The following is a 115,343-nucleotide window of genomic DNA, read 5'->3' on the forward strand; positions in this document are numbered from 1 at the left end:
GATAAACGGTTCATTGAATGTTTCAAACTTTTTTGGTTAAGTCCTCGATCGATTAGTATTCGTCAGCTCCATGTGTCACCACACTTCCACCTCGAACCTATCTACCTCATCGTCTTTGAGGGATCTTACTTACTTGCGTAATGGGAAATCTCATCTTGAGGGGGGCTTCATGCTTAGATGCTTTCAGCACTTATCCCGTCCACACATAGCTACCCAGCGATGCCTTTGGCAAGACAACTGGTACACCAGCGGTGTGTCCATCCCGGTCCTCTCGTACTAAGGACAGCTCCTCTCAAATTTCCTACGCCCACGACGGATAGGGACCGAACTGTCTCACGACGTTCTGAACCCAGCTCGCGTACCGCTTTAATGGGCGAACAGCCCAACCCTTGGGACCGACTACAGCCCCAGGATGCGATGAGCCGACATCGAGGTGCCAAACCTCCCCGTCGATGTGGACTCTTGGGGGAGATAAGCCTGTTATCCCCGGGGTAGCTTTTATCCGTTGAGCGATGGCCCTTCCATGCGGAACCACCGGATCACTAAGCCCGTCTTTCGACCCTGCTCGACTTGTAGGTCTCGCAGTCAAGCTCCCTTGTGCCTTTACACTCTACGAATGATTTCCAACCATTCTGAGGGAACCTTTGGGCGCCTCCGTTACCTTTTAGGAGGCGACCGCCCCAGTCAAACTGTCCGCCTGACACTGTCTCCTGCCCCGCTAAGGGGCATGGGTTAGAATTTCAATACAACCAGGGTAGTATCCCACCGACGCCTCCTTCGAAGCTGGCGCTCCGAGATCTCTGGCTCCTACCTATCCTGTACAAGTTGTACCAAAATTCAATATCAGGCTACAGTAAAGCTCCACGGGGTCTTTCCGTCCTGTCGCGGGTAACCTGCATCTTCACAGGTACTATAATTTCACCGAGTCTCTCGTTGAGACAGTGCCCAGATCGTTACGCCTTTCGTGCGGGTCGGAACTTACCCGACAAGGAATTTCGCTACCTTAGGACCGTTATAGTTACGGCCGCCGTTTACTGGGGCTTCAATTCGCAGCTTCGCTTGCGCTAACCACTCCTCTTAACCTTCCAGCACCGGGCAGGCGTCAGCCCCTATACGTCACCTTACGGTTTTGCAGAGACCTGTGTTTTTGCTAAACAGTCGCCTGGGCCTATTCACTGCGGCTCTCGTGCGCTTGCACGCTCAAGAGCACCCCTTCTCCCGAAGTTACGGGGTCATTTTGCCGAGTTCCTTAACGAGAGTTCTCTCGCACACCTTAGGATTCTCTCCTCGACTACCTGTGTCGGTTTGCGGTACGGGCACCTCTCACCTCGATAGAGGCTTTTCTTGGCAGTGTGAAATCAGGAACTTCGTCCATACGGACTCGCCATCACAGCTCAACGTTACAGTGTGCGGATTTGCCTACACACACGCCTTACTGCTTGGACGCGCACAACCAACGGCGCGCTTACCCTATCCTACTGCGTCCCCCCATTTCTCAAACGGTGAGGAGGTGGTACAGGAATATCAACCTGTTGTCCATCGCCTACGCCTATCGGCCTCGGCTTAGGTCCCGACTAACCCTGAGCGGACGAGCCTTCCTCAGGAAACCTTAGTCATACGGTGGACGGGATTCTCACCCGTCTTTCGCTACTCATACCGGCATTCTCACTTCTAAGCGCTCCACCAGTCCTTCCGGTCTGACTTCAACGCACTTAGAACGCTCTCCTACCACTGACATCGTAGATGTCAATCCACAGCTTCGGTGAATCGTTTAGCCCCGATACATTTTCGGCGCAGCGTCACTCGACCAGTGAGCTATTACGCACTCTTTAAATGATGGCTGCTTCTAAGCCAACATCCTGGTTGTCTGTGCAACGCCACATCCTTTTCCACTTAACGATTACTTTGGGACCTTAGCTGGTGGTCTGGGCTGTTTCCCTTTTGACTACGGATCTTATCACTCGCAGTCTGACTCCCGTGTATAAATATCTGGCATTCGGAGTTTGTCTGAATTCGGTAAACCGGGATGGCCCCCTAGTCCAAACAGTGCTCTACCTCCAGTATTCTCATCACGAGGCTAGCCCTAAAGCTATTTCGGAGAGAACCAGCTATCTCCAAGTTCGATTGGAATTTCTCCGCTACCCACACCTCATCCCCGCACTTTTCAACGTGCGTGGGTTCGGGCCTCCAGTAAGTGTTACCTCACCTTCACCCTGGACATGGGTAGATCACCTGGTTTCGGGTCTACGACCACGTACTAATTCGCCCTATTCAGACTCGCTTTCGCTGCGGCTCCGCCTTCTAAAGCTTAACCTCGCACGTAATCGTAACTCGCCGGTTCATTCTACAAAAGGCACGCTATCACCCATTAACGGGCTCTAACTACTTGTAGGCACACGGTTTCAGGATCTCTTTCACTCCCCTTCCGGGGTGCTTTTCACCTTTCCCTCACGGTACTGGTTCACTATCGGTCACTAGGTAGTATTTAGCCTTGGGAGATGGTCCTCCCGGATTCCGACGGAATTTCACGTGTTCCGCCGTACTCAGGATCCACTCTGGAGGGAACGAACTTTCGACTACAGGGCTTTTACCTGCTCTGGCGGACCTTTCCAAGTCGCTTCATCTAACTCATTCCTTTGTAACTCCGTATAGAGTGTCCTACAACCCCAAGAGGCAAGCCTCTTGGTTTGGGCTCTTCCCGTTTCGCTCGCCGCTACTCAGGGAATCGATTTTTCTTTCTCTTCCTCCAGGTACTTAGATGTTTCAGTTCCCTGGGTCTGCCTTCAAGACGCTATGTATTCACGTCAAGATACTACGCGATTAAACGTAGTGGGTTCCCCCATTCGGAAATCTCCGGATCAAAGCTCACTTACAGCTCCCCGAAGCATATCGGTGTTAGTGCCGTCCTTCTTCGGCTCCTAGTGCCAAGGCATTCGCCGTGCGCCCTTAATAACTTAACCTACAGCTTCCGATATACATCGTAATACAGCGTCAGCTTCATTCGTTCAATCAGTCACGTACGAAAGTACGCTCCTTCACTCACTCAATCGCTTCCTTGTCTTACTCGTATCTCGAAACCTTTTAATGTTATTAAGCCTATAAAAAAACTTAAAAAAATAAATGTGTTTGTTACAATTTCAATGTCGTTTTATCCAGTTTTCAAAGAACAAATAATAAATTGGTGGAGCCTAGCGGGATCGAACCGCTGACCTCCTGCGTGCAAGGCAGGCGCTCTCCCAGCTGAGCTAAGGCCCCAAGAGGTTATATATGGTGGGCCTAAATGGACTCGAACCATCGACCTCACGCTTATCAGGCGTGCGCTCTAACCAGCTGAGCTATAGGCCCTCTTGGAAGTTTTATAATATTGTTTATAAACCTTCAAAACTGAACGCAAAACGTAATCTTACAAACCCAAGGTTTGTATTCCGAAAATATCCTTAGAAAGGAGGTGATCCAGCCGCACCTTCCGATACGGCTACCTTGTTACGACTTCACCCCAATCATCTATCCCACCTTCGGCGGCTGGCTCCAAAAGGTTACCTCACCGACTTCGGGTGTTACAAACTCTCGTGGTGTGACGGGCGGTGTGTACAAGGCCCGGGAACGTATTCACCGCGGCATGCTGATCCGCGATTACTAGCGATTCCGGCTTCATGTAGGCGAGTTGCAGCCTACAATCCGAACTGAGAACGACTTTATCGGATTAGCTCCCTCTCGCGAGTTGGCAACCGTTTGTATCGTCCATTGTAGCACGTGTGTAGCCCAGGTCATAAGGGGCATGATGATTTGACGTCATCCCCACCTTCCTCCGGTTTGTCACCGGCAGTCACCTTAGAGTGCCCAACTAAATGATGGCAACTAAGATCAAGGGTTGCGCTCGTTGCGGGACTTAACCCAACATCTCACGACACGAGCTGACGACAACCATGCACCACCTGTCACCGTTGTCCCCGAAGGGAAAACTATATCTCTACAGTGGTCAACGGGATGTCAAGACCTGGTAAGGTTCTTCGCGTTGCTTCGAATTAAACCACATGCTCCACCGCTTGTGCGGGCCCCCGTCAATTCCTTTGAGTTTCAGTCTTGCGACCGTACTCCCCAGGCGGAGTGCTTAATGCGTTAGCTGCAGCACTAAGGGGCGGAAACCCCCTAACACTTAGCACTCATCGTTTACGGCGTGGACTACCAGGGTATCTAATCCTGTTTGCTCCCCACGCTTTCGCGCCTCAGTGTCAGTTACAGACCAGATAGTCGCCTTCGCCACTGGTGTTCCTCCAAATCTCTACGCATTTCACCGCTACACTTGGAATTCCACTATCCTCTTCTGCACTCAAGTCTCCCAGTTTCCAATGACCCTCCACGGTTGAGCCGTGGGCTTTCACATCAGACTTAAGAAACCACCTGCGCGCGCTTTACGCCCAATAATTCCGGACAACGCTTGCCACCTACGTATTACCGCGGCTGCTGGCACGTAGTTAGCCGTGGCTTTCTAATAAGGTACCGTCAAGGTACAGCCAGTTACTACTGTACTTATTCTTCCCTTACAACAGAGTTTTACGAACCGAAATCCTTCTTCACTCACGCGGCGTTGCTCCATCAGGCTTTCGCCCATTGTGGAAGATTCCCTACTGCTGCCTCCCGTAGGAGTCTGGGCCGTGTCTCAGTCCCAGTGTGGCCGATCACCCTCTCAGGTCGGCTACGCATCGTTGCCTTGGTGAGCCGTTACCTCACCAACTAGCTAATGCGCCGCGGGCCCATCCTATAGCGACAGCCGAAACCGTCTTTCAGAATTGTCTCATGAGAGACAAAAGATTATTCGGTATTAGCCCCGGTTTCCCGGAGTTATCCCAAACTATAGGGTAGGTTGCCCACGTGTTACTCACCCGTCCGCCGCTGACGTCAAAGGAGCAAGCTCCTTATCTGTCCGCTCGACTTGCATGTATTAGGCACGCCGCCAGCGTTCGTCCTGAGCCAGGATCAAACTCTCCATAAAAGAAATTTGATTAGCTCAAATTGTTTTGCTGGCATCAATTTTGATGTCCAAAATTTTGTTTCGTTCGCTAACGAAGTTAGCTACTAAAAACTATATTGATTACGTTTTGCTTGTTCAGTTTTCAAGGTTCATTTTGTTTCGTTTAGTGCGTCACCTCTTGGCGACTCATTAATAATATCAAGTTTCATAATCTATGTCAACACTTTCTCTAAAAAAATTAAAATAGTTTTTAATGACATGGATTTTCTCCTTATATTATGCAAATTAAAAAGGCAATCTAGATGCTTAATGACTGCCTTATTAATACTTTGTTCTATTATTCATTTGTAATTATTCGTGAAATATAGAAAGTGCGATTTTTACCTAAATCAAAAATCTCTCCTGTAATACTTAATTTAATAATTGGACGAGTTGGAGCAAATCTATTAACAAACATTACTTCTCCACGTTCAAGATTTGAAAGCTCAATAATTGTACCGATAGGTAAGTCTGCAACTAAATCAATTAGTGCTCTAACTACTTTAATATCAAACTTTCCAAACTCAGACTCATTAATCATTTCTATAACTTTAAACGAAGATTGTTTAGATCGATAGATGCGTTCACATGTCATAGCATGAAAAACATCTGCAACAGCAATAATCTGTGCAAAGATAGATATATTAGCGATTTTCTCACCTTTAGGATAGCCGCTTCCATTTAAGCGCTCATGATGCTGAAAAATTGCTTCTTTTATTGTATCTTTTAAGATTGTTAAATCCTTTACCATGTTGTAGCTATAAATAGGATGTTTATAAATCTCTGCAAATTCCTGTTCGGTTAATGACGTTTTTTTATCTCGAATACGTGGATGGATTTTAGCCATTCCGCAATCTGCTAATAAACCGCCAATTGCAATTTGAATTGTTAGCCCTTTATCATAACCTAATTTTTGAGCAATAACGGAAGAAATCAAAGCTGTACCTACACAATGATGGTATAAATAATCTTTAGGATTAGAATACTCGTTTAAATTGAAAATTATTGTACGATCTTCTAATACCATATCCAATAAAGGCAAAATAATTGTACGAGCTTTTGTAATATCTACTTTTGCACCAGCTTCCCAATTTTTGAACTCTCTTTTAAATTGTTCAACAGAATTGTCGTATACTCTTTTAAATGTTGGGATGGCTTCTGGTAGGATAGCAAAATCTATTTCTTGTTCGGTTTCTACTAAAACTTCCTTTACATTATCTTTATATACAGGAGCTCTTGAAATATTAAAAGCACTAAAAACTTGTAAATGTTCATGAGATACTACTGTATCTTTGAAGATAATAGGATATTGTGTATTAGCAAAAATATCTTCAGAAATAACTTTTCCTAAACGTAATTCTGAAATTGGGACATGTACCGTTTCCACGAAATTAAACACCTCTTTACTATTTCACTTACTTAAACTAAGGTCTAATAATATATTATCACGAATTTCTAAATTATTACTTATTTTTCATGATATATAATAAAAACCGATGAGCAGCAACAAGTGCTGTCTTCATCGGTCTTTTTTTATTCTTCTATTTGCTCATTTTCATTTTCAATTTCGTTTTCATCGGACACATCTTCGTCTTCTTTTTCTACTTTCGCAACAGTAGCAACAAGTTCGTCATCTCCTAAACGAATTAAACGAACGCCTTGCGTACTACGACCGATTAATGAAATATCATTTACATCCATACGTATAAGCATGCCGTTGATAGTAATAAGCATTAAATCTTCAGAACCATCGACGGTTTTAACAGCTACCATAGGACCATTTTTGTCGGTAATTTGAATTGTTTTTAAACCAACGCCACCACGACTCTGTAAACGATACTCCTCTTCGGTTGTACGTTTACCATAGCCTTTTGCGGTAACAACTAAAATTTCTTGCCCTGGTTCAACTATTTCCATACCAACTACTTCGTCACCATCACGTAGTTTAATACCACGGACACCGCCTGCTGTACGCCCCATTGAACGAATATCCTCTTCTTGGAAACGAACAAGCATCCCATCACGTGTACCAATAATAACTTGCTTAATACCATCCGTTAAACGAACAGCAATTAAATCATCATCTTCTCGTAAACTAATAGCAATTAAGCCATTTGTACGGATATTAGCAAATTGAGATACTGGCGTACGCTTCGTAATACCTGTTTTCGTCGTAAAGATAAAATAAGCATCCTTATCGAATGAATCTACGCGAATCATTGCTGTAACTTTTTCACCTTTATCGATGTTAAGTAAGTTAACGATAGGTAAACCTTTAGCTGTACGTCCATACTCAGGAATTTCGTAACCTTTTGCACGGAATACTTTCCCCTTAGATGTGAAGAATAAAATAGTATCATGCGTAGATGTATTCATAAGGTGTTCTACGAAATCATCATCGTTCGTACCCATTCCTTGTACACCGCGGCCACCACGCTTTTGACTGCGGTATGTATTGGCAGCTAAGCGCTTAATATAACCATTGTGCGTTAAAGTAACAACTGAATTTTCTACAGGAATTAAATCCTCATCTTCAATCATTTCCATACCGCCAGATGTTATTTCTGTACGACGAGCATCACTGAAGCGTTCTTTAAGCTCTAATATTTCGGTACGAATAATATCAACAATTTTAGCTTCATCAGCTAAGATTGCTTTTAATTCAGCAATTAGCACTTGCAGCTCTTGATATTCAGCTTCTATTTTTTCTCGCTCTAATCCACTCAAACGAACTAAACGCATATCTAAAATTGCTTGCGCCTGACGTTCAGATAAATTAAATCGCTCCATTAATTGTGGTTTTGCTTCTTCCCCACTACGAGAACCACGAATAATCGCGATAATTTCATCGATATGGTCAAGTGCAATACGTAAGCCTTCTAAAATGTGTGCACGATCTTCCGCTTTCTTTAAGTCAAATTCAGTACGGCGACGAATAATGACTTTTTGATGCTCTAAATAATGATAAAGCATCTCTTTTATACCCATTACTTTTGGCTGTCCATTTACTAACGACAACATATTAACACCGAAGCTTGATTGCATCGCTGTTTGTTTATATAGATTATTTAAAACGACGTTAGCATTTGCATCTTTTCGTATTTCAATAACCACTCGCATACCACGGCGGTCAGATTCATCACGTAAATTAGTAATGCCATCGATTTTTTTATCGCGTACGAGCTCAGCAATCTTTTCGATTAGTTTTGCTTTATTTACTTGATAAGGTAATTCATGAATTAGAATTGTTTCCTTACCATTTGATTTTTGCTCAATTTCTACTTTAGCTCGAATAATAATAGAGCCACGACCGCTTTCATAAGCACGGCGAATACCACTACGTCCTAAAATTATTCCACCAGTCGGGAAATCTGGTCCTGGAATAATTTCCATCAATTCTTCGGTTGTAATTGCAGGATTTTCAGATAGTGCTAACACCCCATCAATCGTTTCCCCAAGATTATGTGGAGGAATGTTTGTAGCCATACCAACGGCAATCCCTGCCGCACCATTTACTAATAAGTTTGGATAGCGACTTGGTAAAACAACTGGTTCTTTTTCAGAACCATCATAGTTATCCGTATAGTCAATTGTATTTTTATTAATGTCACGAAGCATTTCCATTGCAATGCGGGACATACGTGATTCTGTATAACGCATCGCCGCAGCTCCGTCACCATCGACAGAACCAAAGTTCCCGTGACCATCAACTAGCATATAACGATAACTAAAATCTTGCGCCATACGTACCATTGCATCATAAATAGAGGAGTCACCATGTGGATGGTACTTACCCATTACATCCCCAACGATACGTGCTGATTTTTTATACGCTTTATCTGCTGTATTACCTAGCTCCTGCATGCCGTATAAAATACGACGATGAACTGGTTTTAATCCATCACGTACATCTGGTAATGCACGCGAAACGATTACACTCATGGCATAATCGAGGAAGGATGTTTCTATTTCTTCTGTTATATTAACTCCTTTTACTCCGGAGCGTTCTTGTTCTGACAAAGTGTAGACCTCCCCTCAAGAAAAATTAAATATCTAAATTAGCGTATACCGCATTTTCTTCAATGAATTGACGACGAGGTTCTACTTCATCGCCCATTAAGCGTTCAAAAGCTTCATTTGCTTTAATTGCATCATCTAACTCTACTTGTAACAATGTGCGGTGCTCTGGATCCATCGTTGTATCCCATAGCTGCTCTGCGTTCATTTCCCCAAGACCTTTATAACGTTGAACAACAGGCTTTGGCATACTTGATAATCTTCCTAAAATCTCTTGTAGCGCAATATCATCATAGCAATATTCAACATGCTTACCTTGCTTCACTTGATATAGTGGTGGCTGTGCAATATAAATATAGCCAGCATCTACTAGCGGTCGTAGGAAACGGAAGAAGAATGTTAACAGTAACGTACGAATATGCGCTCCGTCTACGTCGGCATCCGTCATAATAATGATTTTATGATAACGGGCTTTTTCTAAATTAAATTCCTCGCCAATACCAGTACCGAATGCTGTAATCATTGCGCGAATTTCTGCATTCGATAAAATTTTATCTAATCGTGCTTTTTCTACGTTCAAAATTTTACCACGTAAAGGTAAAATCGCTTGGAAATGACGGTCACGTCCAGATTTTGCAGAACCACCAGCAGAGTCACCCTCTACAATGTAAATTTCACATTCAGCAGGATTTGTGGAAGAACAGTCTGCAAGTTTACCAGGCAAACTTGATACTTCAAGCGCTGACTTACGGCGTGTAAATTCACGGGCCTTTTTCGCTGCTACACGTGCACGAGCAGCCATTAAGCCTTTATCAATAATTTTACGTGCTACTGTTGGGTTTTCTAACATAAATCGTTCAAAACCATCTGAGAATAATGCATTCGTAATTTGGCTTACCTCTGAGTTACCAAGCTTTGTTTTCGTTTGTCCTTCAAATTGAGGATCAGGGTGCTTGATAGATATAATAGCCGTTAACCCTTCTCGAACGTCTTCACCTGTAAGGTTGGCATCAGCTTCTTTTAACAAACCATTTTTACGTGCGTAATCGTTGATAACACGAGTAAGTGCTGTTTTAAAGCCAGACTCATGTGTACCACCTTCGTACGTATTGATATTATTAGCGAATGAGAAAATATTCGATGAAAATCCTGCATTATATTGCATGGCTATTTCAATTGAAATACCATCCTTTTCACCAAGAACATCGATTGGTTCATGGATAGGCTCTTTAGATTTATTTAAGTGCTCTACATAAGAACGAATACCACCCTCATAATGATATGTAGTAGAACGTACCTCATCTTCACGCTCATCTGCAATTGTAATTCGAATACCGCGATTTAAATAAGCTAGTTCGCGAATACGGTGTGCTAAAATATCGAATTCATAAACTGTTGTTTCTTTGAAAATTTCAGGGTCTGCTTTAAAACGAGTTGTTGTTCCGTTATGATCTGTCTCACCAATAACAGTTAATGCTTGTTTCGTTTGACCACGTTCAAATTTAATTTCGTGAATATGTCCCTCACGATGAACTTGAACGATTGTCTCAACTGATAAAGCATTTACAACCGAGGCCCCTACACCATGAAGACCACCAGATACTTTATATCCTCCACCGCCGAATTTACCACCTGCATGGAGCACTGTCATAATTACTTCGACAGCTGGTTTACCCATTTTTTCTTGAATACTAACAGGAATTCCTCGACCATTATCCTCTACACGAATCCAGTTATCTTTTTCAATCGTAACAGAGATATCAGTACAAAATCCTGCAAGTGCTTCATCAATACTATTATCAACAATTTCCCACACCAAATGGTGGAGACCTTTAGAACTTGTTGAACCAATATACATCCCTGGTCTTTTACGAACCGCTTCTAAACCTTCTAATACCTGTATCTGATCGGCTTCATACGCTTGATCTTGTAAACCTTCGTTTTCTATAGCCACGGCTTCCATCTACTCCTTCATAACATCATTGTGTGTAAATGAATGAACAGTCAACCGAGCTGACTATTACCATTCTTTTATAATCTAAAAAACTCCCTGGCTAACTTTCTTCAATCGCACCTTGTTTCACGTGGAACAGCTGTGCATGTTCCATCGTCTCATGATGAATTCCATCAACACTTGTAGTCGTTACAAAGGTTTGGACTTCACCTTGAATGGTGTTTAATAAATGCGATTGGCGATAATCGTCGAGTTCCGACAATACATCATCTAAAAGTAGAATGGGTGTTTCATTTGTTTCTTGTTTAATTAACTCAATTTCGGCAAGCTTTAATGATAATGCAGTTGTACGTTGCTGCCCTTGAGAGCCATATGTTTGCACATCATAGTCGTTCACTAAAAATTGTAAATCGTCTCGATGTGGTCCAACCATAGTGACGCCACGATCGAATTCGCGGTCCTTAACCTCTATTAGCTTTTTAAGTAAAATATCTTCAATTTCACCCGTTGTCTGTCCCTTATCAATACCTGCTACGGTGCGGTATTTAATAACTAAAGTTTCTTTGCCTTGTGAAATTCCTGCATGTATTGGTTCTGCCCACTCTTGTAACAAATCCATAAATTGAAATCTTTTTCGAATAATTTGGGTAGCTGCGTGAATATACTGCTCATTATAAACATCATACATCACGTCATTAGTCATTAACTTGCCCTGATTCATTTTCAAATAATGATTTCGTTGTTTTAAAATCTTCTGAAAGGTTAATAAATCATGTAAGTAGACTGGCGAAATTTGACCAATCTCCATATCGATAAAACGTCGTCGTATTTGTGGACTTCCCTTTACAACATTTAAATCTTCTGGCGCAAACATCACTACATTCATTTGACCGATATAATGGCTCAGGCGACTTTGTTCAATATGATTAATCTTACCTTTTTTGCCTTTTTTCGTAATGGTAAGCTCAATCGGTAAAATACCATGCCTTTTTTGAACGGCCCCTTCTATTTTACCATAGTCTGAATCCCAACGTATCAATTCTTTATCGTTCGTCGTACGATGCGATTTTGCCATCGCTAATACGTAGATAGATTCCATGACATTTGTTTTCCCTTGGGCATTTTCACCAATAAATACATTTATTTTTGGAGAGAAATTTAACGCCAAAGCGTCATAATTACGGTAATTTGTAAGTTTTAACTGCTCTATATGCATAATTTATTGTCCAGTAGGCCCAACTATTCGGAATCGGCCACACCCAGGGATATTTACAACATCTCCGTTACGTAATTTGCGACCACGGCGATCGTCTACCTCGCCATTTACGTAAACATCATTTTCGTGTAAAAACCATTTTGCCATTCCGCCTGAGCTAATAGCATCGGTCATTTTTAATAGTTGCCCTAATGTGACAAACTCTACGTCGATTTCAATGTCTTTCATAGCTGTGTTACCCTCCAAATACAGAATGTCTATCTCTCTATCATACCTAAAAATGCATGATAAGTAAAAAAAGATAGCCGCATCTCGCGACTATCCTAAAGTTTATCCAAATAAAGTAAACATAACACAATTTCTTTACATTGCTCCACTAATATAAATTAGATGATCAATATGTTCGCACTGGTAAAATAAGTTGTAGAATCGCATCATCATGCACAGAACGTAAAATAAATGGTCTCATAGCGCCTGTAAATTGAATGACTACATCTTGGCCATCAATCGCTTTTAATGCTTCCATCATGTATTTTGCGCTAAAGGAAATTTTTAAGCCTTCCCCTTCTAATGCTTCTACAGGTATTTCTTCTTGTACTTTACCAATCTCAGGAGAATTCGATGAAACTTCAACAGCTTGACTATCTAAAATTTCAAATCGCACGACATTATTACGATCACCTCGTGCCACTAGTGATGCACGGTCGATTGCTTGTAACAATGCTTTACCGTTAATCGTTACATTTGTTTGATATTCTTCTGGAATTAAACGTGATGTATCTGGATAGTTCCCTTCAAGCAAGCGAGAGAAGAATAATACATCTCCTGTTTTAAATAAAACTTGCTGACTTGTAATAACAATTTGGACAAGGTTTGTAGAGTCTTCTAGTACTTTGTTTAACTCATTTAAACTTTTACCTGGAATAACAACACTATGTTCAACTTCTGGTAAATCTTCTAGTTGAACTTTACGTCTTGCTAAACGGTGGCTATCTGTTGCAACACAGATTAATGTTTCATTTTTTATCTGCCAGTTTACACCTGTCAACACGGGTCTGCTTTCAGAAGTAGCAACTGCAAACACTGTTTCACGGATAATTGATTTTAGTAGGTCAGCAGGTATAGTAAATTTTTGATCTTCCGTTAATTCGGGTAATAAAGGATATTCCGCTGCATCTGAGCCAATTAAATGGAATTCCGATTTACCTGAGCGAATATGCGTTTGGAAACCTGTTGTTACTTGTATTTCTACTTCATTTGTTGGCAATTTACGTACGATTTCATTGAACATACGAGCTTGTACGACAATAGAACCTGTTTCTGTAATATGAATAATTTGTTGTCCATCTTCTTCTACTGGAATAAATGTTTGAATTGTAATATCAGCATCACTACCAGTTAAACGAATTCCTTCGTTTGTTACATCGATTTTTATCCCCGTTAATATTGGAATAGTTGTTTTTGAACTTACAGCTTTCATGACATCATTTAAACCTTCTAGTAAACGGTCACGTAAAATATCAAATTTCATTTCTTTTCCCTCACATATTTATATTATTTATTTATTTAAATATAAAAGATATAGTAATAGGCCCTGTGGATTTGTGGATAAGTGCTTCTATGTGAATAAAATCAGTCTATCCACATGTAGATAGACTGTGTATAAGTTTGTGTTTAAATATTTGAGTTGTCCACAAGATTATTTTCCTAGCATGCTACGAATTTGTTTAATATCTTGTTGCAATTGAGTGTCATTTTTCAACAACGAAGATATTTTTTCATGAGCATGGATGACCGTAGTATGGTCACGACCACCAAACTCTTCGCCAATTTTCGGCAATGAGAAGTCTGTTAATTCGCGCGATAAAAACATCGCAATTTGTCGAGGAAACGCGATTAGTTTCGTTCGTTTTTTAGCTGAAAAGTCTTCTAAACGAATATTAAAGTGCTCCCCTACGGCATTTTGAATGTCTAATATCGTTACAGTTCTTGGCTTCGCATTAGGAATAATATCTTTTAACGCTTCAGCGGCTAATGTAGCAGTAATATCTTTGTTAACTAGAGATGAGTACGCTACGACACGAATAAGCGCACCTTCAAGCTCCCGAATATTGGAGTCAATCTGGTTCGCAATATAGAGCATTACCTCGTTCGGTACATCCAAACCGTCCGCTTTTGCTTTTTTTCGTAGAATGGCAATACGTGTTTCTAAATCTGGTGGTGCTATATCTGTGATAAGCCCCCATTCAAATCGAGAACGTAAGCGATCCTCTAAAGTCGGGATTTCCTTAGGTGGACGGTCACTAGAAATGACAATTTGTTTGGATTCCTCATGTAATGTGTTAAAAGTATGGAAAAATTCTTCTTGAGTAGATTCTTTTCCAGCAAGGAATTGAATATCATCAATTAGCAGTACATCTACATTACGATATTTATTGCGAAAATCGAGTGCTTTATTATCACGAATAGAGTTAATAAACTCATTCGTAAATTTTTCTGATGATAAGTACACGACTTTTGCATTTGGATTATGTTCTAACACATAATGGCCAATTGCGTGCATTAAATGCGTTTTGCCAAGCCCTACGCCCCCATAGATAAAGAATGGGTTATAGGCCTTTGCAGGGGCCTCAGCGACAGCTAATGATGCAGCATGAGCAAAGCGGTTTCCAGAGCCAATAACGAACGTATCAAATGTATATTTCGGATTTAACATTCCTGGTGAAATATCATGTTGGTCGTTATTTTTTGCTTGGATAATCGGCGCTGGTAAGTCAAAATCGTCCGAATCCTGGTTTTTTTGAACAACAAATTTAATAAGCAAGTCTTCGCCTGTTAGCTCCGTTAATATACCTGTAATCAAATGAATATAATGATTTTCAAGCCAGTCTCGAGCAAACGAATTTGGCGCGGCAATCGTCACTGTCGAACCACTTCCATTGTAAGAAAGTAATTTTGTAGACTTTAGCCACGTTTCAAAGCTTGGTTTAGAAATTTTTTGTTCAACTTGAGCCAGGACATTATTCCATAATTCTTCTAAATGTTCCAAGCTGCTATTCTCCTTTACAGTTCAATACATATACAGCAATAAAAAAAGATAGTGCATTTATGTGATAAGTAAATACGTTCATTTTACGACTAATCCACAAAATCACAAGCTGTGGATAAGACTTAACCAAAGGCTGTGATAAAAATTATCCACAGCATATCAACAGTTGTGGATAAAAGAATAGTTCGTTTTAGTTTTCAACAAAGTGAAGCACAGTAATCGTATCAGAAAAACAAAGCTATTTCAATAGTTTATGAAACTTATCCACATAACCTTGATTTACTCACTTTTGAGTTGTCCACAAGCACTGCTTATGTGAAAAAGCTGTAGATAACAGTTGTGGATAAAAAATGCGGCAAAAAATACTATACACAAGTCTGTGTAAAAAAAACAAGTATTCTGTGGATAATTTAAAAGAGGGAAATTAAAAATATAGATTATATGGTTTAAAAGAATTTTATAAAATTCATTGACAAAATAGCCGTTTACTTTATATAATATGCAGGTCTGTATGTTGAAAAATTCAACTTTCATTCAGGAGGTGTCTATATACAATGAAACGTACTTACCAACCAAAGAAACGTAAGCACAGCAAAGTTCACGGTTTCCGCGCACGTATGAGCACGAAAAACGGTCGCAAAGTTCTTGCTGCTCGTCGTCGTAAAGGAAGAAAAGTTTTATCAGCATAAAATAAGTCCACTGAGCCACATCAGTGGTCTTTTTTTTCTTTATTTTTTGAAGCCGATAAGGATCAAAAGTATAATTTAGTAGCAGGTGAAAGTAATGAAAAAACGCCAACGAGTGAAAAAGAATGAGGATTTTCAAAAGGTGTTTAAAAAGGGTAAATCTTTCGCGAATCGACAGTTTGTCGTTTATTTTTTACCGAAAGAGGGACAAGCAGAATTTCGCGTAGGTTTATCAGTTAGTAAAAAACTTGGTAATGCGGTAACACGCAACCAAATTAAACGTTATATTCGACAAAGCGTTCATGAATTAAAAGATGAACTAAAGCCGAATATGGACTATGTTATTATCGCCAGACATCCGGCGGCCACTATGGATTTTCATGAAGTGAAACAAAGTTTGCAGCATGTACTACGAATTGCTAGAGTTTTAAAGAAATCGTAATATATACGGCAACCAAAGTGGCGATAAAGTACACTTATAAAAGATTCCACGATAACTTATGTAAATTAAGTAAACACTTTACTGCATGAGCCTATAATAATTGGCATATTTAGTAGAGTGAAAGCTAATTTGCATGATAAAATAACTGATAACTTTATTCTTTCCATAATAAAATTGAATAAAGACAACGCATATAGATTTAAGAAAAGTGAATAGTAATTGTAGGGGGAAGACGGTTGAAGAAACAACTTTGGGTAATTTTGTCGCTAGTATCAGTAGCATTACTACTATCTGGATGTACAGAATTTAATGAACCAATATCCAAAGAAAGCCAAGGCTTCTGGAATGAATTCATTGTTTGGCCGCTAGTATCAGCAATTAAATATTTTGCTGATTTACTTGGTACTTATGCATGGGGGATTATTGCGGTAACAATTATTATTCGTTTAGCGATTCTTCCATTGATGATTAAACAAACGAAGAGCTCTAAAAAAATGCAAGAAATTCAGCCGAAATTGAAGGAATTGCAGAAGAAGTATGCTTCTAAGGATGCACAAACACAGAAACAATATCAGCAAGAAATGATGAAGCTGATGAGTGAATCCGGTGTAAACCCAGTTGCTGGATGTTTACCAGTAGTCATTCAAATGCCAATTTTAATTGGTTTCTACCATGCGATTAGCCGAATGAATGCTACACCTGCTTTTGATTTAGGAAATTTCTTTATCTTCCCATTAGCAGAATCTGCACCTGCTTTGGCAATAATTGCTGGTATCATGCAATTTTTCGTTTTACGTACGGGTCCAGCAATGGATAACCCTCAAATGAAAATAATGATGTATATTATGCCATTCATGATTATTGGTTTTGGTATGGCGTTACCAGCTGCATTATCACTATATTGGGTAATCGGGAACATTATCTCGATTCTTCAAAACCTGTATATTTATAAACCTTGGCAAAAAAATAAAACACAACCTGCTCAAAATGGAGGGGCTAAAAAGTGAAACAACTTACGCAAATAGGCGCAACAACACAAGAAGCGATCTCATTGGCGTTACAGAAACTTGGCAAAACCCGTGAACAAGTAGATGTTGAAGTTTTACAAGAAGGTAAAAAAGGATTTTTAGGTTTTGGAGCACGTTCTGCAGAAGTGCGTGTGACTGTAAAGGAAGTACAAGTTCGTCCAACTACGGAAATGCCCATCGTAGCTGAGCAAGGTGAGGCAGCTACTGAGCAATTGAACGAACAAAAGGTAGTGGATGACGTTGAAAAATTAATTTCACAAGTTTCAGAACAACCAATGGACATCGAAGCTATTCAACAAGTAGTTACAGAAGTAAAAAAAGAGGAAGAAGATCACTCTATAAATCCGATCGAAGAGGCAAAAGCTTACCTAGTATGTATAGCTGAGCAATTGGACATTCAAGATCTAAACATTGAAACAAAGCGCGAAGGCAAATATGTGCTGTTTCAATTGAATAGTGAGAAAGCAGCGCTGCTGATAGGGAAACGTGGTCAAACGTTAAATTCCTTACAGCAATTAACACAACTTGTATTAAATAAAACGGCTAAACAGTTCCTGATGGTTAAATTAGACGTTGAAAACTACCGAGAACGTCGCCAGGTAGCCTTAGAGCAACTGGCAGATCGTATGGCTGATAAGGCACTTCGTTTAAATCAACGTGTGGCATTTGAGCCGATGCAGTCATACGAAAGAAAAATTATTCATAATCAATTAGCGAATCGTCTCGATATTGAAACATATTCAGAAGGGACAGAACCGAATCGCTATTTAGTTATCGAACCAGTAAAGAAGGCTTAAGCTTTCTTTACGAAAAGGCATACAGACATATGCTATGAAAAAAACGGTCATTTTATCTATGATAAAGTGGCCGTTTTTTATGTCGTATAAACGAATCATTATGTGTGGCAATAAAACAAGTCATAACATGTCGTTTATTGCGTTTCACAGTGAAAAATGTTGAACGATAAATAAATGTTAGCTTATCCACAATTGGAAATGGTCCTTACTTTAGATTTTAACGAAAATATGTTAGTCTAAGATGTTAGAAAGTGTTGATCGGTTTTAATTATCCACATGTGGATAACGTTGAGGAGGTAGTAAAATGGAGTTCGATACAATTGCTGCGATATCCACACCTATGGGTGAAGGTGCTATTGCTATAGTTCGATTAAGTGGAGATGAAGCGGTAGCCATTGCAGATAAAATATTTAAATCGCCTGGTGGGAAAAGTTTAACGAAGCAGGCTTCACATACAATTCATTATGGACACTTAGTAGATCCTAAAACAAACGAGGTAGTAGAAGAAGTTATGCTATCGTTCATGCGAGGACCGAAAACGTTCACGCGTGAGGATGTAATAGAGATCAATTGTCACGGAGGACTTGTATCAGTTAATCGAGTATTAAAATTAGTATTAACGAATGGTGCAAGACTTGCAGAGCCAGGTGAATTTACAAAACGTGCATTTTTAAATGGTCGTATTGATTTATCGCAGGCCGAAGCGGTGATGGATTTAATTCGAGCAAAAACAGATCGAGCGATGAATGTAGCGCTTGGTCAAATGGATGGAAAATTATCTCGCCTCATCGGTGATTTACGCCAAGCATTGCTAGAGACATTAGCGCAAGTAGAGGTTAATATAGATTATCCAGAGTATGATGATGTAGAAGAAATGACAGTGCCCGTATTGCTTGAAAAATGTACATGGGTGCGCAATGAAATTATTAAACTTTTACAAACGTCATCTCAGGGCAAAATTTTACGTGAAGGCTTATCGACTGTTATTTTAGGACGACCGAATGTAGGGAAATCTTCACTTCTAAATAGTTTAGTGCAAGAAAATAAAGCGATTGTGACAGATATAGCAGGTACAACTCGTGATATTATAGAAGAGTACGTAAATGTCCGTGGTGTACCTCTTCGTTTAGTGGATACTGCTGGTATACGTGAAACAGAAGATATTGTGGAACGAATTGGTGTGGAACGTTCTCGTGAGGCGTTACAAAGCGCAGATTTAATTTTGTTCGTATTAAACTATGCGGATGAATTAACGATTGAGGATGAGCGCTTATTCGAAACAATTGAGGCGATGGATTATATCGTCATTGTCAATAAAACAGATTTACCGCAAAAAATCGATTTAGCTCGTGTAAAAGAATTAGCAGGTAGTCATCGTATTGTGACTACATCTCTTTTACAAGAAGAAGGAATAACAGAATTAGAGGAAGCAATTGCTGCATTATTCTTCGAGGGGCAAATTGAAGCGGGCGATTTAACATATGTATCAAATGCACGACATATTGCATTACTCCACCAAGCGCAAGCGACCGTAGAGGACGCATTAGCTGGAGCACAGGCTGGAATACCAGTTGATATGGTGCAAATAGATGTTACAAGAACTTGGGAAATACTTGGTGAAATTATTGGGGATACAGTGCAAGAAAGCTTAATAAATCAACTATTTTCGCAGTTCTGTTTAGGAAAATAAATCTACTAGAGAAGGGAAGATACGAGCATGCCAACACAATATGAGGCAGGCACGTTTGATGTGATTGTTATTGGAGCAGGTCATGCAGGCGCAGAAGCTGCGTATGCTGCTGCTAAAATGGGCGCTAACACGCTTATGTTAACAATCAACTTAGATATGATTGCATTTATGCCATGTAACCCATCCATTGGTGGTCCTGCAAAAGGGATTGTCGTACGTGAAATTGACGCACTAGGTGGAGTCATGGGGAAAGTTATTGATAAAACGCATATTCAAATGCGTATGTTAAATACAGGGAAAGGTCCAGCTGTACGTGCATTACGTGCACAAGCGGACAAAGTACTATATCAACACGAAATGAAACGCGTGTTAGAAGAAAATGAAAACTTAACGATTCACCAAGCTATGGTGGAAGAGTTAATTATCGAAGAAGGCGAAGTAAAAGGGGTTATTACACAAATTGGCGCCATTTATCGTGCCGACGCAGTAATCGTTACAACAGGTACTTTCCTACGTGGTGAAATTATTATTGGCGATATGAAATATTCAAGTGGCCCGAATAACCAACAGCCTTCCATTCGCTTAGCGGATAATTTAAAAGAATTAGGTTTTGACCTTGTACGTTTTAAAACAGGAACACCACCTCGTGTAAATAGCCGTACAATTGATTATTCTAAAACAGAAATACAACCAGGTGATGATGTCCCACGGGCATTTAGTTTTGAAACAACGGAATTCATCATGGATCAACTTCCATGTTGGTTAACATATACAAGCCTTCAAACACATGAAATTATTGAAGCCAATTTACATCTTTCACCGATGTACTCAGGTATGATTAAAGGAACTGGCCCGCGCTATTGTCCTTCAATTGAAGATAAAGTCGTGCGATTTAATGATAAACCGCGCCACCAAATCTTTTTAGAGCCAGAAGGTCGCAATACAAGAGAAGTTTATGTACAAGGTTTATCGACAAGCTTACCTGAGCATGTGCAACAACGTTTGCTAAAATCAATTCCAGGGTTAGAACAAGCTGAAATGATGCGAGCAGGCTATGCTATTGAGTACGATGCCATTGTGCCAACACAATTATGGCCAACTTTAGAAACAAAACGCATTAAAGGCTTATATACAGCAGGACAAATTAATGGAACATCTGGCTATGAAGAAGCAGCTGCTCAAGGTTTGATGGCAGGGATGAATGCTGCTGCCAACGTCCTTGGTAAAGAAGAACTGATTTTAAGCCGTTCAGAAGCTTATATAGGTGTATTAATCGATGATTTAGTAACGAAGGGTACGAATGAGCCTTATCGTCTTCTAACGTCTCGTGCCGAATATCGATTACTATTGCGTCATGATAATGCAGATTTACGCTTAGTCGAACACGGTTATAAAATGGGCATGTTATCACAGCAACGATATGAAAAATTCATGGAGAAAAAGGCATTAATAGAAAATGAAATTGCCCGCCTTCGTGAAGTCATTATTAAACCGAACGAAGCAACGCAATCTGCCATTCGCTCTGTAGGCGGTAGCGAGCTAAAAGATGGAATCCGTGGAGCAGATTTATTAAAACGTACGGAAATGCACTATGATTTAGTCTCTTCATTAATACCAACGGATATTGAACTTTCGGATGAAGTAAAAGAGCAAATCGAAATTCAGCTAAAATATGAAGGGTATATTGAAAAGGCATTGCAACAAGTTGAAAAGCTTCATAAAATGGAAAATAAAAAAATTCCAGAAAACATTGATTATGACGCCATTTCAGGTCTTGCAACAGAAGCACGCCAAAAATTAAAACAAGTTACACCACTTTCTATTGCACAGGCGTCTCGAATTTCTGGTGTAAACCCTGCAGACATTTCGATTTTACTTGTCTACATTGAACAAGGAAAAATCGCGCGTGTAAGTGGCGAATAATAGAGTAACAGCAAAGTGAATAAGAGGCGGGCATACCATTGTGCCCGCTTCCTATTTTTAGGCTATGTTATGACTCAAGGTTGATTGCCCCCTATTCGGCATGACAATCACCATTTAGACAATACTGAGCCATTTTTTAAAAGGAGACCTTACATGAACGAACAACAATTTATTGAGGCATTGAAGGACAAGGGCATTGAGCTTTCTGAAAAGCAAGTTGCACAGTTCAAAAAGTATTTCGAGCTGCTTGTCGAGTGGAATGAAAAGATGAACCTAACGGCTATTACAGATTTTGAAGGCGTCTATTTAAAACATTTCTATGATTCAATTAGTGCCTCGTTTTATTTTGATTTTACAAAGGTAACGACAGTTTGTGATGTAGGAGCAGGAGCGGGCTTCCCAAGTATTCCGATTAAAATCTGCTTCCCACATTTACAAGTAACAATTGTAGATTCTTTAAATAAACGAATTACATTTTTAAATCATTTAAGTGATGAATTACAGTTAGATCATATGCATTTTGTCCATGCTCGCGCAGAGGAATTCGGTCAAAATGTAAAATATCGTGAGCAATTTGATGTTGTGACAGCCCGTGCAGTAGCTCGCTTGTCTGTACTATCAGAATTATGTGTGCCATTGGCAAAACAGGGCGGTTATTTTGTTGCATTAAAGGCTTCCGCAGGTCCTGAAGAATTAAAAGATGCAAAAAAAGCATTGGTTACTTTAGGTGTTTCACTAAAAGAAGAATATTCTTTCTCTCTACCTGTTGAAGAAAGTGAACGTACTTTATATGTTTTTGATAAAATAAAAGGAACACCAAAAAAATACCCGCGTAAACCTGGTGTACCAAATAAAACACCTATTCAATAATTAGTGTTTCATGTGAAACTTCTCAAACTGGAAAAATATTTTCTCTAGTTTGAGCATACATACTAGTTATGGATGGTTCACGCAAATGACATCTATGAACTATATACATTTTAGGAAATATAATAAATAATAATAGAATGAGACAGAGCAAGATAGTTACTTAAAGGTGGTGCCAATTGGATGAAAAGTCCTTTTTCACGTTTTTTTGGAGGCGGAAATAAAGCAGAGCCTATTGTGGAAAATGAAGTAGAACAAGCAGAGGCGGTTCGTACAACAGAAGAGGTCATTAAGCTTCCAATCGATCAAATTGTACCAAACCGTTTTCAGCCACGTACTATTTTTGATGACGAAAAAATTGAAGAATTATCAAGAACCATTCATACTCATGGTGTAATTCAACCAATTGTTGTACGTAGCACAGCAAACAATCAATATGAAATCATTGCAGGTGAGCGTCGTTATCGAGCAATGAAAAAGCTACAATGGACGGAAGTTCCTGCGATTGTACGAAATTTAACGGATAAGGAAACAGCATCAATTGCATTAATTGAAAACCTTCAACGTGAAGAGTTAACGGCAATTGAAGAAGCGGTAGCCTACCAAAAATTATTAGAGCTTCATGAACTGACACAAGAAGCACTGGCTCAACGTTTAGGAAAAGGACAATCCACGGTAGCCAATAAATTACGTTTATTAAAGCTTCCTGAAGAAGTGCAGCAAGCTATTTTAAAGCGTCAAATTTCTGAAAGACATGCCCGTGCACTAATTGCAATTAAAGATCAACCGTTGCAATTAGAAATTTTACATGGAACAATTGAAAATGATTGGAATGTGCGCCAGTTAGAAGAGCACATTCATACATTGCTACATCCTGAAGTGGCAGATCAAGAAGAAGATATGCCTAAAAAGGTAAAGCCAAAAAGGAAAGCAATTAGTAAAGATGTTCGTATTGCTTTGAATACAATTAAGCAATCGCTATCAATGGTGACGAAAAGTGGAATAACGGTTAAAACAGAGGAAGAGGATACCGAGGAATATTATCAAATTACAGTGAAAATCCCTAAAAAGAAGAAATCTTAATGAATATTTAATTATACTAAAAAAGTATTTTTCACTGTACTATATCTTCTGTAGAGAGGAGGATCTTAGAATTATTTCTAAGATGCCTCCTTTTTTGTATATATTCTTAATATTTTATACAACTCTATTCGTTTTTTTTGATAGAATGATAATTAAGATAGCGGTATTGAACAATGATTTTACAAATGGATTTGTCAAAGCAAACTTTGATGGATGAAAGCAGGTGCTTTTAAATGGGTAGAATTATAGCAATCGCCAATCAAAAGGGTGGCGTAGGGAAAACAACGACATCGGTCAATTTGAGCGCTTGTCTGGCATACTTAGGGAAAAAAGTGCTATTAATTGATACAGATCCACAGGGCAATACAACAAGTGGACTTGGCATTAATAAAGGTGAAATACAAAGTTGTATTTATGATGTCCTAATTGATGACGAAAATGTTGAAAATGTTGTTCAACAAACAAATGTAGAAAATCTATCAATCGTTCCTGCTACCATTTCACTAGCGGGGGCAGAGATTGAATTAGTATCAACGATTTCTAGGGAAGTACGTTTAAAGCATGCACTTCAAGATGTGAAAGAGGACTATGACTATATTATTATTGATTGTCCACCATCACTTGGGCTTTTAACGATTAATGCATTAACGGCATCAGACGCATTAATTATTCCTGTGCAATGCGAATATTATGCATTAGAAGGTTTAAGTCAATTATTGTCAACTGTACGTTTAGTGCAAAAACATTTGAATCAGCAACTATATATTGATGGTGTATTATTAACAATGCTTGATGCAAGAACTAATTTAGGTTTACAAGTAATTGATGAAGTAAAAAAATATTTTCAAGATAAAGTATATAAAACAATCATTCCTCGTAATGTACGATTAAGTGAGGCTCCGAGTCATGGACAGCCTATTATCATTTACGATGCAAAATCAAGAGGAGCTGAAGTTTATTTAGAGATGGCGAGGGAAGTGATAAAAAATGGCTAAAGGTTTAGGAAAAGGTATTGGTGCTCTATTTCCAGGAGAATCGTTAGAACAAAGCGGACAAGTAGAAGAAATACAGCTACAGCTAATCGTCGCAAATCCATTTCAGCCTCGTAAAATATTTGATGAAGAAGCATTGCAAGAATTAGCAGATTCGATTCATGAACATGGTATTTTACAACCAATTGCTGTACGAAAAAAAGCTAGGAAATATGAAATTGTTGCGGGCGAGCGTCGTTTTAGAGCAGCGCAAATGGCTGGGCTAGATATAATACCAGCGATTGTGAAAGAGCTAACAGACTCACAAATGATGGAACTGGCAATATTAGAAAACCTTCAGCGTGAAGATTTAACAGTTATTGAAGAGGCTGAAGCATATCAAAGTTTAATGGAAAACTTGCACTTAACACAAGAGGAGCTATCCAAGCGATTAGGTAAAAGTAGGCCACACATTGCCAATCACGTTCGATTATTAGCATTGCCAGAGGATGTTCGTGCATTAATGAATGACGGTACATTATCAATGGGGCAAGGACGTGCATTACTTGGGTTGAAAAATAAAAGAAGAATTCCCGAAATTGCGCTCAAGATTATAAAGCAAGGCTTGAACGTTCGCCAAGTTGAAATTTTAGTGCAAAATTTAAATGAAGAAGTTTCACGTGAAACATCGCAGCCGAAGAAGAAGGATATTTTTGTTGTAGCGAAGGAATCTCAATTGAGAGATTATTTTGGTACTAATGTCCAAATTAAAAAAGCAAATAATAAAGGTAAAATTGAAATCGAATTTTACTCAGAAGATGACTTAGAACGTATTTTGGAAATATTAAACATTCAAGAAGATGATTAATGGACCATTAATGTAAATTAGAGCGCCAACATACTAGGCGCTCTCTATTTTTTAGAGAGAAGGAAGGCCTTTTTGTGGTTATTTTAGGAGCATTAATTAATGCACTACTGATCGTAGTAGGCGCATTGGTAGGACGCATTTTTAAAAATATTCCTGAGTCAATGAAAGCTTCTGTATTATCAATTATTGGCTTATCTGTCGCGCTATTAGGGATAAAAATGGGCTTTGAGAGTAATAATTTTATAATTTTAGTGGTAAGTTTAGTAGTAGGAACAGTAATAGGTGAATGGCTAGATTTAGATAAGCAAATGAATCGACTTGGACAGTGGGTAGAATCCCTTTTTAGTAAAAAGCGTAAAAGCGACAATCAAATTAATATTGCAGAAGGGTTTGTCACAGCTTCATTAATATTTGTTGTTGGATCAATGGCGATAATAGGTGCACTCGATAGCGGTCTGCGTCAGGACCATAACGTCCTCATAACAAAAGGCATTATTGATGGATTTACATCTATTATTTTAGCTTCTACTTTAGGTATTGGCGTACTATTATCAGCCGTTCCAGTATTTATTTATCAAGGGATTATTGCTATTTTTGCAGGTGTTATCAGCGTTTATATTCCAGATGATGCATTACAAATGTTTATTACAGAAATGACTTCTGTAGGTGGTGTGATGATTTTAGCAATCGGTTTAAATATAGCTGGCTTAACAAAGATCAAGGCTGCCAACTTGTTGCCGGGTATCGTCGTTGTCGGTATTATGGTTGCCATCATCTATCCTTTTCAATGAGTAACGATGTGCAGCAAGCAGTAAGGCTCTTGAAAGCTTTTCAGCCATTGCGTAAGATATATGCAACCTAGTATTTTGTAAAACAAGCATCTCCATAAAGCCTCCAATATTGACGATTCCTTTAACGGAAATGTCACCGATTGGGGGCAATTCTTTTTTTACAGCTTTTCCAGGCAATATTGGTCCATCTTGCACAGCAATATGACCAACATTTTGTTCACTACCTAGACATGCGTCAATCGCAATAATAAAAGGTTTCGTAGTATGATGATGTAACTGCTGTATTCTCGTATCTAAGTTGAGCGCATGCAATGGATCTTCTAAAGTTCCAACAACTTCATAGGGAAAACTAACAGACTTATTCAAAAAGCTACCTGTTAAAGGTCCAAGTGTATCGCCAGTACAACGGTCACTTCCGATACAGCAAAAAACAAGACGTTCATGATGGAAAGGGATATACTCTAAAAATAATGTACTCAATTGCCATACGGCATTTTTACTTTCATGATGAAGAGAATAGGGTAGTACTAAATTAGATATAGTATTCATAAAAAAACTCACTTTCATTTTTATTTGGAGGAAGTGCTCAATTTTTATGCAGTATACGCAAATTTTTAACAAGTTATTCAAGAGGTGGTAATAATGGATTTTAACGCTAGATTTATTAAGAAAAAATGGGAAACACTGACGTCCGAAACATTTTGGGATCAAGTCATAGATGCAACCTTTGAGATTACGATAATCCTTATTGCATCGTGGTTAGCAGTACGATTAGGTAAAAAATTTATTAAAAAAGTATTCTTAATACGCATGCGCTCACCATTAAATCACTCAGAGCGTCGGCAACGAACAATTGCAAGATTATTACAAAGTGTTATTTCCTACGTTGTCTATTTTTCAGCTATTATAGCTATCCTTTCTTCGCTGAATATTAAAGTCGCTGGTTTACTTGCAGGAGCAGGGATTGTCGGCTTAGCAATTGGTTTTGGTGCACAAAGCTTAGTGAAGGATGTCATTACAGGATTCTTTATTATTTTTGAAGACCAATTTGGTGTAGGGGATTATATTAAAATAAATGCAGCAGAAGGAACAGTTGTAGAAATAGGGTTACGTACTACGAAAATTAAAGGTTCTACTGGTGAGCAATTTATAATTCCAAATGGTTCAATAGGAGAAGTGATCAATTACTCTATCAATAACTCGAAAATTTTTATAGATTTACAAATGACTATCGATGCAGATTTTGAAAAAGCGGAAATGCTCATTAAGCAATATTTAAAATCTCTTCAAGAAAATCATAAAGAGCTTGTGGCAGTACCTACCTTTTTAGGTGTACAAAATGTAAAAGGTAAAGAGGTAACGATTCGCATCGCCGCAGAGACATTACCACAACAACAATATGGCGTGGCACGTACTATTCGTCGTGACGTTACAAAACTATTTGAAGAACATAATATTCCTATGGCATAACCTAAAATGATGTTATATGGTGGAAGTGGAAAAGAAGATGGGAGTAGTGAATAAGATGGAAGCGAAAAAGTTCGATTTAAATGATATTGTCGAAATGAAAAAACAACATCCTTGCGGCACAAATGAGTGGAAAATTATTCGTATGGGAGCGGATGTGCGCATTAAATGTGAAGGATGTCAACACAGTGTAATGATTCCACGTAGAGAATTTGAGAAAAAAATGAAAAAGGTTCTGAAGCATGCAAATGAAGCCTAGCTTTTTGCGTATTAGACTTTTTATGGGCGAATCAATATAATAGATAGGGTTATACAGAAATCTCTAACTTGCTTCACACGTCCTTAAAGGGATGAATATTACCTATGCACTTACATTCATTGAGGAATCTAACCTCGCTTGAATCATGTTCAATGCCCTAAGCGAATGTTACAGATTTTTAGAAATAATTTTCGAGCAGGTTCGCAAAAATCTGGACGCCATTACGTGGGGGCGTAATGAATTGTGTGTAGTTACTTCCATCTTACTGATTTATGGACGGAATTTAGACTAAGAGCGTCACATCGGCTAAGACGAAGTAATGAATGTTGGTCTGTAACTGCTTATACAGCTTACACGGACTTACTGTTGGAAGTAAGAATTTTAGCACCTAAAATACGGGATAAAAACAACAAAATTGAACTGATTATAGAAAGGTTGTGTCCATTTATGGCATTAACAGCTGGAATTGTTGGATTACCTAACGTCGGTAAATCAACACTATTTAACGCAATTACAAAAGCGGGCGCTTTAGCTGCAAACTATCCATTCGCAACAATCGATCCAAACGTAGGAATCGTTGAAGTACCAGATGCACGTTTAGATAAACTTACAGAATTAGTAGTACCGAAAAAGACAGTCCCTACAGCATTCGAATTTACTGATATTGCAGGGATTGTAAAAGGCGCTTCTAAAGGTGAAGGTCTAGGGAACAAATTCCTTGCACATATCCGTGAAGTTGATGCAATTTGCCAAGTAGTACGCTGCTTTGTAGACGAAAATATTACACACGTATCAGGTGCAGTAGATCCGATTGATGATATTGAAGTCATTAATTTAGAGCTTGCGCTTGCTGATTTAGAATCAGTTGAAAAACGTATACAACGTGTAAGCAAAATGGCGAAGCAAAAAGATAAAGAAGCGATGGTTGAAGAACCGATTCTTCTTAAAATCAAAGCTGAATTAGAAAACGGCCGTCCTGCTCGTGCAGCCGAGCTATCAGAAGACGAGTTAAAAGTTATTAAAGGTCTTCACCTATTAACAATTAAACCAATGCTGTATGTTGCAAATGTGTCTGAAGACGAAGTTGCAGATGCAGATAATAATGAATATGTTCAAAAGGTACGTGAATATGCAGCGGCTGAGGGTGCTCAAGTCATTACAATTTGTGCAAAAATCGAAGAAGAAATTTCAGAGCTTGACGATGAAGAAAAAGCAATGTTCCTAGAGGAATTAGGCATTAAAGAATCAGGATTAGATCAGCTAATCCGTACTTCTTATGATTTACTAGGTCTTGCTACTTACTTCACTGCTGGGGTACAAGAAGTACGTGCATGGACATTCCGTAAAGGCATGAAAGCACCACAATGTGCTGGTGTCATTCATACTGACTTTGAGCGTGGATTTATTCGAGCAGAAACGGTTGCTTTCAATGATTTAGTAGAGGCAGGCTCCCAAGCTGCTGCGAAAGAAGCGGGTAAAGTACGTCTTGAAGGGAAAGAATATATTGTACAAGACGGCGATATTATGTTATTCCGCTTTAACGTCTAAATAGAATTCGCTGTGCTACCATAGGTAATGTGAAAGTTGCATCGTAAACGAGTGCTGTTCTATTGACTTACCTGTGAGAGGATTAAGCAGTTTTACGCTAATAAATAAACAAACATAATAGGCTTCTCCTAGCGTAGTATTGTGACGTTTGGAAAAGCCTATTTTTGGTTATATAATATCAGAATTTTCAATTTCCACAGGGGGATATTATGAACATATTAGAAATAAAAGAACGTGCTTTAGAAATCGAACAGTTAGGGAAGTTACCACAAGATATATTAGAGGTTATTTACGAGCAACAACTATTTAAACTGTTTATTGCCAAGGAATTAGGTGGGAAAGATTTAGATTTAATCGAAGGGATCAAAGTGTTTCAGCGTATGTCTGCTATTGATGGGAACTTTGGATGGCTTGTGACCATTGGAACAGGCGGTAATCTGTTTATTCCTACGTTAAATCAAGAAATAGGAGAAAAGATTTTTTCACCAAGTGATGCTGTAATAGCGGGCAGTGGCTATCCTAACGGTACGGCCATAAAAAAGGATGGAGGCTATATCGTAACAGGGCAATGGAAGTTTTGCAGTGGTGCTGACTATGCTACAACCTTTACAATGAATTGTTTTATTAAAGAAGATGGCAAGATGACAGATAAAATCATTAGTTGCGCGGTCAACCGTGAGCAAGTGGAAATCATAAATGACTGGCAAGCAATGGGTTTAAAGGCTACAGCAAGCCATACGATTCGTGTTCAAGATGTATGGATACCGTTTGATAAAACATTCCAATTAGGCATTAGTAAAAATAGTTATAATAATGTCGTCCATAGTTTTCCGTTCACTGCTTTTGCAGAAGCGTCTTTTTTAAGTGTTTGTCTAGGGATTACAGAAAATTTTTTAGATGAAGCCTTTTCCCTAATGGAGCAAAAAAATAAGAAGTCTACTTATAGTGAACGTGTGGGTGCACTTCAATTTTTATTTATGCAGCAAAAAAAGCGCTTTTTACAGGTGGAAGAACAATTTTATTCTATGCTAACGGACTATTGGCAAAAACATAAGCTTGGGGTTGTACTGACAGAACAAGAACTTCAGCAATTTACCCAAATGAGCAAGGAAAGTGCAGCTGTATGTGTGGATATTGCAAACAATATCATTCGGAGTCTTGGAATGGACGCTATTATTGAAACAGCGACCATTAATCGAATTTGGAGAAATTTATGTACAGCTGCACAACATGGATTTTTAACACCATAAGGATAGAAAGAAGCGTTTATTTTTGAGATAGTTTCTTTTTTGGTGGAGAATAAACATAAAGCTTTGGTAACTGAGGATCGTCCTGTATAAGGGCGTTTTTTGGATATTTCCTTAATTCCTTATACATGGCAAAATCTCCGACTGCTCCAGCTATTAAAAAGGCACCAGCAAGTAATAAAACAGTGCTGTTAAAGTAAAAACCTGCAATGGTTGGTACAATACCAGTTGTCCAAAATGGTAATAGCAACGCTTTTTTCATAGCATGATTAGGGAGGAGCTGGTCAGTGGTTGCGTAGGCAATACCAAGCTCTAAATTAACACCGTATTTTAATGATTTGTAGGGCACACCCCCAAAAATCATAAACCCTATTAAATGAAAAGCCTCATGCAAAACGATAAGCACAATATAGAGTATGACAAAAAGGACAAATCCACTTAGCATACTCCATAACGAAAATTGAAAATCTTTTAGACAAATATATTGTATGGCAATAAATAATATAGAGAGACCACTAGTAATAACGACACTATCCATCATTAGCTTTTTCATATCTAATTCAATTACATTAGGTTCTTGATCTGGTAGCATAGAAATAGTTCTCCTTTATAAAATTAATTATGGTCTTTATTATATCGAATGAATTATTTGATTGCGACTTGAAAGAAAGATGCCAATGTGTTACAATTCATTGATGTGAGTAATATTTATTGCTTACTCCTTGCTCCCTGTAAACAGGAGAGCCTGAGTCCATAAGGAGGTGTAAACAGATGAGAAAATACGAATTAATGTACATTGTACGTCCAAACATTGAAGACGAAGCGAAGAAAGCTTTAGTTGAACGTTTCAACGAAATCTTAACTTCTAACGGTGCTGAAGTCATCGAAGCAAAAGAGTGGGGCAAACGCCGCTTAGCTTACGAGATTCAAGACTTCCGCGAAGGTTACTACCAAATCGTAAAAGTAAACGCTCCTTCAGAAGCAATCAACGAATACACACGTCTTGCTAACATCAGCGAAGATATCATTCGTCACATTGCAGTACGCGAAGAAGCAAAATAATTTTAAACAAAATGCTGAAAAGGAGGTTGCATTCTGATGATAAATCGTGTCGTATTAGTTGGAAGACTAACAAAAGACCCTGAGCTGCGCTACACACCGAATGGTATTGCGTCTACTCGATTTACAGTAGCTGTAAATCGTACATTCTCAAACCAACAAGGTGAAAAAGAAGCAGATTTCATTAGCTGCGTTGCTTGGCGTAAACAGGCTGAAAACTTAGCGAACTTCATGAAAAAAGGAAGTTTGATTGGAGTAGAAGGTCGTATCCAAACAGGTAGCTTTGAAGGACAAGATGGTAAGCGTGTATATACAACTGATGTTGTGGCAGATAGCGTACAGTTTTTAGAGCCTCGTAGTGGTGGAGGTGCTCCTGCATCAAACCAATACGGTGGACAATCTTACGCAAATAGCCAACCGTCATATGGCGGTGGTCAACCACAGCAACAGTATGGTGGCGCGATGCCTCAGCAAGGTTCATTTGGCGGCGGTAATTCTTATCAGCAAAATCAACCACCAATGAATCAGCCGAACTATACACGAGTAGATGAAGATCCATTTGCTAACAGCAAGGGACCAATTGAAGTATCAGAAGACGATCTTCCATTCTAATCTTCCATCTACAAAAACTATAAACTTATAAGGAGGAGACATCACTATGGCACCACGTCGCGGAGGCCGCAAACGCCGTAAAGTTTGCTATTTTACATCTAATAACATTACGCATATCGATTATAAAGATGTGGATTTACTTAAAAAATTCATCTCTGAACGCGGTAAAATCTTACCACGTCGCGTAACTGGCACTAGCGCTAAGTACCAACGTAAATTAACTTCAGCTATCAAAGTTTCTCGTATTATGGGATTACTTCCATTCGTATCTGAAGATAAATAAGATTGCTAAGCACAACTAGGTATTAAACCTTGTTGTGCTTTTTTATTTTGTTTGAAAATAGAGGTTACTTTTGCAGGACAAATCGGAGAAGCAGTAACGGATTTACATAAATGCTTGAACAAATATCTTAGTGTAAAACTATCAATTTTTATTTAATTTTGAATATTGACAAATAAATATATCAAGATTTATTATATTATTGAAAATTATCAAATTTATTTTGTGAATCAAGGGGTGTTTACTTTGAAAACTACAAAATGGATGTTGGTAGGTGCACTTACATTAAGTTTAAGCGGCACAATTTTATCTTCTGCAAATGCAGTAACACTAGATGACCCAACGGTTTATGGTGGGTGGAGTGAAGATACGGGCTATTTTACTGTACGACAAGATAGCGATATTTCTTCATTCGCTGCTAGTAACCCGATACATAGGGCAACGAAAGAGTATACAAGAAGAGGTTCAGTAATTTATGAGCGGGTCATTGCAGACACGACGTGGCCTGGTGTATACCATTATTCTAGAGCTCGTAACGAATCGGCAATTACTGGTCGTGAAGAAGCTGATAGCGGCCGTGTATGGGCTATTGGTACAACACAAGCAATTAGCGGTTGGCACCCTGGCGACTTAGACTGGGTTGCGAAAACGTACTATGGAAAATAACATATATGAAGAGATAATCAATTGATTATCTCTTTCTTGCAATAAAGGTATAACGTGATGAAAAAATATTTAGTATCCAGCAAATTTGTGCTACTAACTTCACTATTGTTTGCTAGTGCTGCTGCCTTGCTTTATAGTATGGACTCTGTTAGCTATACCAATATGATTAACAATGGCTATATCAATAAAAACGCTGTTGAATTCATTATCAATACAGATGAGTCTTCCCTCGACATCAACTTAGAAGAGCCCTATTTGTTAATGCAATATAAACTAGACGATCCGAAATTAAAATATATCTATATTAACAAATCGGTAAAGTTGCCACCTATAAACTATAACAAACCACCACTAGCAACAGACTATATCATTACAGGTACTGTTTTTCCTGAAGGGGCCCTTTCAAAAAATATGAGAAGCCTCGTTATTGGCCAATTTGCCACACCTGGCTCTTATTTGAATAGGGAGGCGTGGTATATATCAGAGTCTCAACAAATCAACTTGCAAAATGGAACAAAGTTTATTCTCAATGTAGAAAGTGGAAATCCACATAAACTAATGCAAAAAATGTTCCCTAATACGAGTTATAAGCTTCTTGAAAATGAGGATAGAGGAACTGCCATATTGAAGTCAAATGTTCTTTTAAAAGGGTTCTTACTCATTTCTTTACTGTTTGTTATTATTGCTCAAGCTGTTACAATCCATTATTCAATTCAAAGTAAAAAATCAATTGTTCAAATATTGTATTTAGCAGGCGGGAAATGGCAAATCATATTTGTTAAAGTTTTTAAATCAGAATTTATTGCGCTATTCGTAATAATGTTATTGGAATCTATATTATTAATAGCGGTTAACCACGTCACTTCGATTTGGGGGAATCATTGGTACTACGTATCTGTTTTCTATATGTTCATTACATGTATAGGATATTTTTTTGCCTGTCTACTTGTAACAAAGTCCTTGATTAAAAAAGGAGTAAGATCACTTTGAATACAACTAGACTATTAATGAAAAATAAAAAATTGTTTGTGGTGTTAACAGGGCTTCTTTCATTTCTATTTTCTGTCGTTTTATTTGTGCTGTTAGTGAATCTAAACATTTCAAAAATAGAAATACGTTCAGCAAGTAAATTTCATAACTACAACATCTATCAGATTTCGGATGATTTAATAGGTGAAAGAGAAATTGAATTTTTCAAAGATGTAAAAAACTATGATATTCTCAATGATTTTAATAATGGGGTATTTAAAAATAATAAAGTGGTCTTTTATAATGCCGTATATCAGCCAATAGGCCTAAAACAATATCCCCCTGATGAGAAGTTCTCCGCTTATTATGAAAGTGGCTTTAATAATATATATGAGCACGAAGGTGCGTTTTATCAAACCACTAAATCGATGCAAGTGACTAAATCTGTATTCGATTATAATGTCGTTGAACTAATCGAAGGACAGTACTTTGATGATTCCGCTTATGTCTATGTAGCAGGAAGAAAGGAAATACCTGTTATTCTTGGCTCTGATTATCGTCAATACTATAAGCTGCATGATCAATTAGAGATTCATCATTATTTTGAAAAATTTGTAGGGCGAGTAGTAGGCTTTGCAAAGGAAAATTCATTTATTTTCACTGATAATGAACCGCAGCAAGTACTCAATCGTTATATTCTATTACCTTCCATGTCGCTTTCTGAACAGCCTTCTGAATTGTTACGAAAAACGCAGGTAGATGAAGTATTCTTTAGGGCACTTCTTTTAAGTAAAATGGGTGGTCATTTAATGACCAACTTAAACGCGCTTGAAGTAAGAAAGGAAATTGGAGAGATAGGAAAAGTTACGAATTTCACTAATTATCAAATTATTGGTGCAAATTCGTTATCAGTTGATCTCTTATATAAAATGATTGATACCAATCAAACACTTATTTTTACAATATCGGGCGTTGTATTTATTTTTATTTTGTGTGCTTTCTATTTGTTCGTGAAAAGCTTTATAAAAAGACAATTCGATACGTATTTAGTGTTCATTATGAGTGGTGTTACAAATTATAAAATCAAAAAAAATATCCAACTTGAATTTTCAATCCTCAATGGCATGAGTATAGGATTGGCATTGTTGTGCACCGTTCTATTTATGCAAGACATTTCGATTATATCCATTTTAATAATTGCGGGGTTCTTGGTTTGGTTGTTATTCAATGTCGTTGTTTATAGGTTAGTGAATAACTTATTAGCAACAACGAAAGTCATTGAAAAGTTAAAGGGTGATTAAAATTATAAACTTTATCTCATTAGTTAACATAGTAAAAGCGTATAAAGAAAAAATGGTATTAAACAACATTCATTTAGAAGTTGCCAACAATCAATTCATCTCTATAAAAGGGCCAAGCGGTGTCGGTAAAAGCACGCTTCTAAATATATTAGCTGGACTTGAAAAAGCAGATAGTGGTCAGTATGTTATGGATAGTATAAAAATGCATGAGCAAAATCTTAACGAACTTTCGAATATAAGAGGCAGTCAAATCGGATACATTTCACAATACAATCCAATGATACGCAACCTCACAGTTCGAGAAAATATAGTAGCTCCGTTATTATTAGGTAAATATGATAAAAAGCAAACCATGGCGTATAGTGATGAGCTGAGTGCGTGTTTAAAAATTAATCATTTACTTGATAAGAAAATCGACAAGCTATCTGGGGGAGAAAGGCAACGGGTAGGGGTCATTAGAGCACTTATTAAAAAGCCTCAATTGTTAATAGCAGATGAGCCCACTGGATCATTGGATGACGATACAACGATGTTAGTGTTTAACCTTTTTAAAAGGCTATGTGAGAATGAAACGACTATTATCATGGCTACTCATAGTCACTTAAGCTCTCAGTTTGCTGATCAAGAGTATGTTATGAGTTCAGAGGGTATTTTTTTAATTTCCCAAACTGTGCCGCGAGTATAATGAGTTCGGTATTGCACCGAACTCATTTTTAATTTTTCCTTCGTCCATGTTCTTTTTGCTGTTCAAAGCCGTAATATATGATACGATTTACCTTTTTCGATTAAGAAACTTTACTTTTGACATCAATTTATCATAAAGCATACAGACGTTCTTAGCGTTTTTTGTTCAATAAGGTGAAAAAATGGTACAATAAAGTTTAGTAAGTTTGACTGACAAAAAGGAAGGTTTTCAATGCCGAATAATCAAACAAAGGCGCTTGTACAAGGCTCAATGATGGTTGCAATTTTTACAATTTTAATGATTGCTTCAGCGTATGTACCAATCATTTCTATGGTAGCCTTATTATTTACTCCATTACCGATTGCTTGGTATAGCGCAAGTTACAAGCGTTCCTCATCAATACTCGTTGCAGTAGTTGGCTGTATTTTAACAGTGCTAACGAGTGGACTATTTATGCTGCCATTTGCTTTTATTATGGCGTTGCTTGGGATAGTCATAGGTAATGGAATTCAATTAAAGAAAAGCAAACTTTTTTTATTCATGTCATCAGGTATCGCGGTACTTTTATCGTCAGCACTTGTGTATTTAGCCTATGTGCAATTAGCGGGAATTAACGTGATTGAAATGAGTTTGGAACTTGCTCGTAACAGTTATGAGCAATCCAATGAGCTTGCTAAAAGTGTAACGGGCCAAGTGGCAATTCAACCTGAACAAATGGAGGTTCTGCTTAAAACGATTGAGCTAACAATACCTTCAACCGTAACAATCTTTGCATTTTCAATAGCTTTTATTGTCATTACATTGAATTTACCGATTTTAAAGCGATTAGGTTTAAATGTTCCTAAATTCTCACCGTTTGAAAATATGCGATTACCACGCTCTGTGTTATGGTACTACATGATTATATTGTGTATTAATCTATTTATACGTCCAGAAGCAGGCTCTATGCTAGATGTTATCGTATTAAATGTGTCTTATATATTGTGGTTGTTATTAATCCTTCAAGGGATCTCATTTATACATTATTTCATTACGGCTAAAGGGATGCCGAGTGTTGTAAAATGGATAGCTACAATTTTAGCCATTCCACTTGCATCATTCATTATTTTACTCGGTATTATCGATTTAGGTTTCGACGTACGTTCACTTGTGAAAGGGAAGACTAAGGAATAAGGGGCTGATGTAATGGGGACTTTTAGAAAACGACCGATCCGCTATCCGCTTTTTGTTCTTTCCATTTTTGGCATTGTGACGTTCATGCTTCTGTGTATATGGAATATTGGGATTGGTATTGGCTATGGGATAGGCTTTGCTATATTAATGGTCTATACATGGAAAATTGAAAAAGCTACTTATGAAGAGACAGAAAAGCATATTGAATCTATATCCTTCCGTATGAAAAAGGTTGGAGAAGAGGCATTGCTCGAAATGCCAATTGGGATATTGCTGGTTAATGAGGAATATGAAATAGAATGGTCCAATCCATATATGCAAAATATTTTAGATAATGAGGCATTAGTGGGTGAGGGTATAGTTAATATATCCGATGACATCTATGTACTGATGAAGACTGAGGAGACAAAGGAAGCTACGATTACGCTTCGTGATAGGAAATATCGTGTCTTTTACAAAGAAGAGGAGCGTTTACTATACTTCTTCGATATTACGGAACAAATTGCTATTGAAAAGCAATATTTTGCAGATCGCACAGTCATTGCAATTTTATTTGTTGATAACTATGATGAAATTACGCAAGCAATGGACGATCAACCGCGTAGCTTAACAAATACGATGGTAACATCTATTGTCAACGAATGGGCAGCGGAGCATGGAATTTTTGTAAAACGAATTTCATCGGACCGTTTTTTAGCAGTTTTAAATGAGTCCATTTTAACGGAACTAGAAAAGAAGAAATTTGCTATTTTAGATACAATCCGTGAAAAGACAGCACAAAAAAACCTTTCTTTAACGCTTAGTATTGGCGTTGGAGCAGGCTCTTCTTCATTAGTAGAACTTGGTGAGTTAGCTCAATCTAGCTTGGACCTTGTATTAGGTCGTGGTGGAGATCAGGTAGCCATCAAGCAGCCTACTGGAAAGCTTAAATTTTACGGCGGTAAAACTAACCCTGTAGAAAAACGTACGCGTGTAAGAGCACGAGTTATCTCACATGCATTACGTGACTTAATACAAGACAGTGACCAAGTGTTTGTCATGGGACATAAAAACCCTGATATGGACTCCATAGGGGCATCTGTCGGGGTCCGCAAAATGGCCCAAATGAATGATGTAAAGGGCTATGTAGTTATTAATTTTGATGAATTAAATGGTAGCGTTACTCGTTTAATGAATGAAATTGAAAGTAAATCCGACTTCTATGAGCATTTCTTAACGCCAGAAGAAGTTGCAGCGAAAATGACTGAAAAATCGTTACTAATTATTGTGGATACACATAAGCCTAATTTAGTAATTGATCCATACTTATTAAAGCTTGCGGAAAAGGTTGTAGTTATCGACCATCACCGCCGTAGCGAAGACTTTATTGAAAATCCTACACTCGTTTATATGGAGCCTTATGCTTCGTCTACAGCAGAGCTTGTAACTGAATTGCTAGAGTATCAGCCAAAGCGAGCAAAAATTAATATGTTAGAGGCGACAGCATTATTAGCGGGCATCATTGTTGATACAAAAAGTTTTACACTTCGTACAGGTGCACGTACTTTTGAGGCTGCTTCGTATTTACGAACAAATGGTGCCGATACAGTGTTAGTGCAGCGGCTATTAAAAGAAGACATCATTACGTACATCGAACGATCAAGAATTGTGCAAACGGTAAAATTCGTGAAGCCAGGCATTGCGGTAGCTGTTGGTGAAGAATCGAAAATTTATGATTCCGTATTAATCGCACAAACAGCTGATATATTACTTACGATGAAAGACGTTAACGCATCCTTCGTCATAGCGCATCGAGCTGATGGTAAAATCGGTATTAGTGCAAGGTCGCTAGGGGAAGTAAATGTACAGCTTATCATGGAAAGGCTTGGCGGTGGCGGGCATTTAACGAATGCAGCTTGCCAAATAGAAGCACTTTCCATAGATGAAGTGAAAAAATATTTAGAAGAGGCCATATATGAGGTACTCGAAGGGAGTTCTGAATTATGAAAGTAGTATTTTTAAAAGACGTTAAAGGTAAAGGAAAAAAAGGGGAAGTAAAAAATGTAGCAGATGGCTATGCACAAAACTTCCTAATTAAAAACGGTTATGCTGCGGAAGCGAATGCTCAAGCAATGAGCCAGTTAGAAGGTCAAAAGAAATTAGAACAAAAAAATGCAGCTGCAGAATTAGCAGAAGCAAAAGCTTTAAAAGAAAAGCTAGAAGCACTAACTGTTGAGCTAAAAGCTAAATCAGGTGATGGCGGTCGCCTATTTGGTTCAGTTTCAACTAAGCAAATCGCTGAAGCACTTCAAAAAGTACATGGCATTAAAATAGATAAACGTAAAATGACATTACCTGAAGGAATCCGTGCACTAGGCTTTACAAATGTACCTGTAAAACTACATCACGAAGTATCAGCAACATTAAAAGTACAAGTAACGGAAGAATAAGGGGCGACTATCCATGAACGAACCGATGATAGACCGCGTTCCACCGCATAACCGGGAAGCGGAGCAATCGGTTATCGGTGCGATTTTTCTAGAACCACAGGCACTAATCACGGCATCTGAAATATTGCTAGCCGATGATTTTTACCAAAACGCACATAAGAAGATTTTTGAAACGATGCTGCGTTTAAGTGATCTAGGAAAAGCGATAGATGTTGTAACAGTTACTGAGGAATTATCAGCAAAAAAAGAGATTGAGGATGTTGGCGGGCTATCGTATTTACTAGAGCTCGCCAATGCTGTCCCTACGGCAGCAAACGTTGCTCACTATGCGAAAATCGTTGAGGAAAAAGCGCTCTTACGGCGTTTAATCCGTGTCGCTACAAAAATTGTAGAAGATGGCTACACTCGTGAGGATGAGGTAGAGGCATTACTTGGCGAGGCAGAGAAGAAAATGATGGAGGTCGCCAACCGCAAAAATGCTGGCGACTTTAAACATGTAAAAGACGTTTTAGTAGAGACATTCGATAATATTGAACAGCTTCAATCACGTAAAGGTGATGTAACGGGTATTCCAACAGGATTCCGAGATTTAGACCATATTACAGCTGGCTTCCAACGCAATGACTTAATTATAGTCGCGGCACGACCTTCTGTAGGGAAAACAGCTTTTGCGCTAAATGTTGCACAAAGTGTTGCTGTACAAGCACGTGAAAATGTTGCCATTTTCTCATTAGAGATGGGTGCAGAGCAACTAATCATGCGTATGCTATGTGCGGAAGGAAATATTGATGCACAAGTTTTACGTACAGGTGCTTTAACAACCGAAGATTGGGGTAAACTAACGATGGCAATGGGAAGTTTATCGAATTCGGGTATTTTTATTGATGACACACCAGGAGTACGTATCAATGAAATTCGAGCAAAGTGTAGACGTTTAGCACAAGAGCATGGACTTGGAATGATTCTAATCGATTACTTACAGCTTATTCAAGGTAGTGGTAAGCCAGGTGAAAACCGTCAGCAAGAAGTATCAGAAATCTCACGTTCGTTAAAACAATTAGCGCGTGAATTAAAGGTACCTGTTATTGCATTATCACAGTTATCACGTGGCGTGGAACAACGTCAGGATAAGCGACCAATGATGAGTGACTTGCGTGAATCAGGAAGTATTGAGCAGGATGCCGATATTGTTGCCTTCTTATATCGTGATGATTATTACGACAAAGAGTCCGAGAGTAAAAATATGATTGAAATTATAATTGCTAAACAACGTAACGGTCCAACAGGAACAGTTACACTTGCTTTTAAAAAGGAATTCAATAAATTTATAAACGTGGATTGGTCACAAATGCCACCACCACCACCACGCGATTAGTAATATTTATCTAAAATAGAGATAATATTCATACCATTCCGTCATTAAACACGAACGTTAAATCATAGTAATTGATTTTATGTTCGTGTTTTTAACTGTTTTTTGTTGACGAGTCGTTTCTATCATTGTTACAATAATTTACGGCTTGATTAATGAGATACAATACGTATCTAACGGAGGTGCTGATTATGACATCAGTTGTAGTTGTAGGAACACAGTGGGGAGACGAAGGAAAAGGTAAAATTACAGATTTTCTTTCACAAAAGGCAGATGCAATCGCTCGCTTTGCAGGTGGCGATAATGCAGGACATACCATTAAAATTGATGGAGAAACATATAAACTCCATTTAATCCCATCAGGTATTTTCTACAAAGAAAAAACTTCTGTAATGGGAAATGGGATGGTTATTAATCCGAAGTCGCTTGTAACAGAGCTAAAAGGACTTCAAGAGCGAGGCATTAATACGGACAATCTTCGTATTTCAAATCGTGCCCATGTCATTTTGCCATATCATATTAAGCAAGATATTGCGGATGAAGAAAGCCGTGGCGAAAATAAAATCGGTACAACATGTAAAGGAATCGGTCCTTGCTATCAAGATAAAGTAGCACGTATCGGTATCCGTATGGCTGATTTATTAGATAAAGAAGTATTTGAAGAAAAACTACGTCATAATTTAGCAATTAAAAATAAATTGTTTGAGAAGTTTTATGAAGTTGAAGGTGTAACATTCGAAGAAATTTTCGAAGAATTTTATGGTTATGGTCAAGAAATTGCAAAATATGTTACCGATACTTCAAAAATTTTAAATGATGTGTTAGATGAGGGTGGCAAAGTATTATTTGAAGGCGCACAAGGTATTTTACTTGATGTCGATCAAGGGACATATCCATTTGTTACTTCTTCAAACCCTGTTGCTGGTGGTGTAGCGATTGGTGCAGGTATTGGCCCATCTAAAGTAACAAGTGTTATTGGTGTATGTAAAGCCTATACTTCACGTGTAGGAGATGGCCCGTTCCCAACTGAATTATTTGATGAGGTTGGTCAACAAATCCGTGAAGTTGGTCGTGAATACGGCACAACGACTGGACGTCCTCGTCGTGTAGGTTGGTTTGATACGGTTGTCGTTCGCCATTCACGCCGTGTAAGTGGTATTACGCATTTATCTCTAAACTCAATTGATGTATTATCTGGCTTAGAGACAGTAAAAATCTGTACAGCTTATAAATATAAAGATGAAATAATTACGGAGTACCCAGCGAATCTTCATATTATTGAACAATGTCAACCAATTTATGAAGAGCTTCCAGGCTGGTCAGAAGATATTACAAGCTGCCGTACATTAGAAGAGCTACCAGAGAACGCACGCCGTTACGTTGAACGTGTAAGTGAATTAACGGGCATTGAAATTGCTACTTTCTCTGTCGGCCCTGGTCGTGAACAAACAAATGTGTTAGTAGACATTTGGGAAGCATAAAAAATAGTAAAAGCTACTGCCGTTGATTTCCGTTGCGTGCGGCGCTTTCCGCGGGCACAACGTAAGCCGCAACCCTCGCTAACGCGCGGTTTGTTGCGTCTTACGTTCTGTGCGTTCCCGCAGGAGTCGCCGCTCTCCACTCCAATCAACAAGTGTTGTTTCTTATTTATTGTTTCCTAAACGTAATAATTAATAAAGCGCGTGCCATAATAGGTACGCGCTCTTTCGTTTACTATTTTAGTGAATGTCCTTCTTCTTGAAGCGGCCACCTTTTACTTCTGCAATATTCCCTATTGCAAGGAAAGCATGGGCGTCAATTTCAGCGACAATCGATTTTAATTTTGATTCTTCTAATCGCGTAATAACTGTAAAAATAACCTTTTTGTCATTCCCAGTATAGGCTCCTTCACCATGTAGAAAAGTGACCCCACGACCGAGGCGATCCATAATGGTTTGCCCGATTTCATCAATTTCATCACTAATAATATAAACAGATTTTGATTCTTCCATCCCTTGTATTACAATATCGATCATTTTGTAGGCTATATAATAGGCCATGATAGAGTACATTGCCTGCTCCCACGTAAAAACAAAACCTGCAATTGTAAAGATAAGAAGGTTAAAGAACATAATAATCTCTCCGACAGAGAAGGGGGATTTTCGGTTAAATAAAATGGCTAAAATTTCAGTTCCATCTAAAGAACCACCATAACGTATAACGATACCAACACCAATGCCCAAAATAATACCACCAAATACTGTGGCGAGTAATGTGTCTGTTGTAAATGGTTGAAGATTATGTAAGAAGATCGTTGTTACGGAGAGCACTGTAATGCCAAGCCCTGTAGAAAGTGCAAATGTTTTACCGATCTGTTTATAGCCTAAAAAGATAAAAGGTAAGTTCAAAACGAAGATGAATATGCCTAGGGGTAAGCTCAATAAATGCGAGGCGATAATGGATACACCGACGATTCCACCATCCATAATGTGGTTGGGTACTAGAAATAGCTCTAATCCTACGGCCATAATGATAGCACCTATTGCAACCATAATCGTTCTGGTGGTAATTTTCCGAACTGTATTCTTTTTTTGTTGTTTTGCTTTAGATACCTTCAATGAGGTCTGTGAATCACTCAATTCAATCGCTCCAATCAACTAGTCTCTCACTCTATTTTATCGAAATATTTAAAAAGTAAAAAGTAATAAGTTCTAAGACCTTTTTAAAATAAAATAAAAAGGATAATATTTCTTTATTTTGAGAAAAGAGGATTTGAGAAGGTGCTGTAAATGATAGGGATTATGTAACAATTAGTAGAGAAATAATACATTTTCATTACAAAAAGGATAAATTATTCAAACAACATTTTCTTTATGGTACATTATAGTGGTGCAAAATTCTTTGTGGGTAATTAAACCTATGTTAGGTTAAAGTTGGAAGGGGCTTTATTGAATGAGTTCGTCTTGGAATAAAAAAGAAGAAAGCAATCGATTCACCTACAATTTTTCTTCTTTTAAAAAAGTATCAATTATTGCAGTGTTAATGGCAAGTTTTGCAATAAACGTGGGCTTTACAAAGGAAAATAATCATAAAGAAGCATTAAATAAAATCTATCATATATATGTTGATAATGAATATATGGGTGCTGTATCTAATGACAAAGCTGTTCGCGAAATTATTGCATCAAAAGAACAACAAGCTAGCAATCAGTATAAAGACTTATTGATTGATGCAAACTCAGCGGTGAAAATAATACCAGAGCAAGTGTTTAGCAATGAAACAAAGGATGCAGAAACATTAGCGAAGCTTGAGCAATCCTTAGTAGCTCAATCACCAGCTTTTGCATTATTAGTAGATGATAAGCCCATTGCTTATTTAAAAGATGCGGATGCCTACGAAGAAACAATTCGTATGCTAAAGCTACAATATGTTTCACAACAAGAGTTAGACGCACTAGCGAACCAGCAAACTATAAATAATTTACCAGCTTTACAGTCTGGAGAATCGCGCCTTTTAAATATTACGTTTAAACAAGGTATTTCAGGTGTAACACAAAAGGTAGATCCAAATGCCATTGTATCACCTCAAGAGGCAGTTAAATATTTAATGATGGGCTCACTGGAGCAAGAGGAATATAAAATTCAATCTGGCGATGTATTAGGAGCAGTTGCTAAAAAACATGATTTAACAACGGCTGAATTAATCGCATTAAATCCAGGTCTTACAGTGGATACAGTGTTACAAATTGGACAGGCATTAAATGTAACAGTTGCAAAACCATTTGTAGCGTTAGAAGTAAAACAAGAAAAGAAAATTACGGATACAATTCCATTTGAAAAAATAATTGAAGAAGACTCTTCGATGTACAAAGGTGAAACAGTTGTAAAACAGCAAGGTGTTAACGGCAAGAAAGAAACCTCTTACTTAATTACTGCTGAAAATGGAACAAGAACGTCAAAAGTCGCTTTAGAAGAAAAGATTCTACAACAACCAGTAAATGAAATTGAAGTGGTAGGAACAAAAGTCGTTTCATCTCGTGGAACGGGAGAATTTACTTGGCCAACAGTAGGGGGCTATATTTCAAGTGGAATGGGGCAACGTTGGGGTACGACTCATCGTGGAATTGATATTGCTCGTCCTAGTAACTACAATATACTAGCTTCAGATAATGGTGTAGTAGTATCAGCTGGTGTTTCGGGCAGCTATGGTAATCGCATTGTTATTAATCATAATAATGGCTATACAACGCTTTATGGACATTTATCTTCAATAAAAGTTAGCGTTGGACAAGTAGTTGAAAAAGGTTCTGTTATTGGGATTATGGGCTCTACAGGAAATTCAACAGGTACACATTTACACTTTGAAGTTGAGAAAAATGGAGAGCTTGTCAATCCATTATCGTATGTAGGTCAGTAATTAAATTGCTTCAACAAACATCCTCCCTTTTCTCTAAATGGGGGATGCAGAAGATGCATTGACTTCAGTGGGGATTTGCCCCTAAGCTGTATCAAGTTAAATGTCCCGTCAGATGCTACAGATTTTAAGAGAGCTTTTGAAGTAGCTCAAATCTGAATGCAAATACGTTGAGGCGTAATTGATCTTTAGTAAATGGCAGTCCAAATAGTGGGCTGCCTTTTTGTATAGAAAGCATAAAATGGTCAGTTATTTCCCGAGCAATAATTGTCGAAAGAGGGAAACTGTACGTCAATAATGCATGGAAGCTAAAAGCATGTTAGAGTTAAGAGTAGTAACTTTACAAATACACATTGTTTAGAATAGATGAATAGCGAAAGGGAGATAATGTATGAGCAAAACAATTTTAGTTGTTGACGATGAGAAACCAATCGCAGATATTTTACAGTTTAATTTAATTAAAGAGGGCTACAAAGTAATTTGTGCTTATGATGGAGATGAAGCATTAGAAAAGGTTGAGGAAGAGCAACCAGATTTAATGCTATTAGATATAATGCTACCAAAAAGAGATGGTATGGAAGTTTGTAGAGAAATCCGAAAAAAATATGATTTCCCTATTATTATGTTAACCGCAAAAGGTTCTGAGATTGATAAAGTATTAGGCTTAGAAATGGGCGCTGATGACTATGTAACAAAGCCGTTTAGTACGCGAGAACTTATTGCACGTGTAAAGGCTAATATGCGCCGCCTTCAAGTAGTAGCTCCTGCAGCTGAAGAGGAAGAAGAAGCATCAAATGAAATTGTAGTAGGCTCTCTAGTTATTCAGCCTGACGCTTATCAGGTAATGAAGCGTGATGAAGCAATTGAACTGACACATCGAGAATTTGAATTGCTACATTACTTAGGTAAACATATTGGTCAAGTGATGACTCGCGAGCATCTTTTACAAACGGTATGGGGCTACGATTATTTCGGAGACGTACGTACAGTCGATGTAACGATTCGCCGCCTTCGTGAAAAAATAGAGGATAATCCAAGTCATCCAGCATGGATTGTCACGCGACGTGGTGTAGGGTATTATTTACGAAATCCTGAACAGGAGTAAAAGAAATGCAGAAAGTAAGCTTCTTTAAATCAATTCATGTCAAGCTTGTATTAATTTATATTTTGTTGATCATGTTAGCATTACAAATTATAGGCATCTATTTCGCAAAGGAATTAGAGCGGAATTTGAAAAGTAATTTTCAAGAGTCTATTTTTCAGCGTGTAGATTTGATGCAATATAGCATTCGTGAAGAAATTTTGAAAGAGCGCGATGAAAGCATGCCTTCACTTGAGGAAAGTCTGAAATCCATCGTAAAAGAATTTTCAACAGGATTGAAGGATGTATCGACGGGTGATATTTTAGAGATTCGCGTAATTGATAGTAGACAGCGTATACTTGCAACTTCAGAGGTAGATAATCAAAGTTTAATTGGACAGCGTTCAAATACAGACCTTGTTCGGCGAGCAATATCAGCAGAAACATTATTTGATATTATAAAACTCGATAATAAAACTAGAAATCGAGTATGGGTGTTAGCAACGCCAATTCGTGATGGAGCTGGCCCAGATGATGAAATTATCGGTGTGCTTTATATTGAAGCAAATATCGAATCTGTTTTTGAACAAATGAATGATATTAACCGAATTTTCTTAGGCGGTACTGCTGTATCATTAGTAGTTACTATTTTCTTAGGAATATTAGTAGCACGCACCATTACACAACCTATTGCTGATATGCGTAAGCAAGCGCAAGCAATGGCGAAAGGAAACTTTTCTCGCAAAGTACGGGTTTATGGAACAGATGAGATTGGGCAGCTTGCTACTACCTTTAACCATTTGACCAATCGTTTGCAAGAGTCTCAATCAACGACAGAGGCGGAACGGCGTAAACTCGATTCTGTTCTTAGTAATATGACCGATGGCGTTATTGCAACCGATCGTAAAGGACGTATTATCCTTATTAATGATCCAGCATTAGAGTTATTGCATATTTCAAGAGATATTACATTAGGACGTCCAATCGCTTCTGTTTTAGGAATCGATCAGGAATATAGCTTTGAAGATTTAATTCATATGAATGATGCAATCAACTTGGATTTTAGTACGTCAGAGGCGCCATATATTTTACGTGCTAATTTTTCTGTTATTCAAAAGGAAACAGGGTTTATTAATGGTTTAATTACAGTGCTACATGATATTACAGAGCAGGAAAAGATTGAAATGGAGCGAAGAGAATTTGTATCGAATGTATCACATGAGCTTCGCACACCATTAACAACGATGCGTAGTTATTTGGAGGCATTAATGGATGGTGCATGGAAGGATGACAACATTGCGCCGACCTTTTTAAATGTTACTCAAACTGAAACTGAGCGTATGATTCGTCTAGTGAATGACCTACTTCAATTATCACGAATGGATAGTAGTAATTATAAATTGAATAAGGATATTGTGTTATTTAATTCATTCTTTAATCGAATTATTGATCGCTTTGAAATGTCTAAATCCGAAAATGTAACATTTGAACGATTACTTCCAGAAACATCGTATTACGTTGAAATTGATACCGATAAGGTGACGCAAGTAATTGATAATGTTATATCGAACGCCATTAAATATTCTCCAGATGGCGGTAATGTCCGTTTTGGTTTTACCGTACAAGGAAATATGCTCAAGGTAATGATTTCAGATGATGGAATGGGTATTCCAAAAGAAAATGTAGGTCGTATTTTTGATCGTTTTTATCGCGTCGATCGCGCGCGTGCACGCTCTATGGGTGGTACAGGTCTTGGTTTAGCTATTGCACGGGAAATGATTGAAGCGCATGGTGGGAAGATTTGGGCCGAGAGTGAAGAAGGATATGGTACAACCGTCTTCTTCACACTACCATTTGAATTAGATGATTTTGACGAGGCAGGTGAGTGGGGATGAAATATATAGAGCCAGTTAAATCCGTTGTTTTATTTCTACTCGTCATGCTAAGTGTTGTGCTAACCTTTATTATTTGGACCTATACGCCTGATTACAAAGTAATTGAGCAAACAGAAGGTAAAGAAATATTAATTGGCACACAAAAGAAAGTGGAAGACGTCATAAAGCCATATAAAGCAATTTATAGCAGTGACGATGACTTAACAGGTACAGTATCGAATGGTGCAATGAAAGATATTATGAACATCTTTGAAGGCTGGAATATTCTTGACCTCGTTCGAGTGAATAATAATATTTCACCAACTTATATTAATGAGATGATCCGCGCCAATCATCGTATGACTGTATTTTTCGCTGGAGAAATACCTTTCTCAGAGCTCGGAACTATTTTCAACTTCGACGAAAAAGAGTTACCTGAGACGACTTTCAATCGGATTATTATAGATTGGAGCAATTACTCGAATAAAGAAGTACAGATGTATTTCGTTAGTAGCTCGAACAAATCATTGTTACGTTCACATGTAAGCATTACGAATGCCAATGAATTTGTCAAAGATATTATTGAACCGTCTAAACTGCAAAGTGCGTATAAAGAAGTAGAGCGTGATGGCTATACTTCACTTTACGTTCCTAGCGATAAAATTGAATCTGTAAAATATACGTATTATATGAATGAACTATCACCAGAATTATTTAAAAATGTCTTATTCTCAGAGCCAAACGTTGTTCAGCGTAATGTTGAAAGTGCGACATTCGAAAAATATACAGATGGATTATCTCTTATGACTGTCGATACAAGATCGAAATCATTAACATATGTATATCCTGCTGCAGAAAGTAGTATCCGAATAGAGCCATCGAAGCTCTTCAAAGATAGCTTTGATTTTATTAATGAGCATGGAGGCTTCACAGCAGATTATCGATATGTATCGAGCAATCCGAGTAAAAATCAAATAGATTATCAGCTTTATTTACAAGGCTTCCCTGTTTATAGTGATCAAGCAACAACCCGTATTACAACAGTATGGGGAGATAACCGTATTTTCCGCTATAGACGTCCTTATTTTTCTTTAGACATATCAGAAAAAGAGATTAAAGAACTGCCATCTGGCACGGAAATAGTTGAAAAAATTCATAAGCTAAATAATATCGTATTGTCAGATATCGATGAAATTGCCGTAGGGTATTATTTAACGCAAGATGAAAATTTAAGATTATTTACTTTAGAACCGAGCTGGTTTATCATTCGTAATGGTTCATGGATTTTAGTGACACCTGAAATGCTTGGGGGTGTAAAAAATGGATTGGAATAGAACAAAATCCATTTTTATCGTCGTCTTTTTAATTTTAAATATTTTCTTATACTCATTGTATGTGAATCGCTACAATGAAGCACAAAGTGTAGAGGTTCCAGGGGAGAAAACGATTGATGCTCGTTTAAAAGAGGATAATATTACGTACGGTGTCCTGCCGAATGCCGTCGAATCAGCTACGTATATTTCAGGGAAAGTCCATACTTTTACGGCAGCGGATTTTACCGATCCAAACCATCAAGTTAATCTTGTTGACCCTAAAGAGGCGCGGGTAATTATAGTCAGTCCTGTGAAATTGCGAAATGTAAATGATGATGCAAGCTTCACAGAATTTGTGCAGGCAAATATTAAAGAAGGTGGTTCCTACGGATTATGGAAGGTCGATCGTGATGAGCGTATAGCCATCTTCTTTCAAAAAACAAATAATCGAATGCTCTATTACAATAAATCTGGGTTGTTAAAAATACAGTGGAATGCGGACAATGAAGTAACGATGTATGAGCAAACGATGCTTGATAATATTGAGGAAGTAGAGCAACAAGAAAGTGTACTTCCACCGATTCAAGTTATTCAAGCATTATACGCAAAAGGGCTGTTAAAGCCAGATTCACGTATTGAGCATATGCAGCTGGGCTATTCAACACTTGTTTATTTAACACAAACACAAGTATTATTGCCAACATGGGAAGTCCGAGTGAAATTATCCGACGGGGCAATTGAAGAGTATTTTGTCGATGCAGTGGAAGGTAAAATCATTGAAATACAAGAGGAAAAGCAAGAGGTTGAAGAAGAAGACTGGGGAGTTTAATCATGCGATTTAGTGTTTTAGCAAGTGGCAGTACAGGCAATTCGATTTATGTAGAGAACGATAATCATGCATTTATTGTCGATGCTGGCTTAAGTGGTAAAAAGATGGAGCAGCTCTTCGCAAAAATCGATCGCAATATGAAACAGCTAAGTGGCATTTTAGTTACGCACGAGCATAGTGATCATATTAAAGGAATTGGTGTATTAGCACGTAAATATAACTTACCGATCTATGCAAATGCAAAAACGTGGCAGGCAATGGATGGACTCGTAGGAGAAATTCCTGTAGAGCAACGCTTCGAGTTTGAAATGGAGACTGTGAAGCATTTTGGCACATTAGCAATTGAATCTTTTGCCGTTTCCCACGATGCAGCAGATCCGATGTTTTATACATTTCATGAGAATGGTCGTAAACTCGTGATTATTACCGATACGGGCTATGTTAGCGATCGGATGAAAGGTATTATTCGTGGAGCAGATTCCTTTGTGTTCGAAAGTAATCATGATGTTAATATGCTACAAATGGGTCGATATCCGTGGTCCATAAAGCGTCGTATTTTAAGTGATGTAGGACATGTATCTAATGAAGATGCAGCCATTGCAATGAGCGAGGTTGTGTTTGAAAAGCCAACGAATATTTATTTATCGCATTTAAGTAAAGATAATAATATGAAAGAGCTTGCGCGCATGAGTGTTTCACAAACGCTACAATCTTGTGGAATTATTGCAGGTGAGTATGTCCATTTATTAGATACAGATGCTGAGGAGCCAACAAAGCTAGTAACGGTTTAAAATAGGACAAGTAATTATGAAAGATTTTCTTGCCTATTTCTATAGTTAAAAATATAAGCTGTTCAATTGCATTTTTTTATTAATGCATTGAACAGCTATTTTTTATATCCATTTTATTTATTTTTCATGTAATTTTAATGTTTGAATCGTATGATAAAGGCAAGAATTAATAGATAGAGCAGTCGCACGAAAGGATGAGGAACATGAGTTATTTTAACGAAGATGATAAAAACAGTGATTTTCTAAATAATGATGAAATACAGAAATCACCTCTACAAGAGAGACTTGAACGTGAGGAAAAGGAAATGCAAGAGAAGCGTTCCAAAAAGAAAGGTGGAGGCAGTGGAGGTGGAGGCGGTAAAGGTGGCTATTTCTTTAGTGGACTAGTTGGTGTAATCATTGGTGCTTTACTCGTTTGGCTAATGCTTCCTGGACTTGTCAATCAAATGCCAGGGACAACAACAGGCAGTTCTGGCAAAAATGATGAGACAACCATCAACCAAGTAGCTACAGAAGTAACGACCGATGTCACAAGTGCAGTTGATAAAGCTTCAGGTGCTGTTGTAGGGATAACTAATATTCAAGAAGTGACAAGCGGCGGTTTTTGGAATCAGCAAACAACACAAGATACAGAAACAGGAAGCGGCTCAGGTGTTATTTATAAAGTAGATGGTGATAAAGCCTTCATCGTAACAAATAATCACGTAATTGAAGGGGCAAAACAATTAGAAGTAACAATGCAAGATGGCTCAAAAGAAGAGGCACAATTAGTCGGAAGCGACGTTTGGACAGACTTAGCAGTTATTTCAATCAGCTCGAAAAATGTTAAAACAGTTGCGACATTTGGTAACTCAGATGTACTAAAACAAGGTGAAACAGTTATTGCTATCGGGAATCCACTAGGATTAGAATTTTATGGCTCTGTTACAACAGGTGTTGTTTCAGGTAAAGATCGTTCTGTACCAGTTGATTTAAATGGCGACAAAGTAGCTGACTGGCAACAAGAAGTATTACAAACAGATGCAGCTATAAACCCAGGTAATAGTGGTGGTGCCCTAGTGAACCTAGCTGGTGAATTAGTAGGTATTAACTCCATGAAAATTGCTGAATCCTCTGTGGAAGGTTTAGGCTTCTCAATTCCGATTAACTCAGCAATTCCAATTATTGAAGAACTAGAACGCAACGGTGAAATGAAACGTCCAACAATGGGTATTTCACTAGTTGATTTAACAGACGTACCAGCATTCTATCAACAACAAACATTAAAATTACCTCAAGACATTACAACAGGTGTTGTCATTACAGATGTTGTTGGCAACTCACCTGCTTCAAAAGCGGGCGTACAACAATATGATGTTATTGTTGAAATGGATGGCGATAAGATTGAAACATCAATTGATTTACGTAAACACTTGTATAACGACAAAAAAATTGGTGATGAATTAACAATGAAAGTATATCGCCAAGGTAAATTAGTTGAAGTGACATTAACATTAACAAATAGCGATTCATTGTAGGAATAGTAACGAGACGAAACAAAAGATAAAAGTGTTAGATTGATGAAAAGTCAATCTAACACTTTTTTCGCTATCATCAACAAGTGCTTTTTTCTAATTAAATATGTCTTAACATTCGAAGGGTATATCCAAATGAGGGAAGCTAGCCTCAATTTCATTGAAATTAAGTTAGGATAAAATGTTGCGTTTTGTTAATGCCAATTAATAAATACAGGTGTGGATAACTAGGAATTTGTGAATAACAACTTTACACAGCAAATAGTGGGACAAAGCCTTCCTTCCCTACTCGCTATTCCTTTGTTACAATAGATTGTGGATAACATAGACCGAATTGTGAATAAGTTTGTGGAAATTTCGGAAAATAAGGAGAGACTATGAAATGGAAAAATACAGTTGTGAAAAGCATATAGAGCACGCTTTAGACATGTTTGTCGCGGAGCAAAAAGTATTCCCAATTATGGATAAAGTACAAGAGGAAAAAAAGTTATCCACAAAATGTAGTTACTGTGAACTGCCAGCAGAATATATTGTATCAAGTAAATAACTTTACACAATATATAGAAAACGCTTGTGGATATGTTGATAACTTTTGTGGATAATTTGTTTGTAAATGAAATGTAAAGGTGGATAACGTGTGAATATTACAATTGTATCAGTCGGAAAACTAAAAGAAAAGTACTTAAAAATGGGAATCGACGAATACGTAAAACGCCTAGGTGGCTACGCAAAAATGGACGTAATTGAAGTGCCTGATGAAAAAGCACCTGAGCAGCTAAGTGATGCAGAAATGGAAATTGTGAAGAAAAAAGAAGGTGAGCGCATCCTCGCCAAAATTGGCCCAGACACATACGTTATCGCCCTTGCCATAAACGGCAAAATGAAAACCTCTGAAGAAATGGCATCCGATATCGAGTCATTAATGACCTATGGAAAAAGTAAAATTGCCTTTGTTATCGGTGGTTCTCTCGGTTTGCACGAAGATGTCCTCAAACGTGCCGACGAGAAACAATCATTTGGCAAGATGACCTTGCCTCACCAATTAATGAAGCTTGTCCTGATCGAACAAATTTACCGAAGCTTTAGAATTATGAAGGGTGAACCTTATCATAAGTAAGTGCGGTTTTTAATAAACCATCGATTACAGTTATTTTAATGTAGTTGGTGGTTTGTTTTTTTGTTTGTTGGGATTTGAGAATTTGCAGATACATTGGGGTAGGACGTAACGTATTCGTTCTAAAATAAAAATAGAAGATGTAATAGAGATATTATTATTAAATTTAAAATTGAATGAAGTATATTAATTCTTATTTTTACTTTTTTTGTATTTTTTATTGATTGTATATATAATATTTTAAAAGATAATTTAGGTGTGATTTCATAGGAAGGTGTGAATTAATTTGGCTAAGGATTTAACTAGTTAAAATATTCAAAGACAAAATATATAAAATAATGAAGGAATAAAGCTAAAAATTCTAGAAGCAATAGAACAGGGAGAGCTATTAAAAAAACTACAATTAGCCGCATTACGGAAAACCGTATCATAATTAAGTAAGGTTTTTCAATAATACCAATATTGGTTATCTCATTGTAAATCTTTAGGGGTAATCTATTAATTTATTTATAAATAAAGGAGTGTAAAATCGAAAATGTTTAATTTATCGAAAATAACAACACAGGACTTAATTCAATGCGTCGGAATATTATTAACACTTGTTGTAATTGGTGTTTCGATTAGTCAATTTAGTAAAAATGTAAGTAATTCAATTAGTCAAGCCAAAAAGCAAATGGCATTAGAACAAACAAGTGAATTGCCACTACAAGTTTCAGAGTTTTGTAGCAATGCAAGTAAGGTGGCTACTGGGGTTTGGCTTACAGAGAATGGTATTAATATGGATGTTGCAATGGAAACAGAATACAAAGCATCTAAAGAAAAACAAGATGCTTTGTTACCAATAATAAAAAATAATATTTTAGCATATGGCTCAAATGATGCATTACAATTATTTATTGAGTTTGAGAAAGGGATATCAAATCCTGATAAAAATCAAATTGATATTAATGTTTACTACTTGTTGCCTCTCCTCCTTTCGCAAGTAAAAATGGATGTAACGGGAGAAGTAGTAGATCCAATGATTTTTTTAAATTCATTAATGCCTCAATTTAAAGAACATAATCCCAGGGCTAAGGAATATATTAACGAGTTAATCGTTGATTTAAACTTAGATAAAGAACTTAGTTCGAAATAATTGTTTGGGTCGAAGGGACAGCTTTTAACAATCACCTTAAATCAATACTAGCCTCACAAGCGCGTTGAATATTTAAAATGATACTATCTTGCTTTGTATAATCTTTTAAATTAATGGGATTTCCCGCATAAACCTCGTGAATCCGATTCACACAGCGTTCGATAGTGGCTGTTTTACTTAATATCACATCATTCATCGCCGAAAACACTTCCTCTTTTTTTAATTGCTTCAATTATCGGGGCGCGCTGCTCGCTTAATGTGGCATACATACTATAGGCACGCATTTTTTGACGAGTATATTCATTTTCATCATGTATATAAATCGGTATACCTTGCTTGAAAATTTGCATTGTAAAAACGGTATCAATTTGTTTTAAATCAATTAAATCTACTTCCCGATTTGCGACCAATGCCAAATCGCCAGACAGTAAAAAACGTTCATAAGATGATAGAGGTTGTTTACTAAAATAGGCAAGATCAATATCACTTTCGGCACGCACAGTACCTTTTGCGAAGGAACCAAACAATATAATAAAATCGGGATTAATCTGCTGCTTAATCGTATCAATCAATTGTTGCTGTAAATCTTTCGTTAACATCCTTATCACCGTCCTTTTCTTTATTATAAACGTTGGCGAAAAAAACCGCACTTATACTTATTACAGAGAACCGTATCATAAGTAAGTGCGGTTTTTGAAGGGAACTTCTCCTAAGTCAAACGCTATTTATCTGCGTTTTTTGATGTCTTTCATTGAGAAATCGTTGGTTATTCAATTTCTAAAAGTCCGAACTTAGATTTAATCATACAATATTTGGAAAATCCATACGATTAAAGCAATTAAATGATTACATTGGATACTATAATAAAAAAAGAATAAAAGAAAAACTGGATGGTTTAAGACCAGTTGAGTATAGAAAAAACTGCCTTCGCTACAATCCATCACCAACTAAAATAGTGATTTACTAAAAAAGTAGACAAAAAAATAGGTATAGAAAAAGTTCTCTTTTTCTATACCTGTTTCCATTTAAGAATTTGTTGGATAGTCCTTTTTCTCCAAACTGAGTTTAAGAATAAAATGGGAATATAGTAGATTTATGAATCAAAATGTTTCTTATATTTTTAAATTTGTCTTGGTGCGAGTGTTAAATATTGCAGCTGAACGGGAACAAATGACAATAAAAATCATTCGGAGAATGTAGCTCATGCAAACAGAATCAACAATCAGTTCTTATTCATCGGTATCATATGTATGGTCTATTGAGGGGATAGAGTTATTGAAGGTGACTGGCAATGGAATAATAGCAGGAACAAATAAAAGCGAATTGGAGTTATTAGAAGCCTTATGGTCGTTCCTATCATCGGGTCGAAACAGACTAGCGCTATCACGGTAAACCGTATCATAAGTAATAGAGGTTTTCCATGTATAATAGGATACAGATATAATATAAACTAATTTAGAACTAGACTGTTAGCTAGAAATTATACTTTTACTTTTAGTAGGTTTTGATTGGAGACATTGTGAATGTTAAGTGAACAGACGAGATATTCTAGGCTCGCGAGTATAACCAAAGTAATTAATACAAAGTTAGAACTACGTGAAGTTTTACAGCGTGTAACGCAGGCAATTTCCGAGGAAATCGTGCAATGTAACTCGGTGGGTATTTATTTACCAGAAAAAGATGGCACATTTAGAGGATTTGTGGGAAAGCCAGAAGATATGAATGGCATAACCCTCGATACACAGGTAATTGATGTTGAAACAGACTTACTGGCCAAAGAGGTTATTGAAACTAAAAAAACCATCTATATCTCTGATACCTCAAAGGATAATCGGCCGGACCCGAGATCGGTAGAAGCCTTCAAAATTAAATCCTTATTAGCACTGCCTATCTCATATGAGCAAGAGATATTTGGTTTAGTTTTTTTATTTGATTATGGAACACCGATGAATTTAACAGAATCAGAAATTCAGAGTGTTGAAGCATATGTAAATATGGCTGCAGTTGCAATTCAAAACGCAAATAATTTAAAGCAAAAGGAAAACCTTATTGCAGAAAAACAATTGTTACTCAATGTTACACGTGATTTGTCGATGTGTTCCTCCGTGCAGAAAAGTCTTGATAAATGTTTTTACTACTTAGGAAAGGTTTTAGGTAGCGAAAAAAGTGCAGCCCACCTCCTGGATCCATTGGGAAAAAACACAATGACATTCATGAAATTTAATACAGACTGTGATTGGACAGAAGCCGATTGGATGGAGAATCTAAAAAGCATAGGAATGAACCAAAGCTACGAAGCTATGATTCAACAGATTATTGAAACAAAAAGTATAATTCTCACTCCAAATATAGATAGTATGAGTCTTTTTATGATGCCACTGATTTCAATGGGGGAAGTATTAGGGGTTATAACAGTTGTCAATTTAGGAGGGGAAACATGTAATTTCCATGAATCTCAAATTCAATTAGCAAAATCGATAGTCGAAGCCACAGCGCCTACAATTTCAAACTTGTTATATATGGACCAACTTGAAAATATGGTAGAAGAGCGAACAAGGGAACTAGCTGCTGCTAATGAAAAGGTTACAAGTGTTATTGAAAGTATAACGGATGGATTCTTTGCATTGAACAAAGAGTGGGAATTTCTTTACATGAATAAACATCAATATTTGCCGCAAAGGAAAACGGCAAAGGATGTATTAGGACAAAATATATGGGAAATTTTCCCTAAGTGTGTAGATACGGTCATGTATAAAGAATTTCATCGTGCGATGTCAGAGCGAATAGCAGTACATTTCGAAATGACCTCAGCTTATGGTGATTATTGGTACGAAGCAGTTGCGTACCCATATGATGAGGGAATCTGTTGCCTTTTAAAAAACATAACTGAAAAAAAGAAATATGAGAAGGAATTGAAAAGATTATCAAACCTAGACTTAATAGGTCAGATGGCAGCAGGTATTAGCCATGAGATTAGAAATCCTATGACAACAGTACGAGGATTTTTGCAGCTATTAAAAAAAGAGAGCGAATTCGAAAAACATAATGATTACTTTAATGTCATGATCGAAGAGCTTGACCGTGCTAATTCTATTATTACTGAATTTCTTTCTATAGGTAATACTAAGACATCCGATTTACAGATGTTAGATTTAAATTCTATTATTCGCGATATTACGCCTTTAATAGAGATAGATGCATTTAATCAAAATAAAATTATTCAATTTAATCTGAATGACATTCCAGATTTACTTTTAAATCGTAACGAAATACGACAATTGATAATAAATCTTTACCGTAATGGCTTAGAATCAATGAACATAGGTAAGGTTCTATCCATCAGTACCTACAAAGGGGATGGGAATTGTGTAATTCTTGCAGTACAGGATCAAGGAGAAGGTATCAGTCCTGCGATAGTAGAGAAATTGGGTACTCCATTTTACACGACCAAAGATAATGGCACTGGCTTAGGTCTAGGTATCTGCTATGCAATTGCTGCCCGTCATAACGCAAAAATTGAATTTCAAACAGGATCTGAAGGAACTACTTTTTTTATAAAATTTACTTATATATGAAAAGATGAAACGCTTCTTTAGTGTTGTAAGGTATTGACATTTGATGCTCTGAATAAATAAATTTATAAGTCCAAATTTCAATAAACTATTTTGATAATTATTAATAGCTATGATGAAATCTGCGCTATATTGATATGCTATTTCGAAGGAGATGTAGAATGAAGCAACTTTATATAAAGCAAAAGGTATTCAGTCTAAGTGGTAAATTCACTATAAAGGATCAGCAGGAAAAGGATGTTTATTACGTAGAAGGTAGTTTTATGCAAATTCCAAAGACTTTCTCCATTATGAATAAAACAAGAGATGAAGTAGCCCTTATTACGAAAAAGGTGTTCAGCTTTTTACCGAAGTTTTTTATTGAGGTAAATGGTCGAGAGGTGTTAACGATTAAGAAGGAGTTTTCTTTCTTTAAAGCACGCTATACGATTGATGGGGCAGACATGGAGATACACGGTAACTGGTGGGATATGGAGTTTCAGGTTTTACAGCATGGTGAAGTCATCGGTAAAGTGAACAAGGAGTGGTTCACTTGGGGAGATAGCTATAAAGTTCAAATATTGGATGAGGAGATGGAGGAAATCATTATTGCATTCGTTGTTGCAATTGATTGTGTAAAGGCTGACGCAGCTGCTTCCTCAGCAGCGACTTAGAAAATTAATAACCTCCATTAAAGGTGCAACGGTGAACCATATCACAAGTAAGTGCGGTTAATTAAGGCAGTATCAATTTTATATTGGTGCTGTTTTTTTAGTAGACAATTGTAGAGAAGAAGGTTTAACGATTCAAAGACATATTTGTACCACACCATTTGCTTATAAATTGTCTTCCATAGTGAGTATTAAAGCATTTGGACAATTATATAAACAAAGTATTTGAACAGTCAGTTTATATTGATGAGAAATGTTATATTAAATTCACCAATGAATAATATTTTTTTAACGTCTAAAAAGCATCAATATTTGAGGAGAGAGAACACTTGAAAGAGATGTATATAAATTAAAAATGTTTCAAAAGTGTCGGGTACTATTAACAGTGCCTGACACTTTTTTGTTTTATCGGGAGTAGATAGGGTATTAACCATCATAAGCAAGTTATTTAGCAAGAAGCATTGTAGGAATAATCGAAAGGGAAAAGGAGTCATAGCCAACATGTTGTTGAATAAAAAATTACTATTGGTCTTTAGTATAATCGTAGTCTGCTTTTTGTCTGGTTGTACAGAGAAGAAGAAGCTTGAGGATGGTTCTGAACTGATAAATAAAAACCAATTTGTTTTTGCTACTTCTGGTGAATTTAAGCCATTTAGTTATATGAATGACGATCTCACAATGTCGGGCTTTGATATTGAGGTTGGGGAAGCAATTGCAAAGGAAATGGGCCTTGAGCCGGTTCAGAAACGAATCAAGTTCAAAGGGATTGTAGAAGGGGTAAAAACAGGCCGAGCGGATGCAGCGGTTGCGAGCCACACGATTAACCCGCAACGAAGTAAACATGTTTCTTTCTCTACCCCGTATTATTATTCTGGACCGAAAATTTTTACCAGACCAGATAGTAAAATTAAGACTGTCGAAGATTTAAAGGGAAAGGAAGTAGCTGTTGCAAAAGGATCGACATATGCCGATACTGCTTCCGAGTATACAGACAAAGTCAAAACTTATGACAGCGATATTACAGCTTTAAAGGCGCTGAGCACAGGACGTCATGATGCGGTCATTACTGATTTTGTTACAGGAAAAACAGCTGAAAAGGAAGGATTTAAGATTAAAGGACAGCAATTAATTAATCGCAGTGAACAAGCGATTGTGCTGCCCCAGGATAATCCAAAACTATTGAAGCGAGTAAATGAAGCTTTGGAACAACTCCGAGAAAATGGGACACTGACTCAAATCAGTATCAAGTATTTTGGTGAGGACATTACCAAAAAACCAGAATAAATCAATGCTATAGAAAGAAAGGAAGTAGTACTTTGCCAAGTTTTTCGCATTTTTTTAACATACTAATGGAAACAAAAGGTGTATTCTTTAAAGCTATGCTATTAACATTAGAGCTGACGGTGGTTTCTATCATACTAGGAATTGTCATTGGACTTGTCTTTGCTCTATTAAAAATTTCTAATATAAAAATTTTAAAACTTATTTCAGATATATATGTCTATTTGGTCCGCGGAACACCGCTGATTGTCCAAATATTTATCCTTTACTTCGGAATAAGTGGGATTTTCCTTATTCCTGATTTTTGGGCTGCTTCACTTGCTCTAGCGTTACATAATGGAGCTTATATTTCTGAAATCCTTCGAGGCGCAATTCAGGCAGTCGATAAAGGTCAGGTTGAGGCAGGCCGCTCTTTGGGAATGACAAAGATACTGACATTAAGAAGAATTATTCTTCCACAGGCATTTCGTCGAGCGTTGCCGCCTTTAGGCAATCAATTTATCATCAGTTTAAAAGATTCTTCGTTGGCCGCATTTATCTCCATGAATGAGCTGTTTAATGTGGCGACAACACTAGGATCGAATAATTTTGATGAAATGACCTATTTACTCATCGTAGCAGTCTACTATTTATTACTAGTAGCGTTGATGACATTTGTAGTGAACCGAACTGAACTGAAATTAGCAATAAGCGACAGATAGGAGCTGAAGAAATTGGACACCAAGGAAATGATTAAAATAAATCAATTGAATAAATCGTTTGGAGATTTACATGTATTAAAAAATATCGACATGACAGTTTACGAGAGTGATGTTGTTTGTCTAATAGGATCGAGTGGGTCAGGGAAAAGTACCCTCCTGCGCTGTTTGAACTTTTTAGAAAGAAAGGATAACGGCAATATTATAATTGAAGGAAATGAAGTCAATCCACGGACAGATGACCTTAACAAGATTAGAGAAAAGGTAGGGATGGTGTTTCAAAATTTCAACTTATTCCCTCACAAAACAGTTTTGGAAAATATTATTGAAGCGCCTATCATGGTAAAGGGTGTAGACAAAGAAAAGGCCATTAACACAGCAGAAGAATTACTGAAAAAAGTAGGTTTGGAAGATAAGGCGGATGTCTATCCTAGTAAACTATCTGGGGGACAAAAGCAACGGGTGGCAATTGCAAGAGCCCTAGCGATGGAACCAGACATTATGCTTTTTGATGAACCAACATCGGCACTCGATCCCGAGCTTGTGGGAGAGGTATTAACAACCATGAAAGACTTGGCTGAAGAAGGAATGACAATGGTTGTTGTAACCCATGAAATGGGATTTGCAAGAGAAGTAGCTGATTGGATTGTGTATATGCACGATGGAACCATTATTGAACGCGGCACACCTGATCAATTTTTTAACCATCCGAAAGAGGAAAGAACACGGGAATTTTTAACTGCAACGATGCTTAAATAACGCTAAGAGGTCCTGAAAAATAAGCAAAAAAGAACCCAAATTGGGTTCTTTTTTGCTTCGTATAAGGAGTCAAGTTACCTTGTTGTTCATCTATATATTAAATCCTAAGAATAGGATGGAAATAGCTAATAGTCTAGTTTAATATTGTTACTTTTAATTGTTTTACGCCAAAGTTAATGGCATCCTGTTGCGAAGGGAAAAAGACATCGATTCGATTGCCTTTAATGGCTCCGCCCGTATCGCCTGCAATTGCTTCCCCATAGCCTTCTACATAAACTTTACTACCAAGTGGAATAACAGTTGGGTCAACTGAGATGACTTTAGCATTTGGGTTTGCTTTAAGGTTAATACCAGTAGCGGTAATACCGGAACATCCCTCACATGATGCTGTATAGGCTGAAGCTTCCACTATAATTTCCTTAGCAGTATTACTTGTTGATGGAGCGTTTGCTTCAGGTTTACTCTCTGTTGAAGTAGTATTACTTGTTGATGGAACAGTTGCTTCAGGTTTGCTTTCATTTGAAGCAGTATTGCTTGTCGATGGAACAGTCGCTTCAGGTTTGCTCTCCGTTGAAGTAGTATTATTTGTTGATGGAGTGCTTGCTTCAGGCGTATTGTCCACTGAAGTTGCAGGTTCCTTTGCTTCATGGGTTGCAGACATTGTTGGTTTTTCAGTTACAGCCGTACTAGATTTCATACCAACAAAGATGGATAGTTGTAAACCAGGGTGAATGAGATCAGTATGTAATTGGTTCCATTCTTTAATTTGTGAAACGGTTACTTGATGATCTAAGGCTATATCCCATAATGTATCATCTTGCTTAACGGTATATTGCTTTTGCTGTGCAATGGTAAGAACATCTCCAGGGTGAATAAGGTTAGTATTAATATGATTCAACGTTTGAATATTTTCTACTGATGTATTATGTGCACGTGATAAATCCCAAAGGGTATCACCTTTTTGTACGGTAATCGTTGCAGCTTGAGCATTAGCACCTAAAGTTGCAGAGAGCATTGCAACTGGTACAATTGATATAATTTTTTTAAGCATTCATGTATCCTCCATGTTCGTTCTTGGTTGTTAATATAAAATAATCGTATCATAGATTTTTCTGAGAAAAAGAACAAGGAGGTGTTAATTTGTTTACGTCTATGGCATTTATATTGCAATAATATTGCAAACATCAAACGATTAACTATTATTTCCTAAGAAATTTAATATAAAATCTAGCAGAGGAAGCAATTACTTGTTACGTATTGAATGCCCCTTTGGCGCTTAAAATGCAATCAATAACTTTATAATAAATAGCAAAAAGAGAAATTGCATAACGCAATTTCTCTTTTTTATGTGAACTGCAATGAATTATAACTGAACCTCTGTAACGTCGTTATTACCATTACCATTGCCATTGCCATTGCCATTGCCGTTACCATTGCCATTGCCATTGCCATTGCCATTGCCGTTACCATTGCCATTGCCATTGCCATTGCCATTGCCATTGCCGTTACCATTGCCATTGCCATTGCCATTGCCGTTACCATTGCCATTGCCATTGCCATTGCCGTTACCATTACCATTGCCATTGCCGTTACCATTACCATTGCCATTGCCGTTGCCGTTGCCGTTGCCATTACCTGGCTTTACAACTAACACATCAAATGTTAGTTTGTGCTCACCATACGTTACCGTAATAGTAGTATTACCTTGACCTTTTCCTTTTACGACCCCTGCTTTTACAGTAGCTATTTTATTATTTGCTACTTCGTAGGTTGCCAGCTTCGTAACATCTTTTTCTGTTGTTTTACCATCAAACGTTGTTACTTCAGTAATCTTAACTGTAACTTCTTTACCTATTCTCGTTTCAACCTGAGCCTGGTCGATTTCTAATGTTACTGTTGGTTCCTCGATAACCGTTGCTTTAACCGTAACATTTATTGTAACTTCGTTATTACCATATGAAATTGTAATTGTAGTCGTACCTGCACCTACTGCCGTTACTAATCCATTTACTATTGTTGCAACAGTTTCATCTCCAACTACGTAAGTAGCTTTTGAAGTTACGTCTTCCTCTGTTGCATCACCTTCTGCAGGCGTTGACGTTTCTGTCACCGTAAGTTGTGCAGTTTCGCCAGTTGTTAGGTTTAACTCAGTTGGATTAACCGAAAGTGTTACTACTGGTTCTACAACTGCTTTTTCATATATCTTTTCTTCGCCAATATTGCCAGCAGCATCAGTAATTTTTACTGACACAGCATTCGTTTCTGCTGTTACTGGGAATGTAAAGCTACCGTCCTGATTTAATTCAAAAGCAACTGGTGCTTGTACTTCGCCATTTACTGTAGAAATATAAGAAGCTTTTAATTTATCATTTAAATTGTAATTTAAACCGTATAAATATAACTCATCATTGTAGTCGATATACTTATCTGTTACCTGACCTGTAGCGACACCTTCAGCTACTGAACCAGTAATTTCTGGTTTCGTCGTTTTTACAATAATAGGGCCGACATAATCGGAAACTACTCCTGATGCTGCAAGACCAGTGAAGTCAATTGTATAAAGACCATCTGGAATCGTTGTGGCAGGTGCTGATCCCCATGGTTTGTACTGCCCGCCAACATTCAGCGTATAAGAGCCTTTTCCTAGAGCAGTCCCTGCATGCAGATAACCGATGTAGCCATCTCCATATTCTCCACCTTCTGGATTCATAATATCCCAAAGCTCGATATAGTTAGTTGTTACATCACCCGTTAATGTGAATGAAAGTACAGCTGAATCTTTCACGCCATCGCCATTAAAGGATAGATCTGTTTCAGTAATTTTATAATCTTTAATTTCAGTTACTGCCGCACCGCTAAAGTCAGCTGCGAATGGTAAGGAAATTTCTGTATCGCCACTACTGATGTAAATATACCCTAGTATTTCAGAGCCGTTAGGTGCTGTAGCTTGTGAAGCGGTTAATGTAACATTTAAAACTTGCTCACCAACTAGGTTAAAGGTCGGCTGATCTACTGTAACAGTTGCATCACCAAATGTTTTTGTCACATCCACTGCTACATTGTAATTGCCGCCGTTTCCTTTCATATCTTTTACTAAAACTTGCTTTGTTACAGAAATATCACGATCTTTAACTGATTGTGGACCGAAAGTAACTGTACCTTTTAAGTTTTCAGCAACAGCCCCAGTTCCATCTATTATTGCGCTATCAAGTGCATAGGCAAGAATTTCAGGATGAGCGGCTGCATAAGCATTTACGCGCCCAGCACCTTGAGAAAACACATCGTATTTTGTTGTATCTAAAACCTTTGCTGTATTAGAAATTGCCACTTTAACGTCGAATGCGTTCCAATCAGGATTTGCTTGTTTAACTAATGCAACAATACCTGCAATATGCGGTGTTGCCATAGAAGTTCCTGTTTTACGCGCATATGCTTCTGCATAAGAGGCATCAGGGAAATCTTTTTTATACATTGGAATAGATGACATAATGTTTGTCCCAGGTGCACTTACATCTGGTTTAATATCAAAGTTTGGTGTAGATGGTCCACGTGAACTTGAAGTGTTTACATCATCCCCAAGTGTCTGTGTGGAAGCAAATTTACTAAAGCTTACTTTTCCAGTTCCGCCTGCTAATGCAGTGCGAATTGCATCGCCGTCCGTTTGGGACATATCAAATGACGGTAGAAACTCAAATGAATCACCTAGGAATGTACCTGAAATGTTTGGTGCATTTGTTCCACCAGCAAAGTTATGAATAATGGTTGCCACTGCTCCATTTGCCTTTGCATTCGCAATTTTATCAACAAAGGCAATACCTCCACGAGCAATCAACGCCACTTTGCCTTCGACATTAATTCCTTCAAAATCTTTTACTTCCCCGTTTCCAGGAACAGCAACTAGGTCAAACTCACCTTGAAGCTGTGTAGCTAAATTTTTTCCAAAAGTCGTCCCCATTAATGGAAGCTGTTTCGTTAAGTTGTAGTTGCCAATTGTAACATTCACTTCCCCGTTAAACATTGTTTCAGGATATGATGTGTTACCAACAGCTATTCCTAAACGAGCGGTTGCAGGCGTGCCCATTGTTCCGCGATTTGGCCCAGAGTTCCCTGTTGCAATTACTCCGATTGTTCCAGCCATCATGGCATTATTAATAGCAAATGAACCAGCATCTGTTTCAGAGTTAGCTCCACCGCCAAGTGATAGATTGATAATGTCCATTTTTTCTATTACAGCAGTTTCAATAGCTTTCACAATACCAGATGTAGCACCACTGCCGTATGCCCCAAGAACTCGGTAAGCATAAAGGTCTACTTTTGGCGCAATTCCTTTAATACCGAATTCGTTAGCACCGATTGCTGCAATTGTTCCAGCAACATGTGTACCGTGAGATGTATAGAACGAGCTTCCCTTTTCATTAAATTCAGGTGTCCCAGCTGGACGCTCTGAAGGTAATGTTTCTGATGCATCGTCATCTGCACGAGGCTTCGTATAAGTTGCTGAATTTGGAATAAAGTTTTTCCCACCTTTATAAACCCCAGCGAACTCAGGGTGATCTGCATCAATACCAGTATCTAATACTGCTACTTTTATTCCTTGTCCTTCAAAACCTTCATTCCAAAGCTGTTCGATGCCAAGGAAAGAAATACTTGTATTCATTTGCGCTTCTAATTGGTCTTCCTTTATTAGTTCCGATGGTTGTATCGGTGTATCTTCTGATGCATAAACGGTTGCATCAGGTTCGATTAATGTAATTCCTTCTATTGTAAGCAATTTCGGGAGATCATTTGCTTTTACCGTTGCCGCAAAACCGTTTAAAACAGTATCAAATGTGTATCCTTGAGTCATCTGAACTTTTTTAGTAGCTAATTCTTTTTTTACTTTTGCTTGTTGAGCTTTTACATTTGAACGTACTTCATTTGCTCGGGCATTAGAGAATTTTTTGCCTTTCACTTGGCTCATTCCTTGCTCTAGTGCTACAGGCATTTCAGATAAATGAACGATGACTGCAACATCTTGATTGCCTGATACATTTTGTAAGCTTTCGTGAAGAGTAGGGCCTTCTTTAGACAAGCTTTGCTGTTCAGCGATAGCCGCCTTTAATTGAATAATACTTTCACTTTGGCTATCCTGCTTTAATGGTTTCGGTTCTTCAGCACTAGCACTCGACAATGGAACAAATAGCGAAAGCACCATAACGATAGCAAGAAGACTACTTAGAAACTTCGTAAACTTAAACTCTTTCAAATCACATTTCCCCCTTCAGCTTTAATTGTCACACTTTTCAGTTAAGTGTGGTAATTTAAATTTATCACAATAGAACTAATTCGAATATCCTAATATAAAAATATTGATAATTAGTATTAGTTTATTAATTGAAAACTGAATCTATCTACCTGGTAATTTAATGAAAAAGTAGAACTTTCGGAAGTGAAATGACATACTAAAAGTTTCAATCAAACCAAATAAGGAAGCAATTTAAAGACAAGTGGTATTTAGAACAATAAGAGGGGTAATTGAAGGAAAATCGTTAAGGAAATAAAAATAGCTGGCGATTATTTTAAAATATCGCCAGCTATTTTATAGGGTGGAAAGCATACTTTTCTATCATTATATATAATAAATTAATATTATAAGAAAACGTATATTTCATTAAAAATTTACACTTAAGTTAGCCGTTACTATTCTTCATATTTAACTGTAGTGAACATACCACCTAAGCCAACTACACCGTTATTTGTAACATGATGGGGCATGTGGCAATGCATTGGCCAAATACCTGTATTATTGGCTTGGAAGCTAATATCCCAAGTTTCACCAGATGCGACGAGTATAGTATTTTTACAAATTTGCGTATGAGGAGCAATTGGGAAACCATCAGCGCCGACCACTTTAAACTGATGTCCATGTAAATGGATGGGGTGGTGGTTCATTTGAATATTACCAAAGCGTACTTTAACCATATCTCCGTATCTTACGCGTAAAGGTTCGGTTAACGGGTAGCATCGTCCATTTATTGTGAAAAAATTAAAATCAGGTTTAATAAAAGTAAGATCATACGTACCCTTTGTTAAATCGCCCCATGGCAAAGCATTTATTGCCCATTCTTGAAGTAAACAAAGGTAATCCTTATGGTTTGGGAGGTTCTCCATTGTCGGATCTTCTACAATAAAGCCTCCTAATAATCCCGCATTATCTTGTATAGAAACATCTACATGGGAATGATACATATACGTACCTGGGGGATTAACTATTGTAAAATGATAATCAAAATAATATCCAGGTTCGATAAATGGAGAGGGCTCAATTGGGGGGACACCATCCATCACATTAGGTACGATTAATCCATGCCAATGCACGCTTGTATGGACAGGTAATTGATTAATGACTCTAATACATACTTTATCTCCAGGAAAAACACGAATAGTTGGCCCAGGTGTAGAGCCGTTATATCCCCAAGCTTTAATAAAGATACCATCTACTAACTCCCACGTTATTTCTTCCGCAACTAAAGTAAAAAACTTTACCCCATTTTTTTGAAGTACATAAGGTAAATCTTCAATACCTGGTGTAATAACTATGATAAAACCCCCTATAAATTCACTTCTTAAAAAAATATATGTTTCGAAGGGGGACTTATTCTTTGGCAGTGTCATACAAATCGATTCCATGAATTCTACTTTTGCTTTATTGTCGTTCTCTCTGCTGGTATATAATAAATTGGATGCAAAATGGCGAATATCTAAATATAGCCTACGTTGCATTGGAAGTTGTGCTTCGGTAAATGTATATTTAGATCTTGTATTATAAGTATTATTTTTATTTATTAAATATTTTATAAAATCACTTCTTTATAGAAAAATATTGATTATAAAAGACATAATAATAAAAAGATGTTAAGGAGAAAGTTAAAATGAAAAATAATGAATTAAAAGAAACCCCACATATTAAGCCAAATGGAGTAGAAATAGCAGAAACAATACTTTTACCAGGAGATCCACTTCGTGCTAAGTTTATTGCAGAAAATTTTTTAGAGAACCCTGTACTTTTTAATGAAATTAGAGGCATGCTTGGGTATACAGGTGAATATAAAGGAAAGAAAGTTTCCGTAATGGGTACTGGTATGGGGGCGCCAAGTATGGCGATCTATTCATGGGAATTAATTAATGTTTTTGGCGTGAAAAATTTAATTCGTATAGGTTCATGCGGGGCAATGCAAAATGATATTAAATTATATGATATTATTTTGGCTATGGGAGCAGCAACAAATTCCAATTATGCACATCAATTTAATCTGCCAGGTCAGTTTCCAATTACAGCATCTTATGATTTATTAGAGAAAGCTAAGAAAGTTGCTGATGAAAAGAATTGTAACGTGCATGTCGGGAATGTACTATCTAGTGATGTTTTCTATAATGCTGATGTAACTGCAACAGAAAAGTGGGCAAAGATGGGCATATTAGCAGAGGAAATGGAAACGACAAGTTTATATTTAAATGCTGCTAGTGCTGGAGCTAAAGCATTAACCATTTTAACAGTAAGTGACCATATGATTACACATGAACAAACAACACAAGAAGAGAGACAAACTTCATTTACACAGATGGTAGAAATAGCTTTAGATTTAATATAAATAATGGCAGCTAATTGAGTTATTATTTTTAAAGAAGTAACAAGGAAACTAAATGTCCTTGTTACTTCTTTTTTTATTTTAGAAGAATTGGATGCTTACATTTATAGGATATAAAAACCAATAATATAGAATTGAGTAAAAGTAAAAAAATGTTGTAAATTACTTTATATGTAATTATAATAATGAAGGGTCTTATAAATATTAATAAATTTAACGGAGGTATTTACATGTCAGACAAAAATTTTGTAGCAACATTATTACTTTGTTTCTTTTTAGGCGGTCTGGGAATTCACCGTTTTTATGTTGGAAAAATCGGTACAGGTATTTTAATGTTTATTACAATAGGTGGATTCGGTATTTGGACAATAGTCGACTTGATTATGATTATCGTTGGTAAATTTACAGACAAAGATGGTCATTTTATAAAATCTTAAATGATTGAAATAAAAAAACGATAGGCTCATACATATATTTTTAAGCTTGTTGCTTTTATTTATAGCGATACGATAAAAAGAAGGGAGACTGTTCTACATGTCTACCCTTCTTTATTGTTTATGATTGTTACGATATAAACGCAGTAGCTATATTAATTAGTAATAATAGCTATCCGTCATCATTTCTGTAGCAACCCCTATTACAAACGAAATAATTGCTAAAATAATTGAAATCACAAAGCCAAACAAAGCAAATATTAAAGCAGACTTTGCGGCTTTTGGTTGTGAGTCTTTCCATATAAAATAGAGAATAATGCCAAGTAGTGGGAAGCAGCATAAGCTGAGTATGTTAACCCAAATATTTGGTTTATCATCTTTTGCTACAGTTGCTTGGTTATTAAATTTTAAGACGTTGACACCACACTTGATACAAATTTCGGCATTCTCGTTAATGGTAGAACCACAATTAGGACAATACATATTAAAACCCCCTACATACTACAAAAATTCCTATTTCCCAACTTGTTCACTGTAGACCTATGTAATCCATATTTTTAGTAACTTAATAAACCAATCATGAACATTGCAATATAGAATAATACGATAATTCCTATGTTTATAAAGAAGAACATTAAAGCGGATTTAGCCGCAACTGGTTTTTCATTTTTCCAAACAAAGAACATAATTAACCCAACAAGTGGCACACAACAAAGCGTAATAATGTTAACGCCCCAGTTTGGTTTGTCTTCTCCTCCAGCGTTTTTTACGCGGACCCCACAATGGATACAAATTTCAGCATGTTCCGAAATATGTTCGCCACAGTTTTTACAATACATAATAGTACCTCCAATAGTTTGTTATAGATTTCTTCCAACATATTGACCAAGTAAGAAAAATTGATGACCAATAGTGAAAAAAATATAAATAATACCGATTCCACCCATTAATCCAGTAAGGAACCGTCTATTATTATTACTTGTCCATTTACCAAATAATTGACCTGTACCGTCTATAGCCATTGGTAAAATTAATAAGGCGATAATCCATAAATCAAATATGCCTAAAAGTATGACTAAAAATATGGATAAAAGATAACCTACAGCCATACCTGTACATCTTGCACATAGGGGAAATTTCTTCCCTTTATAATGGAAGGAACGGTCCGGTCTTTGATGGCAAAAGAAAAAAACTCGCAATACAAAATTAAAAGTATTTGCCAAATTTGTAAACTCCCTTTATTATTCTAGCGTATAGTATATAACATAAATAGTATTTTTGGAATATACTTCATAATTTAGTTTTTACTATAAAAAATTGGGTGAATAGAGATAGAAAGAAATATGACGGAGGATGATAGGGACTTTTAAAGTCCACGGTGAGTTTCATAAATAACTGTGGAATATAAAAAAAACCACCTAAGATGTTCGTATAACAACGATTTAGGTAGTTTTGTTATGTTTAAAACTTTTAATTAGTGACTTCTATTATGATTGATATCGTTTTGTTAGTTTATCTTTATGGCTTTCCATAATTTCTGTTAAATCAATTTCGTACTTATCAGCTAATATAAATAAATTATCAAGAACATCGCCTAATTCTTCCTTTAAATTCTCCATTTGTTGTTCTTTTGATAGAGCTTTTTCATCTGGACGATCTCGCCCAATTTCAATTGTTCGGATGGCTTTTGAAACTTCACCAACTTCTTCCGTTAAAAAATTGACACGAATAAAGGGGTTTAACTCATACCAGCCTCGCTTTTTGTAAAATTCAGTTATCCACTTTTGGTATTCAAAAATATTCAATGAAAATCACTCCTTATACTTCTATAATGATAGCATAAAGGAGGAATTGAATTTGAATATTGCAGTTTATTGTGGCGCAAGTCTAGGTAACAATGATTTATTTGTAGAGGCAGCAAAATCACTTGGAAAATGGATTGCGGAAAATGGTCATACTTTAGTATATGGTGGAGGAAAAGCTGGTCTAATGGGGATCATTGCAGACGAAGTTTTATTACATAATGGTAAAGTAATCGGCATTATTCCGACATTTTTAGTAGATCGAGAGCTAAGTCATCCTAATTTAACTCGTTTAGAAGTTGTGCATTCTATGTCTGAACGGAAAAATAGAATGATTGAATTAGGAGACTGCTATATTGCACTGCCTGGGGGTCCTGGAACTTTAGAAGAAATCTCTGAAGTAATTTCATGGGCAAGAATTGGCCAACACCAAAATCCATGTATTTTATTTAATGTAGATGGCTACTATGATAAATTAAAAGAATTTTATGATGATATGGTAACAAACGGTTTTTTAACTGAAGCAGATAAAAAAGCAATGTTATTTTCCAACTCATTTATCGAAATTGAACAATTTATTACAAACCATACACCACTATTAGTACGAACATATTAATTTTTTTAAAAAAAGTCTCTGATATACTGAATGTTATCTTCTGAAACAGAAATGGGGATTTATATGGAAAGAGAACGTAATGTTATTTTGTATATAGGTACTTCAATTGATGGTTTTATTGCAAATGATGATGGTACATTAGAGTGGTTGGAGACTACGGAAGTAGAAGGCGATTCGGGTTACAATTCCCTTCTTAATAGAATAGATACTGTTGTGATGGGAAAGGGAACATATGATACCATTCGAGGATTTGACATAGACTATCCTTATAGTGATTATAAAAACTATGTGTTTTCTAAATCTGTCAGCGATTCTGATGAATATGCTTCATTTATAAATAAAGATGTAGAGGCGTTCATTAACAATTTAAAACAACAGCCTGGTAAAGATATATGGTTAATTGGCGGAGGAAAATTAGCACGTGAATTTTTTAAAGGAAATTTAATTGACGAATTCCAACTAGCCATCGCCCCTATTATTTTAGGGAAGGGCATCTCTCTTTATAATGGTGATGATATTACCCAAAAATATAGTTTAATGAAAACAGAAAAGTTAGGTCAACTTGCTGTGCTTCATTATAAAAAAATTAAATAAATAACAAACAAACTCGCCAATTTTTGTGGCGAGTTTTGTTTATTGTATAAGCAGGATACAAGAAATCCGCTTTTTTTCTCGAATTTATAATTTGTTTATATTTGCGATATATGCAGTTTAGAACTGGGCTTCATAATTACGTATAAGCAAATGATAAGGGAGAGAACATTAAATGAATAACAAATTAAAATTCGCAACACTCGCTATTTTTAGTTCAGTGACAATATTAACTGCATGCTCGGATTCAGGGTCAGAGAAAAACGAGGCAGACAATGCAGTCGTGCAAAATGATCAAGCGGAGGCTAATAAAGCTGAGCAACAACTGACAAAGGGACAAACATTAGCGAATATTTTAAGCAGTACAAATTGGCAAGGTACGCGTGTTTATGACAAAGATAACAATGATTTAACTGAGGAGAATGCTGGGTTTATCGGCTTAGCAAAATACGATTCTGAAACAGGTCGCTATGAATTCTTTGATGCGAAAACAGGGAAGACGCGAGGCGATGAGGGTACATTCTTTATGACAAACGATGGTATAAAGCGTATTTTAATTTCAGATACAATGAAATATCAAGCAGTTGTTGAAATAACGGCGTTAGATGAAGAAGTCTTTACATACAAACGTATGGGGAAAGATATAAACGGTAATGACGTAGAAGTATTTGTAGAGCATATACCATATGAAAATGATTTAGCGTTTACTAACGAGGGCAAAACATTAACTACTTCTACAGGAGATATTAATACTAGTGTAGATGGAGATGAAATCCTTGGCAAAACATTATGGCAAGGAACAAAGGTACTTGATGAAAAAGGAAATGATGTCACAGAGTTTAATGGGAATTTTTTAAGTGTCGCTAAGTTTGAAGCGGACACAAATAAATACGAATTTTTTAATAGAGAGACAGGAGAGAGTCGTGGAGATTACGGTTACTTTGATGTCATTGACGACAATAAAATTCGCGCACATGTAGCGATTGGCGAAAATAAATATGGTGCTGCATTGGAACTTACGGAATTAAATGACGACAAGTTTACGTATAAGCGTGTAGGTAAGGATGCAGATGACAATGAGATTACAATCTTCGTAGAGCATGAGCCATATAAGGGAGATTTCAAACCTACATTCAGTTTTTAAAATTACCATAAAGTCCATTACTTGAAAAAGTAAGGAATCTCCTTTATAAATTGAGGAAAGGAGATCAATATGACAATTAAGAATAGATTTTTAACTTCTTATATCGGCGGTATTATGATTGCAAGTGTTTCTATTCTATCCATTTTATGCATTGTTTTTTATGTGACGACAGGGTCTGTTCCAACACCTAAAACATTGTATCAAACTTTTACAAAGCAACGCTCCTTGAGCCCTGAAGAGGAGCTTGCTTATGTAAAGCTACGTAATATTGCCAAAGAGGATCCAGACAGGCTTTTAGTGCAAGATATGCAAAAAAGTTTTCAACAGATTGAGAACAGGTCACTTGGAGTTGTCATTCGTCATGAAGAGGAAATTGTATATTATTCACAAGGGTTAGTAGAAAGATCGCTTGTCGTGCATTTTCCGACGTTTGATACGAATAATATTGAAACAAAGGGCACCATCGATAATGCTGGAGGATTGTACCGTTATATTAAGTTCGACTTTTATTATAGCGACAAGTCCAAGGGAAGCGTTTTAGTGTTGAAAAAAGAAAACAGTTTTTTAGATTTCCTTACTAAATGGGGAATTATTATTATTTTCATCATCCTTCTAGTCTCGTTTGCCGCAATGCTTTTTTTAAATCAACTTTTACACAAGACCATTATTAAACCTCTCGAAAATTTAGGACAGACCATGTCTGAAATACGAGAGGGTGATTTAATGATTGAAGCACCGACACTCCCTGCTAATACAGCAAGGGAAGTACATGAGCTGACAGCTAATTTTGAGAGTATGCGCTCAGCACTTTTTGATTCTATTCAGGAGCAACGCAATCTTGAAAAAAACCGTAAAGACCTAATAGCAAGTATTTCTCATGATTTAAAAACACCGATTACAACGATTATTGGGTATGTTGAAGGTTTACAGGAAGGCGTTGCAGAAACGCCTGAAAAGCGTGAAAAGTATTTAAAGACCATTCATTCTAAATCACTTGCATTAAACCGATTAATTGAAGAACTTTTTCTTTATTCTAAGTTTGATGCTGAGGCTGTTCAGCTACATTTTGAGCGTATACAGATTGGCAAGTTTCTTACACATATAGTGGAGGAGTTTCAATTATACAATCGAGAAGTACAGTTAGCATTAAATGTAGTGGAAGATGTCTATGTTTATATTGATCGTATGCAGATGAATCGAGCAATCGCTAACTTAATTGAAAATAGTATGAAGTTTAAAAAGCCAAATGAACCTTTATGTATGATATTAGAAGTAGTGGCAGTTAATCAACTTGTTGAAATTGTTGTAAAGGATAATGGGCAAGGCATTTCAGAGCACCAACTCCCATATGTATTCGATCATTTTTATCGTGGTGAGGAAGCCCGTACTTCGACGACAGGTGGTAGCGGTCTGGGGCTTGCAATTGTAAAGCAAATCGTTGAAAAGCATAATGGACAAGTAAAAATTCAAAGTAAGCTACATTTTGGTACAACGGTAACAATAATCTTGGAAAAGGCTTAAAGGAAGTGTCGATGACTGATGCCATCACGAATATTAATCATTGAAGATGATATTAGCATTGCAGAATTGCAAAGAGATTATTTAGAAATTCATGAAATAGAGGCGGAAATTGTAACAGACGGTTTTGAAGGATTGAATCGAGCATTAAATGAGCCTTTTGATTTAATTGTCGTTGATTTAATGCTCCCTTCAATGAACGGTTTTGACATTTGTCGACGCATTCGTGAAAAGAAAAACATTCCACTCATAATTGTTTCTGCAAAAAAAGAGGATATTGATAAGATAAGAGGGCTTGGCTTAGGCGCGGATGATTATATAACAAAGCCATTTAGTCCTAGTGAGTTCGTCGCTCGTGTACAAGCGCATAGTAAACGTTACAAGCAGCTGACAGGTAGTGAACAAGCACAGGATTATTTGGAGATGAAAAATATTATTGTTGATAAAGCCGCTCGCAAAGTATTCGTTTTAGGTCAGGAAGTTATTTTTACAACGAAGGAATTTGACCTACTCGTGTTTTTTATGGAGCATCCAAATCGTGTATGGACAAAGGAGCAACTTTTCCGTCAATTATGGTATATGGATGACTTAGATGGAGATGTTTTTACAGTTGTTGTCCATGTTGGGCGCATTCGGGATAAGTTAAAAAAGGGAAAACTATCAGAGCTGCCTATCGAGACAATTTGGGGAAGCGGATATCGATTTAATAATTGACAATCTCCTTGTGAAAGGACGGTTTTACATGAAATATTTTATAAGTATTGTAAGTGTATTATTCATACTCACAGGGTGTAACGAGAAGGGGGAGGAAAACCATATGGCACAACAATCAGGTAAGCTGATTCAAGCGGTTGAAAACAATGATGTAGAAAAAGTGCAAAAAATTTTACAGGATTCAACTTATCCAATTAATGAAACAAATGATAAAGGGGAAACGCCTTTATTAATTGCTACACATGAAAATTATATAGAGGTGGCAAAATTATTAATTGATGTGGGTGCTGATATTAATCAACAGGATCATATTCAGGATAGCGCTTATTTATATGCAGGTGCACAAGGAAAAACAGAGATTTTAAAATATATGATTGAGCATGCGGAACCAAATCAAAATATTGTCAATCGCTATGGAGGAAATGCTTTAATCCCTGCAGCTGAAAAAGGACATTTACACAATGTGAAGCTGCTTTTACAAGATGGTAAAGTAGATATCGATCATCAAAATAATTTTGGCTATACGGCATTAATTGAAGCAGTCGCATTGACTGACGGCTCCGTAGTGTATCAGCAAATTGTTCAAGAATTATTAGCATACAACGCCAATAAGGAACTTCGAGACAATTCGGGAAAGACAGCGCTGGATTATGCCAAAGAGATGGGCTATACAAAAATGATCGAGATGTTAGAAGAATAGTCGAAAGATAACAAGATTAAAAAGAACACCTAGGACGTTTTTATTACAACGTTCTAGGTGTTTTTTTAAAAGGAATTAGCTAAAAATGTGGAATAAAAACTTGTATTTTAAGGGCTAATAAGCTACACGGTGCCCCGTGCAAACACACTGGTAGCATGGTGTATACATAAGTTCAACTATTATAGCGCCCGTTTTTGGGCTAAAATAACAAAGTTCATATATTTGACACATTATAAGTATCGGGTTACTATTGCGAAGGTAGTTTAATTTTAAACTAAATTATATATCAAAAGAACTAGGAGGGAATTGGAAATAAAATTGGCAGTATTCATTTAGTACATTCTAAGTATATTAATATAAAAAAATTCTATTTGACCAATGATGTTTTATATCTTTTTCAAACTAGAGAAAGATTTTAATGATTATTAAAAAATAGAATGAAATTTTTGTGTAAAAGTAAAATCCAATATACGAATCGGGGACAGCATTATGAGTCAGTCAAAGAAAAAAATCCACTATGCTTGGTGGGTGTTATTAGGGTTAGTTGTTATGGTCGGAGCTGCAAAAGGTGGCATTGCGACTACAGGCGGATTATTTTTAACCCCAGTTACTGAAGATTTGGGTATTGGTATGGGCAGTTTAACATTGTACTTTAGTATAGCTTCAATTGTCACAATGCTCTCCTTACCAGTTGCAGGTAAGATGATAGCTAAATACAATATTAGAATACTGTTAGTAGTAGCTGTTACGTTAGAGGCAGGAGCCTATGCAATGTTTGGATTCATGAATTCCGTATGGGGTTGGTATTTGTTTGCTATCCCTATGGCAATGGGATCTGTAGTCGTAACACAATTAGCAGGTCCTGTACTTATTAATAATTGGTTTAAAAAACATAAAGGTTTAGCTTTAGGTATTATGGTTGGCGCTGGTGGTTTAATAGGTGCTTTCCTTCAACCAGTTGCAGGCAACTTAATTGCTAGTGCAGGTTGGAGAAATACGTATATTTTCTTAGGTGTAGGAGTAATGGCGATTGTTATCCCAATTGTCTTATTAACGATTAGAAAAGCTCCACAACACATGGGTTTACAGCCATATGGTATGGATGAAGTGAAGGAAGATAAGAACGATACGGTTCATACGATAACAAACAGTGGCGTTGCAGCAACTATAGCTAAAAAATCCAGTGCGTTTTATTTTTTAGTATTTTTCTTCTTCTGTGAAACTTCTATAGCCGCATTTAACCAACATGTTGCGCCATTTGCGATGGGATTAGGTTATGATGTGAAGTTTGCGGGTAATGCTATGGGTACTTGGTCGGTAGGAGTTGTAATAGGGGCATTATTTTTCGGCTTCCTAAGCGATAAAATAGGCGTGAAGAACACAGCAATTTCTGCTATGCTTTTAGGATTAGTTCCAGTAGGACTTCTTTTATTAGTGCCTGAAAATCCATTGGTTTTTAAAACAGCTACTGGTTTATATGGATTTGTTGTGGCATCTCTAGGAACATTAGGGCCACTGTTAACAACAGCTTTATTTGGTAATAGAGAGTTCAGTCAAATTTATGGACTTGCCATAACAGGCTTAGCAGTTGCAGGCATTGTTGCGTTACCTATCTATGGATTTATTTTTGAATTTACAGGTAGTTACACGTATGTTTTGGATACTATTTTTATCATGTTGTTGTTAAATGTGGGTGCAATTTTAATGGCCTTTAAAGGTAAAAAGAAATTAGAAAAAGCAGGATTGTGGAATTAACAATAAGAAAGCATCCTCTATCTAATTGACGATAATGAACGAGTTAAAATTATATTATATGTATATACAGGTAAAATACCCCTAAATTATTAGACACGACAGTTAACAATTTAGGGGTATTTTTTCCTTTAGAAATCATAATCGATAGGGTCAAATTTATATTGATAGTGCTTTAAGTTAAGCGTAAAGGTAGGCGAGACAACAATCCCCTCATCTTCTAATAGTGCTTTCTGACGCACTGCATCCTGAATCGTTATTTCCCCTTTCATATTTACAATACGATGCCAGGGAAGATGATATTTTTCACTCATCGTATGGAGTATTCTTACAACTTGTCTTGCCCCTCTTGGGCTACCTGCACAGGCTGCAACTTGGCCATACGTCATAACCTTACCATTTGGGATGCGCTGTATTACAGTGATCACATTTTTAGTAAATGGCTGCATATTATTCAGCTCCTTTAAGCATGGCTTTCCCCTCATTATGTGCCATCCCCTTCATTTACTCAAGATTTTTAAAAAACACATAAAAAAAGAGCCTGTTTAAAGGCAGGCTCTTTTTCCGTTTCTTACATGTTACATAAACATCCTTTAAGTTTTACCGTTAAAAAATGCCAGGCTTCGTTTGATCTCCACCTATTTAGTCGTTAGCGAGCTGTAAATTCTTTCACTAAAGAGATTTCATGAAGCATGACCTTACCCGTTACACCTTGCACTGTACACTCTCCCCAATCAGGATGCTCAGCTAAATAATTTAAATCAAATATCGTTTTCCAACTTTCTTCTATCGCTTGTCGCGATAAATCAAGTTCAAAGTCTTCTTTTGCTTCAATATCACAATAGCAATCCATTAAAACAAAATGCCAGGCTTGAAATTCTGAGCATAGAATGCGCGTATCTTCGATGTCAATTTTTAATAACACCCCACGAGTTCCTTTCTCTAAATGCCCCATTCTTCGTAGATCAGGTCTTTCCGTCCATACCCATACCGGATATTCCCCTTGATAGTTAGGCAGTCGTTCAGCCATTTGACGCATCATCCAATGATAAGGCTCACTAAAATCTGGCCATATATGCTCCCGGTGACCGATAAGGAAGCCTAAATTTTTGGCTACCTGCCATTTTTCCATTGTTTGTATCGTCCAATAGATTCCCATAATTGATATTGCCCCCTAATGAATGGAGTTGCCCTGTGTTATGTATACTTTCAGAATTTTAGGAAGGAGTTTTTCTATTGGTGGTCTTCAACTTAGAACAGCTCTCTTATATGCGTGTTAGCTTCACTTATGTTAACTATTATAGTACATTGTGGTTAACTAAAATTGCAACTGTTAAACTTTCTGTCAATCGCATTTAATTATCCCGAAACGATTGATTATAAAGACTTATTGATATATAAGGTTGCAAAAATTAAATGACTCAAAAAGGAGGCAAAGAATCACCAGAAATATAAATTTGTTCTTTCAAATGTTGGAATAGTGTGTTATCAAACATATTTTCTCTTAAAGAATGCTTCCTTTGCTTTCAAATTAATGTAGCTGCAGTTGTTTGTGTTTTATAGAATGGATGATTGCGAATGAACAAAGGAGTAGCCTTTTCTGTCAATGATGCCCTCATTATGTGCCATCCCCTTCATTTACTCAAGATTTTTAAAAAACACATAAAAAAAGAGCCTGTCTAAGGCTCTTTTCCTGTTTGAATTAGCCCTTACTTTAACGTAAAGAGCATATAAAGTGAAGACAATATAGTGATAACACCAATCATTATTTTTAACATGTTCATAGGTACTTTATTTGCAATGCGAGTGCCCGTGAGAATTCCAATCGTTACACCGATTAAACTCGCAATGACTAAACTAGACATACTATCTACATTGGCATATGCAAAGTATCCAAATATAGATGGTATGGCAATAAAGACTGAATTTAAAAGACTCACACCTACAGCGACGCGAATATTGACGCCAAGGTTAACTAGTACTGGTACTAATAAAATCGGGCCACCTGCACCTGTTAAAGCACAAATCGTTGCCGTTAAAAAACCGATGATTATCACAATAAATGGGTTATTCAGTGCTTTCGATTTATTGATAAGTGCATTTTCATTGTTTTTCTTAAAAATAATCGACAAGCCAGCTAGTAAGATAAATAGGTACAGCAATAACTTTGCCAGAAAATCAGAAATAAGCACATTGATTTGCACACCTAAAAATGCACCAGGAAGACTACCGATGCTTAAAAATAGGGCTAATTTCAAATCCATATTTTTCGATTTCCAATAGGAATAAGCTCCGAGAATGCCTGAAACAGCAAATGCTAAAAAACTCAATGCAAGTGCATCATGGACAGGTATTTCTAAAAAACCTACATAAATTAACGGGAGAAGAAATCCCGCAATTCCAGACATCCCTAAAAGAATACCAATAACTAAATTGGAACATAAAACAATACTTAAAAGCAGTGAGTTTGTTAACATATTTTAGACCTCAATTATTATAACCCTTAACAAGAGTTAGATGTTTGCGCGAATAGCAAGTTCCTTCATTGCAAGCTTACTTTCGTATTTTATTTTTTCTTCATCCAGTGTCAGAACTTCTCTGTTTTTCATTAATATTTTACCATTAACAATGGAATCTGTTACATCATTGCTGTTAACGGATTCAATTAACGTATTTATTAAATTATGTGAAGGAGTAATATGGGGTTGATCAATGTTAATTAAGATCATATCTGCCTTTTTGCCAACTTCCAATGTTCCTAGCTGGTTTTCTTGCATCATAGCCTTTGCTCCACCTAATGTAGCCATTTCTAAAATACTTTTTGAAGGCATAATTACCGGGTCAAAAATTGGAACGCCAGAAAATGCCCGTATTAATGATTTAAACACTTTCATTTGATCGAATAAGCTTAATCCCGAATGACCAGCCCCATCTGTACCTAAACCAACAGCAATTCCTTTATGCAATAAGCTAGGTGTTTTGGGCACGCCTTTACCAGAATTACTAATAGGACAGTGGACAACTTTACTATTAGTATTTTGTATAACTTCCATTTCATTTTCAGAAAGTAAAATGCTATGGGCTCCTAAGAAATTTTCATTAAGGACACCTAAGGAAGCAAGATATTCAAATGGGCGCATTTTAAATTTTTCTAGGCAATAGCTAATTTCGTTTGGATATTCGTTCATATGAGATTGCACACTAGTAGAGCATTCTTTAGCTGCTGCGAAAACTTCTTGTATTAATTCTGGTGTGCAAGTAATGATAGATCTAAGAGAAAATGATACATTTATTCGCTCGTCACCAGCTCCATGGAATTCATTAAACAATGCACGATTGTTACGGATATTTTCTTCGATACTAAATTTCATCGTTTGAGGAATGTCTAAGCCACTATCCATAGTGGAACATGTAAGAACACCACGTAGACCTGATTCTAATACGGATTTTGCGACTTGCTGCATATGTCTGCCACCAGCATCAATAAAGGCTGTAGTGCCAGACTTAATCATTTCGAGACAGCTTAACTGTGAGCTAATATAAACATCTCGCTGCTGTAAATTACTTTCAAACGGCACCATTATGCGCGTCCAAATCATAGGGTATTCATCTGTAATTCTTCCACGGAGAAGTTGTTGACATGTATGCGTATGGGCATCAATTAAACCTGGTAGTACTAGTTTGCCTTGTCCATTTAAAATGTCTCTTGATTGATATTTCGTAGCAAGTGATGCAGTAGCACCAATAGCGACGATGCTATTATTTTTAATGACTATTGATTGATTATGCTCGATGTGAAAGTCAGGGGTTAAGATGGAACAATTTTTAACTATTAAATCAGCGTTATACGCTATATCCTGCATAATATGCCTCCATTAATGAATTGAGTAAAACTAGAGAGGAGTGAGCCTCTCTAGTTCGTTTTAGAATGAATCTAATGCATTCGTTAAGTTTAAAAATATTTGAGCAAAAACTGCTTGTGTAATGAACGTACCTGTAAAAACTAATAAGGCGATAATTACCATTTTCCAGCTTTGACTAATAAAAGATTTAAAATTAAGTCCAATTCCAGCGAGGGTACCAACAATTGTTATTGGCGCCATAAAGGAAATTTTAGCTGTATAATCAATCACTGGTTGAGAGATAGGTGAAATAGGGCTTGCAACAAGCAAGCCTGTTAGCACAACATAAATAATTGCAGGAATTTTTAAAGGAATAATTTTTCCTAAAAAAATACCGACGAAGGCGATAGCGGATAAAATCAGTACACCAGGAATAGATTCTGCAATAGATACATGGGAACCAATTAGGTTAGCCATAAGCGTTGTAATAACAGATGTTAATAAAAGAGAAATTGTCCAATCTCGCATGCTCATAGTCAACTTAATCACCAACCTTCATGCTTTTCATTTGTTTTGGATCACGTGTATGTTTTGGACTGATTCTTGGCTCTAACAAGTAATATAATTTCCTAGTAAGAGGAAGAGAGATAAATAAAGTGAAGTAGATACCTATAATGGCCGCTAACGTATCACTTGCACCTGCTAGCATAATAATTTGATCACCGTATTCTGGATAAATGGTTGCCAATGTGCTAGATGCTGCCGCCATCATGACACCGCTACCTATTCCACAAGCCATCGCTAATGCTAAAGGATGAAAAATATCCGTAGAAGCTACGATACTTGCTAAAAAACCAATATAAATAGTACCGATTAAAAATCCAATGATGTAAATAGATAAAGCGCCTCTTGCTTCAGGAGAATTGGCACCATATAGATGACAAATCAAACCGTAATCCTTATCGCGGCAAGTAGAGCTTGTTGCGCCAATCGCTTCCTTTTTAATTCCTAGCAATAATGCAATTGGTAAAGCTAGAAAAATGGTTCCGACATGTCCAAGCTCTTGAAAGGCTAATGCAGGACCTACATCGACAAGCTTAGGAAGATTAGAACCTGCAAGTACGCCAATTTTCGCCATAAAAGGTGTGATTGCTACAAGAACAAGAGATGAGGCCTTTGTGGATGCCTTTTCTTTAAAAAATCGAAAAATATCTGGGCCAAGTAAAACACTAATTACGATTGCAAATAGCATTGGATAAATAACGATTAAAGCAGATCCTACTTGGAATTTCTTTACTCCAATTAGTTCGGCAATGATAACGATAACAAGAGCCCCTAAATATAATCTGTAATTTTGTTTAATTACTTGCCAAACGGATTGATGTTGTTCTGTGTTTTCCATGCTCTTTTTCCTCTCTTGGTGATGGACTTTTTAAAATAATTACGTATAGAAGAGTGAAAAAAGAAAAAACCCTAGTTAATAAACTAGAGTTTGACATACAGAAAAACAAAAAACGTAAATAGACCGAATAAACAAACCGTTTTTTCAGTACGAGAATAATATATCGTTTTTTGTCATTCCTCATAGTCAAACTATTTACGGTAGTTTGGTAGAGACTTTTGGACCGTATTTCCAACTTTATACGAAGAATTTTAAAATGCGAACATTGTTAATTAATATATCAGTATATGTTCGTGTATTTAACAATTTACCTCAATGTTTTTGGAAAGTCAAAGTTTTTTTAGGGGTTTTACGGAATGGAGAGGATGTTTAAGTGAAAAGTGTATGCGAGCAAATGAGGCAATCCAATAAATAAAGCCTATTCAAAAACTGAGTTTTGAATAGGCCATCTTTCATTTTAACGATTCCAGAATCGACCTTGGGCTATGCCTTCAATAAAGGCTTCAATTGTGGAGTCTTTTAAATTGTAGACCCCAGCTCCCCCTAGTTTGATTCTGCAAGAATCTAAAGCTTGTGGGTCATGAATGTCAAAGGCTAAAGGTTTATAGTGTTTAAAGGTTGTTTCCATAAACTCTAGCACAGGAGTTTGAATAGGTGATTCACTGCTAATGACTAAAACCGCGTCAAAAAGGGTTGGGTCTGCTGTGTCATAAGTATCGGTTACGTTAAGGGAATCGTCGATTTGAGATACCTTTTTATCGATAATACTATAATTGACATGTTGTTTAGCGAAAGTTTGAAGCCATTTTGTTAGAAGTGTTGCATTAGGTTGTCCATTCAATACAATCGCGACATTTTTTGTGTCGGGTTTAGAGATAGTATTCGCCATGCTGAGTGCGGGCGATTTTTTATTTGATTGTATTTCAAGATTTGTTTTAGGTAATGCTACGCCAATATTGTTAGCTACTTCTTGTGCTAATTCATGGTCTATATGATTGATAAGGTCGATTGCCTTTGTTTTCACAGCATTTGATTTACATTTGCCAAGCTCGAAACTGAATGCTTTTTTAATATGTTGTTTCTCATAAGGAGCCATACTATTATAGAAAAGCTTTGCTTGCGAATAAAAGTCTAAAAAGCTTTCACTTCGGCCTCGAATTTTATTGCCATCAATTTTCTCCTGGTAATGTTCGTAGCCGCCTTCTTCTGCAGGAACAGGAGCTGGTTGATTGTCATTTAAACCGTTGCGATGATAACTCGTTTGTCCTCGATAAATCGCCATTTGGTGCATGCCGTCACGTTGATTGTTTTGATAAGGACAGACAGGTTGATTAATCGGAATTTGATGGAAGTTAGGTCCTCCTAATCTAGACAGTTGTGTATCGGTATAAGAAAATAATCGTCCTTGTAAAAGAGGGTCGTTTGAGAAATCGATACCAGGTACAACATGCCCAGGATGGAAAGCAACCTGCTCTGTTTCAGAAAAGAAATTATCTACATTTCGATTTAAAGTCATTTTGCCCACTATTTTTACAGGGACTTCTTCCTCTGGCCATAATTTAGTTGGATCTAATATATCAAAATCAAAGGCATGCTCATCTTCTTCCGAAATTAACTGTAAACCAAGCTCCCATTCTGGAAAATCTCCCTTTTCAATTGCTTCATACAAGTCAAGTCGATGGAAATCAGGATTTTTCCCTGCAATTTTTTGAGCCTCATCCCAAACTAATGAATGAACACCTAGCGTAGGCTTCCAGTGAAATTTCACAAAATGAGCTTGTCCTTTAGCATTAATAAGACGGAAAGTATGAACTCCGAAGCCTTCCATCATGCGCAAGCTACGTGGAATCGCACGATCACTCATATGCCACATAATCATATGGGCTGTTTCAGGATTTTGTCCGATGAAATCCCAAAAAGTATCATGCGCACTAGCACCTTGTGGTATTTCATTGTGTGGCTCTGGTTTAACGGCATGCACAAAATCAGGGAACTTAATGGCATCTTGAATAAAGAAAACGGGCATATTATTACCGACTAAATCATAATTACCTTCGTCTGTATAAAATTTAGTAGAGAATCCTCGTACGTCCCTCACTGTATCATTCGATCCTCTAGAACCCTGTACCGTCGAAAATCGTACAAATACAGGAGTGATTTTAGAGGTATTTGTAAGAAAATCTGCCTTTGTATAATCTTCTAATGATTCGTAAAGCTGAAAAACACCATGTGCACCAACACCGCGTGCATGAACAATACGTTCAGGAATACGTTCATGGTCGAAATGAGTCATTTTCTCACGGAAATGAAAGTCCTCCATAAGGGTAGGACCTCTTAAACCAGCTTTTAAAGAAAATTCATCCTCTGCCATTTTTAATCCTTGATTGGTCGTTAAGGCATGTTTACCTTGGTTATCAATGATATGTTTCTTTAATTGTTCAGTTTTTTTATTGTCCATTTGAATCCTCCTCAAAGTAATCTTATTTAATGCATTCCCTTTTAGTTGAAATAAAAACATTATGAAGTGATTCCGAAGATGCTAAATAAGGGGGATAATAGGACATTAGCGCGCTCATAAAAAAGCCCGATTTTCTTTAAAAGAAAATCGGGCTTTTTATTATCATGTATTATTGTGCAGTTAATCCGCCATCGATAACGAATTCTGAACCTGTTGAGTAGCTAGAATCATCAGAAGCTAGGAATAATACCATATTAGAAACTTCTTCTGGTTGAGCTACACGTTTTAATGGAATATGTTTAGAGAATTCTTCTACTGCTGCTTTTGTATCCTCTTGTACAACCATAGGTGTTGCGATAACGCCTGGGTGTACAGAGTTTACGCGAATGCCCATAGGTGCTAGATTGATTGCAGCTGCTTTTGTCATACCACGAACAGCAAATTTTGTATCTGTATAACCGATAGCACCAGCAACTAAGCCGTTCATTGAAGAAATGTTGACGATTGAACCGCCACCAGCTTTCGCCATTGAACCTGCTACAGTTTTCATCCCTAAAAATACAGACACTTGGTTAATGTCAACGATGCGTTTGTATTCTTCTAATGTCACTTCTAGCATATTTTTCGCCATAGTAATACCAGCATTGTTTACTAATACGTTTACTGGACCAAAAGCTTCTTCTGCTTTCGCAATTACTGTAGCCCAATCTTCTTCAGAAGTAACGTTTTGTTTAACGAAAATAGCATTTTCGCCTAATTCAGCTGCGAATGCATTTCCTTTTTCCTCATTTAAATCTGTTAAAATAACTTTTGCTCCGTTTTCTACGAATAATTTTGCGTGTGCAGCGCCCATACCTTGTGCAGCACCTGTAATTATTGCGACTTTACCTGCTAAACGACTCATTTAGAAAGCCCCCTAAAATTTTAAATTTGATAGTTAACTATCACTTTTATACTTCCTAGTTAACAACTTTCGCGTTCGAATGTCAATTCAAAACGTTCGTCATTTATTGTGGTCGAATATAAGATAAAAATACATCCTTCATCAACTCCAGTTGCTTGTCCGTAGATAACAACTGGGAAAGGTTTGGATCGTGGGTTGTTAGGCTTGATTTAAATGTGAATAAACTAAAGTTTTGTACCATCGTCATGATAAACAAATCTAAATTAATATCCTGTCTTAGAGAGCCGTCTTGTTTACCATAATCGGCTAATGTGAATAAAATACCAGCTAATTTTCTTCGTGCAAAAAAGTATTCAGCATATTGCTCAGTCGAAGATTCCGTAGCAATTTTCTCATGTAAATCAAAGGACTCGAAAAACTTAGCTAAACGTAGATTAGGATCCTTTGTTCCACTTATATAATATTCCAAAATTTGTTTGATTTTTTCGTAAGCAGGAATTGTTTGCGCAACAATCTGCTCTATATCCGTTGCCATATCATTTGTAATAGTATTTGAGGCTGCAATTACTAAAAACTCTTTTTTAGGGAAATAACGAAATATTGTCGCAATCCCAACACCAGAAGCGTCCGCCACATCCTGCATTTGTATATTTTGAACGCCATGTTCCAAAAATAAATCCTTGGCAATTTGGATAATATGTTGACGGCGTTGTTGTTTTTGTTGTTCTCTTTTACTCATTTTCGTCACTCCAACTGTTCTTCTTACATTAATTGTAGCATGCATATTACATACAAACTTATACAGCTACTTTTGTATATTTATTATGTTTTATACATAAGGTGAATTTGTTCTGCTATGTAATCAGAACTTAAATGTAGCCCATTTTTTAACCACCACATTATAACGCCAACTATTGAAGCTGTTTTGATTTGAGCATCGACATAGACCTTTTTAGTTGTTTTACTATTTTTGTTTCTGCGAACATCAATTAACTTTTTTAATAATTGGAATAGATGATTTTCAAATTGTTCGAGTTGAAAAAGGATGAGTAGATGATGCCGTTGTGTATAAAGATAATCGAGTAATTGAATCAATTGTTTTTTTTCATCGATGTCCTGAACTTGGATAAGTACTTCAATTTTTTCAGTTAGCTCATGTAAAATTTCCTGCGTTAATTGTGTAATGAGGCCATCGATATCTTGATAATGCAAATAGAAAGTTGTTCGATTTAATAACGCCTTTTGTGTCACCTTTTGAACAGATAATTGATTAATGGACAGACCCTCATTTAAGAGGGATAAGGCAGCTGTTTTAAGCATTTCCTGTGTTCTAAGGGCACGTGGATCCTCTTTTTTAGTCATTTTTCTCATTCCTGTCTATCATAGTAGATTTTATATACAGTTTGTTTTGAATTGTCTAGTAGTCGACAGTAAATTCAATATTGTTCATGGTCAACTTAGTCAAATTCTTGTTAAGATATTTTTTAGACAATGTGTCGATAAAATTATGATAGCGTTAGGAGTTCTATTATGCAAAATGAAATGTCTGCTGGAACGAAAAAGCTTTTGCTTTTTGTAATGATTGCAGGATGCTTCTTTTCTACTTTAAATCAAACATTACTAAATGTGGCGCTTAGTGATTTAATGGTTATTTTTAATGTAACCCCGACAACCATTCAATGGTTAGCTACAGGCTTTATGTTAGTGAATGGCGTGCTAGTTCCTATTACAGCCTTTTTAATGAAGCGATTTTCAACTCGCCAGTTGTTTATAAGTTCTATGCTTTTTTTATTAATAGGTTCTATTGTTGCAGCAAGTGCAATGAACTTCGGTATGTTATTGACGGGGCGTATGATTCAGGCAGTTGGAGCAGGAATTATCATTCCATTAATGATGACAGTCATTGTTTTTTTATATCCAATGGAAGAGCGTGGAGCCGTTATGGGGAAGGTTGGATTTGCTATTATATTCGCGCCAGCAATTGCACCAACTGTTTCAGGATTTTTGGTTGAATATATGTCATGGAGATGGCTATTTATCGGTTTGATTCCATTTGTTTTGCTAATTATTTTGTTTGCCTATAAATATTTATTTAATATAGTTGAGGGAACAAAAGTAAAATTAGATGGACTAAGTGTCGGGTATTCAACAATTGGGTTTGGATTTTTACTTTTTGGGTTTAGTATTGCAGGAAGTAGAGGGTGGGCCGATTGGCTCGTTATTACATCTCTTCTTTTAGGAATTATTGTGACGTTTCTATTTTGTCAGCGTCAAATGACTTCTGCGGACCCATTATTAAATTTAACAGTATTTAAATATAAAATGTTTTCCATGACAACGCTTGTTAATATAGCCATTACAATATTAATGTATGCGGATTTAATTTTACTACCGATTTATTTACAAGATGGACGTGGTTTTACGGCTTTTGAAGCTGGTCTTTTATTATTACCAGGGGCATTAATAAACGCAAGCTTATCGCCAATAACTGGGAAAATGTATGACAGATATGGGGCAAAGCCATTATTTATAGTGGGCATGTGTTTTATTGTTGTATCGATGTGGGCCGTGGTTGATTTATCTGCTTCTACGTCGTATATGTATTTACTTGTCCGCACAATTATATTACGAATTGGGCTAGCTTTTATTACTATGCCTCTAAATACAGCAGCTTTAAATGCGCTACCAAAAGAATTAGCTTCACATGGTTCAGCAGTTAATAATACGATTCGTCAATTAGCTGGAGCAATAGGTACAGCAGTGATTGTGACGATTTATACAATTCAATTAACGAAGGTTTCGATTGGCACAAGTGAAGGTTATGCTAACGCAGCCAACACAACTTATTTCTATATGCTCATCTTAGCAATTATTGCCTTTATTGTTGTTTGGTTTGTACCAAAAACTAAAAATGTACGTAACTAAAACAATAATTGTTTGCAGTGAGCGAACTATTAAGCAAAAGCACCGTTCTAAATTTTAGACGGTGCTTTTGCATTAAAAAAACACTTCTGCAATGTGAAGTGTTATTACGCTATTTTTAATATTTATTTAAATGGAAAAAGAAATCATGTTGAATCCATTGATAAATACATGACCATGTGTTAAATTTATATAGATAGGCACTTATTTATTAAAAGTATATATTATCCCTACTTTAATTATAAGGCATTGTTTTTCAGAAGTCAACCCCTATACTTACATTTTTAAGGAGTGAATGCGATGAAATCGGAGTTTCAGCAAGAGCAAAAACGTTTGGTTAATGTAATGGAGACTATTTCTGAGCAAATGAGTAGGTTGGAGCAAGAAACTTTACAGCGTAAAAACGAAGTTGTAAATATTCGCAAACACTTTTGGGATGAAATTAAGGTGAATATGGATACCTTCGACGATTATCTTGAGACGATTATTGGCTTAAGACAAGAAACGCAAGCATTGTCCGTAAGCCAAAGTACCCACAAACATGCATCGAAAAGATTAGCAACATTACGCCGTATGCAGAAGAATCCTTATTTCGGTCGAATTGATTTCTTAGAGGAAGGCATGGCAGCTCAAGAACAGATCTATATCGGTATCTCTTCACTAATGGATAAAAGCGGCGAGGATTTTCTTATTTATGACTGGCGAACACCCATCGCAAGCGTTTACTACGATTACATGCCAGGTCCTGCCCAGTACACGACACCTGGTGGCATTATATATGGAGAATTGGAGAAGAAATGGCAATATCTTATCCGCGACGGTGTGCTGCAATCAATGTTTGATACAAGTCTAACGATCGGGGATGAAATTTTACAGCAAGTTCTAGGTCAAGGTACAAATAAACATATGCAAAGTATAGTTGCAACAATTCAGCAGGAGCAAAACCGTATTATCCGTCATGATCATGGAAGATTGCTTATTGTACATGGTGCAGCTGGTAGTGGCAAAACATCAGCTGCATTACAAAGAATTGCATATTTACTTTACAAATATCGGGACAGATTGAATGCGGATCAAATTATATTATTTTCACCTAATGCAATGTTCAATAGTTATGTCTCTAATGTGCTACCTGAACTTGGTGAAGAAAATATGCAGCAAGTTACATTTCAGGAGTACTTACATCATCGATTAAGTAAAGAGTTCGATGTGGAAAATCCATATGAGCAATTGGAATACGTTTTAACAGCAGCCGACAGCCCCGCTTATCGATCTAGGGTGGCGAGCATCCAATTTAAAGCATCTACGCGCTTCTTTGAAGTGATTAAGGCATACAGAAAGTCACTAGAGTACTCCAGTATGATCTTTAAGGTTATTAACTTTAGAGGGCAACCGATACTTAGCGCCGAACAAATTGCTGAGCAGTTTTATAGCAGCGACACGTCGATGAACTTTCATAATCGACTGGAAAAATTAAAAGATTGGATTTTAAAAGAAGTAAAAGAAATCGAAAGAGTCGAATGGAAGAAAGAATGGGTGCAAGATGAAATAGAGTTGCTTAGCAACGAGGAATATCAAAAGGCACGCGTTTATTTAGCTAAAAAGCAAGGCTTTGCAAGAGAGACGATAGCCGATTATGAAATGGATACAAAAAAACTTGCGCAATTAATTGTATCTAGAAAATTAAAGACATTGCGGAAACGAATTCGAGCGTTGCAATTTATCGACGTTAAGGAAATATATAAGCAATTGTTTGTAGACCCTCTGCAAATGAAGCAATGGGTAGAGGGGGAAACACCAGCAGAGTGGGAGGCTATTTGCCAAGATACGCTACAAATGCTGGAAGAAGATAAATTATGTTACGAAGACGCTACACCGTTTTTACTGATAAAGGAATTGATTCAAGGTTTTAAAACAAATAGTTCAATCAGGCACATTCTTGTTGATGAGGCACAGGACTATTCACCATTTCAATTCGAGTTTTTAAAGCGATTGTTTCCTTTTGCGAAAATGACGGTATTAGGTGATTTTAATCAGGCAATCTTCGCACATGCGAGTGAAATGATTGATTTTCATATTCTTAGTAGCTTGTATGGAGCGGACGAAACAGAAGTTATCAATATGACGCGTAGTTATCGCTCTACAAAACAGATTGTCGAGTTTACACGCAAACTAGTCCCTAATGGCGAACGGATTATTCCTTTTGAACGCAATGGTGAACTACCTGTGCTGACCCAACTATCTGAACGTAGCGCTTTGCATCGCTGTATTACGACAAAAGTCGAAGCTTTGCGAAATGAGGGCTATAATAGTATCGCCATCATCTGTAAATCAGCGGAGGAAAGCAAACAAGCGTATGAAGCTCTGTCCGAAATTGAGGATGTGAAGCTTATAAAAAATGGCACACCAGAGTATGAACAAGGCGTTGTCATTATCCCGTCCTATTTATCCAAAGGAATCGAGTTTGAAGCTGTTATTATCTATAATGCTTCTGAGCAAATATATGGCGATGACAGTTTACGTAGAGTTTTCTACACAGCCTGCACGCGCGCCATGCACCATTTGCAGTTATATAGCGTAGGTCAACCAAGCCCGCTTTTAAGCGATGCTATACAGGAAAATCTCATTTCAGTACAGTGATAGAAAATAATGTGAAAAAGCCGATTCTAGATTGTCATTAGAATCGGCTTTTCTATAGGTGTAGTAGTTAGCTTACTACCAATTAGTGTGGAAAGTGCCTTCTGAATCAATACGTTGATACGTATGCGCACCAAAATAATCACGTTGTGCCTGCAATAGATTGGCATTCGATGAGCCAGTTCGGTAACTGTCAAAATATGTTAAAGATGTGCTTAAACATGGGAAGGCATTACCTGCTTGAATACCTTCGCACACTATTTTTCGTAAGCTGTTTTGATATGCTTTTGTCTTTTCTGCAAAATAAGGAGCAATTAATAAATTATCTAGAGCTGATTGTTTTTGATAAGCGTCGCTGATGACATTTAAAAATTCTGCCCGAATAATACAGCCACTACGGAAAATTAACGCTATATCATGCAATTGTAAGTTCCAGCTATAAAGCTCAGAAGTCATTTTATATTGAGTAAATCCTTGTGCATAGGCGCAAATTTTCCCCATATATAGAGCTTGTCTTACGTACTCTACCCACACATCCTTATCTAAATTTTGCTCATTTTGTTCAGGTCCTGCCAAAATGGCTTCTGCACGAACTCGCTCCTCTTTTAACGATGAGATATAACGTGCAAATAAGGCTTCTGTAATAATTGATGTAGGGATGCTATTATCAATGGATTGTATACTCGTCCATTTTCCAGTTCCTTTTTGATTAGCTTTATCAAGAATAATATCAATCAGTGGTAATCCTGTTAAATCGTCTTTTTTTCTCAAAATTTCAGCGGTAATTTCAATTAAATAGCTTTTCAATTCCCCTTGATTCCATGTTTCAAAAATATCGGCAATTTCCTCAACTGCTAATCCTACATTTTTTCTTAAAAATGTGTAGGCCTCTGCGATTAGCTGCATATCCGCGTATTCAATGCCGTTATGAACCATTTTAACGAAGTGGCCAGCACCTTTAGGGCCAATATACGTACAGCATGGTGTTCCATCCACTTGTGCTGCTATCTTTGTAAAAATAGGAGCAACTTTTTCATAGACTTCAAGATCACCGCCAGGCATGATAGAAGGTCCTGTCAACGCACCGACTTCACCGCCAGAAATGCCGATTCCTAAATAGCCAATGCCAAAAGCCTTCAGTTCATCATATCTCCGCTCTGTATCTTTATAGTGGGAATTACCACCATCCATAATAATATCGCCTTTCTTAAGTAAAGGTATTAAAGATTGAATAACGGAATCTATCGCATTTCCAGCTGTCACCATCAAGAAAACTTTTCTTGGTTTTTCTAAAGATTGGATAAATTCTTCTATTTTATAATATGGATTTAATTTTTGCGCTTCTTCTTTTTGTAAAAGCTTGTCGGTTAAATCCTGTGTATAATTATAGACTGCTACTTGCTCGCCTTTATTGGCCATGTTTAAAGCAATGTTGCTGCCCATAACACCTAAACCAATAACGCCTATTGTATTTAACATTGTGTTCGCTCCTTTTTCACATTTCTACACGAATATATTAAGTAATAAAATAAACACTAAACCTGCAACAGAGACAACTGTTTCTAGCAATGTCCATGTAGCAAAAGTTTCTTTCATGCTTAACCCAAAGTATTCTTTAAACATCCAGAATCCTGCATCATTGACATGGGAAGCAATTAAACTACCTGCACCAGTTGCTAGTACCATTAAAGCTGGATTTACATCATTTTGACCTAACAGTGGGATGACTAGCCCTGCTGTTGTTAAGGCGGCAACTGTTGCTGAGCCTAATGAAATACGTAAAATAGCCGCAATAATCCAAGCTAATAAAATCGGTGATAACGATGTACTATGGAATAAATTTGCTACATAATCACCAACTCCGCCATCAATTAAAACTTGTTTGAAGGCGCCCCCGCCCCCGATAATTAACAGCATCATACCTATATGCGTAATCGCTACTGTACAAGATTCCATTACCTGTTTAATAGGGATATTTCTCGCAATTCCCATTGTGTAAACGGCAACTAATAAGGAAATCAACATCGATGTTCCAGCTTCTCCGATAAAACGGATAACTGCTAAAATGCTGTTATCTTCAAAGCCCATTGTTTTTTGGAGCAGTGTAATAATCGTCGCGATGGACATTAAAATAACAGGCAATAATGCAGTGAATACACTAATAGCGAAGCTAGGCGTTTCTTCCAGCTTAAATGTTTTTTGTTCACCTAGAGATGCGATATTACCCGTTTTGTTGAATGAATCTGGAACTAACTTTTTAGTCACTTTAGTTAGAACTGGTCCTGCTAAAATAACAGTTGGAATGGCGATAATAAAACCATAAAGCAATACTTCACCGATGTTTGCCCCAAACTCTCCAGCGATAACAGTAGGCCCTGGATGCGGAGGCAAAAATCCATGTGTGACAGATAAAGCTGCTGCCATTGGAATACCTAGATACAAAATGGATATTTTTAATTGTCTTGAAATTGCAAAGACAATCGGAATTAATAACACGAGTCCTACTTCAAAGAACAGTGCGACACCGATAATAAAGGAAGCTACTACAACTGCCCATTGGATGTTCTTTTCTCCAAATTTGTTAACAAGCGTCATGGCAATGCGTTGCGCACCACCAGAATCGGCGATTAACTTGCCTAGCATTGCTCCTAGACCAAATATTAATGCTAAGTGCCCTAGCGTACCGCCTAACCCTGCTTCAATTGTCTTGACAATGCTATCTAAAGGCATCCCTAGAGCCAAAGCTACACCAAATGACACGATAATTAATGAGATAAATGTATTTAATTTAAAACCCATTATTAAAATTAGCAGAGCAATAATCCCAATACATACAATAACTAATGGCATATATTCTCCTCCTTTAATTCGAGCTTAATAAGCTTCTTTGATAATTAGATATAGATGAATACTCGTCTGTTAAGACTCTAGATAAACGAATGAAAATAGGGAGTAGTTGTCTATATTCTTTTGCAGCTTCTTCTATTGGTGTGTGTGTATAGGTGTCACCAACCATATCTGCAGCAATCTCAAAGGAATGAATTTTTCCGAGAGCATATAAACCTAAAATACAAGCGCCAAGGCATGAGCTTTCATAGCTTTCGGGTACTGTTACTTCGGATTCAAAAATATCGGCCATCATTTGTCTCCAAATGACAGAACGAGAAAATCCACCTGTGGCTTGAATGCGTGTGACAGGGCTTTCCATATATTCGAGTAATGCTAAATACACCGTATATAAGTTATAGATAACCCCCTCAAGAGCGGCTCGTATCATATGTTCCTTTTTATGAGATAGTGTTAAACCAAAAAACGAGCCACGTGCATTAGGATTCCATAAAGGCGCACGTTCTCCTGATAAATAGGGATGAAATAGTAAGCCATCCGCGCCAGGTCTTACACGTTCAGCAATTTTTGTTAACACTTCATATGAATCAACACCAAGTCTTTTGGCTGTTTCCACTTCAGAAGAGGCAAATTCATCACGAATCCAACGAAGAACCATACCACCATTGTTTACAGGTCCACCAATAACCCAATGGTTTTCTGTTAAGGCATAGCAAAAAATTCTACCTTTCACATCTGTTTTAGGTTTATCAATAATGGTACGGATGGCACCGCTTGTTCCAATTGTGACAGCAATTTCACCTTTTCTAATGGCATTAACACCTAAGTTTGAAAGTACGCCATCACTGGCACCTATGACAAAGGGTGTTTGCGGGTCAATGCCCATTTGTTTTGCTAAATCAACATGGCAGTTCTTAAACAATGTTGTTGTTGGTACAAGTGTCGATAATTGTGCTCTTGTTATTCCTGCGATTTTTAAAGCTTCTTCATCCCAATCTAAAGTATGAAGATTCATCATGCCCATAGCTGAGGCTAGTGAATGATCCACAACATACTGATTGAAAAACTTTTTAAAAATATATTCTTTTATACCAATATATTTTTTTGTTTTACGAGCGATTTCAGGATGGTCATTTACAATCCAAGTAATTTTACTTAAAGGGGACATTGGATGAATAGGTGTACCTGTTCTTTTATAAACCTCGAGTCCATTCCATTCATCTTTAATTTTAAGTGCCCATGCTTCACTGCGATTATCTGCCCAAGTGATGACGGGTGTTAACGGTATGTCGTTTTCATCTACAGCGATAATACTATGCATAGCACTGCTAAATGACACAAATAATAGGGGCTTATCCGAGTGGTGTTTCATAATATTCTTTATTACTTGAAGCACTGCTTGGAAAATCTCTTCAGGATTTTGTTCAGCTGTCGCAATATCGGGTGTGTTTAGTGGATACCCGATACTATCCTGTTGAATAACTTTTCCGTGTTCACTGAATAATACGGCTTTTGTGGTCGTAGTACCTATATCAACACCTAACATATAGTTAGTCATGTTCTAGTTCAACTCCCTTAGATAGTAATTGTTGTGACCGCCATAAGTCATCCACTTTCCCTTGAACATCATGGAAATTTTCGTGTAAGGATTTAATCATGAGATCTCGATTTTTTTCTCGAATGGCCTCAATATACAGTTCGTGATTTTTTATAATACGAGTGAAATCTTCGTACTTTTCTTTGAAACGCATACGCATTGATAGCAAAATAAAGCCTTCCATTACTGGCTTTAAATTAGTCCAAATCATCGTGATATAGGAATGACCAATAGATTGAATTATAGTCTCGTGAAAAATAACATCCTGATAAGAAAATTCGTCCGCATCATTGTATTTAACTGCAATTTTCATCATTTCTAATATTTTGCTAAGTTCCATCGCTAAAGTAGTTGTATCCATTTTGATAAGACGTTCAAAGACAAATGTTTCAATTAGCAAACGAACATCATAAATTTCTTCAATTTCTTTTTCTGGTAAACCGATGACAACAGCACCCATTCTTTCTAATCGAATGATATTCTCGGATGCTAGTATTTTCAGGGCTTCACGAATAGGTGAACGGCTTACTTCAAAATCGGCTGCTAATTTGTTTTCAGACAGAATGGTACCGCTTTCAATTAAGCCTGAGAGAATGCGCATTCTAAGCTCGTAAGCGACGCGATCTCCTGTCGAAGCCTTAGAGAGCCATTTTTGTGGATATAAGTAATCCTTAGAATCATTCATAATTTCACCCTTTTTATAGTTTTAGTATACTTGTATACAAGTATTATAATCTGAAAGAAAATAAGATTGCAAGCGTCTTAATAGGAACGGAATTAGTAGGGGATACTTTAACTTTGGAATTTAGAAAGCAAACAAAGCCAGTGAATTTTTACGATAAGTAAAATTCACTGGCTCTCTATAGTAATATTATTTAAGTTCTAACTGGATTCGCCCAACACCATTTAAATATTGTTCATAGCGAGCGATCTCAAGCTTTACAGGGTTAACAGGAAGCTTTTCGACATTATCCATATCGAATCGCTGTCCAATGACCATATGGTTTTCATTCTCTGAAATCCACGTGCTGTTTGCATAATAAATTTCTCCATTAGCGTCAATTAATTGATTAAACACGCCTTTAAATTCATTTTTTTTATAGGTTAAAACTTTATATTCAATTTCAAAGTTATCTTTTATTTCAAGCTCGATATTAATATTCTTAGGCTGAGTAATGATTTCTTTCTTGTCAAAATCAATTACTACTATATCATCAGTCTTATCAATGGCTTCAATTTCTCGAAATTCAATTGTAATACTTTTTGGGATACGGAAATAATTGCTCTCGAGCATGATGCTAAATTGTTTATCTTCATAATTACCAAATCCAGAATAACCGTTTCGAATTTTGCCCCATTGCTCTTGATGTTCATCATATATGCGAATATCATCAAAGTTTAATATTTTCTTGGAATTCGATGAATCAATCGACATTTTCAATTCAGTTCTAATCGGAGAAATTATAAGCTCATGAATAGTAAAGCCTTGCCCATCAACAGTTAAATGTTTATTAATAGGGTATTTTTTCGATGCTTTAACTTCATTTTTTAATGTAAAGGGTATGTCAAAGACTATTTCTGGATGCTCTCTAAGAGACAAAGTAATTTCAAAATCTTGCGATGAATAATCCATACCTTGGCTTGCGGCCACTTCAATTGTATTTTCCACTTCAAACGTTCCTTCTTGCTGTGCTGACCAACTAGTTCCTACAGATGCATAGATTTGTTCACCTTGCTGTGTAACCTCTGTATTGATGCCAGTGATATTCGCTAAGTCTTCATCTGATTGAAGTTTATAGGAAATGATCATTCCTGATTCATCTGCCACAACACTTGTAATCGTAAGCGTTTTTCCATCGATTGTTTGGCTAACATTTATAGGTTCGTAATAGTCATTGTTAATAATATCTTTAATGCCTTTATCTAAAGCAATCATTTCAACAAGTGGTTTTAATACTGGAATTTGTGCCATCGTATAAGCAAGAGCGGGCGATACCCTAATGGAACTAATAAGGGCAATCATGAGAATCGCAGCAGTAATCACAACTTGTAAAAGTCGCTTATGACGAGTTCTTTTTTTCAATTGCTTGTATGCCGTGAACTGTTTATTTGACTGTAATGATTCCATAGGGACCGATTCAAGTAACTCTAAATATCTTTGTTGCTGTTCATTGTCCAGCTGGCTCATGTAATGCCCCCCTCTCCTAATAAATGGCGAAGTTTTTTTAATGTTTTATGTAATCTTGATTTAACTGTGCCTTCAGGTATTTTTTGTATCGTGGCAATTTCGCTGTTTTTTAAATCTTTAAAGTACTTCAAATGAATAAGCTCCTGTTGTTCAATAGGTAGCTTTGTAATAACCTCATTAAGTTCAAATAGTTCCTCCATTTGCTGAGGTTGTTCTCCTATATCATCTGTTACGACAATGCGTTTTTGCTGACGTTTCATCATTAAACATGTATTGATAACAATGCGTACGAGCCACGTTTTAAAATACTGAGGAGACTGCACTTTATGAATGTTTTTTAAGCATTGATACGTCATTTCTTGTAGCGCATCATTTGCATCATGTTCATTTTGCATATAACTATACGCAACGCGATACATAGGTTCTTTATATATTTGTAAAAGGCTTAGCTGTGCTGCTTCATTTCCATTAATCGCTTGTTTGGCAAGTTCGATTTCGTCCATCTCCATGCCTCCTTTAATGATTAGATGCACCAAGTAAATCATTCGTTCATTTTATTTTAATAATTTTATAAAACACTTTTTAGTGGGGAAATTTTGGGTCAGCAGTAGTCGGGAAAATCGGGGGAGTTGTTGAACGTTAGAGATGTCGTGTTACATAAAGAAATCCCTTCCATGAAAAACCGTATCACAAGTAAATAGAGTATGCCAAATAGAAAAAAGGAGCCTTTCGATTAAGAAAGGCTCCTTTTATTTTCTTGTTAGTGAGGAATCGCTTTATTTAGCGATTTCTAAAGTAGGTTGATCTTTATGCTGGATGTGACTTGAAATCCAAGCAATGATGAAAGCGATTAAAAGATAGATGAGTAAAAGCGATCCTTGTGTGACTAAGTTTGACCAGCCACCGAGGGTAATCACTTCTTGGAAACCTTGTAGTGAGTGCGCCATCGGCAAAAATGCGCCAATCTTAGCTAGTATAGGATTTCCAAGCTCACCAGGGAAAGTTCCGCCACATGTTGCTAATTGGAATACTAATAACGTAACAGCAATAAATTTACCGACATTTCCTAATAAAATAATGAGCATTAGGATGAGGGTCATGAAAGTGAGGGATACAATCATACTTGAAAGGAAGAACAGAGGTACACTTGCTACTTCTAATTTAAATCCTAACAATATAACGATATCTACAATAATAGATTGAATGAAACCAACTACGTAAACTAATCCTAGTTTATTAATAAAGTGAACGGTACCAGTCACTTTAAGAAGTTCTCTGCGTCCTAGTGGCAGAATATTAGAGGCCATAATGCCCCCAACGAATAGTGCAAGTGACAAGAAATAAGGTGCGATGCCTACACCATAGTTTGGAACGTCAGATAAATCAGATTCTACTAATTCGATTGGTTGCGCAAACATCGATGTCGTTGCATCGCCAGATGGAAGCGTAGATGTTTTTGCTGAAGCACTATTTAGTTTGGATGCTAGCTCGTTAGACCCCACTACTAAAGAGGAAAGCCCTTGCTGTAGTTTTGGGAATCCGCCTGATACTTCATTGATGCCATTAGATAGAGCTGTAATGCCCGTATTAAGCGTAGTAAAGCCTGTAGACCATTTTGCGAAACCATTTGCAAATTCAGTCGCTCCTTGGTGAAGTTGTTTTGCCCCAGTGGTAGCTTGAGTCATGTTTGTGCCAAACGATTGCATGCTAGTTTGAAGAGTAGTTTGACCAGTAACGATTTTTTTTGCAGCTGTGCCTACTTGTTGTTGCCCATCTGCTAAAGTGGTTTCTGTTGCAGATAATGTCTCTGCTAAAGCAATGATTTGTTGAAATGCTGAATCTTGCTTCGCTTCGGGATGGTCTTTTATATATTGAACTAATTGCCCATTTAAATCACTTGCAGCTTTAGCTGCTTGTTGTTGTCCTTGAACTAGCTCTGTATTTTTTGTAGACCAGTCTGTCATACTTTGGCTAATTTGACCCATTCCTGATTGAAGGGATTGTTCAGCTCCAGTTAGTTGCTGTAGTCCACTATATAGAGAGTCAGAACCACTAATAAGTCCTTGTGCGCCATTAGATAAGTTTTCCTGCCCAGCTGAAAGGCTTGTACTTCCCGTTTGAAGTTTTTGAGCGCCTTCATCTAAACTGTGAATGCCGTCTGCTAACTTATCACTTCCACTTTGTATGGCAGTCGCTCCTTTATAAAGCTGTTCAGCTCCAGTTCCAGCCGTAGCAAAACCAGTAGAAGCATCCTGGAATTTAGTGAGAATAGATTCAGAATAAAACTTCGTAATGCTAGTGTTAATTTTCGTTTTCATTTTTTCCACGGCTGTTGTAGTAATCTGTGAAGCGACAAAGTTTTTCCCAGGGTTAATTTCATATGAAAGCTTAGCTGTTTTTGGAGTTTCTTCCATTAAAGTGGTTACACTTTTGGAGAAATCCTTTGGAATGGTGATGACCATATAATAGTCGCCTGCTTTAAGTCCCTTATCAGCAGTTTTTGCAGAGACAAAATGGAAGTTTAATTCTTTACCTTCCTTCAGTTCGGTAATAAAGTCATCACCAACATGTAAAGATTCATCATCTATAGTAGCTCCTTCGTCAAGATTTACGACAGCGACGGGGAGTTTGTCTAATTGACCATATGGATCCCAATATCCTGCTAAAAAGAATCCAACGTAAATTAAAGGAACAAGAATAAGAAAAATAAAGGCTGTTCGTCCATGCTTATGTTTCCAAATAGCCACTAAGTCTTGCAATATTAATTGAAATCCTTTCATGAAATAATCCTACCTTCCTATTTTTAAAAGATTATTTCATAATAATCTATTATATATATGTTGTATAATACATAAATCGTTATTACATAATAGATTTAAATCTATGCAATAGGGGGAGTAATATGGAACTTTTACAGTTAAAGTACTTTCAAACGGTTGCTCGGCTTGAACATATGACAAAGGCAGCAGAGCAACTTCAAATTGCACAGCCGTCACTCAGTAAAACCATTGCTCGCTTGGAAGAGGATTTGGGTGTGGCGTTGTTTGACCGAGAACACCGTAAAATTAGCTTAAATGAAGCGGGAAAAATCTTTTTAAACCGAGTGGAAAGAGCATTTGCAGAATTAAATGAAGGTCAAAGGGAACTGGCTCAATTCTCTGAGCAAGATCAAAAGAGCATTACATTGGCAGTAACGATCCCAAGAGTATTGCCTGCATTATTAGGTTCGTTTTTATCGAAGTATCCAGATGCTCGTTTTCAACAGTTTCTAAAGTCTGTGTCGTCTATGAAAAAATTGTTGATGGAAGGGGAATTAGATTATTGTATTTCTTCCGTCCCTATTGAGGGTGAGGGTATTAGATGGGAGCCACTCATTACAGAAGAAATTTTTATTATTGTGCCTCCTAATCATCGGTTAGCCAATAGGGATAGTATTCAACTGGCAGAAGTGAAGGATGAGGCGTTTATTAGTATGAATACAGGGTTTGGCTTCCGCAACTTGACGGATCAGTTTTGTCGGGAAGCAGGGTTTGTTCAAAATATTGCTTTTGAGGGGGATGAGCCTTCAGTTATATCTGATTTAGTAAGGCAGGGATTAGGGGTTGCTTTCGTTTCTGAATTATCTTGGGTACCCAAGTCAGAGGAATTTCCGCATAAACTGCGAATTGTTGAACCAGCTTGTCAACGAACAATTGGGCTAGCGTGGTCCGAAAAACGCTATTTAACGCCTATGGCTAAACAATTTCGTCAATTTGTGTTTGAATACTTTTCCACTCTTGCTTAATAATTTAAAATTCAAGGTTGCATCTAATAGATGACCCATTTAGTAAGTAGGGTCATCTAATAGTAGGCTTTTGTCCCCTAACTAATTATTACTTAGGGGTCGAAACATCTTAGACATTGAACTATAAAAGTCTTGTAAAATTGGATTGCTTAGGTTTTTGGTTAAAGCAATGAGTTTGACTGGAATGTTCGACGTATAGGTTTCTAAAACGGTTGCCGTGCCATCCTCGATTTCCTTTTTTATTCTGTTTGTCCCAATCACTCCGAGATACGGATGATTGAGGACGGCATTTTTTATGCTCTCATCACTATTACAGTGAATCGTATTGGGGAAATGAATTCCTTTGTTTAATATTTCAAATTTTATAAAGGGAGCTCTTAGGTCGACCAATACAGGATATTTTGCTAAGTTGCTTTCCATTTGAGAAGTGTCATTCGCCACTTTCCTTGAAGAGAATAGCACTAGGCTTTCATAATCAATGCATTGATTGGAAATATCCGAGTTTAACGTTCTTCCATTTACAATAGCAAAGTCCATCTCATTTTGGGTTACCTTTTTTAAAGCCTCATCACTACTATCTACAGAAAAAACCTCTATTAAAATATCTTGGTTCCTTTTCTGGAAATTCACTATATGTGGTAGAAAAAAGCGGTCACAATGTTCATCTAATGCACAAACGCGAATAACTTGCTTTTCTCCTTGGAATTCTTCGATTTTTCTTTGCAACGTAAACATCTCATTTAAGATATTTTTTGCATGTTCATAAAGAATTTCTCCAGCTTTAGTTAACTTCCTTTTATTATCTACTTTTTCAAAAAGGGGTACGCCAATCTCATCTTCTAAATGCTGTAAATGCTTTGTAACAGTAGGTTGTGAATAATTAAGACGCATTGCTGCTTGGATTAGTCTTTTTTCTTCTGCTACGATCTGAAATGTCTGAAGGTGTCTAATTTCCAATTAAGTAACAACCTTTCCTGTTAATTTCTGAAGCTATAAAGTAAATAAAAATGATTATATATTGCTGATTTAATTTTTGAAATATAATTATAACGCGAAATATTTAAAATAGTAATATTGAATATTCACTATTAGAATATCAACGACCTGTAATGCATTATAAAATGAAATCTATGAAAGCGTTAGCAATATTGGGTATTTTCTAAATTTTTCTAATTTTATTTTTAGCCGAGAGGATGATTAAAACTCGACCGTTTTTTAGAGTTCATTCATAGTATGACAGATTGCTTTTTACACAAATCACAAAGGGGTGTTATGTTTGAGTACTGCCAAACCATTAAAGATAGAAGAGGGTACTGAAAAGAAGAAAAAGAAAAAGGGCGGGTTAAATGCCTATGTCTTGATGTTTTTAATTATTACTGTTCTTACAGTATTAACCTATGTTATTCCTGCTGGACAATACGATAGATATGAGGAAAATGGCAGAACGATTATTGATCCTACTAAATTTGAATATATCGACAATACACCTGTAGGGTTGCTAGACATGTTTAATGCTTTCCACCAAGGGATGGTCAAAGGTGCACCAATTATATTATTTGTTTTGCTAATTGGTGGTGCGCTTGGGATTATGCAAGCTACAGGATCTATCGATGCGTTAATTCGATTTACTGCTCAAAAATTTGGTAAAAAGAAGAAATTAATTATTCCAGTGATGGTACTGCTGTTCTCATTACTAGGGACCCTTATCGGAGCGGCTGAAGACTCACTGGTTTACATTACGATTGTTGCTCCAATGACCATTGCTTTAGGTTTTGATGCGCTAACAGGCGTTGCGATAGTATTTCTCGGTATGATAGGTGCCGGATTCACTGCTGGCATAACAAATCCATTTACAATCGGTGTTGCGCAAACAGTTGCCGAGCTCCCAATGTACTCAGGTATGGGCTTACGTATCGCGATTTACGTAATCTTCTATATTTTATCGGTTGCCTTTATTTTACGACATGTCAATAAAATCGAGAAAAATCCTGAACTAGCTGAATACGGCAAATTTAACCCGAATGAAAGAATTACGTTTGATGATGATTTCAAGTTGAGTAAAAGACATGCACTTTCTCTTTTAGTGTTCTTAGGATGCTTTATCGCGTTGATTTATGGCGTTATTAGTCTTGGCTGGTACATCAGTGAAATTGTAGGGATTTTCTTATTAGGTGCAATTATTATGGGTCTTATCGGAAGACTTTCTGGAAATGAAATGACAGATGCATTTTTAAAAGGATGTTCTGAAATGATTTCAGGTGCGATGATTATTGGGATTGCTAATACAATTCTTGTCGTACTTACTTCAGGCAACTTATTAGATACGATATTACATGTTACTTCTAATTTACTAAATGGCCTTTCACCAAGCGTGACAGCGGTAGGGATGGCAGTTGTCAATTTCTTTATTCATTTCTTAGTACCATCTGGCAGTGGACATGCATCATTAGTAATGCCAATTATGGCACCGTTAGCAGATCTAGTTGGAGTATCAAGACAAACTGCTGCATTCGCTACTGTAATGGGTGGCGGTGTCTCTAGTTTAATTATCCCGACAGGTGGCTTATTGTTAGCAGCTTTAGGTATGATGGGCATTCCTTATTCAAAATGGGCTAAATGGGTATTCCCATATGTTGCTATTCAAATTGTCATTGTTGTGATCTTTTTAATTATTGCCCAGGCAATTAATTATGGGCCGTTTTAATAGCGAAGATAGATCAGTATAGAGCGTTGACTCTTTTCTTTATTCGCCATTTTGCTGAGGTGAAATGGCGAAATAATAGGGAAGTATGATGCATTTGTTAGGATTTTGAGCTTAATGAAGTTCTAACAAAAATATTATTCTAACGGGGTGAATGAAATGGATTATCGTACTATTTTATCAAAGGTTATTGAAGAAAAAAGACAAAAATTAATTTCTGTAAGTGATCAAATTTGGGGTTATGCAGAAACAGGATTTGAAGAGTTCCAATCAGCACAATTATTATGTAACACTTTAGAAGAAGAAGGCTTTACTGTAGAAAAGGGAGTAGGCAATATCGATACTGCCTTTATTGGTAGTTATGGGACAGGGAAGCCGATTATTGCTGTATTAGGTGAATTTGATGCACTAACGGGCTTAAGTCAAGTTGGTGGAGATATTCAGTACAATCCAGAAGTAACGAATGGTAATGGACATGGGTGTGGACATAATTTACTTGGTACAGGGGCATTAGCTGCGGCCATCGCAATTCGTTCATATTTAAAAGAAAACAATCTTGAAGGCACTGTTCGATACTATGGATGCCCTGGCGAGGAAATCGGTAGTGGTAAAACCTTTATGGTAAGAGAGGGGCTATTTGATGATGTAGACTTTGCTGTATGCTGGCATCCTTGGTCTCGCAATTCTGTCTGGTCCATGTCATCACTTGCTTGCTATGAAGTTTCCTTTAGATTTAAAGGGAAAAGCTCTCATGCTGCTAGTACCCCTCATCTTGGTAGAAGTGCACTCGATGCAGTTGAACTTATGAATGTCGGAGTTAACTATTTACGAGAACATATTATTCCTGAAGCAAGGGTTCATTATGCTGTAACAAATACAGGTGGTGTTTCACCTAATGTTGTACAAGAAAAGGCGGATGTATTGTATTTCATTCGTGCACCACGCGTAGCTCAGGCAGAAGAAATTTATCAACGTATTTGTGATGTCGCAAGAGGAGCGGCTCTTATGACTGGTACGCAAGTTGAAATTGATTTTGCTTCTGCAGCTTCTGATATATTGCCGAATAATACATTGGAAAAAGTGATGCATGAGAACTTTGTTGCCCTAGGTGTTCCACAGTATGATGAAAAGGAACAACAATTCGCGAAGGACATCCGTGCAACTTTATCGGAGGCGGATAAAAAAGAAGATATTAAGGCGAATAAAGAACTAGAAGGCAAAGATTTGGCACATGTTATCGATCCATTTATTCCATCTAACGGAATATTACCAGGTACGAGTGATGTTGGCGATGTTAGTTGGGTTGTCCCAACCGTACAATGTATGGTGGCATGTGAACCGATAGGAACACCGCTTCATACTTGGCAGATTGTTTCAACAGGTAAAACGTCAATTGCACATAAAGGCATGCTACATGCTGGTAAAGTTATGGCGGCAACTGCTATTGAAGTACTACAAAACCCAGAAATTCTTGAAAAGGCGAAACTAGAATTAATTGAACAACGAAACGGGGAGGAATATGTATGTCCGATTCCTCCTGAAGTAAAAAAGTATAAACTTCAAACTGTTTAAAATAGATAAAATCCACTGTGCTTCTATACAGCGCAGTGGATTTTTACTATTGAGGAGCAATTAGAAAGGAACACCCTTTTAGGTGCTTAACACCAAACAATGACTTCATGTGGCGTAGTTTGTGCAGGAATGCTTCTTGTCGTAGGTCCATACACAACAATGAGAGTACGATTTGCAGGGCTCTTTGAAAAAGGCTGCCCATTTCTAAGCAAAATCGGCGTGTATGGAGCAAGGTTTAATTGTAATTGACCATCACTACTTAATAATTGGGAGTTAAAAAAGTCTACTTTTACATTTTGATAGCTATTTTCTTTAGCAATGATCAGTGCTTGATATTGTGGAGGATAGATTAACGGGGCAGGTGCATTCGCATCATAATAGCCAACAATACGATCACCACGGCTTACGACCTCTTGATTTACAAAATAAGTAGAAGGCGAAATAACAAAATTAACAATGCCGCCTGCACCATTTTCTACTGTCATTAACGTATAACATCCTTCACTTTCACCGTTTTGCCCGACTGCAAAATCATTTATCTGTGTAACTGTGCCCTGAAAAAAATTAAAATTTACCATAGCCATTCCTCTCTTAAAAAAGTTTAATCAATTATTGAAGGTGACTTTTTGTGTCATTAGCGAAGTAACCTTCTTTTAATACCATGTCATTTTAATCTATGTCACAAAACATTTATGGGTGACAGTATATGTTTTAGCTTAATGTCATTATAAAAAGGAATAATATATTTTTTTCACAAATCACTATATACTAAACATGGACTAAAACGTAATTTTTCTAAGGAGGGGAGCCTTTTGAATTGGATTTCTAAAAATAAGAAACCCTTTTTAGCATTCATCGTTATTATCATAATTATTGCGGGTCTGCTCGATATTAAATATGAGGGACTATTCTTTCAAATGTTACCTAAATCTTTGCAATCTTATTTAGCTAACATGTTTTAAAAACGTTTCAGCTTACATGAATCTTTTTATAAATAAAAACGCATGAGCTTGGCCAAACTTTATATGAAAAGTATTTGAACAGAGATTATCTGTTTTATTACTTTTCAATAAAATCAATGGGGGATGGCTATGTCAAATATAAACACAAATTGTAACAATGCAAAAGTTCGGGACAAGCATAGTGCGAAAAAACGAGAAGTAAATCAAAACGGTAAAAAGCTCTATAAAGAGGAGTTTGGATCTGATTTCGATATTGATGCAACATCCGCTCAAGCAAATAACTTTCCTGAAGCACGGGGGAAAACCGATACCCAGCAACCAGTAAGTGAGCGAACTGCATGGCACTAGTTTGTATTTGACATCTATTCAATTCATTGAGTTAAAGGACTAAGGTGGAAGCCTTAGTTCTTTTTTTATAATGAATACAGATTACTGCTTTTGCGATTTTCCTGTAGAAGTTGCCCTATAATAATAGGCATCAAGCGTATGACCTTCTTGATGCCTAATAAAAACTGTTTAGCCATTTTAATTTATTTCCTGTGGAATTTTAATTGTGACAGTCGTACCGATTGTTGGGCTTGAATTAATTGTAATTCCATAGTTAGAACCATAGTATAGCTTAATACGTTGATCTACATTTTGAATGCCAACCCCACCAAGCTTAGTTCGCTTCTCGGTAGTATCCGTACTTAGTTGTTTAACGTTAAAGCCTTGTCCGTTGTCTCGGACTATTAGCTCCACATCTTTACCACTCGCTATTGCACTAATATGAATATGTCCATTATGAGGGATACTTCGAATACCATGATATAAAGCATTTTCAACAATTGGTTGTAAAAGAATTTTGGGCATTCGTACATTTCGGATGGATTGATCACAGACAATGTTGTAATTTAACTTATCTCCGTAACGCTCTTTTTGTATAAACAAATATTGACGAACATGATGCAATTCATTTTCTACGGTTGTCATTTCATTCCCGCCACTAAGCGATAAGCGGAAAAATTGAGCAAGTGCTTTTGTGATTTCTATGACCTTCTCACTGTCATTAAATTCTGCCATCCAAACGATTGTATCTAAAGTATTGTATAAGAAATGAGGGTTGATTTGACTGTGAAGCGCACTAATTTCTGTTACTCTTAAGTGTTTTTCCTTTTCCGTGATTTCCTGCATTAATTTTTCAATTTGCACAATCATACTATTGAAATGTTTTGCCAAACTTTGTGCCTCAAAGCATCCTTTTTCATCGATTGGTATTTCTTTTAAGCCATGCTCGATATTTTGCATTGCTTTTTCTAGACGTTGGAAAGGTATCGTGATTCGTCCTGCAAATAAAGCAACACTAAAAGCAGCTATAATAAAAAGAATCATGCCTACTAATAAAAAGATTTCGAGCAGTTGCCTTTTAATCATTAATAGCCCGTCTTGGGAAGAGACTCCAACAAAGGTCCAGTCGGCATTGTTCAGCATATAGGTGTGCGTCAACGTATTTTTTTCTTTATCATAGCCCGCTTGATTGGTGATAATTTGCTGTAATTGTTGTTGTTTCAAATGATTTTCAAAATACGCGGTATCCTTATGATATACGACTTCGCCGTTGTCATTCATAATAAAAGAAAAACCATTCTTCCCTAAATCTAAGTTAGCTAAAAAGTCTTCGATAACTTTATATTGAATATCGATAAGCAAAACACCAATATTTTGACCTTCAGCATTTTTAATTTCGCGGCTAATTGAGATTACCCAGTTATCTTTATCCATTGAAAAGTGTTGCATGCGTGCAGATGTCAGTACAGGCTTACTGCCATTATTAACAGCTGCCACATACCATTGTTCCTTCATCATATTGCTCGACATACTCATAATTAGGCCCTTTTCATTGGATAGGACTTGCCCGTCTTTACTAACAATAACTACCGATTGAATGAATCGATCCGTTGCCATCGTTGTTTGAATCAAGGACAATACATTCTGTTTAATAGTAGGGTCTCGCTCTGCACTTGAAAAATACGTTACAAGCTGAGGATTTTCAGCGAGTAAACCAGATACTGCTTTGAGCCGATCGATATAGAGGTCAATATACATACCGCTCTTTTCAACGGCCGTTTTCGTGCTAGAGGTTGCTTCACTTAACACGACAGAAGAAATACTGTAATACAAAATAATGCCCATTAATAATAAAATAAGTGCACTCGCTTTTAAATAATGAAGGGCAATTTGCATGCGTAAAGTTTTTAATATATTTGATTTCTTCATCGCTACTCTCTCATTTTCTCTCTAAATTGATTTGGAGAAATACCAAATTTCCTCTTGAATGTGGCGCTGAAATAATTGGGGTCCTCAAAGCCTACTGCCGCTGCAACTTCGTACACTTTCATATCTGTACTAAGCAAAAAAATTTTTGCTCTATCTAAGCGGATTGATAGCATATAATCTTGAAAGTTTTTACCGTATAGGCTCTTAAATAAGCTACTTAAATAAGAATTGCTGAGTGCCATTTTTTTTGCTAAATAACTTAATGAAAAATCGACGTTTGCAATATTGCGGTCAATTTCTTTTTGTATTTTCGCTTTATAGCCCATGTCATTATTTATATTTGTTTCATTCAAAATGCCTTCCACAAGCCGAGATAGCTCATGTTGACTTTGTGTTGCTTGAATCTTTGCTATCAGATTTTTTAACGTTTCTTGAATGTCTTTTTTAGAAACGGGTTTTAAGACGTAATCATCAATGCCCGCCTTTAATGCCGTTACGGCATAATCAAAATAATCATAACCAGTAATAATAGCGATTTTTACATTCGGTTTAATTGTTTTTGCTGAAATGGCAAAATCGAGGCCATTCATCTTCGGCATATTAATGTCAGCTAAAACGAGATCAGGATGGTGGAGTTTGAAAATTTCAAGTGCGGTCTCTCCATTTGATGCCTCAAATACTTCCGAAATGGAAAGCTCCTCAAAGTTAACAAATGAGCGAATTCCTTTTATAATAATCGCTTCATCATCGACCACTAATAATTTGTACATCATATCACCTCTTTGAGAACAAATACATAAAGGGACTGTTCGATTAGTAACTCCAAGCACGCAAAAAAATAATATCTAAATCGTAAAAATCCACTGCGCTTTCCGCGGGCACAGGGTAAGCCGCAACCCTCGCTGTCGCGCGGATTGTTGCGTCTTACATCGTGTGCTGTTCCCGCAGGAGTCTACGTGGATTTTTACTTGGCTAGTAATAAATAGGGCTGCATGCAGCGCTAGGATTTTTAATTGTGTCAGTGCCTGGCACTTTCGTAAAAATCCACTGCGCTTTCCGCGGGCACAGCGTAAGCCGCAACCCTCGCTGTCGCGCGGATTGTTGCGTCTTACGTCGTGTGCTGTTCCCGCAGGAGTCTACGTGGATTTTTACTTGGCTAGTAATAAATAGGACTGCATGCAGCGCTAGGATTTTTAATTGTGTCAGTGCCTGGCACTTTCGTAAAAATCCACTGTGCTTTTTCGCGGGCACAGCGTAAGCCGCAACCGTCGCTATTGCGCGGATTGTTGCGGCTTACGTCGTGTATTGTTCCCACAGAAATTTTTTAGATTTTTACTTGTGCCGCTCGTCATAAATAGGACTACTTGTTGAGCTATAAAGATTCAGAATTGTGTCAGTGCCTGGCACTAGTTATTTAGTTAGCTGTACTAAGTAACCATAACCAGCAGATTCCATTTCAGCTTGTGGAATAAACTTAATTGCAGCACTATTGATACAGTAACGCAAACCACCGCGATCAATAGGTCCATCATTAAACACATGTCCTAAATGACTATCGCCAGTACGGCTTCTCACTTCAATACGGATCATATTATAGCTAGTATCTACGAACTCTCGCACTACTGCTGGATCGATTGGCTTAGTAAAGCTTGGCCAACCACATCTAGAGTCGTATTTATCCGCTGATGAAAATAGTGGCTCACCTGTGACAATATCAACGTAAATACCTGGGTCGTAGTTGTCCCAATATTCATTAGAATAAGCCATTTCCGTACCATTACCTTGTGTTACTCGATATTGCTCTTTTGTTAACATTTTTTTAATTTCCTCATCACTTGGCTTTGGATATAGCGCTGGGTCGATAAGGGATGGCATTTCTTGATCTTTCAATGAATCAAACTCTACATGGCAATAGCCATCTGGATTTTTTTCTAGATAATCTTGGTGATATTCTTCTGCAAGTGTAAAGTTTTTAAGTGGCTCGACTTCAGTAACAATCGGGTCATCATAGCGTTCTTGTTCTTTTGCAACTACCTGATCAATAATGGGTCTATCTGCTTCATCTGTATAGTAAATACCTGTACGATATTGTATACCGCGGTCATTTCCTTGCTGATTCAATAAGGTAGGGTCAATAATTTGGAAGAAATGTGTTAAAAGCTTTTCTAAATTAACTCGTTCGGGATCATAACGAACATGAACGGTTTCCGCATGTCCTGTGTTCCGCCAAATAACATCTTCATATGTTGGATTTTCTGTATTGCCATTTGCGTAACCTGACGCTGCATCATAAACACCATATACACGCGCCATATATGCTTCTACACCCCAGAAACAACCACCTGCAAGCCAAATATCTTTTAAATTATTTGTATCAAAATTTAAGTTAACGTTTGGGTTTGGTGGATATTTCGATTCTGCTTGGGCTGTACTTGCACGACTAGTTAACAAAGAATTGTTGACCGAGCATGCTGATAAAAATAATAAAATACTAAATAATACGCCGAATAGTTTAATATTCATTAAATTTACCTCCTTTTATTATTGGATACTTTTAAATTTCTCAATAATTTGTGGATTGCTTACATGGCCAGGGAGCGTTTGAATGAGTTTACCATCTGAGCCAATATAGGACGACGTTGGATAGGCTCGTATATTGTATTGTTTCGCGATTGCACCATCTTCATCTAATAGCACTTTAATATTGGATGTACCTTCAACACCATTAAACCATTTAATAAATGCATCACGCTTTTTTTCATTATTGAAATTGGGTGATACGATGCTTAAAACAACAAAATCCTGCTCTTCACTAGCCAGTGTATTTAATTCCTCTAATCCTGCTAAGCAAATAGAGCACCAAGAAGCCCAAAATTTCACATATACTTTTTTGCCTTTATAGTCAGCAAGATTGTAAGTGTCACCTTTTGTATCAACTAATTCAAAAGATGGAGCGATAGTCCCTTCGTTTTTCGCTGCCGCTTTCGTAGAGGATGTAGAATCCCCCGCACATGCACCCAAAAGAAACACTGCTGCTAACATAATAACGAGCAGTTTAAAATTGTACATGTTAAGTCTCCTTTCTTATTGTGGAATGAACGTAAGTAACAGATTTAAATTATTTGTCATTAAGACAATGCCCATAAAAATAATGATAAGCCCACCGATAACTTTGATTTTCTCCGTATGTTTATTCAATTTTTTTACATGTCGTAATAGGAAATCAGAGAAAATAGCGAGAAGTAAAAAGGGGATTAATAGCCCGAGTGCATAGAAAAACATCATAAGTGCCCCGTAAGCTGCTTGCCCCTCACTTGCTGATAATCCTAATACCGCCCCTAAAATAGGTCCGATGCAAGGTGTCCAGCCCATACTAAACGTGAGCCCTAATAAATAGGTACCAAGTAAATCACGTTTATCGCTTCTACTCAGTCGTACTTTTGTTTCTTTATGAAGCACAGCTACTTTCAATAGACCTATTTGATGTAGGCCGAGTAACACTACGACTGCACCGCATATGGCGATAAACCAGTCTGTATTAATAAATGCACCAAGAAAACCAGCGCCAAATCCTAAGATGACAAAGCTTGTAGAAAGACCAAAAACAAAAATGATTGTCTTAAAAACTAAATGTAGATTCACTTGCCATTTAAATAGAGGCAAGCTGTGTTTTATAGTGACACCACTTGCATTGGTTGAAAGTACTGAAAAGTAAACAGGTAGTAAAGGGACAATACAAGGAGAAAGGAAAGACAGAATCCCTGCAATAAACACCGTACTGAATAAAAGCTGTTCGTCCACGATTGAAGCACCACCTTTCTTGTATAGTTTTATAGTAAGAAAAGTGAAGGAAAAGCAACATAGAATGATTTTATGTAACTCTTAGATATGATCTTGTAATGAATTTAT

102 protein-coding genes, 2 tRNA genes, 2 rRNA genes, 1 pseudogene and 1 riboswitch are annotated in these 115,343 nt (G+C 37.0%); of the genes and pseudogenes, 60 read left to right on the top strand and 47 right to left on the bottom strand.

Annotation, left to right across the window (positions count from 1 at the left end):
* Window positions 1-32: 32 nt before the first annotated feature.
* The 11 genes from JNUCC52_RS13605 to dnaA all read right to left on the bottom strand — a co-directional run bounded on the left by JNUCC52_RS13605 (window position 33) and on the right by dnaA (window position 15,247).
* A 23S ribosomal RNA gene (locus JNUCC52_RS13605) occupies window positions 33-2,960 on the bottom strand.
* Window positions 2,961-3,179: 219 nt separating this feature from the next.
* Window positions 3,180-3,255, bottom strand: a tRNA-Ala gene (locus tag JNUCC52_RS13610).
* A gap of 13 nt (window positions 3,256-3,268) precedes the next feature.
* A tRNA-Ile gene (locus JNUCC52_RS13615) sits at window positions 3,269-3,345 on the bottom strand.
* A gap of 96 nt (window positions 3,346-3,441) precedes the next feature.
* A 16S ribosomal RNA gene (locus JNUCC52_RS13620) occupies window positions 3,442-4,993 on the bottom strand.
* Together the 16S and 23S rRNA genes with 2 tRNA genes alongside form the textbook arrangement of a ribosomal RNA operon.
* A gap of 316 nt (window positions 4,994-5,309) precedes the next feature.
* Entirely contained in the window at window positions 5,310-6,398 is a 1,089-nt protein-coding gene (locus JNUCC52_RS13625) for an HD-GYP domain-containing protein (protein WP_173479123.1), read from the bottom strand.
* A gap of 146 nt (window positions 6,399-6,544) precedes the next feature.
* Window positions 6,545-9,031, bottom strand: coding sequence for a DNA gyrase subunit A (gene gyrA / locus JNUCC52_RS13630; RefSeq protein WP_173479124.1), 2,487 nt, complete (start codon window positions 9,029-9,031; stop codon window positions 6,545-6,547).
* A gap of 25 nt (window positions 9,032-9,056) precedes the next feature.
* Window positions 9,057-10,991 (bottom strand): DNA topoisomerase (ATP-hydrolyzing) subunit B, encoded by a 1,935-nt coding sequence (gene gyrB / locus JNUCC52_RS13635; RefSeq protein WP_173479125.1) that lies wholly within the window; start codon window positions 10,989-10,991, stop codon window positions 9,057-9,059.
* A gap of 91 nt (window positions 10,992-11,082) precedes the next feature.
* A complete protein-coding gene (gene recF / locus JNUCC52_RS13640) occupies window positions 11,083-12,198 on the bottom strand; it encodes a DNA replication/repair protein RecF (RefSeq protein ID WP_173479126.1) in 1,116 nt (371 codons plus the stop codon).
* Between the two features lie 3 nt (window positions 12,199-12,201).
* The gene (yaaA, locus tag JNUCC52_RS13645) at window positions 12,202-12,426 is read right to left on the bottom strand and encodes a S4 domain-containing protein YaaA (RefSeq protein WP_024364626.1); all 225 of its coding nucleotides are present in this window, start codon (window positions 12,424-12,426) and stop codon (window positions 12,202-12,204) included.
* 166 nt (window positions 12,427-12,592) lie between these two features.
* Window positions 12,593-13,729 (bottom strand): DNA polymerase III subunit beta, encoded by a 1,137-nt coding sequence (dnaN, locus tag JNUCC52_RS13650; protein ID WP_173479127.1) that lies wholly within the window; start codon window positions 13,727-13,729, stop codon window positions 12,593-12,595.
* Window positions 13,730-13,897: 168 nt separating this feature from the next.
* Complete coding sequence (gene dnaA / locus JNUCC52_RS13655) at window positions 13,898-15,247, bottom strand: chromosomal replication initiator protein DnaA (RefSeq protein WP_173479128.1); 1,350 nt, start codon at window positions 15,245-15,247, stop codon at window positions 13,898-13,900.
* 554 nt (window positions 15,248-15,801) lie between these two features.
* Between dnaA and rpmH the strand changes: the two genes are divergently transcribed.
* The 11 genes from rpmH to JNUCC52_RS13710 all read left to right on the top strand — a co-directional run bounded on the left by rpmH (window position 15,802) and on the right by JNUCC52_RS13710 (window position 26,393).
* On the top strand, window positions 15,802-15,936 hold the full coding sequence (gene rpmH, locus JNUCC52_RS13660; RefSeq protein ID WP_004233310.1) for a 50S ribosomal protein L34: 135 nt from the start codon (window positions 15,802-15,804) through the stop codon (window positions 15,934-15,936).
* A gap of 94 nt (window positions 15,937-16,030) precedes the next feature.
* Window positions 16,031-16,375, top strand: coding sequence for a ribonuclease P protein component (gene rnpA, locus JNUCC52_RS13665; protein WP_173479129.1), 345 nt, complete (start codon window positions 16,031-16,033; stop codon window positions 16,373-16,375).
* A gap of 236 nt (window positions 16,376-16,611) precedes the next feature.
* The gene (yidC, locus tag JNUCC52_RS13670) at window positions 16,612-17,382 is read left to right on the top strand and encodes a membrane protein insertase YidC (RefSeq protein WP_173479130.1); all 771 of its coding nucleotides are present in this window, start codon (window positions 16,612-16,614) and stop codon (window positions 17,380-17,382) included.
* Entirely contained in the window at window positions 17,379-18,200 is an 822-nt protein-coding gene (jag, locus tag JNUCC52_RS13675; protein ID WP_337980151.1) for an RNA-binding cell elongation regulator Jag/EloR, read from the top strand. The genes yidC and jag overlap by 4 nt, the downstream gene beginning before the upstream one ends.
* 304 nt (window positions 18,201-18,504) lie before the next feature.
* Window positions 18,505-19,890 (top strand): tRNA uridine-5-carboxymethylaminomethyl(34) synthesis GTPase MnmE, encoded by a 1,386-nt coding sequence (gene mnmE, locus JNUCC52_RS13680; protein WP_173479132.1) that lies wholly within the window; start codon window positions 18,505-18,507, stop codon window positions 19,888-19,890.
* A 27-nt stretch (window positions 19,891-19,917) separates the two neighbouring features.
* Window positions 19,918-21,813 (top strand): tRNA uridine-5-carboxymethylaminomethyl(34) synthesis enzyme MnmG, encoded by a 1,896-nt coding sequence (gene mnmG / locus JNUCC52_RS13685; RefSeq protein ID WP_173479133.1) that lies wholly within the window; start codon window positions 19,918-19,920, stop codon window positions 21,811-21,813.
* A gap of 153 nt (window positions 21,814-21,966) precedes the next feature.
* Window positions 21,967-22,683 carry a 16S rRNA (guanine(527)-N(7))-methyltransferase RsmG gene (gene rsmG, locus JNUCC52_RS13690; protein WP_173479134.1) on the top strand — a complete coding sequence of 239 codons (717 nt, stop codon included), beginning with the start codon at window positions 21,967-21,969 and terminating at the stop codon, window positions 22,681-22,683.
* 180 nt (window positions 22,684-22,863) lie between these two features.
* A complete protein-coding gene (gene noc / locus JNUCC52_RS13695) occupies window positions 22,864-23,763 on the top strand; it encodes a nucleoid occlusion protein (RefSeq protein ID WP_337980152.1) in 900 nt (299 codons plus the stop codon).
* Window positions 23,764-23,996: 233 nt separating this feature from the next.
* A complete protein-coding gene (locus JNUCC52_RS13700) occupies window positions 23,997-24,758 on the top strand; it encodes a ParA family protein (RefSeq protein WP_173479136.1) in 762 nt (253 codons plus the stop codon).
* Complete coding sequence (locus tag JNUCC52_RS13705) at window positions 24,751-25,602, top strand: ParB/RepB/Spo0J family partition protein (protein ID WP_173479137.1); 852 nt, start codon at window positions 24,751-24,753, stop codon at window positions 25,600-25,602. The genes JNUCC52_RS13700 and JNUCC52_RS13705 overlap by 8 nt, the downstream gene beginning before the upstream one ends.
* 74 nt (window positions 25,603-25,676) lie before the next feature.
* Window positions 25,677-26,393, top strand: coding sequence for a DUF554 domain-containing protein (locus tag JNUCC52_RS13710; protein ID WP_173479138.1), 717 nt, complete (start codon window positions 25,677-25,679; stop codon window positions 26,391-26,393).
* Here the strand turns inward: JNUCC52_RS13710 and yyaC are convergent.
* Window positions 26,310-26,942: a spore protease YyaC gene (yyaC, locus tag JNUCC52_RS13715; RefSeq protein ID WP_173479139.1), complete on the bottom strand. Its 633-nt coding sequence runs from the start codon at window positions 26,940-26,942 to the stop codon at window positions 26,310-26,312. The genes JNUCC52_RS13710 and yyaC overlap by 84 nt on opposite strands.
* A gap of 93 nt (window positions 26,943-27,035) precedes the next feature.
* On the opposite strand from yyaC, the gene JNUCC52_RS13720 reads away from it, so the two are divergent.
* The 4 genes from JNUCC52_RS13720 (at window position 27,036) to JNUCC52_RS13735 (ending at window position 30,917) form a co-directional block, all read left to right on the top strand.
* Window positions 27,036-27,863, top strand: coding sequence for a mechanosensitive ion channel family protein (locus JNUCC52_RS13720; protein ID WP_173479140.1), 828 nt, complete (start codon window positions 27,036-27,038; stop codon window positions 27,861-27,863).
* A gap of 55 nt (window positions 27,864-27,918) precedes the next feature.
* Entirely contained in the window at window positions 27,919-28,119 is a 201-nt protein-coding gene (locus JNUCC52_RS13725) for a DUF951 domain-containing protein (protein WP_173479265.1), read from the top strand.
* Between the two features lie 447 nt (window positions 28,120-28,566).
* Window positions 28,567-29,667 (top strand): redox-regulated ATPase YchF, encoded by a 1,101-nt coding sequence (ychF, locus tag JNUCC52_RS13730; RefSeq protein WP_173479266.1) that lies wholly within the window; start codon window positions 28,567-28,569, stop codon window positions 29,665-29,667.
* Between the two features lie 209 nt (window positions 29,668-29,876).
* Entirely contained in the window at window positions 29,877-30,917 is a 1,041-nt protein-coding gene (locus JNUCC52_RS13735; protein ID WP_173479141.1) for an acyl-CoA dehydrogenase family protein, read from the top strand.
* A gap of 16 nt (window positions 30,918-30,933) precedes the next feature.
* On the opposite strand, the gene JNUCC52_RS13740 is transcribed toward JNUCC52_RS13735, so the two are convergent.
* Window positions 30,934-31,506: a DUF3267 domain-containing protein gene (locus tag JNUCC52_RS13740; protein WP_173479142.1), complete on the bottom strand. Its 573-nt coding sequence runs from the start codon at window positions 31,504-31,506 to the stop codon at window positions 30,934-30,936.
* Between the two features lie 179 nt (window positions 31,507-31,685).
* On the opposite strand from JNUCC52_RS13740, the gene rpsF reads away from it, so the two are divergent.
* The 12 genes from rpsF to JNUCC52_RS13800 all read left to right on the top strand — a co-directional run bounded on the left by rpsF (window position 31,686) and on the right by JNUCC52_RS13800 (window position 42,941).
* On the top strand, window positions 31,686-31,976 hold the full coding sequence (gene rpsF / locus JNUCC52_RS13745; RefSeq protein WP_024364644.1) for a 30S ribosomal protein S6: 291 nt from the start codon (window positions 31,686-31,688) through the stop codon (window positions 31,974-31,976).
* A gap of 36 nt (window positions 31,977-32,012) precedes the next feature.
* Window positions 32,013-32,585 carry a single-stranded DNA-binding protein gene (ssb, locus tag JNUCC52_RS13750; RefSeq protein ID WP_173479143.1) on the top strand — a complete coding sequence of 191 codons (573 nt, stop codon included), beginning with the start codon at window positions 32,013-32,015 and terminating at the stop codon, window positions 32,583-32,585.
* 46 nt (window positions 32,586-32,631) lie between these two features.
* Window positions 32,632-32,868 carry a 30S ribosomal protein S18 gene (gene rpsR, locus JNUCC52_RS13755; RefSeq protein WP_024364646.1) on the top strand — a complete coding sequence of 79 codons (237 nt, stop codon included), beginning with the start codon at window positions 32,632-32,634 and terminating at the stop codon, window positions 32,866-32,868.
* 243 nt (window positions 32,869-33,111) lie between these two features.
* A complete protein-coding gene (locus JNUCC52_RS13760; protein WP_337980153.1) occupies window positions 33,112-33,531 on the top strand; it encodes a hypothetical protein in 420 nt (139 codons plus the stop codon).
* Between the two features lie 57 nt (window positions 33,532-33,588).
* Window positions 33,589-34,521, top strand: a complete 933-nt coding sequence (locus JNUCC52_RS13765) for a hypothetical protein (protein WP_337980154.1) — start codon at window positions 33,589-33,591, stop codon at window positions 34,519-34,521.
* Window positions 34,518-35,801: a hypothetical protein gene (locus JNUCC52_RS13770; protein ID WP_337980155.1), complete on the top strand. Its 1,284-nt coding sequence runs from the start codon at window positions 34,518-34,520 to the stop codon at window positions 35,799-35,801. Before JNUCC52_RS13765 ends, JNUCC52_RS13770 begins: the two co-directional genes overlap by 4 nt.
* A complete protein-coding gene (locus JNUCC52_RS13775; protein ID WP_228134212.1) occupies window positions 35,794-36,486 on the top strand; it encodes an ABC transporter ATP-binding protein in 693 nt (230 codons plus the stop codon). The genes JNUCC52_RS13770 and JNUCC52_RS13775 overlap by 8 nt, the downstream gene beginning before the upstream one ends.
* Window positions 36,487-36,717: 231 nt before the next feature.
* Complete coding sequence (locus tag JNUCC52_RS13780; protein WP_173479147.1) at window positions 36,718-37,659, top strand: YybS family protein; 942 nt, start codon at window positions 36,718-36,720, stop codon at window positions 37,657-37,659.
* A 12-nt stretch (window positions 37,660-37,671) separates the two neighbouring features.
* The gene (locus JNUCC52_RS13785) at window positions 37,672-39,645 is read left to right on the top strand and encodes a DHH family phosphoesterase (protein ID WP_337980156.1); all 1,974 of its coding nucleotides are present in this window, start codon (window positions 37,672-37,674) and stop codon (window positions 39,643-39,645) included.
* The gene (gene rplI, locus JNUCC52_RS13790; protein WP_173479149.1) at window positions 39,642-40,088 is read left to right on the top strand and encodes a 50S ribosomal protein L9; all 447 of its coding nucleotides are present in this window, start codon (window positions 39,642-39,644) and stop codon (window positions 40,086-40,088) included. The genes JNUCC52_RS13785 and rplI overlap by 4 nt, the downstream gene beginning before the upstream one ends.
* A gap of 13 nt (window positions 40,089-40,101) precedes the next feature.
* Window positions 40,102-41,463: a replicative DNA helicase gene (gene dnaB / locus JNUCC52_RS13795; protein WP_173479150.1), complete on the top strand. Its 1,362-nt coding sequence runs from the start codon at window positions 40,102-40,104 to the stop codon at window positions 41,461-41,463.
* 188 nt (window positions 41,464-41,651) lie between these two features.
* Window positions 41,652-42,941, top strand: a complete 1,290-nt coding sequence (locus JNUCC52_RS13800; protein WP_337980157.1) for an adenylosuccinate synthase — start codon at window positions 41,652-41,654, stop codon at window positions 42,939-42,941.
* Between the two features lie 237 nt (window positions 42,942-43,178).
* Here the strand turns inward: JNUCC52_RS13800 and JNUCC52_RS13805 are convergent, their stop codons facing one another.
* On the bottom strand, window positions 43,179-43,991 hold the full coding sequence (locus JNUCC52_RS13805) for a YitT family protein (protein WP_173479268.1): 813 nt from the start codon (window positions 43,989-43,991) through the stop codon (window positions 43,179-43,181).
* A gap of 400 nt (window positions 43,992-44,391) precedes the next feature.
* Between JNUCC52_RS13805 and JNUCC52_RS13810 the strand changes: the two genes are divergently transcribed.
* The 10 genes from JNUCC52_RS13810 (at window position 44,392) to JNUCC52_RS13855 (ending at window position 55,503) form a co-directional block, all read left to right on the top strand.
* Window positions 44,392-45,855, top strand: coding sequence for a M23 family metallopeptidase (locus JNUCC52_RS13810; RefSeq protein WP_337980158.1), 1,464 nt, complete (start codon window positions 44,392-44,394; stop codon window positions 45,853-45,855).
* A gap of 388 nt (window positions 45,856-46,243) precedes the next feature.
* Complete coding sequence (yycF, locus tag JNUCC52_RS13815; RefSeq protein WP_173479152.1) at window positions 46,244-46,957, top strand: response regulator YycF; 714 nt, start codon at window positions 46,244-46,246, stop codon at window positions 46,955-46,957.
* A gap of 5 nt (window positions 46,958-46,962) precedes the next feature.
* Window positions 46,963-48,828 (top strand): cell wall metabolism sensor histidine kinase WalK, encoded by a 1,866-nt coding sequence (gene walK / locus JNUCC52_RS13820; protein WP_173479153.1) that lies wholly within the window; start codon window positions 46,963-46,965, stop codon window positions 48,826-48,828.
* A complete protein-coding gene (locus JNUCC52_RS13825) occupies window positions 48,825-50,141 on the top strand; it encodes a YycH family regulatory protein (RefSeq protein WP_139860374.1) in 1,317 nt (438 codons plus the stop codon). The genes walK and JNUCC52_RS13825 overlap by 4 nt, the downstream gene beginning before the upstream one ends.
* Entirely contained in the window at window positions 50,128-50,949 is an 822-nt protein-coding gene (locus JNUCC52_RS13830) for a two-component system regulatory protein YycI (protein WP_173479154.1), read from the top strand. The genes JNUCC52_RS13825 and JNUCC52_RS13830 overlap by 14 nt, the downstream gene beginning before the upstream one ends.
* A 2-nt stretch (window positions 50,950-50,951) precedes the next feature.
* The gene (locus JNUCC52_RS13835) at window positions 50,952-51,740 is read left to right on the top strand and encodes an MBL fold metallo-hydrolase (RefSeq protein ID WP_337980159.1); all 789 of its coding nucleotides are present in this window, start codon (window positions 50,952-50,954) and stop codon (window positions 51,738-51,740) included.
* Between the two features lie 203 nt (window positions 51,741-51,943).
* Entirely contained in the window at window positions 51,944-53,257 is a 1,314-nt protein-coding gene (locus JNUCC52_RS13840) for a S1C family serine protease (RefSeq protein ID WP_337980160.1), read from the top strand.
* A 379-nt stretch (window positions 53,258-53,636) separates the two neighbouring features.
* A complete protein-coding gene (locus JNUCC52_RS13845) occupies window positions 53,637-53,801 on the top strand; it encodes a CxxH/CxxC protein (RefSeq protein ID WP_173479157.1) in 165 nt (54 codons plus the stop codon).
* 90 nt (window positions 53,802-53,891) lie between these two features.
* On the top strand, window positions 53,892-54,371 hold the full coding sequence (gene rlmH, locus JNUCC52_RS13850) for a 23S rRNA (pseudouridine(1915)-N(3))-methyltransferase RlmH (protein ID WP_173479158.1): 480 nt from the start codon (window positions 53,892-53,894) through the stop codon (window positions 54,369-54,371).
* A gap of 532 nt (window positions 54,372-54,903) precedes the next feature.
* On the top strand, window positions 54,904-55,503 hold the full coding sequence (locus JNUCC52_RS13855; protein WP_337980161.1) for a hypothetical protein: 600 nt from the start codon (window positions 54,904-54,906) through the stop codon (window positions 55,501-55,503).
* A gap of 31 nt (window positions 55,504-55,534) precedes the next feature.
* Here JNUCC52_RS13855 and JNUCC52_RS13860 read toward each other — a convergent pair whose 3' ends face one another.
* Both JNUCC52_RS13860 and mntA read right to left on the bottom strand, forming a co-directional pair.
* Window positions 55,535-55,699, bottom strand: a complete 165-nt coding sequence (locus JNUCC52_RS13860) for a hypothetical protein (protein ID WP_337982251.1) — start codon at window positions 55,697-55,699, stop codon at window positions 55,535-55,537.
* Window positions 55,692-56,102, bottom strand: coding sequence for a type VII toxin-antitoxin system MntA family adenylyltransferase antitoxin (gene mntA / locus JNUCC52_RS13865; protein WP_337980162.1), 411 nt, complete (start codon window positions 56,100-56,102; stop codon window positions 55,692-55,694). The genes JNUCC52_RS13860 and mntA overlap by 8 nt, the downstream gene beginning before the upstream one ends.
* A 251-nt stretch (window positions 56,103-56,353) precedes the next feature.
* Here mntA and JNUCC52_RS13870 point away from each other — a divergent pair, with 251 nt between their 5' ends.
* The 7 genes from JNUCC52_RS13870 (at window position 56,354) to JNUCC52_RS13900 (ending at window position 62,463) form a co-directional block, all read left to right on the top strand.
* Entirely contained in the window at window positions 56,354-56,470 is a 117-nt protein-coding gene (locus JNUCC52_RS13870) for a hypothetical protein (RefSeq protein WP_490356146.1), read from the top strand.
* A gap of 236 nt (window positions 56,471-56,706) precedes the next feature.
* On the top strand, window positions 56,707-56,895 hold the full coding sequence (locus tag JNUCC52_RS13875) for a hypothetical protein (protein ID WP_337980163.1): 189 nt from the start codon (window positions 56,707-56,709) through the stop codon (window positions 56,893-56,895).
* Between the two features lie 131 nt (window positions 56,896-57,026).
* Entirely contained in the window at window positions 57,027-59,078 is a 2,052-nt protein-coding gene (locus JNUCC52_RS13880; protein ID WP_173479163.1) for a GAF domain-containing sensor histidine kinase, read from the top strand.
* 158 nt (window positions 59,079-59,236) lie between these two features.
* The gene (locus tag JNUCC52_RS13885; protein ID WP_139860068.1) at window positions 59,237-59,728 is read left to right on the top strand and encodes an LURP-one-related/scramblase family protein; all 492 of its coding nucleotides are present in this window, start codon (window positions 59,237-59,239) and stop codon (window positions 59,726-59,728) included.
* A 498-nt stretch (window positions 59,729-60,226) separates the two neighbouring features.
* Window positions 60,227-61,009: a transporter substrate-binding domain-containing protein gene (locus JNUCC52_RS13890; RefSeq protein WP_139860066.1), complete on the top strand. Its 783-nt coding sequence runs from the start codon at window positions 60,227-60,229 to the stop codon at window positions 61,007-61,009.
* A 32-nt stretch (window positions 61,010-61,041) separates the two neighbouring features.
* Entirely contained in the window at window positions 61,042-61,707 is a 666-nt protein-coding gene (locus JNUCC52_RS13895) for an amino acid ABC transporter permease (protein WP_139860064.1), read from the top strand.
* 12 nt (window positions 61,708-61,719) lie between these two features.
* A complete protein-coding gene (locus JNUCC52_RS13900; protein WP_337980164.1) occupies window positions 61,720-62,463 on the top strand; it encodes an amino acid ABC transporter ATP-binding protein in 744 nt (247 codons plus the stop codon).
* Between the two features lie 133 nt (window positions 62,464-62,596).
* On the opposite strand, the gene JNUCC52_RS13905 is transcribed toward JNUCC52_RS13900, so the two are convergent.
* The 3 genes from JNUCC52_RS13905 to JNUCC52_RS13915 form a co-directional block, all read right to left on the bottom strand.
* Entirely contained in the window at window positions 62,597-63,514 is a 918-nt protein-coding gene (locus JNUCC52_RS13905; RefSeq protein WP_337980165.1) for a LysM peptidoglycan-binding and 3D domain-containing protein, read from the bottom strand.
* A gap of 312 nt (window positions 63,515-63,826) precedes the next feature.
* Window positions 63,827-67,708, bottom strand: a complete 3,882-nt coding sequence (locus JNUCC52_RS13910) for a S8 family serine peptidase (protein ID WP_337980166.1) — start codon at window positions 67,706-67,708, stop codon at window positions 63,827-63,829.
* Between the two features lie 434 nt (window positions 67,709-68,142).
* Window positions 68,143-69,042 (bottom strand): multicopper oxidase family protein, encoded by a 900-nt coding sequence (locus JNUCC52_RS13915; protein WP_337982221.1) that lies wholly within the window; start codon window positions 69,040-69,042, stop codon window positions 68,143-68,145.
* 332 nt (window positions 69,043-69,374) lie between these two features.
* Here JNUCC52_RS13915 and deoD point away from each other — a divergent pair, with 332 nt between their 5' ends.
* Together deoD and JNUCC52_RS13925 are read left to right on the top strand one after the other, a co-directional pair.
* Window positions 69,375-70,094: a purine-nucleoside phosphorylase gene (deoD, locus tag JNUCC52_RS13920; RefSeq protein ID WP_337980167.1), complete on the top strand. Its 720-nt coding sequence runs from the start codon at window positions 69,375-69,377 to the stop codon at window positions 70,092-70,094.
* 227 nt (window positions 70,095-70,321) lie between these two features.
* Entirely contained in the window at window positions 70,322-70,528 is a 207-nt protein-coding gene (locus tag JNUCC52_RS13925) for an NINE protein (RefSeq protein ID WP_173479167.1), read from the top strand.
* Between the two features lie 156 nt (window positions 70,529-70,684).
* Here the strand turns inward: JNUCC52_RS13925 and JNUCC52_RS13930 are convergent, their stop codons facing one another.
* The 4 genes from JNUCC52_RS13930 to JNUCC52_RS13945 all read right to left on the bottom strand — a co-directional run bounded on the left by JNUCC52_RS13930 (window position 70,685) and on the right by JNUCC52_RS13945 (window position 72,330).
* Window positions 70,685-71,008 carry a zinc-ribbon domain-containing protein gene (locus tag JNUCC52_RS13930; RefSeq protein ID WP_173479168.1) on the bottom strand — a complete coding sequence of 108 codons (324 nt, stop codon included), beginning with the start codon at window positions 71,006-71,008 and terminating at the stop codon, window positions 70,685-70,687.
* Window positions 71,009-71,082: 74 nt separating this feature from the next.
* Complete coding sequence (locus JNUCC52_RS13935; RefSeq protein ID WP_173479169.1) at window positions 71,083-71,364, bottom strand: zinc-ribbon domain-containing protein; 282 nt, start codon at window positions 71,362-71,364, stop codon at window positions 71,083-71,085.
* 21 nt (window positions 71,365-71,385) lie between these two features.
* Entirely contained in the window at window positions 71,386-71,748 is a 363-nt protein-coding gene (locus JNUCC52_RS13940) for a DUF2085 domain-containing protein (RefSeq protein WP_217270326.1), read from the bottom strand.
* Window positions 71,749-72,012: 264 nt separating this feature from the next.
* Window positions 72,013-72,330 (bottom strand): MazG nucleotide pyrophosphohydrolase domain-containing protein, encoded by a 318-nt coding sequence (locus JNUCC52_RS13945; RefSeq protein ID WP_173479170.1) that lies wholly within the window; start codon window positions 72,328-72,330, stop codon window positions 72,013-72,015.
* Between the two features lie 52 nt (window positions 72,331-72,382).
* On the opposite strand from JNUCC52_RS13945, the gene JNUCC52_RS13950 reads away from it, so the two are divergent.
* The 7 genes and pseudogenes from JNUCC52_RS13950 to JNUCC52_RS13980 all read left to right on the top strand — a co-directional run bounded on the left by JNUCC52_RS13950 (window position 72,383) and on the right by JNUCC52_RS13980 (window position 79,365).
* The gene (locus JNUCC52_RS13950; RefSeq protein ID WP_337980168.1) at window positions 72,383-72,943 is read left to right on the top strand and encodes an LOG family protein; all 561 of its coding nucleotides are present in this window, start codon (window positions 72,383-72,385) and stop codon (window positions 72,941-72,943) included.
* 63 nt (window positions 72,944-73,006) lie between these two features.
* Window positions 73,007-73,537, top strand: a complete 531-nt coding sequence (locus JNUCC52_RS13955; RefSeq protein WP_337980169.1) for a dihydrofolate reductase family protein — start codon at window positions 73,007-73,009, stop codon at window positions 73,535-73,537.
* 313 nt (window positions 73,538-73,850) lie between these two features.
* Window positions 73,851-74,678: pseudogene (locus JNUCC52_RS13960) on the top strand (DUF4822 domain-containing protein); the annotation flags it as partial.
* 69 nt (window positions 74,679-74,747) lie between these two features.
* A complete protein-coding gene (locus JNUCC52_RS13965; RefSeq protein WP_337980171.1) occupies window positions 74,748-76,199 on the top strand; it encodes a sensor histidine kinase in 1,452 nt (483 codons plus the stop codon).
* An 18-nt stretch (window positions 76,200-76,217) separates the two neighbouring features.
* Entirely contained in the window at window positions 76,218-76,910 is a 693-nt protein-coding gene (locus tag JNUCC52_RS13970) for a response regulator transcription factor (RefSeq protein ID WP_173479174.1), read from the top strand.
* Window positions 76,911-77,013: 103 nt separating this feature from the next.
* The gene (locus JNUCC52_RS13975; RefSeq protein WP_228134211.1) at window positions 77,014-77,610 is read left to right on the top strand and encodes an ankyrin repeat domain-containing protein; all 597 of its coding nucleotides are present in this window, start codon (window positions 77,014-77,016) and stop codon (window positions 77,608-77,610) included.
* Window positions 77,611-78,099: 489 nt separating this feature from the next.
* Window positions 78,100-79,365 (top strand): MFS transporter, encoded by a 1,266-nt coding sequence (locus JNUCC52_RS13980; protein ID WP_173479176.1) that lies wholly within the window; start codon window positions 78,100-78,102, stop codon window positions 79,363-79,365.
* Between the two features lie 128 nt (window positions 79,366-79,493).
* Here JNUCC52_RS13980 and JNUCC52_RS13985 read toward each other — a convergent pair whose 3' ends face one another.
* The 10 genes from JNUCC52_RS13985 to JNUCC52_RS14030 form a co-directional block, all read right to left on the bottom strand.
* Window positions 79,494-79,811, bottom strand: coding sequence for an MGMT family protein (locus JNUCC52_RS13985; RefSeq protein WP_337980172.1), 318 nt, complete (start codon window positions 79,809-79,811; stop codon window positions 79,494-79,496).
* Between the two features lie 200 nt (window positions 79,812-80,011).
* Entirely contained in the window at window positions 80,012-80,521 is a 510-nt protein-coding gene (locus JNUCC52_RS13990) for a DUF3841 domain-containing protein (protein ID WP_173479178.1), read from the bottom strand.
* A 550-nt stretch (window positions 80,522-81,071) separates the two neighbouring features.
* Complete coding sequence (locus JNUCC52_RS13995; RefSeq protein WP_337980173.1) at window positions 81,072-81,839, bottom strand: sulfite exporter TauE/SafE family protein; 768 nt, start codon at window positions 81,837-81,839, stop codon at window positions 81,072-81,074.
* 36 nt (window positions 81,840-81,875) lie between these two features.
* Window positions 81,876-83,225, bottom strand: coding sequence for an amidohydrolase family protein (locus JNUCC52_RS14000; protein ID WP_139860324.1), 1,350 nt, complete (start codon window positions 83,223-83,225; stop codon window positions 81,876-81,878).
* A 60-nt stretch (window positions 83,226-83,285) separates the two neighbouring features.
* A complete protein-coding gene (locus JNUCC52_RS14005; protein ID WP_337980174.1) occupies window positions 83,286-83,738 on the bottom strand; it encodes a hypothetical protein in 453 nt (150 codons plus the stop codon).
* Window positions 83,739-83,745: 7 nt separating this feature from the next.
* Window positions 83,746-84,606 carry a DUF3100 domain-containing protein gene (locus JNUCC52_RS14010; RefSeq protein WP_173479179.1) on the bottom strand — a complete coding sequence of 287 codons (861 nt, stop codon included), beginning with the start codon at window positions 84,604-84,606 and terminating at the stop codon, window positions 83,746-83,748.
* A 163-nt stretch (window positions 84,607-84,769) separates the two neighbouring features.
* A riboswitch (purine riboswitch) is annotated at window positions 84,770-84,871 on the bottom strand.
* A 192-nt stretch (window positions 84,872-85,063) separates the two neighbouring features.
* Window positions 85,064-87,064, bottom strand: a complete 2,001-nt coding sequence (locus JNUCC52_RS14015) for a catalase (RefSeq protein WP_337980175.1) — start codon at window positions 87,062-87,064, stop codon at window positions 85,064-85,066.
* A gap of 169 nt (window positions 87,065-87,233) precedes the next feature.
* Window positions 87,234-87,968, bottom strand: coding sequence for a glucose 1-dehydrogenase (locus JNUCC52_RS14020; RefSeq protein ID WP_173479181.1), 735 nt, complete (start codon window positions 87,966-87,968; stop codon window positions 87,234-87,236).
* Between the two features lie 103 nt (window positions 87,969-88,071).
* Window positions 88,072-88,707, bottom strand: a complete 636-nt coding sequence (locus JNUCC52_RS14025) for a TetR/AcrR family transcriptional regulator (RefSeq protein ID WP_173479182.1) — start codon at window positions 88,705-88,707, stop codon at window positions 88,072-88,074.
* 83 nt (window positions 88,708-88,790) lie between these two features.
* The gene (locus tag JNUCC52_RS14030; RefSeq protein WP_173479183.1) at window positions 88,791-89,330 is read right to left on the bottom strand and encodes a TetR-like C-terminal domain-containing protein; all 540 of its coding nucleotides are present in this window, start codon (window positions 89,328-89,330) and stop codon (window positions 88,791-88,793) included.
* Window positions 89,331-89,498: 168 nt separating this feature from the next.
* Here JNUCC52_RS14030 and JNUCC52_RS14035 point away from each other — a divergent pair, with 168 nt between their 5' ends.
* Together JNUCC52_RS14035 and helD are read left to right on the top strand one after the other, a co-directional pair.
* Window positions 89,499-90,893 carry a DHA2 family efflux MFS transporter permease subunit gene (locus JNUCC52_RS14035; protein ID WP_337980176.1) on the top strand — a complete coding sequence of 465 codons (1,395 nt, stop codon included), beginning with the start codon at window positions 89,499-89,501 and terminating at the stop codon, window positions 90,891-90,893.
* 297 nt (window positions 90,894-91,190) lie between these two features.
* Window positions 91,191-93,530, top strand: a complete 2,340-nt coding sequence (helD, locus tag JNUCC52_RS14040) for an RNA polymerase recycling motor HelD (RefSeq protein WP_337980177.1) — start codon at window positions 91,191-91,193, stop codon at window positions 93,528-93,530.
* A gap of 75 nt (window positions 93,531-93,605) precedes the next feature.
* Here the strand turns inward: helD and gnd are convergent, their stop codons facing one another.
* The 7 genes from gnd to JNUCC52_RS14075 all read right to left on the bottom strand — a co-directional run bounded on the left by gnd (window position 93,606) and on the right by JNUCC52_RS14075 (window position 102,939).
* The gene (gene gnd / locus JNUCC52_RS14045; protein WP_337980178.1) at window positions 93,606-95,006 is read right to left on the bottom strand and encodes a decarboxylating NADP(+)-dependent phosphogluconate dehydrogenase; all 1,401 of its coding nucleotides are present in this window, start codon (window positions 95,004-95,006) and stop codon (window positions 93,606-93,608) included.
* 24 nt (window positions 95,007-95,030) lie between these two features.
* Window positions 95,031-96,377: a GntP family permease gene (locus tag JNUCC52_RS14050; protein WP_173479187.1), complete on the bottom strand. Its 1,347-nt coding sequence runs from the start codon at window positions 96,375-96,377 to the stop codon at window positions 95,031-95,033.
* A gap of 13 nt (window positions 96,378-96,390) precedes the next feature.
* Window positions 96,391-97,932 carry a gluconokinase gene (gene gntK / locus JNUCC52_RS14055; RefSeq protein WP_337980179.1) on the bottom strand — a complete coding sequence of 514 codons (1,542 nt, stop codon included), beginning with the start codon at window positions 97,930-97,932 and terminating at the stop codon, window positions 96,391-96,393.
* Complete coding sequence (locus JNUCC52_RS14060; RefSeq protein WP_337980180.1) at window positions 97,925-98,656, bottom strand: GntR family transcriptional regulator; 732 nt, start codon at window positions 98,654-98,656, stop codon at window positions 97,925-97,927. Before JNUCC52_RS14060 ends, gntK begins: the two co-directional genes overlap by 8 nt.
* Before the next feature lie 186 nt (window positions 98,657-98,842).
* Window positions 98,843-100,159, bottom strand: coding sequence for a DUF4179 domain-containing protein (locus JNUCC52_RS14065; protein WP_173479190.1), 1,317 nt, complete (start codon window positions 100,157-100,159; stop codon window positions 98,843-98,845).
* On the bottom strand, window positions 100,156-100,662 hold the full coding sequence (locus tag JNUCC52_RS14070; protein ID WP_173479191.1) for a sigma-70 family RNA polymerase sigma factor: 507 nt from the start codon (window positions 100,660-100,662) through the stop codon (window positions 100,156-100,158). The genes JNUCC52_RS14065 and JNUCC52_RS14070 overlap by 4 nt, the downstream gene beginning before the upstream one ends.
* A gap of 273 nt (window positions 100,663-100,935) precedes the next feature.
* Complete coding sequence (locus JNUCC52_RS14075) at window positions 100,936-102,939, bottom strand: YhgE/Pip family protein (protein ID WP_337980181.1); 2,004 nt, start codon at window positions 102,937-102,939, stop codon at window positions 100,936-100,938.
* A 122-nt stretch (window positions 102,940-103,061) separates the two neighbouring features.
* Between JNUCC52_RS14075 and JNUCC52_RS14080 the strand changes: the two genes are divergently transcribed.
* Window positions 103,062-103,943: a LysR family transcriptional regulator gene (locus JNUCC52_RS14080; RefSeq protein WP_337980182.1), complete on the top strand. Its 882-nt coding sequence runs from the start codon at window positions 103,062-103,064 to the stop codon at window positions 103,941-103,943.
* 81 nt (window positions 103,944-104,024) lie between these two features.
* Here the strand turns inward: JNUCC52_RS14080 and JNUCC52_RS14085 are convergent, their stop codons facing one another.
* Complete coding sequence (locus tag JNUCC52_RS14085; RefSeq protein ID WP_139860033.1) at window positions 104,025-104,900, bottom strand: LysR family transcriptional regulator; 876 nt, start codon at window positions 104,898-104,900, stop codon at window positions 104,025-104,027.
* Between the two features lie 319 nt (window positions 104,901-105,219).
* Between JNUCC52_RS14085 and JNUCC52_RS14090 the strand changes: the two genes are divergently transcribed.
* Together JNUCC52_RS14090 and JNUCC52_RS14095 are read left to right on the top strand one after the other, a co-directional pair.
* Window positions 105,220-106,647, top strand: a complete 1,428-nt coding sequence (locus tag JNUCC52_RS14090) for a YfcC family protein (RefSeq protein ID WP_337980183.1) — start codon at window positions 105,220-105,222, stop codon at window positions 106,645-106,647.
* 156 nt (window positions 106,648-106,803) lie between these two features.
* Complete coding sequence (locus JNUCC52_RS14095; RefSeq protein WP_337980184.1) at window positions 106,804-108,216, top strand: M20 family metallopeptidase; 1,413 nt, start codon at window positions 106,804-106,806, stop codon at window positions 108,214-108,216.
* An 86-nt stretch (window positions 108,217-108,302) separates the two neighbouring features.
* Here JNUCC52_RS14095 and JNUCC52_RS14100 read toward each other — a convergent pair whose 3' ends face one another.
* On the bottom strand, window positions 108,303-108,794 hold the full coding sequence (locus JNUCC52_RS14100) for a hypothetical protein (protein WP_337980185.1): 492 nt from the start codon (window positions 108,792-108,794) through the stop codon (window positions 108,303-108,305).
* Window positions 108,795-109,028: 234 nt separating this feature from the next.
* Here JNUCC52_RS14100 and JNUCC52_RS14105 point away from each other — a divergent pair, with 234 nt between their 5' ends.
* The gene (locus tag JNUCC52_RS14105) at window positions 109,029-109,178 is read left to right on the top strand and encodes a hypothetical protein (RefSeq protein WP_173479196.1); all 150 of its coding nucleotides are present in this window, start codon (window positions 109,029-109,031) and stop codon (window positions 109,176-109,178) included.
* Window positions 109,179-109,307: 129 nt separating this feature from the next.
* Entirely contained in the window at window positions 109,308-109,526 is a 219-nt protein-coding gene (locus JNUCC52_RS14110) for a hypothetical protein (protein ID WP_173479197.1), read from the top strand.
* A 177-nt stretch (window positions 109,527-109,703) separates the two neighbouring features.
* Here JNUCC52_RS14110 and JNUCC52_RS14115 read toward each other — a convergent pair whose 3' ends face one another.
* From JNUCC52_RS14115 to JNUCC52_RS14135, 5 genes are all read right to left on the bottom strand, one after another.
* Complete coding sequence (locus JNUCC52_RS14115; RefSeq protein ID WP_337980186.1) at window positions 109,704-111,434, bottom strand: cache domain-containing sensor histidine kinase; 1,731 nt, start codon at window positions 111,432-111,434, stop codon at window positions 109,704-109,706.
* Between the two features lie 2 nt (window positions 111,435-111,436).
* Complete coding sequence (locus tag JNUCC52_RS14120; protein ID WP_337980187.1) at window positions 111,437-112,207, bottom strand: response regulator transcription factor; 771 nt, start codon at window positions 112,205-112,207, stop codon at window positions 111,437-111,439.
* Between the two features lie 637 nt (window positions 112,208-112,844).
* On the bottom strand, window positions 112,845-113,957 hold the full coding sequence (msrB, locus tag JNUCC52_RS14125; protein ID WP_337980188.1) for a peptide-methionine (R)-S-oxide reductase MsrB: 1,113 nt from the start codon (window positions 113,955-113,957) through the stop codon (window positions 112,845-112,847).
* Window positions 113,958-113,975: 18 nt separating this feature from the next.
* On the bottom strand, window positions 113,976-114,503 hold the full coding sequence (locus JNUCC52_RS14130) for a redoxin family protein (RefSeq protein WP_337980189.1): 528 nt from the start codon (window positions 114,501-114,503) through the stop codon (window positions 113,976-113,978).
* 15 nt (window positions 114,504-114,518) lie between these two features.
* Window positions 114,519-115,235 carry a cytochrome c biogenesis protein CcdA gene (locus JNUCC52_RS14135; protein WP_337980190.1) on the bottom strand — a complete coding sequence of 239 codons (717 nt, stop codon included), beginning with the start codon at window positions 115,233-115,235 and terminating at the stop codon, window positions 114,519-114,521.
* Between the last annotated feature and the right edge of the window lie 108 nt (window positions 115,236-115,343).

Origin of the sequence: Lysinibacillus sp. JNUCC-52 (genome assembly GCF_015999545.1) — a bacterium.
GTDB lineage: Bacteria > Bacillota > Bacilli > Bacillales_A > Planococcaceae > Lysinibacillus.

Excerpts from the sequence above, each read along its gene's own strand:
- gyrB (WP_173479125.1), bottom strand. The coding sequence starts at position 10,991 with ATGGAAGCCGTGGCTATAGAAAACGAAGGTTTACAAGATCAAGCGTAT.
- recF (WP_173479126.1), bottom strand. The coding sequence starts at position 12,198 with ATGCATATAGAGCAGTTAAAACTTACAAATTACCGTAATTATGACGCT.
- yaaA (WP_024364626.1), bottom strand. The coding sequence starts at position 12,426 with ATGAAAGACATTGAAATCGACGTAGAGTTTGTCACATTAGGGCAACTA.
- dnaN (WP_173479127.1), bottom strand. The coding sequence starts at position 13,729 with ATGAAATTTGATATTTTACGTGACCGTTTACTAGAAGGTTTAAATGAT.
- rpmH (WP_004233310.1), top strand. The coding sequence starts at position 15,802 with ATGAAACGTACTTACCAACCAAAGAAACGTAAGCACAGCAAAGTTCAC.
- rnpA (WP_173479129.1), top strand. The coding sequence starts at position 16,031 with ATGAAAAAACGCCAACGAGTGAAAAAGAATGAGGATTTTCAAAAGGTG.
- mnmE (WP_173479132.1), top strand. The coding sequence starts at position 18,505 with ATGGAGTTCGATACAATTGCTGCGATATCCACACCTATGGGTGAAGGT.
- mnmG (WP_173479133.1), top strand. The coding sequence starts at position 19,918 with ATGCCAACACAATATGAGGCAGGCACGTTTGATGTGATTGTTATTGGA.
- rsmG (WP_173479134.1), top strand. The coding sequence starts at position 21,967 with ATGAACGAACAACAATTTATTGAGGCATTGAAGGACAAGGGCATTGAG.
- noc (WP_337980152.1), top strand. The coding sequence starts at position 22,864 with ATGAAAAGTCCTTTTTCACGTTTTTTTGGAGGCGGAAATAAAGCAGAG.
- JNUCC52_RS13700 (WP_173479136.1), top strand. The coding sequence starts at position 23,997 with ATGGGTAGAATTATAGCAATCGCCAATCAAAAGGGTGGCGTAGGGAAA.
- JNUCC52_RS13705 (WP_173479137.1), top strand. The coding sequence starts at position 24,751 with ATGGCTAAAGGTTTAGGAAAAGGTATTGGTGCTCTATTTCCAGGAGAA.
- yyaC (WP_173479139.1), bottom strand. The coding sequence starts at position 26,942 with ATGAATACTATATCTAATTTAGTACTACCCTATTCTCTTCATCATGAA.
- JNUCC52_RS13720 (WP_173479140.1), top strand. The coding sequence starts at position 27,036 with ATGGATTTTAACGCTAGATTTATTAAGAAAAAATGGGAAACACTGACG.
- JNUCC52_RS13725 (WP_173479265.1), top strand. The coding sequence starts at position 27,919 with ATGGAAGCGAAAAAGTTCGATTTAAATGATATTGTCGAAATGAAAAAA.
- ychF (WP_173479266.1), top strand. The coding sequence starts at position 28,567 with ATGGCATTAACAGCTGGAATTGTTGGATTACCTAACGTCGGTAAATCA.
- JNUCC52_RS13735 (WP_173479141.1), top strand. The coding sequence starts at position 29,877 with ATGAACATATTAGAAATAAAAGAACGTGCTTTAGAAATCGAACAGTTA.
- JNUCC52_RS13740 (WP_173479142.1), bottom strand. The coding sequence starts at position 31,506 with ATGCTACCAGATCAAGAACCTAATGTAATTGAATTAGATATGAAAAAG.
- rpsF (WP_024364644.1), top strand. The coding sequence starts at position 31,686 with ATGAGAAAATACGAATTAATGTACATTGTACGTCCAAACATTGAAGAC.
- ssb (WP_173479143.1), top strand. The coding sequence starts at position 32,013 with ATGATAAATCGTGTCGTATTAGTTGGAAGACTAACAAAAGACCCTGAG.
- rpsR (WP_024364646.1), top strand. The coding sequence starts at position 32,632 with ATGGCACCACGTCGCGGAGGCCGCAAACGCCGTAAAGTTTGCTATTTT.
- JNUCC52_RS13765 (WP_337980154.1), top strand. The coding sequence starts at position 33,589 with ATGAAAAAATATTTAGTATCCAGCAAATTTGTGCTACTAACTTCACTA.
- JNUCC52_RS13780 (WP_173479147.1), top strand. The coding sequence starts at position 36,718 with ATGCCGAATAATCAAACAAAGGCGCTTGTACAAGGCTCAATGATGGTT.
- JNUCC52_RS13785 (WP_337980156.1), top strand. The coding sequence starts at position 37,672 with ATGGGGACTTTTAGAAAACGACCGATCCGCTATCCGCTTTTTGTTCTT.
- rplI (WP_173479149.1), top strand. The coding sequence starts at position 39,642 with ATGAAAGTAGTATTTTTAAAAGACGTTAAAGGTAAAGGAAAAAAAGGG.
- dnaB (WP_173479150.1), top strand. The coding sequence starts at position 40,102 with ATGAACGAACCGATGATAGACCGCGTTCCACCGCATAACCGGGAAGCG.
- JNUCC52_RS13800 (WP_337980157.1), top strand. The coding sequence starts at position 41,652 with ATGACATCAGTTGTAGTTGTAGGAACACAGTGGGGAGACGAAGGAAAA.
- JNUCC52_RS13805 (WP_173479268.1), bottom strand. The coding sequence starts at position 43,991 with ATGGTTGCAATAGGTGCTATCATTATGGCCGTAGGATTAGAGCTATTT.
- JNUCC52_RS13810 (WP_337980158.1), top strand. The coding sequence starts at position 44,392 with ATGAGTTCGTCTTGGAATAAAAAAGAAGAAAGCAATCGATTCACCTAC.
- yycF (WP_173479152.1), top strand. The coding sequence starts at position 46,244 with ATGAGCAAAACAATTTTAGTTGTTGACGATGAGAAACCAATCGCAGAT.
- walK (WP_173479153.1), top strand. The coding sequence starts at position 46,963 with ATGCAGAAAGTAAGCTTCTTTAAATCAATTCATGTCAAGCTTGTATTA.
- JNUCC52_RS13825 (WP_139860374.1), top strand. The coding sequence starts at position 48,825 with ATGAAATATATAGAGCCAGTTAAATCCGTTGTTTTATTTCTACTCGTC.
- JNUCC52_RS13830 (WP_173479154.1), top strand. The coding sequence starts at position 50,128 with ATGGATTGGAATAGAACAAAATCCATTTTTATCGTCGTCTTTTTAATT.
- JNUCC52_RS13835 (WP_337980159.1), top strand. The coding sequence starts at position 50,952 with ATGCGATTTAGTGTTTTAGCAAGTGGCAGTACAGGCAATTCGATTTAT.
- JNUCC52_RS13840 (WP_337980160.1), top strand. The coding sequence starts at position 51,944 with ATGAGTTATTTTAACGAAGATGATAAAAACAGTGATTTTCTAAATAAT.
- JNUCC52_RS13845 (WP_173479157.1), top strand. The coding sequence starts at position 53,637 with ATGGAAAAATACAGTTGTGAAAAGCATATAGAGCACGCTTTAGACATG.
- JNUCC52_RS13855 (WP_337980161.1), top strand. The coding sequence starts at position 54,904 with ATGTTTAATTTATCGAAAATAACAACACAGGACTTAATTCAATGCGTC.
- JNUCC52_RS13860 (WP_337982251.1), bottom strand. The coding sequence starts at position 55,699 with ATGAATGATGTGATATTAAGTAAAACAGCCACTATCGAACGCTGTGTG.
- mntA (WP_337980162.1), bottom strand. The coding sequence starts at position 56,102 with ATGTTAACGAAAGATTTACAGCAACAATTGATTGATACGATTAAGCAG.
- JNUCC52_RS13875 (WP_337980163.1), top strand. The coding sequence starts at position 56,707 with ATGCAAACAGAATCAACAATCAGTTCTTATTCATCGGTATCATATGTA.
- JNUCC52_RS13880 (WP_173479163.1), top strand. The coding sequence starts at position 57,027 with ATGTTAAGTGAACAGACGAGATATTCTAGGCTCGCGAGTATAACCAAA.
- JNUCC52_RS13885 (WP_139860068.1), top strand. The coding sequence starts at position 59,237 with ATGAAGCAACTTTATATAAAGCAAAAGGTATTCAGTCTAAGTGGTAAA.
- JNUCC52_RS13890 (WP_139860066.1), top strand. The coding sequence starts at position 60,227 with ATGTTGTTGAATAAAAAATTACTATTGGTCTTTAGTATAATCGTAGTC.
- JNUCC52_RS13905 (WP_337980165.1), bottom strand. The coding sequence starts at position 63,514 with ATGCTTAAAAAAATTATATCAATTGTACCAGTTGCAATGCTCTCTGCA.
- deoD (WP_337980167.1), top strand. The coding sequence starts at position 69,375 with ATGAAAAATAATGAATTAAAAGAAACCCCACATATTAAGCCAAATGGA.
- JNUCC52_RS13925 (WP_173479167.1), top strand. The coding sequence starts at position 70,322 with ATGTCAGACAAAAATTTTGTAGCAACATTATTACTTTGTTTCTTTTTA.
- JNUCC52_RS13930 (WP_173479168.1), bottom strand. The coding sequence starts at position 71,008 with ATGTATTGTCCTAATTGTGGTTCTACCATTAACGAGAATGCCGAAATT.
- JNUCC52_RS13935 (WP_173479169.1), bottom strand. The coding sequence starts at position 71,364 with ATGTATTGTAAAAACTGTGGCGAACATATTTCGGAACATGCTGAAATT.
- JNUCC52_RS13955 (WP_337980169.1), top strand. The coding sequence starts at position 73,007 with ATGGAAAGAGAACGTAATGTTATTTTGTATATAGGTACTTCAATTGAT.
- JNUCC52_RS13965 (WP_337980171.1), top strand. The coding sequence starts at position 74,748 with ATGACAATTAAGAATAGATTTTTAACTTCTTATATCGGCGGTATTATG.
- JNUCC52_RS13970 (WP_173479174.1), top strand. The coding sequence starts at position 76,218 with ATGCCATCACGAATATTAATCATTGAAGATGATATTAGCATTGCAGAA.
- JNUCC52_RS13975 (WP_228134211.1), top strand. The coding sequence starts at position 77,014 with ATGGCACAACAATCAGGTAAGCTGATTCAAGCGGTTGAAAACAATGAT.
- JNUCC52_RS13980 (WP_173479176.1), top strand. The coding sequence starts at position 78,100 with ATGAGTCAGTCAAAGAAAAAAATCCACTATGCTTGGTGGGTGTTATTA.
- JNUCC52_RS13985 (WP_337980172.1), bottom strand. The coding sequence starts at position 79,811 with ATGCAGCCATTTACTAAAAATGTGATCACTGTAATACAGCGCATCCCA.
- JNUCC52_RS13990 (WP_173479178.1), bottom strand. The coding sequence starts at position 80,521 with ATGGGAATCTATTGGACGATACAAACAATGGAAAAATGGCAGGTAGCC.
- JNUCC52_RS13995 (WP_337980173.1), bottom strand. The coding sequence starts at position 81,839 with ATGTTAACAAACTCACTGCTTTTAAGTATTGTTTTATGTTCCAATTTA.
- JNUCC52_RS14000 (WP_139860324.1), bottom strand. The coding sequence starts at position 83,225 with ATGCAGGATATAGCGTATAACGCTGATTTAATAGTTAAAAATTGTTCC.
- JNUCC52_RS14005 (WP_337980174.1), bottom strand. The coding sequence starts at position 83,738 with ATGAGCATGCGAGATTGGACAATTTCTCTTTTATTAACATCTGTTATT.
- JNUCC52_RS14010 (WP_173479179.1), bottom strand. The coding sequence starts at position 84,606 with ATGGAAAACACAGAACAACATCAATCCGTTTGGCAAGTAATTAAACAA.
- JNUCC52_RS14015 (WP_337980175.1), bottom strand. The coding sequence starts at position 87,064 with ATGGACAATAAAAAAACTGAACAATTAAAGAAACATATCATTGATAAC.
- JNUCC52_RS14020 (WP_173479181.1), bottom strand. The coding sequence starts at position 87,968 with ATGAGTCGTTTAGCAGGTAAAGTCGCAATAATTACAGGTGCTGCACAA.
- JNUCC52_RS14025 (WP_173479182.1), bottom strand. The coding sequence starts at position 88,707 with ATGAGTAAAAGAGAACAACAAAAACAACAACGCCGTCAACATATTATC.
- JNUCC52_RS14030 (WP_173479183.1), bottom strand. The coding sequence starts at position 89,330 with ATGACTAAAAAAGAGGATCCACGTGCCCTTAGAACACAGGAAATGCTT.
- JNUCC52_RS14035 (WP_337980176.1), top strand. The coding sequence starts at position 89,499 with ATGCAAAATGAAATGTCTGCTGGAACGAAAAAGCTTTTGCTTTTTGTA.
- helD (WP_337980177.1), top strand. The coding sequence starts at position 91,191 with ATGAAATCGGAGTTTCAGCAAGAGCAAAAACGTTTGGTTAATGTAATG.
- gnd (WP_337980178.1), bottom strand. The coding sequence starts at position 95,006 with ATGTTAAATACAATAGGCGTTATTGGTTTAGGTGTTATGGGCAGCAAC.
- JNUCC52_RS14050 (WP_173479187.1), bottom strand. The coding sequence starts at position 96,377 with ATGCCATTAGTTATTGTATGTATTGGGATTATTGCTCTGCTAATTTTA.
- gntK (WP_337980179.1), bottom strand. The coding sequence starts at position 97,932 with ATGACTAACTATATGTTAGGTGTTGATATAGGTACTACGACCACAAAA.
- JNUCC52_RS14060 (WP_337980180.1), bottom strand. The coding sequence starts at position 98,656 with ATGAATGATTCTAAGGATTACTTATATCCACAAAAATGGCTCTCTAAG.
- JNUCC52_RS14065 (WP_173479190.1), bottom strand. The coding sequence starts at position 100,159 with ATGAGCCAGCTGGACAATGAACAGCAACAAAGATATTTAGAGTTACTT.
- JNUCC52_RS14070 (WP_173479191.1), bottom strand. The coding sequence starts at position 100,662 with ATGGACGAAATCGAACTTGCCAAACAAGCGATTAATGGAAATGAAGCA.
- JNUCC52_RS14075 (WP_337980181.1), bottom strand. The coding sequence starts at position 102,939 with ATGAAAGGATTTCAATTAATATTGCAAGACTTAGTGGCTATTTGGAAA.
- JNUCC52_RS14080 (WP_337980182.1), top strand. The coding sequence starts at position 103,062 with ATGGAACTTTTACAGTTAAAGTACTTTCAAACGGTTGCTCGGCTTGAA.
- JNUCC52_RS14095 (WP_337980184.1), top strand. The coding sequence starts at position 106,804 with ATGGATTATCGTACTATTTTATCAAAGGTTATTGAAGAAAAAAGACAA.
- JNUCC52_RS14100 (WP_337980185.1), bottom strand. The coding sequence starts at position 108,794 with ATGGTAAATTTTAATTTTTTTCAGGGCACAGTTACACAGATAAATGAT.
- JNUCC52_RS14110 (WP_173479197.1), top strand. The coding sequence starts at position 109,308 with ATGTCAAATATAAACACAAATTGTAACAATGCAAAAGTTCGGGACAAG.
- JNUCC52_RS14115 (WP_337980186.1), bottom strand. The coding sequence starts at position 111,434 with ATGAAGAAATCAAATATATTAAAAACTTTACGCATGCAAATTGCCCTT.
- JNUCC52_RS14120 (WP_337980187.1), bottom strand. The coding sequence starts at position 112,207 with ATGATGTACAAATTATTAGTGGTCGATGATGAAGCGATTATTATAAAA.
- msrB (WP_337980188.1), bottom strand. The coding sequence starts at position 113,957 with ATGAATATTAAACTATTCGGCGTATTATTTAGTATTTTATTATTTTTA.
- JNUCC52_RS14130 (WP_337980189.1), bottom strand. The coding sequence starts at position 114,503 with ATGTACAATTTTAAACTGCTCGTTATTATGTTAGCAGCAGTGTTTCTT.